Below are 84,348 nucleotides of genomic sequence, written 5' to 3'. Positions count from 1 at the left end.
CAATTTCCCTTGGTAATTAGCGACTACGACAAAGTCGCGTGGTAATTAAAGTACGACAAAATCGCTTGGTGTTAACAATAATAACTTGTACTAGCTCAGACTTGACCTGACAGTTACCCGTTTTTCAATCGGTGACTGTCAGCCTAGATTTGGGCTAAATTCTTTTCAACCCAGATCGATTTCCCATCTAATAATGTTTCAAATGGCGTTCTACCACAGCATTTTTTTCCTTGATGAGTTCGGTCATTATTGTAGTAATTTATCCACTCGTCCAGATCCTTTTGGAGCTCTTCCAGAGAGCTGTATAACTTTTTGCGAAATGTCACTTGATAAAACTCTTGAAGTATCGTTTTGTGGAAGCGTTCGCAGATACCGTTTGTCTGCGGCGACATTGCCTTGGTTTTGGTATGGTCTATGTCGTTGACCGCTAGATAAAGCTGATAATCATGGTGTTCAACCTTACCGCAGTACTCAGTTCCACGATCAGTGAGGATCCGTAGCATAGGTAGTTCGTGCTGCTTAAAGTAAGGCAAAACTCTATCATTCAGTAGCTCTGCTGCTGTGATCGGTGTTTTAGTGGTGTAGAGCTTTGCAAACGCAACTTTGCAATATGTATCAACAAAAGTTTGCTGATATATACGGCCAACTCCCTTTAGGTTTCCAACATAAAAAGTATCCTGTGAACCAAGATATCCTGGGTGCTCAGTCTCAATTTCGCCGCAGGCTTCATCGTCCTGTTTTTTCTTCTCAAGAGCTGTTACTTGGGACTCTGTGAGAATGAGACCTTCTTGCGCAACTTTAGCCTCTAGCGCTTTCAGACGCTTTTTAAAGTTTTCCAAGTCATGGCGCAACCAAACAGACCGCACACCACTGGCAGAAACAAATACGCCTTGTTTTCTTAACTCATTGCTGGCTCTGACTTGCCCGTGAGCCGGAAATTCAATCGCATAGGTGCAAACTGCGTTTTCAGTCTCTTCATCTACACGGTTCTTCAGGTTTGGTGTTCTACGCGATTTACCGATGAGTGCATCAATACCGCCTTCATCAACGAGCTCTTGATAACGATAAAACGTATCTCGCGAAACCCCCATCATTTTGCAGGCTTTAGATACGTTTCCAAGCTCTTCAGCTAGATTGAGCAAACCAGCTTTGTGTTTAATGATTGGATTGTTAGTATGTAACATGAGAGTTACTCCTTAGTTGTTTTGAACAAAGATTCGACATCTTTATCAAAACGGGTAACTCTCAATTTTTCAAATCGAAATGTCAGGTCTGGTCAGAACTAATTCAAATAACTAGTTTAAAAAATGATAGCACAAGCTTAAAGCCTGGCTATCATTCCGCTTCTAAAGCATTTCAAGAACACTTTGTTGCTCCAGTTTACTGAGCGCACTTTCCATATCTACTACACTACAACCCGATAAGTTCGCAATATCTATTGTGTCATGCTTTCCATCGCTATAATTGAGTAGCATCCTGATATGATTCAACTCTTCTATTTGGCCAACTCTTTCTTTGCTGAAAAAGCTCAATGTCGGATACAGCCCTCGCTTGCCTAAATTTGGTTCACCATAAGGAAACTTGTTCTCGAACGTTGCTGTCTGCTCCAACGCAATAAGAATCTTCTCAAGTTTGTCGATACTATCCAATATCGGTTTAATCCCCATATTTTCTTTATCGTCTAACGAAGTATGATACTCATTGTAACCTGCATGAAAACATCGACTCACGCAACATACTGGAAATTGAAAACCTGGCGAATTGTATTGACGCTCATCTGAACCACTTAATGGACTGAATGGAATGTTTTGGTGGTGAAAGCCATGTTCATTAAGGTGATATAGCAGTTTATCTAACAATCCATTATCGTTACGACTATGCTTGAATACTAATTCTTCAGGCTCACCACCCATACAGTTAATTACAAGACCTGAAACTAAATTTTCCTTTAAGTAATCGCCCTCTAAATGAAGCAACCCTAAACTACCAATTGTTTCTGGATGCAAAGCAAAGCGATACGAATAACGTCGCTTTGGCCAGTGCTTAATTCGGTGATATAAACCGAGCAGTACCAAAGGTCCACTGATTTCATTATTTGCCATTGATGGATGACATAAATAAGAACTAAGCAGGATTTCCTTTTTTGACTCTCCCTCAAGCACAGTCTGTGCAATATCCAAATGACCATCAACAAATTCGCTGTCAATGACCGCTTTATATGTGCCGGGTTTTAAATTATCCCGAATATTCTGAGATACACAAAACCCCCACCTTTTTTTGTAATAGCTGGTCACATATGGAATGGCACTCGGTAATTCAGGAAGGCTGTAAAGGTGGTTTTGTAATTCTTCGAGCTCAATCTCAGTATTTACAGGCTCAGAGTAATTTACCACTTCCAGATTTAAACGTTTCATATCGGCGACTTTTTGCCCATCCGGATCTAGAAGGTATGCATCATTACAGTGCCACTCTTGTGGAACTGTCCAATCAAACACCGAGGTACCTGTCGGGATAGACTGAACTGTCAAGGGCATATAACGAGAGAAGATATCATAACTCTGACGCAAGCCTGGTCCCGTAATTGAACGTAATATGGGGAAAAGCTCATCAAAAAGGCCACTATAAAACAACTCTGACTCTTGATATTGCACGTTCTAAACTCCTTATTTCCCGAATATGATACACTTTATTTTTCTGGTGCGCTTATTGTTCTAAATGGATATAGTTGGCACGCCACACACTATTTCCAAAAAAATTATCCAACAAAATATAACTCTCAAAAATTACTTATACAACATACTGTTACCTTTTAGTGGTAAAAAGTTACCGCTTTCCTTTACGTTTGAGCTCCTCTAATCGCTCTCGCTCCGCCAAAATCATCTTTAACATCTGAATGCGAAGCTCCGCTTCTTGCTGTTTAAATTCGGAGAGCTGTTCTTCAAGCACTTCCACTTCATCCACTGTTGTTTGGTCACGGTACTTTTTGCTACCTACGTGTTCGATTACAGCTTGCTGCTCATCATTAGTCGCGTCGGGGTGTTGTTCGACTCTTAAAAAGCGCTGTTCTTGGGATTGCATCAGCTTATTAATTCTTTCTTGGAGTTTACGAATTTGCGCTTGAATAAGGTCCATTGCCTTTTCTAAGTTTTCATAATCCTCTTTAAATACAGGGTTATCTTCCTTATAACCTGCTGCTTCATCATCAAGCTCTTTGGAGAGCATCGCAGGTATCTCTTGCTTTTCTTCCGTATCACTTGGTGATTTCGTCTTTATCTGGTTAGCAGCAACTTGAGCTGAGCCTTGTGATTTCAATTCAGTCTGTTGCTGCAACGGTGGTAAGCCACCTTGATGTATTTGAATATCCATTTTCACTCCTTGGGATAGACACTGTTTGCTATATATCGGAAAAACTGAATAAAACTTAATTAAATTTATGTTGTGCGTTCCTAATTTCGTTTCCGCTGTCTTCAAACTGACATCAACTCGCGACCAATTTGTCATAAATACCAGCAAAAATACTAATTAAGCTAACTCGGCTAGGAAGTATGTTGGTATAGCCTCTTTTTTCGCGGGAGCGTTATGGAAAACAAACAAATTGCGGTGGTGACTGGTGCCTTTGGTGGGATTGGTTCTGCTATTACAAAAACACTCATTGAAAAAGATTTTTTTGTTGTCGCGATAGCAAGTGAAAGGCGTAATGAGGCCGACTTTGACCTCTGGCTTAACACGCTACAAATAAATCCAGCTGCGGTAAAACCCTTATTTTTGGATGTAACGCACGCTGAACAATGCCACACAGCGATGGTTCAGGTTCTACAAGAATTTGGTAATGTCGATCTACTCGTAAATAACGCCGGGATCACACGCGATTCAGCGTTTAAAAAAATGACCCACGCGCAGTGGAGCGAGGTGATCAACACCAATTTAAATTCCCTCTTTAATATGACCAACCCTGTCTTTGCGGCAATGTGCGCAAAGAAGCGAGGTCGTATCGTTAATATCTCTAGCGTTAATGGCCTAAAAGGTCAGTTTGGGCAGGCTAATTATTCCGCCGCAAAAGCAGGCATGATTGGGTTTACCAAAGCACTGGCCTATGAAGGTGCAAGAAGCGGTGTTACCGTCAATGCTGTAGCGCCGGGCTACACAGAAACGCCTATGGTAAGTGCCATGCGTGAAGACGTGCTAAATAGCATAAAAGCACAAGTACCGATGCAGCGTTTAGCCACGCCTGACGAAGTTGCAGCCGCAGTTGCGTACTTAGCATCAAAAGAAGCCGGTTACATTACTGGCGAAACCCTGTCGCTCAATGGCGGCCTATATATGCAATAACCTAAATACCACCGAGGGAGCGAGCTGTACCTGATGTTCGGTGGTGCTAACTGATCACTATCATCCATTGTGTTAATTTAATCGATAACAAGGAAAAGACCATGTACAGCGATTTATTCAAAACATTCAACGAACAAACTGAGCAATTTTTTGCACCAGCGGTACAGTTTAACCAAATCGTGGCAAAAAACATCGAAGCACTATCCAAAATTCAGCTGCACTCGGCTGAGCAGATCACTAAAACATCCATTGAGCAGCTAAAGCAAGCGACTGAAATCAAAGATGCAAAATCTATGATGGATTTCAACGCAAGTCAGTTGAACGCGTTAAACGCTCTAAGCCAACAGATGATCCAAGATGGTCAAAAGCTTTCTCAATTAGGTCAAGAATTTAAAGACAGCTTAGAATCTCTTGGTAAAGAAACGCTAAAAACAGCGAAAGCGCAATAACCTGCAATTTTGGGCGACTTAGGTCGCCTTACCCGTTCAAACAACACAAAGGATCTACCTGTATGGGCACTCAAGAAAATATTGAGCAAGGGTTAACTGCGTGGTGGCAATATAACCAAGAATTGTGGCAGCTCGCAGCGACAAATTTTGGTAAAGAGAATCCATTGCAAAATGCATTAAATGAGCAAAACCAAGCCGACTTACAAAGTTGGCTCAGTGCACTCAATCAGCAACCGGAAGCCTTTATTAAACAGCAAAATGCGTGGTGGCAAACCCAGTTTGCTATTTTTCAAAACAGTTTTATGCCACAAACTACCGATGAGAAAGAAGACATTATTAGCCCTGAGCGTGGAGACAAACGCTTTATAGACCCAGATTGGCAAGAAAACCCTTGGTTTAACTACCTTAAACAAAGCTATCTTTGGTTTGGACAATCGCTACAAAACACCATTGAAAATACTCCAGGTCTCGACCCAAAACTTAAAGAACGATTAGCGTTTTTTGCAAGACAGTCCGTGAATTCAGTATCACCGAGCAACTTTGTTTCAACTAATCCAGAACTACTTAAGCTGACGCTAGAAAGTAACGGGCAGAATCTATTCGATGGACTGGCACGCTTAAAAAAAGATTTAGCCAAAAGTACTGAAATGCTTCGAGTCAGCATGACTAATGAAAATGCGTATACACTTGGAGAAGACCTTGCTTGTACGCCAGGTAGAGTGGTATTCCAAAATCACTTATTTGAACTGATCCAATACCATCCAACTACAGAGCAAGTGCACAAGACTCCCCTGCTTATCGTGCCGCCATTTGTGAATAAATACTATATTTTGGACTTGAGAGCGGATAACTCCTTGGTTAAATGGGCACTTGAACAAGGGTATACCGTGTTAATGATGTCATGGAAAAACCCAGATCCAAGCATGGCAAATATTGCGTTTGACGACTATGTCGTCGACGGTGTGTTATGTGCTTTAGAGCAAACTGAAAAGCAAACAGGCGAAACCCAGATCCATACTGTGGGTTATTGTATCGGCGGTACTCTACTCACTACGTGTATGGCCTATATTGCTGCTAAACGCATCAAACAAAGAGTAAAAAGTGCAACCTTGCTGACCACAATTTTAGATTTCTCGCAGCCTGGAGAACTTGGCGCATTTATCAATGAGCCCACCATTAATGCGCTAGAACAGTATAATAATCAAAATGGCGTGATGTCAGGGCACCTGCTCGGTACTTCTTTTAGTATGCTCAGAGAAAACAGCTTGTATTGGAATTACTTCGTCAATAACTACCTCAAAGGCAAAGCGCCCGCCGACTTAGATTTACTCTACTGGAATAGTGATAGCACGAACCTAACAGCGGCCTGCCACAACTTTATTTTACGAGACTTATATCTCAATAATCAGCTTGTTGAAGACAAGTCTGTCAGTATTCGTGGCGCTAAAATTGACCTCAGTAAAGTAAAGCAACCGGTCTACTTTCTCTCGACCCGTGACGATCATATTGCGCTGTGGCAAGGCACTTTTGAGGGGGCTAAAAAGCTCAGCAGCCCACTCACCTTTGTGCTTGGGGAGTCTGGCCATATTGCCGGAGTGGTCAACCCGCCAAGTGCAAACAAATATGGTTATTGGTTTGATGGACAAGGCCAAGAAAACCCCGCCCAGTGGCTCGCTTCGGCAAAACATGAAAGTGGATCATGGTGGTCACACTGGGCACAGTGGCTACATCAAATAAGCCCAGAACAAGTGCCAGCCCGTGCCGCACAAAGTGATGAACAACCAGGAATTTACGATGCCCCTGGAGAGTACGTCAAACAGAGTATTTAAGAAACTTACAATCAATTAGAAGCAAGAAAACTTGCTTCTAATATTTCCCGTTATTGACACATTCTATACATTCGGTCAGTCTAGGACGCAAAAATATAGGGAAATAACATGATTGGCTTTCTTATACTTGTCGCAGCATTTGTGGTCTTTGTTGGTGTATTACAATATCAAAAAGTAAAAACGATAGCTCATAGACGTACGTTTATACAAGATTACGACCTCGCGCATTTAAGACCCAAACTCAGTCACCATTATCCTGAGCTTACCGATGAGCAACTGACACAGGTTGAATTTGGTCTCAAGCAGTTTTTCCAAGCGAATTTATTGCTCGAAGATCAATCCTTGGCTATGCCCTCTCGGGTTGTCGATGCGCTGTGGCATGAATTTATTTTACACACTCAAGAGTATCAATCCTTTTGCTACGAGGCTTTTGGCCGTTTCTTACATCATTGCCCATCAGAAGCGATGAAAGGGAAAAACAAAGCGCAACTCAGCCTACGTAAGACATGGCGAGCCTGTTGTAGCATCGAGCGCATATCCCCGCGTAGGCCAGCTGCTTTACCAATATTATTCGCACTGGATGCCTTACTCAACATCCCAAATGGGTATTACTACTCAGCAACTGACTTTCGTGAACCTGTTACCAAGGGCGATTCCAGCAGCACAACCTATGCAGGTCACATCGGATGTACTTCAATGGATAGTGGCGACAGCTCCTCATCATCATCAAGTTCTTCAAACTTAAGTTGCAGTAGTGGCTCAAGTTGCGGCAGTGGCTGTAGCAGTTAAGCTTAATACTTAATGAAGATACCTTTTACATTCGTTAACGTTCGGACCTTATATTGACGCTTAAGATTAGCTAAAATTTGTACCGATTTGACGAGTTTTGATTTGGTGTTCAAGTGTCCATTATCCATAAATATTACAGCATTATGTTTTCAGCTCTGCTGATATCAGGATGCCATCAATTGGCAGAAGGGCAGTCGCTATGGAAAATTGCCTCAGAAGGGATCATCTTTAATGGACAGCTGCAAACTCACCTTTCAGCTCCCTCAATTGCATGCGAGCAATGTGTAGTTAAACGCCAAACGGATATTCGTCCGTCAGGCCCTGCTAACTACACCTTGGTTTCTGAAAACCAAAAACTAAAAGCGATATGGGGCAAAAGTAGTAATGCCGCTTTGTATATTCCAAATAACGCCGGTAGAACCTTAATAAACTTGGCTCCGGATACCGAAACGGGTGTCTGGATTATGGACTTAGAGACCACGCCAAAGCCACTCAAGGTGGGTAAGGTTAATTATGTAATGCTTGGCGCAGAAACTTATCAAGTGGTTATCAGTCCAAGCTCACAGCGCACAAACTTTGAGTACGCTGTACTTGTAAAATAGCATTTATTTAGTTTCTAGAATAGTTACTGCATTAGGCTTAAGCCTAACTAAACTCATTCCCTCGGTAACTTCGCTTTCATCAAACACCTCGCCATTTTCGTGTGCTCTGTGGGCTAAATAACGCTTGGTTTTCTCAATATTTAACTCAAACTGCTCAAGGACGCCGGTCGCATAAGCGCGCTTACCAATGGCAGACATTGGGAAAACCATATCGCCATCACGTACCTTTACGTTTATCTCCTCGCCATTATCTACTTTCAGCGTCATCCAACAACCACGCTTTTTACACACTTTGACCACTTCACCTGATAGCGTGATCTCACTTCCCGTATACCGCTCTGTGTTTTTCAGTACGTCTGCAGCTGTTACGAGCTTGTTCATGTTCGCACCACCGCCAAATTCATTTGTTTTAGCGTCTGCTGTTGATACAAAAAGTGTGACAACGAAACCACAGAGTAATTTGTTTATCTTCATATTTTTTCCTTAAAAGTCAGAATAGTAACGCCTTTAACTATATAACTATAAGTAATTAGTTATTGCAATTAGATCTTATAACAACTAACATCCACGCCGCAACTGCAAATGGTAATTGTTTTTATTAAGGATTAATAATATGAAACTCTCTACTCTCTCTTTATCCATTCTTGCAACGTTCTGCGGCTGGAATACATATGCTGAAGCACCTTCGTCGACCAATTCCGATATTGAAAAAATTGAGGTATTGGGACATAAATTAGCAACATTGAACCATGATGTTGCCGCGTCAGTTTCTGCACTAACGGAAGAACAAATAGCACGGCAACAAGCGTCAGATCTAAACCAATTACTCAAGACTCTCCCCAATGTTGAACTATTTGGTAGCGTGACTCCGCTCTCTGGACAACCCGCCATTCGAGGACTGTACGGTGAACGAATACACATCTCTGTAGACAATGTGAAGCGCAAGATTGATTCCGACGGCAGCCAAAATATCGCGCAAATTAATTCTTTGGGAATAAACCCAGATCAATTGAAGCAAGTGCAAGTATTACGAGGTGCCGATTCTTTAACCGTTGGCTCTGGGGCAATCGGGGGAAGTATACGTCTGGTTACCAAGAACGCTGCTGATTATCTAAATGATCAGCATGGCTTTGGCGGCAAAGCTTCGGTCACCCATTTATCTGTGTCGGATGCCAACGATATTAACGTTAGTCTATTTCACCTAAATGATCAGAGTGATACCGTCCTGTCTATTGGCCAAGTGGAGTTTAACGATATTGATGTAGTGGCAGACACCAAAGCCTCAGAAGATGATAGTATCCAGCAGATCAGTAAAATAAAGAATCAGTCAAAACGTCAAAACCTCGCGCTTAAAAATACATGGTACATCGATGAATACCATACTTTGAGCAGTAAAATTGATTACAGTAAAACCGAGTCAATCGATCAGCCGTATGCCCAGCGCATCGATTTAGCATTGGCCTATCCTACGCTTGCTGAAGATTACAAAAATGACTATTTGGAAGGAATGCTCAACTATACATATCAAGGAGCTAGCGAGCTGATCGACTTGGATGTACAAGCATTCTATTCGCGCAAAACCTATGATGAAATCACCAAAGGTTATATTGAACGCGGCAGCAACAAAATTAACTATGATGGTGAAAAAAATGGAGAAAGTACGCGTAAAGGCCTGAGAGTTGCTAACTTGGCTACCTTCAACGGCAAGATAAAGCACAAATTAGCCATTGAAGCGCAGTACGAGTCCGAAAGCTTCGATCAACAACAATGGGACGAAAACCCTACTGATAAATCAACTTACTATGGCGATAGCGATGCCTCGAATTGGTCTATTTCTGTTATCGATCAAAGTCAGTTTTTAAATGAGAGATTACTCCTGACAGGTGGTGTGAGATTCGATAAATACACCCGTTCAAGTAATCACTTTGTCACCTATTCCGATAATGATGATTCTGAGCTCTCTAGCGAGTTGGGAGTAACTTTTAAAGTCGCGGATTATCTTAATTTTTATGCTAAAGCCGCAGAGGCATTCCGAGCCCCTTCGCTCCAAGAGTTGTACAAAAAAGACGAATGGAGATGTCATATTGGTGGAAAAATTTGCTTTAGCGAACCGCAACCAGATTTAAAAGCCGAAGACTCTCAAAGCTACGAAGTTGGTTTTGGTTTGAGCTGGCAGGACTTATCCTTCGCGGATAATTTCAGCGTAAAAGCCATGTACTTCGATAGTGAGATAAATAATTACATCGACAATGTACCTTTTATGTATTACATCGATGAAAGCGGCAATAAGCAACTCGGCTCACCCGGTCCTAAGCCCAGCAATGGTGTGCCTGTCGCCACACATCGTGACTACAGTGCAAAAAATATTGGTAAGTTATTCAGTCATGGTATTGAAATTGAAGCACAGTATTCATTCAAAAAATTAGATATCTACCTTGGGTACGCCTCTATGAATATGGATGTCGTCGGTGTACCTAGTTTCTTTTTAGGCACTATTGACTATACGCGCCAACCATATTCTGAAGCACCAGCAGATAAGCTTACTTGGAATACCAATTATCAATTGAATAGTAATTTAAATCTGGGTTTTCAATTATTACACTACAGAGCTCAACAGCGCCTTAGCGAAGATCTCATCACACGCGGATACGGTACCGGTACCTATACTATCTACAACCTCAACGTAAAATACCAAGGCGAGGGAGTATTATCAGGTTTCTCTGCCCGACTTGGTGTAGACAACCTAACGGATAAGCGTTATTTGCGCGCGCCAGCAAGTGAAGCGAACGACCCCGCAGAGCTTGGAAGAAACATTAAAGCAACAGTGAGCTACCAATTTTGACAAAGCAAATGTGGTTTTAGAACAAAAATGCCGACTTTACGTCGGCATTTTTAACATCATTTTAGTTTTTGCTAGTTATACCAATTGAATTAATTCTCTAATCAATTTGAAGGGTGAAATAGCATATTAGCTTCGTTAAAAATTTCTCATTTAGAACAACTAAATAGCAAAATTTTTGCCTTGCCTATATGGATATAGGTACCTTAGCGGTAGCAGGACGCGAGAGCGGTGCTACTAAAGCTATTTCCCCGCTTCAAGATAGATCATTTACTTAATACAACTGGTATTATAGTTTTTTCAGCTTCATATCTGTGCCAAATACAAGACCATGGTCTGCCACATCCATACTAAACTCAAATACCATATTCTGCTGTAAGAAAGCATCAATACCTTCAGGCATTGGTTGACCAGTTGCTTTTGCCGCTTCTAATAATGGAGCTACGAAAGCCTGCATATCCATGCTGAAATGCGTCATGCCATTACTTTCTAGCACTTGGCTTGCCATTTTCTCAGCAATAACAGTCGCCTTTTCACCCGTATATAACACTAAGTGATCGCCTTTAACCGCCAGCTTAATATCCATGTCTAATGGCTGTGGAGACGGAATATATTGGTTAATTGAAACCGGTGTACCATCTTCTGGGATTTGAATTTGCCCCAGCATAGGTGCCAGGCCTTTTACCGTATTAACGAGTACTAACGGGTCTTCAGCAGACAATGTAACTAGAGCATCAAACGTTTTAGGTTCCGGCGTGCCTTGGTCGTTTGGCTCCATAACAAGATCGAAAACCGATGCACTCACGCCTTTAACCGAGTTTGCCATGCCTGTCATCATCGCAATAGCCATTGGGCTATTTTGTTTCGCTTGCTGCTGTAGTGCAACGAGTTCAGAACACTTGAATTCAGCTTTAGTAAAGCGGCCCCAAAGGGTGTTTACAAGCGGCGCAACTTTTGCGACATCAACACCATAGCCAAACCCTAGTACTTTCTCTTCGCCGTTGGTGACATGCGCAGGAATAAAACCACGGATCGACCCAAGTGCTTTCATCAGTTCAGCATCTTGACCCACCACCACAGTATCAACTTCAAAGTCGATTGCGGAATTAGTAAATTGGATATTCTTGGTGCCCAGCACAGTTGCAGGCCACAAATTCGCGATTTCACTGTAGTCCGCCTGACACTCAGGGGCACGTACCGCTGCTAGTTTCTCAGTCCCACCGCCTAGCTGCAAGATGTTATCTAGCATACGAGTAAAATCAGACTGCTTATTTGCGGTTATACCATCGACGATAGCCACATGGTTCAAAAATGCAATTGACGAACCATCAAAGCCAAACTGCGTATTATATTGCTCAAGCTTGCCAGATTGTGCCAATGACTGAGCTGGTTTGGCGATACCCAAAGCAACTTTTAGATCTGCTTCGGTATTAATTGGCGTGTTAAATGTCGTCGTAACCCATTGACCCTGCACGGAAGTGATAAGCTCAATTTTAGCTTCTGGCGCGAACTCAAGCTGATAACGCGTTAACGCGACGCCATCTAGCGTATCTTCTTGATATGTGATTTCGGCATCTTTTGCAGCCATTTTTATCGTACGTTGAAAAGCCTCAGGATCCGCCAGTTCATAGCGCAATGTAGGCAGTAAACCAACTGTGTAGAATACACTTCTAACTGTCTCACCCATGCCTAAGATAGCTTTCATTTGTTCAGGTGAAGTCAAAGCTAAGTTGTATTGCTCTAGTAGCGTTGCTACAAAGTCCAAGTGCTTATCATTTTCTTTTCTAAGCAACCCAGTTATCTCTTCGATATTTTGAACCTGTCTAAGCTCTTTAGGCATGAAAGACAAATATTTTTGTTGCTCAAAAGGCGTTAATTGCCCCCAAAATACCGCGGTATCAGCCGGAACATATTCCAGTTGTTCCATCGCGATGCTTGAAGAAGATGATGATTGAGTGGTTACATAAGCACCAACGGCAATAGCCACAGCACCTAAGCCAACGAGAAGTTTTGTATTCATAAAGTGATCCTTGTTATCACCACGGAACATAGCCAAACACGTGGTAAATTTATTCTTCCCTACGAACCGCAACGATTGCGCGCGTCAGAGGTCGTTGCATCAAAACACCTAAGTGTCCAAAAATGCAGCGCTATTGTACCTTGATTATTGTCTCAATTCCATTAATTGTGCGCGGTTAAGTTACTCTCAATATTCGGTCAGTTTAAAAGTGAGCTTGATCGTTACATCAATAACCACCAAGCTCTCATTTACAGGATTATTGACTTTCTGCTTGTAGATTCACTCCTGAAAAAGCAGCGTAACCATAGAGCCCAATATGCCAAGTTCCCGCATTTGGATTGGTGATTGTGCACGTTTCATTATTGCCATTTTCATAAGGCCGACATTCGTAGGTATTACTATTTGGTTGTTGACCAAAACGCAGATATAAATCAGCATCTCCAGTACCACCCGATGCCTTTACTTGCAGGCTCTGTGTTCCCTGTGCCACGTCAAAAGTATAATACTGCCACTGACCTTTACTGGCGGATTGATCCAACCATCGCTGGCTATTACCTTGATCTGGAGGAGTGTCAGTATAAACCGTAGCCGTTAGCGCAACGCCCGAATAACGCTCATAGCCATCAAGCATGACATAGTATCGGCCTGTTTGTACTGGAGTAATCGTACAGACTTCATTATTACCTGATTTATAGGGTCGACAATCGTAGTTTTGTGTCGTTGGTTCCGCATTAAAGCGCACGTACATATCTACATCACCACTGCCGCCCGCCGTTTCAACTTTTAGCTGTGTTGCTCCTGCTGGCACATCAATGTAATAAAGTGTCTGAGAAGACTTAGCGCCAGTGACATTCGCTTGTGTTTGACCACTGATAAGTTCAATTGCAGCTGGCGGCTCAATAATGGGAGTTTCTATCACAGATAGATTATTGCTTGCTTTGATCAGATTCAGTTCATCACCAATTTCAGCGGCATACCACCATGTCATATTCATAGGTAACGCGAGCGGATCGGCATCTCGCTGCGCTTTAGATAAGGCAGTTGCATTGCTTGAAAACTCAGCAGTTCGAACAGTAAGCTTATCATTTGTCACACTCAACACTTTAAACTGTTGAATACTCGCAAGGTCGATAGTCCAGCTTTTTGGATCATTGGCGCTTCTTGCCGGTGCACCCCAACTTCCCTCACCCACATAAACGGTGCCGCCTTGGGTCGTTGCCGTAAAGCCATTGCTGGTAGGCGTTAGTGCGTAAGTCAGTTTATTGATATGAGTATCGGACTCTACCACTAAGTTCATCGCATTATTATAGAAGTCTTGTGCCCACCAAGTATGTAATATGGTGTTGTCTGACTTGCCTGAATAGTGAGGATACATCGGTTTGTGATACTGAGCGATACGCCACGTTGCGCTGTTAGCCTGAGACTGTAAGTCGCTTTTCAGCCAATTGTTCATCGCTGTGGCATAGCTCGACCAGCCACTATTTTTAAATTGGCTATTTAAGGTATAAACCCTTAAAAGCCCCGCCACGTTAAAAGCACCATAGGTATCTTTTGCTGTACACGCACCATCTTGGTCATAATCTACGCCAAATACTTGGCATAGCGTTTTGTAGTTATCGTCTTCGTGATTGCCATGTGTTGCTACAAATGGATAAATTCGCTTGTATGCAAGGCCATCAATCAAATCATCCGAAAAGGTTAATTGCCAATCTTTTAAGTATTCACGCATTTCAGAAACGGAGTTTGCATTGGTGTAATCGCCACCATGCATAATAAATAGCGGTCGAATTTTAGCGATCAACTCATTGCCTTTACGGCGCGTTGTCCAACCTGTGCGCGTATCACCACCAGCTACAGCAGTGATCCCTGATGCCGTTTGCGGCGCAGTTCTGAACCACAAACGCTGACCGCAACCTTGTGAATCACAAACACGATAATACACCGCACTATTTGGGGTTAAGCCGGTTAATTTCACAAATGAACTTGAGAGGCCCCCATCAAAAGTATGCGTTGCGTTGACCGCTGCGCTTTGCCAGCTCTGTTCATCTGTTGTGCTGCCATATTTAACAATATGATTAGTGCCTGATGTGGGTGTAAATCCTATTGTTGCTGAAGTGCTTGGACTGGTGTCCCACACAAGACGATGGTAGTCACTCGCAGCAAAACTGCTACAAGATAAACCAGCTGCAACCACAAAAGTTGCCATTTGAGTATATTTCATTTCCTTGGTTCCTAGTTTAAAGTAACAGGCTCAGCACGACTTTGAGCCAATGAGAGTGGTGTTGACGGCGTAGCCACCAACATGACGAATGCGGCGTTTGCATAAGGGAGCGAAAGCGTCTTTGCAGATTGAAAATTCACGGCCGTTGCCCCTAACTTTTCACGCTTGAACGACTTGGGTAACGGCACGCCAGCCTCACCACTCCAATAGTCACCATTTTTAATGTGTGGGAAAAAATCACTTGCGATATGGGGTTGTCCGGGACCATTTGGCGTTTGAATTAAAGAGCGCAGCTCATCAGATGTAGGTAAGCGCCACTCGGCACTACCACATAATCTAGCTTGGTTGGTTCTACGGATCAGATCTTGGCTATCGCAGTGGGATGCTTCGAAGTAACAATCACCTTGATCAGCATGACCAAACTGACCGTCATACCAAGAGTAACTCCAATAGCCATCGTGAATAGACTCATCATCTCGTTTTACTTCCCAGAGCAGATTAAGCTTTTTGTCATAGACGCAATGCCAAGGGCCTTGCCATACAGACAAAAACTGCATGTCATTAGTGACTTTAATAAAGCGTGCGTGAGTTGGAATTTCTCGCTCAGAGGCGCTGAATAACAAGTAGCTAATCGCCACAGTGGCAATCGCTAAACTAAGTATTAAACGTGAGGCAACGGTCATAACATATACCTCAATTGGATCGCTCTGTGGTGACGAGTATGCGCGATTTGTGCGTGATCGAATGCGGAGACCCACATGCAAACACCTGAGCGCAGTTCAACATCAAGGGGAGAATGCGTTTGGTGTTTACGTACCAGCTCTAGCGTCCAATAACCATCGCGCCACTCTCCCCTAGCCCTAACATCGGCTCTATCTCCCTCAAAGCGATTTGAACGGTACAACACGGACGGTAACTGTTCGCCAATTTTCGCCATGTCTCGTTGAGGGTTGTAGGTTTCGCTGGCAAACCAATCAAGGACTTTGCGCTCGGTGATATCTGGCGATGGGATTGGCATTCGCTTTGGCGTAACCTCAGTCGGTGAGTACCAGCGCCAGTTCATCACATAAGCACCGCTTTCTTTGCCATCAGGTTGATACCCTGCGGTGTAGCGTCTTTGCCCAAGTGCAACGCTTTGAGGTGGCCCAAAAAAATTATCATCGGCCAAGTACATGTCATTAGTTCTCAGCGCTTTCCAGTGCCATAAGTCTCGTGTGCGGCCGTCCGTACTTGCATGATAGCCCTTGCCGTGCCAATTACGGGGTTTGTCTGCAAGCGGCGCATCGCCGTATTGAACGGTGCCATCACCTCCTAGTTCACAGGTTGTCGATAGCATGATGGCAAACTTATCTTCGTAATAAGTGCGCTCGTCAAAGCGATAAAAGCCATTTTCTTGTACTTGCCAACCGTCCGAGGTTTTTTCCAGCGGCAGATGCTCTAGGCTTTCGGTCGGATCTTGCCAGCGGATCAGAAAGAAGGTTTCATCATGGTTGCTCAACGCTTTTATTTCGACCTCACTACTCCCATCCAAGAAGTTTGCACCACCAAATGTCGTTAACTTAATAGGCTTGGCACGCAACCATTGTGGCTCGTCTCCTTTGCCGTCTATTTCAAGGTGGCTTTGCGTTGATAGCGGCGCAACTTCTAACCGTAAATGCTGTTCTGCAACGATAAGGCGTATACCAAGGCCACAAAAATACACCAGAGCAATACTGCAACAGAGTAAAATAAGCGCATTTCGGGGCACTAATACACTTAGTACTTGCTTACCCTTAAACACGGTGTGCTTTATGCCATGTAACACCAAATACAAAAAAATGCCTGTCGCTGATAACCCATGAATGACTAAACTTAGACTCTCTGGATTGAGCCAAAGTAACCATCCTGTGACTATACTCAGCACGATAACCAGATACCCAAAGTAGTTAACGGCTTTATCAAACTTGCTTGGAGCGCTGTGAAACGGTGCGCGAATAGTTGCCACAGTAAAAGCAATCGCAATCAAGGTGAGTAAGCAACCAAATAACACATGCATTGACAGCAACGCACCTTGTGGAAGCAAAGGTGAAAGAAACGCCAGAAAGTCATGATTTATAATGCCCAAGCGAGGGCCTGTCAGTAACCCAACCAAGATAACTATTACCGCCATAACATGAAAAATGGCAAAACTACTTCGACGCACAACCGCTCCCAAAACAAATAAAGTAAACTTAGTGTAAACAAATAAATTTACATAAATATTTCATGTTTGGAAAGATGAGACTTTCTCATCTTGGTAATGAAAGGCACATGTAATGTCGTGTAACTTGATTGTTAATAGCTTTGTACTAAGGTAGTTGATACTTCCACCGTCACGGACAGTTCAACATGAACAATAGACTAGTAATAAAATATGTAAGTACGGCAGTGGCTTGCACACTGTTTCTCGCAAGTTGTAGCTCACCAAGTAAAAAACCTTCAGTGCCCAAAGAAACGCTCGACCAAGTCGCAGAATCTGGTCAAGTGCCTGAGCGAGTTTGGCTCAATCAAGGATGGTCAGATAAACTTCGGCAAGACTTTTGGTTCACAGGTCAAGGGTCACAAATCATTCCCTATACTTGGTTTACTTGGTTAGAGCAACCCAACAGTAAAAAGCTCTTTCGCGATAGCGAACATATGGAAATGCTGCGCTATCTACCCAGTAAAACCGCCGCCAATAACCCTTCAGGTTTGCCCATCGGCTTTGCCGTGCATAACAATCAAACCACGGGACAAGCTTGGGTCGGGATGACCTGCGCCGCATGCCACACCAACCAAATTGATTATAATGGTACAAAAATTTTGGTAGAGGGTGCGCCCACCCTCGCCAACTTTGTACTCTTCTTTAGCCGCCTAAATGCCGCATTAGAAGCGACCCTCAACGATAATCAAAAGTTTAGCCGTTTCGCGATGCGGGTATTAAAAGAAGGAGCATCGCAAGAGTTGATTGATGATTTACGAGAGGATCTCAAGCACGTGGCGCTTGCAACCGCCGAGCGACAAACCGTTAATGACTTGCCCGAAGATTATCCAGACGATTTTACCAGCTATGCTCGACTTGACGCGTTTGGCAATATACAAAACGCCGGCACGGCATTTGCGCTTGACGACCTTAACAATAAAAATGCGCCCACCGCGCCCGTCTCCTATCCATTTTTATGGGGTACACACCAGTCCAATGTAGTGCAGTGGAATGCCTCAGCACCAAACGTACCTGTAATTGGGCCTCTGGTTAGGAACATAGGTGAAGTGGTGGGTGTATTTGGTTCGTTATCCATTGAAGAAGCACCGGTTTGGCAGCGTGTTTGGGGGAAACATGCGCGTTACAGCTCAACCGTTGACTTGCAAGGATTAGGACAATTAGAAGCGTGGGTAAAAACGCTACTTCCTCCCGCTTGGCCGGAACAATACTTTCCGGGAATTGACACTAACAAAGCGGCACAAGGAAAAATGTTATTCCAAGCAAACTGTGCTAGCTGTCATCAATTAATTGACCAAAAAAATCTACTTAAAGATTACGAAGCAGTCAAAGTGCCAGTAAAAGAGATAGGTACCGATCCTACTATGTCTAATAACGCCAGCTGCCATATGGCAAAGACCTTATTTTTAGAAGGTACTAAGACAGACATTCTTATTGGCGACAAATTCCAAGCGATAGATAGCGCTATTGATATCCCAGTAAATGGCGTTGTGGGTTTGGTGTTAAAAGACCCTATCAAAGCAATCGAAGCAGGCCTAATAGCAGAACGCACCGGGCCAGATGGTAAGAAAACCACTGTGAAAAAATCCATTGAAGAGCGCCTTAAAGTCTACCTAGAAAATAGACACAAATTGAGTCCGAACACTAATGAAGATTGTGTGGATGGTTTCTACGACGCGGGTGTCTACAAAGCAAGGCCGTTAAACGGAATTTGGGCAACCGCGCCTTATTTACATAATGGCTCAGTGCCAAACCTATGGTCACTATTACAATCACCAGAGTCGCGCCCGGATACCTTCTGGGTTGGTAGTCGCGAATTCGACCCTATCAACGTTGGCTATGTTACTCATCAAGGCATGAACGAGTTCAAAGTGAACAAAGCCAATGGTGAGGTTATGCCGGGCAACGATAACAGCGGTCACGTTTACGGCACTACCTTGAGTGACAATGAAAAGTGGCAAATCGTTGAGTTTTTGAAAACGCTATAAACGCTATTTAGCGCTAAAAACAAAGGGCCGAATACAGGCCCTTTGACTTATAACCGAAAACGTTATTTAAAATGACTCGTGCAACACCACCAGCGCACTTAACTTGCTTGCGCCAAACGTCATCATTTTTTCAAAATCCGACCTTGCGATGGGAACTTGCTGGCAGTCGATAGGATTTTGGTCGTCCTCGACATCAGGGTCATTAAGATATAAACACAATTCATCCAAGCCCGTAATAAGCACCCAATGCGGCGCTTTTTTACCGTTTAGCCGATAAGTGCTGATCAAAGCCAATACCGCACTACCCTGTAACAACCATTGTTCAACCTGTTCAAGCTTTACATCGGCTTGATGAATAGCAATATCACGATATTCACACTCTTGACGGAATTGCTCATGAACTAAGGTCATCACCTGTTTTTTCTGCGCGCTTCTCACGCCATCTAAAAATAGTGGGCCCGCCGTATTCACCATCACCTCTGCCGCAAAACCACGGCGCTCCGCAGCCAATGCCAAACCAAATGGGTGACAGCCGCCGTGACCTGCAGTCATAAAGATGGTGGTCGCTTCACGCCATATTTCAAGCTCTAAGGCCTGATCGCCCATACAGCCTGGATCTATACTCGCCATTGCCATCATCAGTGACGCCGGTCCGCAAGTAAAGTCTGTCGTTTGCTGATACCAAGGTGCCTGATGCAACACCGCCTTTTGCGACAGCTTACGCACACATTTTTGCATTCTTAGCGCGTCATCATGATCCGCGTAATAGTTTTGATACTCGCCAAATACACGATAACCCATGCGTTTATATAAGCCGATGGCCGCGTCATTACGTTTAGCCACCTCTAAACGCATATATAACCAGCCCATTTCACCCGCTCTGGCCTCAAGCTCTGACATCAGTTGACGCGCGATCCCTTTACCTTGATGATGAGGCGATACCGCCAATGAATAAAGCCTTGCCAGCCGCGTTCCTTGGTGCAACCAAAGCAATCCATAGCCCACAAGTTCCCCTGCTAACTTTGCAGTAAGCAGCAGACTATGTTCAAAACTGATGTAATGCTTGAGTTGGCGACGACTCAGTCTATCCGCACTGAAGCAGCTTTGCTCCAGCACATTCAGTGAATTCAAATCCTGCAGTGTCGCCTTTTCAAGCACCAACGCGGCTTGCAACATTACTTTTTACCTCTCGCTTCAAGACGCCTTGAAAATTCAGACATCACCTGCATGTACAGCTCGTCACCGAGATATTTGTCTTCAACCCCTTGGTCAATATTCGGGTTGTCGTTTACTTCAAGCACGTAGGCTTTGCCGTTGTGCTCTTTAATATCAATACCATACAAACCATTACCCACAACTGCCGCCGCTTTTAATGCTGCACGTAACACCGCCTTTGGCACTTCAAACGTTGGTAACGTGTCAAACCCACCCGAGAAATTACGTTTTGACTCGTGGTTATAGATTTGCCAATGGTTACGTGCCATATGGTAACGGCATGCATAAATTGCACGGCCATTTAACACCCCAATACGCCAGTCGTAATCTGTGTATAAGTAAGCTTGCGCCAACACAATCGCAGAGACGCTCATCAGCTCTTGTAAACGCTCGCCAAGTTCTTCTTTGGTTTTTACCTTAAATACGCCTTTTGAGAACGAACTCTCAGGCATTTTAAGCACCATAGGTAGCGATAACTCAGCAATGAGTTTATCGATTACTTGTTCATTACACTGGCTCACAAATCGCGTTTCTAAACTTGGCACCTTCTTGTAATTAAAGGCATCATGTAAAAACACCTTATTACAACAGCGTAGGATCGAGCTTGGGTCATCAATTACCACTAAATCTTTTTGCTCTGCTTCTTGCGCAAGGCGATAAGTATGGTGATCAATCGCTGTGGTTTCACGAATAAATAGCCCATCGTATTGGCCTAAGTTGTATAACTCAGCCGCTTCTAATGGATGTACTTTAATGCCAAGCTTTTCACCCGCTTTTACAAAACGGCTGATCGCCCCTTTATTACTTGGCGGCAACTTTTCATCGTGGTCCACCAACATCGCAATATCCCAGCGATACTTTTTGTGGCTCTTACGTTTGTTCCACTGAGTGGCATGCACATGACCTAATACTTGAGTACAAAACTCAAGCTGCGCCACCTGCAGAGTCGAAAAGTCGCGACGCTGCACCTGCACGCGCACGCCTTTGTCTTGCTGCTGTAATGTCACTTTTAGTAAAGGCGCTGGAAATTGCTGAAATAAATACGCCGCCAACTTACTAAACTCAGGCTGTTGGGTTTCGCCCATACAAATGATCAACTCAGCGTCATCGGTAATCGCGATCCCACGCTTATCAAACCAAGCTTGCGATAAAAACAACACATTATCGCCATCACGTAAACCGTTAATAACTTTTAGACTCGGAAGTACTTGGTGATTACGCGCTTCAGCAAGTAAAGAGCAGTAATAACCTTGACTTAAATAACGATCACAGTCACATAAATTAATCACTCGAAGTTTTGATTCACCGAGCTTTGGGTACTCTTGCAAATACGTTTCAAACGTCACTACGTTATTTGCCAAAGGCAGTACATCTGCATTTTGATCAACAACGAATAGAGTAGATAGCATCTAAATAATCCTTAGGTGGCGATGCGTTGGCACATCATTACATGATGGTTTAGGCACCCCACGATTTAACATAGGGTTAGTGGGCAAATTCAAGGGCCCACATTAAAGTGGAGTAGTTGTAATCTTAAATATAGCACTTAGCAATTGAGTAATTTTGATTCTCAAGATAAATCTTTTTTGCTGTCGAAAACTCAAAGAAAGGACTTAAATTTCATACAGTTAAAAGTTTAAAAGGTTCAATAAATAAGATTAATGCTAACGATTAAGAAAAATTGCATTATCAGTAAAGTTTACAATACTTAATTGATTAAAAATAAAACAACAGGATTTCCTCATGCAAAGGAAAGCAAACCTTCTGGCCCGACTTCGTATCGCATATGAAACAACTAAAAAAGAACTACTAATATTTTTATTGTTGCTTGCAGTCGTTGTTGACATGCTGCCAACTGAATTATTTTTTAGGGTTGAAGTAGCTAACACTATCAAAACAGGGTTGATGTTACCTATTGCATTTATCTTGCTGGAGCTTTTGTTCAAAATATACGATGCCGTTTTGCACAATCGTAAAGAGGTAAAAATCATTAAATCCAATGACCTGTTAGGAGACATTGGTCGACTATGTGAATCAGAACGAGAAATAAACATTAAATATATCGGTGTCGCAGGAAGACATGGCTGGAGTACTGTAATTGCCAGATTTTTAGATCCAAGCTCAGAGATGTGTCTGTTGAGTAAAAAGCAAATAGTCATAGAGATAGCTTTATTAGCACCTCAACAAGTCGGCTCTATCGATGGTGGTACGGAAAGGTATTCTGTAGTTCAGTCGGTAATAAAGGAAATAGAATTTACCAAACAGAGATTGCTAGCCGAGGGAATGAAGCACGTCACGATCAAAACCTACCTTTATGAACATACTCCTAATTTTCTTGGTTTTTTAGTTAATGACAATTATTTATTCACTTCCTTAACCTATTGGGAATATGTTGGCACCGGAGAGAAGTACCTTAGAGGTGGGGGCACTGATTACATTGTTTATGATAAGAACGATGGATTCGGAGGAGCTTATTACCTCAAACGTTTTGAAAGCTGGTTTTGTCATTGCATAGAAAGTACGCATCAAGAGTCATATTGCTCTGAAGAAGCAAAGCATAAAGAGGACTAGCGGTTTAACATGATAAAGGAGAACAGCCAACTGTAGCTGACGAGTGCATTGTGTCACCCTCGCGACAGGTTTAGACGCCCGTCCATAAAAATACAGGCTTACCCTAAAGAAAAAGAAACCATACAGATACTACAAACAGTTAAGTCAGCCTCACCTTCCACCTCTGGAGAAACAAGTGACACCTATCACTATGTGTATTCCAACAAGCAACTGTTAACACAAACCGCGTGTCTCATAAATACTAAAGTGTTAGGCTACAAACAGTACCCGCAATATGGACGTGAATATGGCCAACCTTAATACCGTAGAAATAAAGTCTTTTGTTCCAGCTAAAGACTTTGAATGCTCTAAACGCTTTTATCAGCTAATTGGCTTTGAAATGGCTTTTGAAGCTGGAGATATCGCATATTTTAACTCTGGCTCTTGCTCTTTTTTGCTCCAAGATTTCTATGAGCCATTGCACAGCCACAACTTTATGATGCACCTTTTAGTCGAAGATGCCCAAAGCTGGTATGAACATGTTTTAAAACTCGAGCTGGACAAAGCGTTTGGCGTAAAGGTAACTGAGCTTGTCGAGCAGCCGTGGGGAATGCTCGAATTTTGTATTACTGACCCAAGTGGCGTGCTGTGGCGCATCGCCGAGAATCAGTAACTGAACAAAAAGATTGTGGCGTCAATAACTGACTTTATGCTTTGCCGATTTCCAAATTAATCGAATTGGATATGGACAGATAGCACCATTCACTACGTTTATCACGATAGGGAATCGATGATACTCAATACATATTTGCACCGAAGCTGGGAATTTGACTAACAAACCAAACCTTACCTACCTTCGGTTCTTCACTTTAGCTTTGACGGTGGCTTCCCATACCATTTTATACAAACTTTATTCAGCGCACTTTGCTCTGTAAAACCGAGTGCATCGACAATATCGAGCAATTTGGTGTTGCCGATAAGTTGTTCAAATCGATGCTTTCGCTCTTGGTCAAGTAAGGTTCTAAAGCTGGTGTGTTGTATTTTTAGCTTACGCTGCATCGAACGCACACTCATGTTTAATGCCTTAGCAATACTTGCTTGGTTGACTCCAGCCAGTGAGTGCTTTGCCGCTAGTAAATTGGCAACACGCGCTTGTAAGTCATGATTATCACAGAGCGCTGATACGCTTTTTGCAACCACTTGCTCAATATGTTCGTGCATTAGGCTGTCGACGGTAGCGACTGGCATGGTAAGAAAATCTAACGGAAACGACAGTGCATTTTCAGGGCAATTTTGTGATACGGGGCAGCCAAACCAAGTTTGCAAACGCTGTAATTCTAGGTCACACACGCTAAAGCTAAGCTGGAGTTGGTTAGGCGATAAAGTTGAACGCAAAAGCTGCCGTGCAGCGCTCACCCAAGCGGTCATATTACGCAAAATGGCTTGCTTACCCAGCGGGGTTTTTGGTTGCCAAGTTAACTTGGCATTGTCGCTATCACTTGCGAATACAGCGAGACCAATATCGGCGACAATGGCGTCGTAATGCAATAAGGAGGTAATAGCTTGCTGTAAGTCTTTACTGGTTTCGACCAAATAACCAAGCGCCCCATAATCATGCAGCTGAATGGCTTTACCCTGTTCAAAACCAATTAAGGGATCGCCGCTCAGCTCCTGTCCTACCTCAAGCAATCGCTCATACTCAACGAGTGCTACACGTTCAGGGCGTGACGCTACTAGCTCAGCAAACTCGCCTCGCAGCCTCTTGTCATCGGTAAAACGGTCATGGAGATATACCCACGCACTATAAAAATATACAAACGAAGTGGAGTGCATTGCAGTTCCTTTTGTCGTATTTGGACAAATTGTTGGCGCAGTTTGGCAGGATTGTCAATGGCTAACCCGTTACCCTTGTGCATATAAAGTACCAAAGCTTTGGCTAAAGAAGGAGCTGTATATGGTTGATGTATCGCTAATTTTACTGGCACTCAGTCCCATCTTTTTACTTTGTGTTGCTTGGGAGTATATCAAGCACCACGAACACTATGATTGGCGAGACTCCATACTCAATGCCTTACTCGCCTTGCTCCATCAAGGCAGCGACGCGCTGGCTTTGCTTGTACTGATGCCGCTCTTTTACTGGCTTCATCAATTTGCCTTATTCACAATCGAATTAAATCTCCTCACTTTGCTTTTTGGGTTTATCTTGCAAGATTTCTTGTATTACTGGTTTCACCGGGCATCACATTGTATTCACTGGCTTTGGAGCGCACACGTAGTGCATCACAGTTCGAACAACATGAACTTTACCACCGCATTTCGCCAAAGCTTGCTTTACCCTATTGTCGGTATGTGGCTGTTCTGGCTGCCTATGATACTGCTTGGATTTACCCCGACCTTGGTATTTGCCATCGTCGCAATCAACTTGGCTTTTCAATTTTTTGTCCATACACAAACGGTTAATAGGTTAGGAGTGGTTGAGCGGATCTTTAATACGCCTTCCCACCACAGAGTCCATCACGCTAGTAATCCTGACTATATAGATAAAAACTTTGCTGGGGTGCTGATCATTTGGGATAAGCTTTTTGGCACCTTTGTTGAGGAGCGTGAAGACATCACAATTTGTTATGGAATAAGAGGTGCGGCACCAAAGCAGACCCCTTTAGATGTAAACTTTGCTCAGTGGCGTCATATGTTCCACTGCTTTTCACAAGCAAACACCTTAAAGAACAAATGGTTGGCGCTGTTTGGTTACCCAACCCACTTACCCGAAAAGCCTAAGAATACAGCTTCAGTCAAGCCCTAGTGCGTTATTTATACCGCTCGGCCTTTTCTACAAGCGCTTGGCAGTACACTCTTAGTTTATCGCGCAGCACTCTCACGCTTGGGTTGATCATTTGCTTTGACGGGCAGATCAACCACAACGGCTTACATTCAACGCGGTAGTCATTTAATATACTTTGCACCACACCTTGTTCTAGTTGGTCTGCTACATCTATCGCGGAGCGCAATGAAATACCCGCTCCTTGCGCACACCAGCGCTTTACCACATCCGCATCATTACTGGTTCTACGCCCTTTAAGCACCACTTTGTAAGTTTGTTCATTTTTCGTCAGTTTCCACGTATCAAACTTACTGCCTCTGATCAAAAAGAACAGTCCTTGGTGCTCGCTTAATTCCTCATGATCCTTTGGCGTGCCTTGTTTTTCTAAGTATTCCGTAGAGGCACAAAGCAGCAATGGCACATCGCAAATTTTAAAGCCGTAGAAGCTACTGTCTTCAGGCGCGCCATAGCGCAGCGCGATATCAACGCCGTCACGATAAAAGTCGAGATTGTGATCATTAAGAATAAGCTTCAAGGCAAGTTTGGGGTATTCATCAAGTAATTCGTCTAGCCAAGGTAGGAGAATATTACGGCCAAAATCTGACGGTGCGGTTAATCTTAGCTCACCGTCAATTTCGTTGTCGTTATCAAGCACCTGTTTTTTGCCATTATCCAAAAGCGCAAGTGCCTGCTCGCAAATTGGCAAGTAAGTTTCACCTTGCTTTGATAGCCTTAAGCTACGCGTAGAACGCACAAAAAGTTGAAAGCCAAGGTGCTTTTCCACTCGCTTTATCGCGGCGCTCGCTGTAGCAACCTGCATATCTAACTGTGCAGCCGCCGCACTAATATTGCCAAGCTGAGCCGTTTTCATTACGACGATTAAATCTTGTGTATTCATTTTCAAAAAATTTTTGAAACTATTTAACTCATTATCATCTTTTTATTGATTATGTAAATCCATATTATGTCTTTAAAGCAATTTTAGGAGTCTGATATGTACACATTACGCGATGCAATTAACAATCGTTATTCCACAAAAGCCTTTGATCCTAATAAAAAAATTAGTGATTCAGATATTGACTTACTCAAGCAGGCGCTAAGACTAAGCCCGTCTAGTACCAACGTTCAGCCATGGCATTTTGTCATCGCAAGTACTGAGGCAGGCAAAACTCAAGTGGCTAAAAGCACACAAGAGAATTACAAATTTAATGAAGCAAAAGTACTTAACGCGTCACATGTTGTTGTATTTGCTGCAAAACAAAATATAGATGATACGCATTTAGATAAAGTGCTTGCCAAAGAAAGTGCCGATGGCCGATTTGAAAAAGGCTCTGAGATTGAGGCACAAATGAATAATGGCCGTCGCTATTTTGTCGGCTTAAATCAAACCAGCGATGAAGCAATCAAAGCATGGACTGGCAAACAGGTTTACTTAAATCTTGGGCAATTTTTGCTAAGCACTGCATTACTAGGTATAGATTCTGTGCCAATTGAGGGATTTGACGCCGATATTCTCAGCAATGAGCTTGGGTTAACTGAGCAAGGCTTTGACGCTCTTGCTATTGTCGCATTGGGCTATCGAGACGAAGGTGATTTTAATGCTAAATTACCTAAATCTCGCCTCGCAATCGAAGACATCATTAGCGAAATCTAAGACCCAGTTTGGCACTGATAATGGCTAGCTAGATAACGTCAGTGCCACTCCAACTTCGGTTGGAATACCATTTCAAACATCACAATGTAAACCAATGTGAATGAAACAATAAATTCACAACTACCCTCTCCTCAGTTTTGTACTAAATTTATCCATATTTTTCAATAACATTACATTTATTTGAAATTATTGGTAATTTTCAAATGTAAATTTTTTAGCTCTGTTGTGAAAATTCTGCTTGAAACATCGAATATATTATTGTTAATTAAAAGTGAAGATTGAATTCATCTTTAAAAATAACGAAATGACAACAAGTAAACTCAGTCCTCACTACTGGTTTTGTACCTGCCAGCCGAGAGACTGTAGCAACCTCAACAGGAAGAAATAATGAAGCTACTATCACGCACACTATCAACAGGGTTACTCGCGGCAGCCGTAACCGCATCACTGAATGCTCAAGCAATGAATAAAGACCTAGCGGTAAGTGTTGATGTCGACACAAAAAGCAACGGCGATGTTATTGCGACACTAAATATCACCAATCAGGGTAAAGGTAATCAGAAAATTCTAAGCTGGTATACAGATCTTGAAGAAGAGCATATTTTCAAAATTACGCGTGATGGTAAAGAAGTTAATTTCTTTGGTCCTCACTACAAACGCCCGGCTCCTACTGAAGCTGACTTTATTAAGTTAAAGTCTGGCGAAACACTCACTAAATCATTTGAGCTTTCGGGCCTTTATGATCTTAGCCAGCCAGGTAACTACGAAATTAGTTATGATGTTGAGTCATTTGACCTTTTCGGTAAAAAAGAAATGCCACGTATGGCTGCCAGAACGATGGGGCAGCAATCAATGATGCGTGCCGATGTAGCAGAGCTCAGCTCAAACTCGGTAAACCTGTGGCTTGAAGGCGTTGCGATGACGAAAGGCAATGTTCAAATCAATGCAAAACCAAGCGCCCGCGCTGCTGACTGCACTGATGGCACTTGTTTTACAGGCCGTTGTAGTAACAGTGAAAAAACCAGTATTTTGTCAGCACTAAATGCTGCAGATCAGATCACTAATGACTCTGTTGCCTACCTAAATAGCCACTCAGCAAGCAACCCGTCTACGCGTTATCAAACTTGGTTTGGTGCAGCGACAAGCAGCCGTTATGCAACCGTGAAATCCAACTTCAATGCAATCAATGATGCAATCGACAACCAAGATCTCACTTTTGACTGTAGTTGTAACAAATCATACTTTGCTTATGTATACCCAAATCAACCATACAAAGTCTATCTATGCCGCGCATTTTGGAGCGCAAATGAGCTGGGTACGGATTCACGTGCAGGCACGATTGTTCACGAGCTAAGTCACTTTAACGCCGTGGCGGGTACAGATGACATCGTTTATGGTCAATCTGGCGCGAAAAACTTGGCAATTTCTAACCCAAGTCAAGCAATTCAAAATGCTGACAGCCATGAATACTTTGCGGAAAATACCCCATATCAAAACTAATCTCGACTAAATATCCCTGAACGAGTATCGGGTTTAGGCAACCGTCCAGACCCGATGCTATTCACAGCGATTTCAGCTAACATGAAATATACTTCTTGAATTCACCTATTTGCTGAGGAATTTCATGACTTGGGTTATCGTCGCGCTGTGTGGTTTTATCCTACTTGCTACGTTATTGCCACTTGCTAAACATCCGCACTGGAGTGTTAGAGCAATGGAGTTCCCGCGACTTCAGCTCGTTGTTATTACTGCATTTACGCTACTGCTGTCCATTTTCTACCTTAATCTTCAAAGCGTAGCCGCGCTTGCTGTCATTTCTTTATTAGCCTGTTTAAGTTTTCAACTGTGGTGGATTTTACCCTACACCCCGCTTTGGCCAGTCGAGGTAAAAAAAGCGACAACCAATACTCACACAATCAGCCTAATCACCGCCAATGTACTGCAAACCAATCGACAGTTTAATCTGCTATTGGAGCAAGTCCGAGTACATCAACCTGATATTTTAGTCACGTTAGAGAGTGATGAGATATGGGAGCAACAATTAGACTCGTTGTTAGATATACTGCCCTACAGCGTTAAATGCCCGCAATCAAATTTATATGGCATGCATGTTTATTCTCGCTACCCGCTAGACGAGGCAAAATGTGAATATATCGTTGAAGAAGGTGTACCTTCGATTCATGCAAAACTCAAGATCGCTCCCCATATCATGATCCAAGCCCATTTTTTGCACCCAGCACCGCCAAGCCCCACCGAAAACGAAACGGCCATTGAGCGAGACGCAGAATTGGTGGTTGTCGCCAAACGCGTCATAAATGAGCCTTTGCCTACCATAGTCACTGGCGATCTCAATGATGTTGCTTGGTCTCCAACCACGAGATTATTTAGGAAAATAAGTGGGCTTCTTGATCCACGAGTTGGCCGAGGCATGTTTAACACGTTTCATGCACAGTACCCGTTTACACGCTGGCCGCTGGATCATTTGTTTTCGAGTCACCACTTCACAGTAATCGATATTAAAAGGCTAGACAACATAGGGTCGGATCACTTTGCGCTTTATGCAAAACTCGCTTATCAACCGGTCAAAAATGAAGATGAAGCAGGACTTGAGCTGAAAAAGAAAGATATACATCGCAGCAAAGAAATTATTGAAAATGCCGTGGCAAAACCGAATTGCAAATTATGATCGTGAGTTTAAGTACAGTAAGTGTGAACGAGTGCTAGAAATAGCGGTTTGTAGATAACTTCAGCTTGAAGCCAGCATCGTTCACTGACTTCAAGCCGAAAAGTATATTTACGACTTCAGAGAATTAATCCAAGTCTTGATATCTTCTTCAACAAGCGCCATTGGCCTTGCGCCTTTTAGCAACACTACGTCGTGGAATGCTTTAATATCAAACTTATCACCTAGCTGCTGTTTAGCGTACTCTCTAAGTTCAACTAATTTAAGCATACCTAACTTATAACCAAGCGCTTGACCTGGCCAAGCGATATAACGGTCGATAGCCGATACCACATCACTCATAGCCGTACCAGTTGCATCAGCAAAATAGGTGATCGCTTGGTCGCGTGTCCACTTTTTATAATGCAGGCCCGTATCAACCACCAGTCGAGCAGCACGATATGCCTCAGCTTGCAGGCGACCTAAGTCTCCAAAAGGGTCGTCCTTATACATCCCCATTTCGTAAGCCAATAGCTCTGAATACAGCGCCCAGCCCTCAACATAACCATTAAATGAGGCATTTTGACGCATCAAACCAATTTCTGTTTGCAACATATTAAGCGCAATTTGGAAGTGGTGACCAGGGACCGCCTCATGATACGTTAAGGTTTTCATGCCAAAGCTTGGTACTGCTTTCATGTCTTTTAGGTTGATTGAAAATACCCCAGGACGACTTCCATCAAGCGATGGACCGTTGTAGTAACCACCCGGTGCACCCGCTTCCACGGCTTTTGGTATACGTTTAACTTCAACAGGTTGCGGTGGAATAGTAGAAAAGTAATCTGGCGCTTTTTGTAAAATGCTCCCTATTTCACCACGCAAGAACGATAATAACGCTTCACGACCTTCGTCAGAATCCGCATATAAGAATCTCGACTCTTCATTGAGCTGCTTCATCCGGTCGCCAACAGTGCCTTGTGAATAGCCGTTTTGCTTGAGGATTTCGTCCATACGCTTTGAAATACGCTCCACCTCAGCAAGGCCAATTTGGTGGATCTCTTCCGCGCTCATATCAGAGTCCGCCAAATAGGTGATCTCATGCTGGTAGAAAGCTTCGCCATTTGGTTGGGCCCAAATACCGACATTTTCAGGCGCTTTACTCTCTAGAGCGTGCATAATCGCAGACACATTTTTAAATTCAGGATAAAGCTTTTGCTCAACAATTTGCGTTGCCTGTGCAACATAATCAGCGGCGGCTTTATCCGTAATACCGTCAAGATCTGCAAGTTTATCTTTAAACGATGCAACCAAAGGGTGTTCTGCACCATTTGGCGCCGTGAAGTTATCTAAATAGCCTAGCGTGTTTGGAAACAGTACTTTTGGTAAAATTACGCCTTTATTGGCATCCGCTTTTACCTTATTTGCAACTTGTTTCGTGACTTCAACAAAGGCATGTAGGCGCGCAACATAGTCTTTTGCATCTTGCTCACTCTCTATTCCATGCTGGTCTTTAAGCACATTTGGAATATCCAGCAATGGGCCGGACAATTGGTTAACAATATATGGCAGGTGTCCGCCCCAAGTATCAATATAACCTGCCGAGAAGCCTTTATCCCCAGCATAATAACGTGCAATAACTTCATTTACTTTAAGGTGCAACAAGTCGTCAGCGTTCGCCACGCCCGATTGTAATTGTTTTAATTTATCTGCGGCTGCGTTCATATCCACCTGAAGCGCCTGCATTCCGACAACAGAGTAATCCGGTAGTCTATTAGCATAGTGACCATATTCACTACTTGATAATTTAAGCGAAGTGGCAAGCGCGGGTTGGTGGTTAATAAATTGCTTGGTGTACTGCTCTACGACTTTGTCGATTTCTGCACGAGAGAGAGTTGGTTCAGTGGTTTTAGCAACAGATATCGTTTCTGTTGTTGGCTTGTCTTGAGCACATCCGCTCAAACCTAGCACGACAGAGAGTGCTACCACGCTTATTTTATTCATTATTACGCCGCTCCATTAGGGTTGTTGTCAAAGCTAAAAATACCAGTGCAGATCTGGTTGCTGATGGAATAGTCATACCAATTTGAAAAAGCAAATGGATATAAGCACTTTATTCAGAAATGAAGTGCTCATGCTATTCTCATAGATGCAACTACAAGTAACATATTTGCGTTTTTGTTACAGCTATAAAAGACGGAAAATTGCGAATTAATTGACTTTTCCCGCACTTTTGCAAACTAATTTGCTTAGCTTTCGAGCACTAGAGATTTTGGCGTGTCGACGCATTCCGGTGGTAACTCAACGATAATACGCTGTACACGACCTGTTGACTTGTCAAACAAAAAGCAAGCGTGTGGCCTTTGCTCCAGCTGTAAACTGATGGTGATACTCAAACTTTTAGGTAAAGCCTGCGCTATCACATCTCTCGACGCTTCTGTAAAGAGTACTGATTCAGGGGTAAATTGATAAAACTGCCCAAACTGTAAATCACAATGCTCACCTTGCTGTAAGTCCTTCCTATATTCATATTGGTAGAGCTTGCATCCACAACCTGGGCCAAAATAATTGGTCGTCAATGCCGTAAAATTATAGTCCCGTGCCTGCGGAACAAAGCAGTGTTGAGAGCCCCGCTTTGGTGTTGGATGCCAAATCTGTGCACATACTTTAAAAAATGGTCGTTTATTTTCATAAAGTACATAAAGATCATCATTGTCCAACATCCCTCGAACGTGGTGCTGGTAGTCACTGCTACTCGCCACTTGTGCCGCGAGAAATTGCTTATTTTGTGATAGTCGATACAACATTTCAGCAAGTAGTCTTAGCGTACTGTCATCCAAGCAGTCTGGACCAGTATATAAGCTAGAAACGCAATTAATAAAATCACTAAAATTAATTGCCCCATGACTATAAAAGTTATCGAATTGGCGTGCCATATTTCTTCCTTGTGTTTGAGCGTTTTAGTCAGACGAATAGTGAGTACGTCAGCTAAAATTCGTATTTTTTAAAACAGAAACTTGCATATATCCGATTGCAAACTGCGCTGCTTTTTTCTTAGTCCCTAATTAAAGCTAATGCAGACTGGGGAGAACGCAACAAATTAATTACAATTTTAGTGACAGCCTAGTTAAGACTATTAATGAGATGAGTCAGAGATGGCAGTTTAGAGTTTATACGCTATACAGAGCGTAAGTGAAGCATGAGTAGATATCATAAAAACTTCATGCAAATTTATGCACTTAACACTACGCGCAACAAAGACTGAGCCGAGCGCAATATTTATATTAATTTTTCATCGTTTCGAATGACATTAATCAGCAAAACAAGATAAATTACGATCCAAACTTACTTAGGTTCGGACTCGGTAATCACCTCGTCTTGGCTAAACATCTCAGCCTGAGTTGCTTGAGATGAGATGCTATGAGCATCAGTTGTTAACGTTAAAATAACAAACAATACTGTCATCACTGCAAATGCAATATTGACCGTTTTCCCTAAAAAGCGTGTTTTTAGCATCACGATTTCTCCTAACATTATCACTACTAAGCTTAGTCGAAATCGTGAGCAAAAAGGTTTAATTCAAACAAAAAAATAATTTACTTAATGCAATTATCGAAACCTACGGGTTTATGTGCTAGCCAACATTCGAGTTAATTGGTTTTAACGTCTTGATAAGCTTGAGTTCCCCATAATGGCACTGTTGATAAGCTATGCTTAAAGCTACCAGAGGTTTCCTTAGTGGTATAGGCTAAGTACATCAAGGTTTGGTTTTTTGCATCAAAGATCCTTCTCACTTTCATTGATTTAAAAAATACACTTTTTGATTTTTTAAATACCACTTCGCCAGAGTCACTTTTATCTATATTCGCTAGCATTGCAGGTGTTATTTCGCTCGTTTGACGACAAGAGATAGAGCTATCGCTTGGGTCCGAAAAACTCAAGTCGTCTTCAACACTCGCCACATGACAGGTCACACCCGTTACAACAGGGTCAACCATAGAGTCCAGCTTTATATCTTTGAGCGTAAATAGACCTAGTGACACATCACCAACTTCACTGTCAGAGCAACCAAGTAACGTACAAGATGCCAACAATGCAAACATCAGCTTTTTCATTGTTTTTCCTTAAGATAATCGACGTACAAAAGAAACATACGGAGTTAATACTCTAAGCTATTTGAAAATTTTCGCAAACCATCTCACTTGAAAAAGAAATAACCATTCAAAAAACAAAATAATTATTCACAAAACAAGAATAAGCATGTTAGCATGCGCCGCAGTTTCAAGGTGGCTAAATTTACCTAAACCATGAACAAAACATGGCAAGTCAATTCACCACCGGTTGTATGAAATTCTTTCTAAACTCGGGACAGAAATGCACCGCCTGCATAGTTACCCACTTCTAAAGATTGAAATTTCGTCATGTTTAATTCTTAATTTGAGGTTTCACCATTCATGAGTAAGCTCCATCCAAGCTTAGTCGCACTAGCAGTTAGTTCGAGTTTTTTTGTTGTTAATCAATCACAAGCTGAAGAAAGTAAGATTCAAGAAAAGTCAATTGAACGAATTCAAGTAACAGCCACTCGGCGCGCCGGCACAGTTCAAGAAGCGCCATTAAACATTACTGCCGTCGATAGCGATGTGATGAGCGACCAAAATATTGGCGACCTTGAAGATGTAGCAAGATGGGTTCCTGGTTTGACAATCACAGAACAAGGTGGCCGTGAGGGCTCACCTATTATTGTTCGTGGCTTGAATACTAATTCGTCGGAACGTGCTTCTGACTCAGGAACAGTGGCAACTTACCTCGGCGAAATTCCAATCAACGTAGATTTGCGACTAACCGATATCGAGCGTGTTGAAGTCTTAATCGGCCCACAAGGTACGCTATACGGTGCAGGTACGCTTGGTGGTGCGATTAGAACCATGCTAAAAGCACCTGTGCTTGATGTCATTGAGGGTAAACTCAGTGGCGACGTATTCAGTATTGATGAAAGTGACAGTAACGGTCATGAAATCGGTGCTGTGTTCAATATGCCTATAGTGATGGATGAGTTGGCCGTTCGTGCGAGCATTAACCGCTATCACAACCCCGGCTTTATGGATTATAGCTATGTGGTTAAGCAAGCTGGCGTTTCAAACCCAGACCCCGACTGGTCCAATGCTGAGAATGTTAAAGCGAATATCAACTCAGTGGCGGATGCAAATGATGAGACCATTACCACCACGCGTGTTTCTCTACGTTGGTTGGTGAGTGAGAATATCGATACCACACTGAACTATTTCCATCAAAAACAAGAAAATGGTGCTAACTCGATTTCACAGTATCAAAGCCTTGGCGCACAACACCCGCTTGCCGACTCTATTAAACCATACGAGTCAGCCTATCGCGTGCTTGAACCTAATGAACAAGAAGACGACCTGCTTAGCCTTGAAATCAACGCCGATTTAGAGTTTGCTGATTTAGTTTCGGCATCCGGTTGGTCAAGCAAAGAACAGCAAGGCCAACGAGATCAAACCGATCTCCTTTATGATATTTGGCCAGGTTACGCGGACTTTCCTAGTTTTACCGCTTTGACTAAAGACACCACAGATCAAGACACGTTTACCCAAGAGATCCGTTTAGTCTCTAAAGGGGATGACGCACTAAATTGGATTGCAGGGGTATATTACAGCAAACAGGAAATTAGCTCGGACGATAGAGAGTACACGCCAGGGCTCACGGAGTTTTGGGGCGACGAAATCAACAATATTGAGCAAGATCTTGAATATATTGCACTGACCAATGCCACCAGCAAAGAGTCAGCATTGTTTGGCGAAATTGGCTATGCATTTTCGGACGATTTTAATATCACAGTGGGCGCTCGTTTCTATCGCTATGATGTTAAAACTGAGTCAGCGGCTGAAACACCGCTCTATTCTGGTGGCCTGCCAAGCCTTGAGCAAATTTCATTTGAACAAGTCAGTGCCAAAGACAATGGTAGTTTGTTTAAGTTTAATGCCAATTACACTTGGCAAGATGGACTGCTGACGTACTTCACTGTCAGTGAAGGATTTAGGTTAGGCGGTGGCAACGGTTTGGAGTCCTGTCCAGAAACACTACCTGAGCAACAGATCATCTGTGCACTGCCGCATGAGCTTAGCTATAAACCAGATACCACCACTAATTATGAGCTGGGATTAAAGTCTACATGGCTGAATAACAAGCTGCATTTTAATGCCGCATTATTCAGTGTTGATTGGGAAGATGCACAGATCTCATCTGTGACGGTAAACGGTCAAGAGATCATTACCTCCAATGCAGGCTCTGCGAACTCTACTGGTATCGAGTTATCAACCCGCGCTATGTTGAACGACCATTGGACGGTGTATGCAACCTATTCTTATGCAAAAGCACAGCTTACTGATGATGCACCTGCCCTGTTTGCGGTATTCAAAGAAGGTGACTACAGCGCTGAAGAAATCGCGCTTTACCAGCCGTATTATGACGGTACTGACGGTGACCGCTTACCTGGCGCCCCAAAACAGCAGTTCTCATTCGGTTTAAGCTACGAGCAGGAAGTGTTCGACGACAAAGTGCTTAACGTTAATTATGGAGTAACCGCTCAGAGTGACGTATACACGAAAGTCGGACTCAAAGCTGACGGAGAGGTATTACCAGGCTTTGCCTTGTCTAACCTCAGTGCGAAGCTTTCAAGCGAGCAATGGGCCGTCACTTTTTATGTCGACAACCTGTTTGACAAATTTGCTTTCACCTCGGTAAGACGCGACAAGTCTTGGGCTGGTGAAGCTAAATTCGCGGCGTTAAACAAAGCCTTGCCTGAGCAGCAGCGTGTGTACGGACACTATGTCACAACACCTCGTACCGTTGGGGTCAAGCTGAACTATCAGTTTGAGTTATAATCAGCAAAAAACTAAAATAGAGAGTGAAGTTACCTTCACTCTCTTTACGTTGCGATGACATCATACAATCAGATCCAAAGCTATATTCAACAGCGTCAATTTCAAGCGGCGCATCACGCATTAGTCGCTCGCATTAATACCAATGCCAACGATCACCACGCGTACGCCTTATTGGCCGAATTGAATATCGCTCTCGGTAACCTCAGCAAAGCACTAAAAATTTACGACAAGTGCCTAAGTTTATTTCCCTGCGTATTTTACTCATTGAGCGCTGCCAAACTTGCGCTTTTTACCCAAGCACCATTAGTGGCAAAGCGTTATATTCTGCATTTGCTAGGTAACACACAGTTGTTGGGATCTGAGCACGATACCCTCGCAAATATCTTACTGAGATTAAATCAATATACTGACGCTGGTTGGCATTTTAGCCATGCCTATACACGCTCACCACACTGTCCTGAAATCGCGCTCAACTATGCAATGCATTTAAAGATGTCTGGTGAATTAGCACAAGCGCGGACGCTGCTTGCCTCTTTAGTGCAAGCAAACCCAAGTAATGCAAAGTGCCAGTTAGCCTACTCAGAGCTTACTCCTGTAGAATCAGCACCGACTCGCATCACTCAATTAGCAACTGAAATAACAGCACAAACTACACCACTTGCATTACAGCGGCTTCACCATGCACTGGCACTCGAATACGAAAAGCAAGAAAATTATCCCAAGGCATGGCAAAGCTTTATTGCCAGTAAGCAAGCGATCAGTGCTGAGATTTCCTATTCACCTAAACAGATGACGGATTACTTTCAAGCACTTAGTAAACTTCTCGACAGACCTATTGAATTTGCACCAGAGCGGTCACTTGCACCAATATTTGTCGTTGGGCTGCCGCGCTCAGGCACCAGTCTGATGGAGCAAATTTTAGCGCAATTGCTGTTACAGCCGCTGGGAGAGACCAGTATATTGCCTCAAGCACTTAGGGTTTGTCATGACTATAACAGCAATATTCAACATATCAGCCGCGCCTATGAAGAGGCTAACGCCATTGGGCAATATCGTCTCTTTAGCTCACAATCCGTTGATGGTGAGCAACGTTTTATAGACAAACAACCATTTCATTTTTTCTTTATCGATTTGCTCGCAAAGGCGTTTCCACGCGCGAAGTTTGTCGTGATGAAGCGAAACAGAACAGATACTTGTATCGCAAACTTCCGTCAACTATATCAAACGAACAGTCCCTTTCATGGCTACTCATACCGGATACAAGATATTCAAGCTATGTATGATGATACTTATACGTTTTTGCAAGATGCTGCACAAAAACATCCGACTCAAATTAAGTTTGTGAATTATGAATCGCTGGTAGAAAAGCCTCAGGCTGTGATGAGAGAAGTCTGTCGATTTCTCGAGTTGGATTGGCAAGACGGCGCACTTCACTTTTATAAGCAGGGTTATTACTCAGCAACAGCCAGCAAAATGCAGATCAGACAGCCATTAAATAACTCCAGTGTGGGTAAATATCGAAATACATACTCCATCTAGGAATATTGCTCCACTTCCGTGATGGTGCTAACGTTAAGCAAAAGGACTACAAAATAATAACGATATGAAGCAACTACTTCCTATTATATTTCTAGCTGCGTTAGCGGCCTGTACGCCATCAGAAATCACCAAAATAGAGCAAGAATTAACCCTTGCTCAACAGCAACGAAATTTAGATGCTCAACTTAACGCGCTCAAGTCGCTCAATGAGTATGATAGTAATAAGTGGCAAGCGTTATATTTAGAAACATTAAATGCCTCCACTTTGCTATCCGATGCACAACGCGCCTATGACAACGGCAACATTGTTACAGCTCAAATAGAGGCTGGACAATCCAAAGGGGTTAATAACTCATTGCAAGCGGATACATTGCTGCGTGCGTTATCTATCGACTACCCTTTGACTGAATTGATCGATGAATTAGTCCAATTGCAAACGACAGCAAGTAAAAATGAAATATCGTTCACTCGTTTTTTTAACCAGCCTCCTAGCAAGTGGAATACTATCGAAATCAATCAAAAGCTGCTTGCCATAAATACTAAGATAAAAACAATTACTGAGCTGATTGAAACACTGCAAAATACTCAAAGACAATCTCAGAGTTACCAAACGGTATTAGTAGAAGCAAAACGGCAACGAGGTTTACTAGCTGAACAGGAAGCGATTTTTTTACGCCACTTGCAACAACAGTTCAGTGTTTTACATCAAGCGCAATTTGCAAAGATTTATCAAACAGTGGTCGAACAACTTAATAACTTTGAAGAACGAGTGGTAGCCTCGATGATCCGCCAAGATCAAAATAAGTTAATTGAGACAATGCAGCACCAAAGCGAGCTGCTGTACAACATTGATCTCATGTTAAAGCAGACAGGCTCTGCAAGACATGCTGAGTTTGAGCCTTTTTACCTTGCTTATATTCAACTGCTGAATAAGTCCAAAGATTACAGAGAGTATGCTCGGCAAGGTGAAGCAGCCCTCGCATTATTTGAGCGCGCCGGAGCGCCTCATCACTTTTATCAACAGTATCAAATGTTGATGTCAGAGCCACTAGCACTGAGCGATGATTTACTCGCTTTTGCACGCTCTCAAAATGAATCAAAGTTTTTGTATAGAAAGACTAGCGACTAGCTATCCACCATGCGAGCAGCACAATGGCCGTTGTGAAAATGACGGCTTTTATTTTATGTTGTTTAATTAGCTTTTCAGCCTGATCACCAGCAAAATAAACGACCGCCGCCAAGCCAAAATAACGTAGTGAACGGGCAATACAGGTTGCAATTAGAAATTGTAATAGTGAAAATTTTGTGGCGCCAGCTGCTAACATGGCAATCTGAAAAGGTACTGGCGCAATACCTAAGGTCAACACAAACCAAAACCCCTGACTTTGCATCTGTGCTTTCACCTGCTCAAACTGAGACTGGCTCGATAGCAGCTCAATAACGGAGTCCCCTACTGCATCAAATAAATAATAACCCAACGCATAACCAAATAAGGCACCCATCACACACCCAACCGTTGCCATTAACGCAATTAGCCATAGTTTTTCTCGCCTTGCCTGCATAAGCGGCACCATCACAGCTTCAAGCGGAATCGGCACTATGGTTGACTCTAAAAAAGAGGCAACCGTGATCCCTTTGAGCATATTTTTTGATTCTACTAATCGCTTGGTCTTTTGCTTCAATTCAGCCGTTAACGCCATCACACTTCCCCTGATGTTCACAGTAATGGAGACAAGCATAACCTAAGCTAGGTTTCTCCTTCCTGAATTAAATGGCTGGTATTTGTATGTGCGGACAAATGCGATACTCTGTTGTAGAGTGAATTATTGGGGGGATGTTTCTGTGAATTATTTGGCGCATTTGTACTTTGCCAAACCGACTGCCGCATCGCACTTTGGCAACTTGCTCGGTGACTTTCAAAAAGGCGTGAATATACAAGTACTGCCCAAACCTGTGCAACTTGGTCTACAAACACATAGGCAAGTTGATAAATTTACTGATAGCCACTCGATTACAAAATCTGCTAAACAACTTTTTTCGCCCGCGCGTCGCCGTTTTGCAGGCATTGCACTGGATGTGTTATATGACCACTTTTTGATTAAACACTGGCAGCAATATCACAGTACCTCGCTTGATGACTTTAAACGTCAGAGCTTTTCATTGCTGCACGATAACTTGCACATCATGCCTGCGCACATGCAACGAGTCGTTAGCGCAATGACACAAAATGATTGGTTTGCCACCTATGAATCCGTAGCTGGTGTAGGCCACGCGCTGGACAACATCGCCAAACGAATTCGCTTTCAAAACCAATTTACAGGCAGTGAAATGGATATAAAAAAGCACTACCACCAGCTTGAATCTGGATTTCAAACCTTTTTTCCGCAGTTGGTTGAGCATATGCAGCACCAGCCCACAGAACCTGACAATTTAGAGTAAATACTTCTGCATATTTACTCCACGATTATCAACTATAATGCAAATATATTTGTTGGTTATGGGCTTTTTGCAGTGTTGAACATAGTTAGGTTGCTATTTACCCAAACCGTATTTACGCTATTTTTACTTTTAGCTTCATTTTCTACCCAAGGCAGTGCACTATTACCTACACTTGAAACGTTAAAGCAGCTGTTATCTGATAACCCTTCCGTTGCGCTTGAAGAAATTGACACACTCTTAAACAAAAACACAACTCCAACTTATCTCTCAGCAGCCTGGTTTAAACTCAGCCTAATGAAGATTGAAGCCCTCTCCTTGCTTGGCCATTATGAAGCTGCCTATCAAGCGATAGATGAGCTCAATCAGGTGTTAGATAAGGTCGCAGGCCCTGATGCCAAAAGTAAATTACTATTGAGTCACGCCACTGTGCTACTTAGTCAAAATCGTGCGACAGAGGCAGAAGAAAAACTTGAGCTGGCACTCAACACCACCTCTCAGGCTGATGAACGACTCATTGCCGACATTCATGGCCGCCTTGCTCATATTAATCGCTTTCGAGCAGACTACCTCCGCGCGTTAAATCATGCCGAGCAGGCCATCCAACTTGCAAAACGCATTAATGATGTTTCGCGACTCGCAGACTTCTATAACCAAATTGGCATTGTTTACGATTACATGGGCCAAATTGAGCAAGCCATCAGCTTTCATGAGCAATCTCTTATGCTACAGCGCAAACGCAATAACCAGCAAGGGATCTCCAACTCACTGTACAACATCGGCGAACTCTACCGTGATTTAGAAGAGTTTCCTCTTGCACTATCTCATTTTGAACAGGCACTCAAAGTCGATAAGTTATTAGGCAATCCGCGTCATATTGCCAACAGCTACGGTAAGATTGGTCAAGTCTTATATCAACAAGGAGAATATAAGCAAGCTCAAGTGTTTATTCTAAACGGCCTTGCCCTGACCAAGAAAATGGAAGCCGACAGCGATACGGCTTGGCAATTAAGCAATTTAGTCAATGTCCAACTTGCTCAAGGAGATGTGAATGATGCCTTAGATAGTGCAAATGAAGCGCTTACACTTGCGATAAAATCTGGTGCCAACCGAACCGAACGCACCGTTAGGCTGGCACTTGCTAATGTCTATTTGGCCCAAGATAAGAGTGAAGACGCCAAAGAACAGCTTGAACTATTGCTAAAGCAGCCTCAGCTTGGCACTCAAACGCAAAGCGATATTCACAAACAGCTGGCCTCAATTTATCAGCAAGCAGGCGAGTTTGAAGCCGCACTTACTCAATTAAAACAATATCAGCACGCACAAACTGAGCTAAAGAAGGTAAGCGATAAAAACAAAGCGTACAAAATGGCATTAAACATAGAGCTGGTGAAAAAAGAACAAGCGCTTAGCCTGTTACAAAAAGAGCAGTCACTGCAACAAGCAAATTTAGAAAACCTAAAGTTACAGCGAGGCTTGGCTATTTCCTCAGCCCTATTGCTGCTCGCAGGGCTTGCCATATACTTTTTAAGACAACGCCAGAAACAAAAACTAGAAGCCTTAGAGCAGCGTATGGCCGCGCGAGCTTTGGAGCAAAAAAACCAATTACTCGCCGATATTTCTCACGAGTTGCGTACCCCGTTAACTGGACTAAAACTGACAATTGAGGCGATGCAATTTAATATTGAGCCTGATATTGATGTCGCTTACAAAAAAGTGAACGGTAAAATCAACCAGCTGGACACCTTAATCTCAGATATTTATCAATCCGCTCAGTTTGACAATAATGTGATATCGTTAGAGCTCAGGCCGCTTGATATTAATATCATTGTTAAGGATTGCTGCGCAGAACTCACCCCCGTCTTTGCGAAAAAGCAGCAATCTCTGCAATGTGATTTAAGTGAGCTAGCCTTGCAGATAGAAGGCGACCCTCAGCGCCTAAAACAGGTCATCCTGAATCTTTTGCGAAACAGCCATTTTTACACCGATGCAGCGGGAACCAGCCTGATACATACACGCTTAGTCAACTCATATGCCATTATCACAGTGGAAGATTCAAGCCCAGGTGTAGCCACCTCGGAGCTGGATAAAATTTTTGAACGACTTTATCGCTGTGAACACTCTAGAAGTCGGGATCTTGGTGGCTCGGGGCTTGGACTTGCGATTAGCAAACATATTGTATTGGCACATCATGGTTCTATCCGCGCCAACCACAGCCCGCTTGGCGGGCTACTCGTTGAAGTGAAACTTCCGATTAAATCCGCTCAAAACGATATAGGCTACGCCAAATCACCGCAGTGATCTCACCTTTGTCATTCGCTTCAATGGTGACATCCGCGCCCCCTTCAAGTTCAATCAGGGTGTCTTCCTCAGTGGCGACAAATGCCATCAGGTTATCGCGGGCCATATCTAAGACGTTAAATCGCGTACCATCTCGGGTGATTTTCATTTTAAACTGATGATCTTTATCATAAGCATACAAACCTTCCAACTGCTTTGCCCGTTCCTCAGATAATGTAATCGCAGTTATCTTTTTACTGCGTATAAAATCCCAGCCGTAATGTTCGCTGATGGCAATGCGAAGCTCACCAAATACGGTACTCGCGGAGTCACCATTGGACATCAATACCATACCCTCACCTTTTTCCACAAATGCTTCAAAACGATTGCTAAAGCCTTTATTTTTACCGCCATGGGTGAAGACAAGCCCTTGCTCACGCTGTTCAAGCTCTGGTCCCAAACCCCATACGTCATGATGAACTTCAAGCATTTGCTTCGCCAGCTCAGGCGTGATGGGCCCCACAGTATTGCCGGCATATGCTTGTTGTACGGCCATAATATATTTAGCGAGATCCACCGGAGTGGTCCAAAGACCAGCAGCGGCTTGTTCTGGATAAACATGCCAGTCTCCATCGACTTGCTCGCCCTTATCGTCAAACGCGGCACTGGCTTTTGACCATAACGTTTTAGGTAGTGGTTGCGCATAGGTACTGTTGTGCATCCCTAGCGGAGTTAAAATTGCCTGTTGGACATACTCTTCAAATGGCATTTTTGTCACATCTGCCACGAGCAATTCCATTACCGTATAGCCACCGCCAGAATAGCGCCAAGCTTTACCTGGCAAAGTGTCAACTGTCACTAAATCGGTATTGCCTTTACCCATTAAGACTTCAACGTCAGTTGGAATTTTACTGCCACGCACGTAGCCCGGAAAACCATGTTGAGTGAGCCCAGAGGTGTGAGTCATTAACTGCCTTAAAGTAACGGGGTTGGCTTTGGTAAATTCGTTTGTTGGTACTTTCCAAGAGGTGAGATATTGATTAACGTCAGCATCTAAATCGACTTTTCCGTCTTGCGCTAACTTTAATACCGCGAGCGCTGCAACGGGTTTACTAATGGACCCTGCCTGAAATAGCGTTTCAGTGGTCACTTTACGATTTTGCTTTTTATCTGCAATGCCATAACCCTCAGCCCACACCACTTTACCATCTTTGATCACGGCAAGGCTTAAGCCCGGTAAATGCGTTTCTTGAAGACGCGTCTGCAAATCTACAGGTTGGTATTTTTGGCCTTTTAGCTGCACTCTAGGTAAAAGATTTTGTGCAACTTGTTGAACTTGATGTTGAGCCGAGTCAGTGGCGAAGGATGTCTGACTTAGCAAAGACGAGCAAAATATGGCGCAGTACAATAGTTTCGACATGATATTTCCCTTGTTATTATCGTTATTCACTCACTTTACACATTGATAAATGTGCGGTGAATGAATAACAGTATAATCATGAGATGAAGAAAAATGCACCTACATCAACTTTGTGCCTGAGACACTCGGCGATTAACGGGGTAACGCTCGAAATCCTCCCAGTAATGAATTCCACCTATCATCTCTTTTACTTGATAGCCCATTTTTGCAAGCTTACACGCGGCCTTTGTCGCACCGTTACACCCAGGGCCCCAACAATAAACCACGATTGGCGTGACCTTGTCATACTTAGCCATCGTCAGTTCGCTTATGTTTGCGCTTGGCATATTGACTGCGCCTTGAGCATGACTTTTGGCAAAGGCTTCATTCGACCTGACATCAAATAGCACAAAATCCTGCAGCCCCGTTAACATCGCCTGATAAACATCAGCACAATCCGTTTCGCAAGCCAACTTCATTGCAAAATACTGTGATACATCTACTTTCATCTTCTAACTCCTATTTAAATACCTTGGGTCCTAAATAACCAGAGCTGCGGATAAATATTTAACCTCACCCGAGGTCAACTAGGTTACGCACTCGATAGGCGTTAATGAATTCATATTTTTTGAAGGCGATGTTCATCATTTCGGAATAGGCAATCACAGCAAGCTCATTTAAACTGGTGGTATTCAATACGTGATTGAGTTTAGTGCAATGGAGTTTTACCATTTAAGGTCGTTTGTTGCGGTTGCAGAGGCCCAAAATCTAACAGCAGCAGCGAAACGACTGTACACCACACCACCTGCTATCAGCGCCCATATCAAAGCACTTGAGGAAGAACTCAATACCGTATTGTTTCATCGTTCTAGCAAAGGGATGCAGCTCACAGAGCAAGGTAAGATCTTGCTAGACAAAGCTAAGTTAACGCTTGCAAGTGCAAATGATTTAATGCACACCGCAGCGCAAGCCAAAACAATGCTCACAGGCGAGCTCAGACTTGGCTTGAACCACCCTATTGGCACCTCGAGCGAACTTAGCACACTAATAAAAACCCTCAACCAGCATTTTCCAAGTCTTTCTTTTTCGCTGGAATTACTCTCAAGTGGTGTCATCGTCGACAAACTCAGTGATGGCCTACTTGATGGTGGAGTTATTTATGGCGAAGTACCTGCACATTTTAGCGCTGTACCGCTCACAGAAGTTGCAGTTACCACCGCTTATCCAGCATCTTGGCCTACGCCATCACATAAAGCCGAATTGGCACAGATGACGTGGATACGTATGGGAAAAGGCTGCCCTTTTGATAAGCAACTTGATCAACAGCTAAGCGAAGTAAACGCGGTAAATATTAATGCTGCGGATGAGCGCTCCCGCTTGGCTTTAGTTAAGGCAGGACTCGGCGTGAGCTTTATTGAAGCCAACGCCATTGCAGATCAAGGAGCAGAGGTTGCCTTGTCTAGTTTGCTAGACTTTTCGCTCCCCGTACATTTTGTTGTAGTAAATCAAGCGCTCACAGAGCCTAAAGTGAACGCTGTGTACCAAGTCGTTTGTGCATCTATTGATGCTGCGCAAGGATAATCCCCTGCTGCTTTTTCGGCATTTTTTCGACTACAAGGCGAAATGAGTTATCCATCATCCGCTCAAGTTCTCCTGTAGGAATGGAGCCATCAAGCACCACCGTGTTCCAGAGCTTTTTATTCATGTGGTAACCCGGTAACACCGCACTAAAAATGTCTCGCAGCGCTTGCGCTTCATCAGGATCGCATTTGAGATTTACGCGCCAATGGGGATGCTCGTCATCTTCTTTGCCCATTTTACCAAGCGTCAACGTCGCGAACATTTTGTCTTTCACTTTAAATACATCAACGCCTTCACCAAAAGGCTGACTTACGCTGGTATAGGGTTTTGCAAGCAAGTAGTCGTGTACTTGTTGATGATCCATCTTATTCTTCTACCTTTAGATTAATCGTTGCCGCTTAGTAGTAAAGCATAATACCAAGCGGCGTAGTAGCATAAATTACTCAACCTGAGGTTTGAATAAGAAATACGCTAACTCATTGTTTTGAAGCTAAGGTTACTCAGGTTGTGGTGCCTGTCCTTGCCAACTCCAACTTGGAAATAGTTCGCCATTCACGACGGCATTATTACCAGAAAACAGCGAGTGCGGCCTTTCTTGCGTTACCCAATTTGTCGCAGAGGAGTGCTCCAACTCAAAAACCACGTTTCCAAAGAAGCTGTAAGGCCCTGACAAAGTCGAGTTTCTATAAGCAGCAAACAAGGTTTGACCGCCCATCATCAGTTCACCAACACTACTTTGCTGGTCGATTTCGGCGGCGCCTTTACTCCAGATCATCAATAGGTTTATATGCGACTGCCCATCTGCTAAAAAGTAGCCATTTCCAGCAACTTGTACTGCGTCGAACTGGTTCCCTTGGGTACTTCTAGCATTGGCGGTGTCAAACACATATGCTGTCATCGCCTGATTTCCGGCTACAAACTCAGCAAAAGCGCCCCCTGCTATTTTCACTTTAGCTTGGTTAAGGTTACCTAAGTAAAGATTACTATTATCTGTCACGATATAGTGGTATTCAGGCTCAGTGCCTTGCACTTGAGTCGCGACATTATCCAATCTTGCTATTCCCTGCGCCGTCACCGTTACGCTACTTTGCTGAGCGGTGCTAACAACCCCTAAGTTATTGAGCTTAACCGAACCAGACTCCACTAATACGGTCGGCTGCACGCCGTTTAGCGCCGCAGAGATAACATCTTGAGTATTATCAGACCCAGTAATGGTGATACCAGGTCTCGTGATCTTAATTGGGCCCTGACATTGTCCTTGAATAGCAAAGGTAATTTCATCGACAGGCCAACTTACTTGCTCAACGGCACGTTTCAGTAAGCTGGGGTTAGTATGACAGTTGATAGCAAAAGTATACGACCCACTGACGCTTTGTGATGCGACTTGCTTTGCCAAGACATGCAGCCTTTTGACATCGCTGTCATTTGTATCCTTTGCAAAAACATGGGAAGCGCAGATAGCGGATGCAACCAAACTGGTTGCAAATATGCTTGTACTTAATTTCATTTCCTTATCCTTTACACGTTTTATCCTGCCAATTGCAGTACCCTAAATCCTAATACAGATCCTTTGTTTTGCCAGGGCCTGTTGATCTTTGCTGTTTGACTTTTGTTCTCCTAAGTGTGTTTTGGTCGCGACGCTCGACTTGCCGCCTAGTAATCTAGGCAAAAGTTGAGCAACAATGAACAAAGCGCACTCAGGTGAACCCAAAGGGCAGTGCTTGATTGGCATTTCTACTGTGTTATCGCCTGACTTACATAGAACAACTATGCTACGCAGACTCTGCCTTGTATAAATACCAATCAAGCTGCTGCAAAAACAAACTTGAAAGATAAACAGGCCCTCGATATAAAATGCACTGTATATTTAAACACTACTGACACTCCCTGACACAACATCGTGGTTTACTCTTTTTGAACTCAAAAAGGAGAAAGACCATGCAACAAAATGTCGTAGAGATTGTAAAATTTAAATTGGCTCTTGGTGCTACAGAGAGTGACATTATGGGTGTAAACCCAGCTTTTACCGAGTGGGTTGAACAGCAACCTGGGCTACTATATCGTTCGTTGACTAAAGACAGTCAGACTGGCGAGTATTTAGATATTATTTATTGGCAATCGATGGAACATGCAAAAGCGGTTTCGGCGCAGTTCCCAAAAACCGAGGTATGCCAAAGGTTAACGCAATACATAGACAGCGAGAGTGTCACCATTAGTCACAGTAATGTACTCTCTCAAACGCCATGTAGCGGTTAATTAATCTGAGATTTGAATAACAAGGAAAACTCGTGCATAAATCCGAACGTCTCTTTCAGTTAGTGGATCTGCTCAAGGGTCGACGATTAGCGGTTACCGCTAAGTCATTGGCCGATCACTTTACGGTATCTGAGCGTACGATTTATCGCGATATTCAGGACTTACAAAGTTCTGGCGTGCCAATTGAGGGGGAGGCAGGTGTCGGCTATATTATTGGTGACTACCCACTGCCCCCTATGATGTTTAGCTATGATGAACTCACCGCACTGTTACTTGGCAGTAAAATGGTTGGAGCGTGGACGGATCCCGAACTAAGCGCGCATGCAAAAGCAGCAATTGCCAAAATAGAGGCCGTGCTACCCGCCCACCTCAAACAACAGCATGACCACTCCCCTTATTTGGTCTCGAGTTTTAAGCACGGACCACAACAACAATCCTTTAGCGCTACACTTAGGCTCGCTATTGCGGCTAAGCAGTGTGTACAACTTGAATATCAAGACGTTGCAAAGCAACAAACCCAGCGTATTATCGAGCCACTCGGATTGGTTTATTGGGGTGGAAAATGGACGCTGGTCGCATTTTGTCAGCTCCGCAGTGATTACCGTGAATTTCGCTTGGACCGTATCACCGCGATACATAAAAGTGAGCTGACCTTTACCGTAAATCCTGATAAAAACCTCAATCATTATGTTGAATTAGTTAAAGCCAAATACGCCGAAGAAATTGCACAGTACCAATGCCAAGCGCCGGATAAAAGTGGTAACTAATTCTAAGCTCACTGCCCAATTCATATTTTGTTACTAATACTTGCGTATCTAAAACCAACCTTTTCAAACTGCACCGCGACTAATTCTGTAAATCAGACATACTCCTTCGAGGTGCTTATGAAAACCACAAAATCAATACTCATTATTTCGGTAACACTGGCTTTGAGTGCCTGCGTTGGCTACTCCAATGCAAATCCAACAGAGCCGCAAACACAAGGTAGCTACCAGCTTATCGCTTACCAAGACTGTAACCCAATAATCAAACACACCATGGACGCCGAACAGGTTGCCGCATACAAAGTGCTCAAAGCAGCAGAGCTTGATATGTCAGCTTCTGAGTTACCAATGAAAGATATCGAAGACAAGCTCGCATTACTCAGCAAAGAAATGGAAGCCATTAGTAAAGAGGCTGTACAAGAAGACGACGATCAACTTGTGATCAATAAAGCACTACTGGCTAAACAAGAAGAAAAGGCCAAGCAGATTGAGGCGGTAATTGAAAGCCACGCTGCTAATTTTGATGCCATTGACGACTATGCAGAAAAAATCGAAGCGGCAGCAAATCGTTTTGATAAAGCTTTAAAACCCATAATCGGTGACTTAAAAGAGGTCAATATTAATATCATCGAACCCGGTGACACCCAGAGTGTCCAGTGTCTCGCTTCAAGCTAAGCAAGTTGAACTAACGAAATGGAGGAAAATATTCCTCCAACTGTATTTGCTCATCGCTGTTATCACCGTTTAGACAAATTGATATGGACTTTAGCTGGCTTGCGGGTGTGAGTGTTTTAACTCCTGTCACGATATGAGGAAAGTATATAGGTAGCGAAAAACCATATAACTTGCTATTCATATATAATGAATATGGACACACCTTTTTACAAAAGAGGCAAGTGCTCTTTGACTAAATCTTTAAGTATCATGGAAAAGAAAGAAGCAAGTATCCCAGACTGGGTTAAAGATATCGATATTGGAAGAGCAACAGAGAACCTCCTCATGGGGGTGATTTTGTTTGTTGGCAGACTTGTTATAACCTCATGGGACTTCTTGTTTAGACCTCAGCGAGTTAGGGATGAAGTTTTATCAATTAAAGAGTTGAAAGACTCATACAAACTTACGCATGTAAGACCACTAGTATTCTTTGTGATAATAGGTTTTATATCCATTGCATTTTCATATAAATCTTTGAACCAGCTAATATTTATTAGTTGGTTATTTGAACGATATGATTTTTTGAGTAGCGGAATTAACACAGAGGCTTCTAAATTTTCGATAACCAAAGCTGCTGGAGCTATGATTCCAACAGTCCTTATTATTTCTTTATATGCCTTTGTAACGCAAAAAGTTTTCTCGAAATTAAATTTAACGCCCCAGTTCAAACTGCACCTTGCAATATGTTGCTACACATCAGGCATGCTACTCCTTATGCTTATGTTTACAAACATGTATGAAATGCATATTTGGGCAGATCCAAATAATGACTCGACAATAAATGACACTATTAGACCTGCTATTGGTACTATTGGAATGGTGGGCTCAGCCTTGCTGAGCCTCTTCGTTATTTATCGATATTTCTACTATTTATATGTTATTTCAGCTAGCTCACTTGCCAAGACAATAATGGCAACTTTGTTGTCTGCAATGGTTTTTTGGTGTTTATTTTTTGTCATCGGTTTGTTTATGGATCCTGTGTTGAAGTCCATAAATTAAAAAGCGCTGACACCCATCATTATTTGTACATATACAGGTCAGGCAGGTTAACAAGTATAAAAATACTTAAATCACTGAGACCTGTTGTTCTGAACTGTTTGATTTTCGTTCCTATTATTGGGCTCGGCAGCGACGTTCAATTTGCCGTATTGTAGTCGAAGCAAAATTGAGCAACAATGAACAAATCACAGGTAAGCGACCTAGGAGGCAGCGCTTGATCGACATCTATTCTGTGCAGCACAACATGGGGGAAGGTAACTTTGCAAGAGGGCAAAGCTTCTGGGGCCATACTTACATGGAGTAATTATGCTACGCAAGCTTCCTCTTCTGTATAAATGGCACTCTAACTACTGCAAAAACAGACTTGAAAGTTCAATAGGTCCTAAGATAATTTACGAAGTTTTTGAGCACGAAGTCTCTAAACACTTTTATTCTCATAGGTTGATGTTTGTCCTGTAGATAGACTAGGGATAATGGCGTTGATTTAGGTTGCCAATATTCAAACACAGGCACTAAGCTTCCCTCATCACGCTCTTTTCTACAATAAATCTCTGGAACCCGAATAATGCCATTCCCACGCAGTGCTGAGTAGAGCATTATTCTCCCATTTTTACATACAAGGTCACCTTTTACCGTTACTTCTTGAATAACTTGGGATTCACTGTTTTTCAATGTCCAAGTATTCATACTTCCCACTATACATTTATGTTCAACTAAATCTTTAGGCTCGCTAGGCTGACCATATTGTTTTACGTACTCCGGGCTTGCATATATACCAATAGAAAGTTCGGTCAGCTTCCTTGCAATCAATGCTGAATCCGCTAACTCTCCCATTCTAAAAACAAAGTCAAATTCACCTGAAACCAAATCAACTCTCCTGCTACTAAAATCGAGTAACACATTCATTTCAGGGTTTTCCTTCATAAAATCAGCGACCAATGGGCCAACAATATTTTCCCCTATATACCCACCCACACAATTAATCTTTATTTCACCCGAAAGCTCGGTTGCGCTTTCCATCGCCCTGTCAATGGCATGTTCTATACCATTGAATGAACGTTTGCATTTTTCGTAAAAGAGTTCGCCAGATGGTGTTAGGTGTTGAGTACGTGTAGTCCTTACCAACAGACTGACACCTAGGTTAGCTTCTAGTTGAGATAACTGTTTCGATACTTGTGAGCGAGAGCAAAGTAGCTTGGCAGCTGCTTTAGTAAAGCTTCCTTCTTCAACTAACACAATGAAGCTCTTAATATCAGAATAATTAATGTCTCTCTTCATGTTTCATACCAAGTTGAATTTAAGTCCATAATATCTATTCGATCCTTTTTGTAAACAGTAGTGTGAATTAGAAGCTATATATCATCAAAAAGATTTTGAATAGAATTTCTCCTGTAGCTTAAATAGTAAGTTTATTAATTCAAAAAAACATCATGAATAAAATTAGCGATGCTCAATACTTTGAACATCATCTAATATGGAGAGAATGATAATGAAAAAATTGGTTGTTATTACTGGCGCAAGCTCAGGTATCGGTGCAGCAATTGCCAAGCGTTTTAATGCAGCAGGTTATACTTTACTATTAGTTGCGCGACGTATAGAAAAGTTAGAAGCGCTCAACTTATCCAACTGTTTATGTGAACAAGTTGATGTAACCGATAGAGAGGCTTTTTCTAAAGTCATTGCAAAAGCTGAAGCACAATATGGTCCGGTCGAATGTTTAATCAATAATGCTGGAGTGATGTTACTTGGACAAGTAGACACTCAGGACAGTGATGAATGGCAAAAGATGTTTGACGTTAATGTGTTGGCCTTACTTAGCGGTATGCAAGCCGTTTTATCACCCATGAAGAAGCGTAAAAGCGGAACTATCATCAATGTTAGCTCCATAGCCGGTCGAAAGACTTTTAGCAATCATGCCGCATACTGTGGAACTAAGTTTGCCGTTTCTGCAATATCTGAAAATGTAAGAGAAGAAGTTGCAGACTTTGGCGTGCGTGTTTCTACTATTTGTCCGGGTGCGGTGGAAACAGAGTTATTGAGTCATACAACGTCTGACGACATAAAAGATGGTTATGAAGACTGGAAACAAACGATGGGAGGAGCATTAGTTGCAGATGATATTGCTCGTGCAGCGCTGTTTATTCAAGAGCAACCTCAACAAGTTTGTATTCGTGAGTTATTAGTTGCAGCAACTCGCCAGCAGCCTTAAACACTCATTAAGCGATATCCGTACAAAGTAAAACGCTGACACCCACCATTATTGCCACTGAAGTTTGAGGTGGGTGTCCGATTGACATTATCTGATTTAACTACTTTATGGGCTTCCAAGTTAACTTCTATGCTCTATTGAGTTAAGTCTATACGTTGTTGGACTCATCGCTTTAAGTCGCAATAGCCATTGGAAAACAGAAACACCATAAATCATAATTTTGGTGCGCATTTTGCTCTATATATTTGCTTGCAACTTGGAAGGGATCTCAATACCTCACGCAAGCAACCCAAATTGCGGTAGGAAACTACCCATTCATTTTTTACTAAGGAGTAGAGCAAAATGAAAAAACTGTTAACCTCAGGCGCTTTTATTGTCACCTGCGTTCTAAGCGGTTTTGCACACGCCAACGATATCAATCCGCAACTACAAGCAAAGCTAGATGAAGCAAATTACTTATATGAGTCTGGCCGCTATCGAGAAGCGTTAGATATCATTCATTGGCTTGATAAGAAGGGGGTGGCAATTGACCACGATTTTTATCCAGTGCGTTTAGGCACACTTTTGCCGCTCTGGAAAAGATTATCCTCAACATATAACCCTGCGCGAACTAGTTATAATTCAAAGTTAAAAGTCACCATTTTTGATACGATTAATAACCCTCAAAATTGCACGAGTTATGACGACACGCAAGTAATGCTCGATATCAATGGCAGCTATGATGAGTTTATTACTTTACTAGAGAATAAAGAAGTTGATTACCCGAAGGTGTGGCAGCGTTGCTGGGATCAAGCTAGTACGTTAGCAGCAGTGGAACATGCTTCAAAACCGCTAATCGAGTCATACTTAGTTGACTTATCTGATCACTTTGACTCTCATTTTGTGCCATTAATTGATGGCTTATACATACAATGCTCAGATTATGATGGTGATGAAGAAACGGAGTGTCAAGACGGCGTCAAAGACTATCTCATGGATATCTCTTTATCATACCAAAATGCGGCTATGATCCATTATGGGCTATCAGAGGCAGGGAGTATAGGTGGATCGACCTTAAAGCTACTTTTAAAGTGGCAAAACTTAGAACTTTAATTTCACAAACTAACTAACGTGAAAGCGCGGGGATCTCCCTGCGCTGCAAGCTTCACACCCTATTCCTTCAAGCACTATATTACATTTATCGTTGTTGTTTTATTCACAATGACTTCGCTCTTATATGTGCCTTTTACCCCCCAACCTTCTTTGTGAGATTACTTATACCTTTAATTACCGGTAAATACCTACAAGCAGCATCACTAAAGTGGTTGGCAATAAAACATCGAGATGCCAAAGAAGAGCCCTGCAGTTTATCCAAACGAACATACACCGAACTCGAACATCCAAGACAACAGATTGACGTGCTTTGAATGTGCTTTGCCATAATCCCACTATTATTACTATTGATATATTGAAAAGCAACGAAGAATCTAAACGCTGACACTTAGCATTATTCGTAGCTAAACCCTTGGATGTGTCGAAGTTAGTGGTGATTGCCCGACCCAAATAACATCAGGATAGTTACATTCAAAATAATGAACTCGTTTTTAGGTGGCAATTTTAAAGCATAGTGCTCTAGCAAAAGATACGAATTATGCTCCGCTATAGCCTTCAATACAGGCTACTGCGTTGTATGTTTTAGTGTATTAAATCAGATACAAAGTATGTTATGTTCGTTCATGCTAGCCTCAGCTGTTTAGCTATTCAACAAATTAATTATGGCTTTGCTTTATATTAAGCTAACCCACAAAAAAGAGAAGGCGAGCATGGTGTGGGGGTCATTGTATCTATATATTTCGGAGGGTCGGCAGTGAATGATATTGAAAAGAATAAGTTAATCAAAACAAGCTGGGATTTACATAGTTTGGTAGAAAATAGCTACCTTGACAATCCCGCTACCAAAGGCGATGAAGAATGGCTAGAAAAACAGCGTATTCTGCTAGCTGACATGGCCATTCATTTATTACAAACAGCTATTAAGCCAGGTAACATAGAGCTTGATAAATTAAAAAATAACCTGCACTCCATTCTAACAATCACAGATCAATTTTTACCCCACTCAGGGCTTAAAGAAGCAACAGAGAAACTTTACAAGTAAACATATAATACATTTCCAAGCTAGTAATTACCGTAGTTTGGTTTTCTGTAGTAGTCATGTTTTACACTTGATTATTGCGATAACAGCCGATTTTATTTATTGCACTACTGATACTTTTGCATATTGAGCAAATGACAGGACAATTCTGGCTTGTGCTTAATACCGTGTTTGTCGCTGCAAGATATTGGCTCAGCTACGAGCACATACTAGTCAGTAATTTACGGTTGCGAACCCTATTGTTTCGGTTAAGTAGCTTTTACTTGTTTTTTGCTTGGTTTAGCTTCTTGTTCGACAAAGTGTAAAAAGTCTCAGATTAAAGGATTTTACACTGGCTAAGTTACGTACAAGTTTGTTACATTAACCACAACAATAACCTTAGGTTTTGGTTGTGCTGCAGTCTAGGTTGAATGGCGTCAAAATACACAGCAACTTTAGTAGGAAGCTTACGCTCCTACTCGCTGTTATTTACGGCGCTGTATTTTTGTTTAGCCCCTCAATTTTTGCGCTTGATGACAATTGCTCGCTCACGACCGCTCACGGTAACTCGATTTCGCTTGCTATCAATACCACGTCTTATCGCAAAATTGAGCGCGGCAACAACACCATCTCGATAGCCTGCAATTTAAATGAGGACAGCGTTTTTTCATTTGTAGATGTTGGCCTTAATCACTATCAATGGCGAGTCAACGCCCCGCCGCCAGTTAAGTTCTCACAACCCGCATTTATCCTTCCAAAAGGTAAGTACATAGCAACCTTAAGCTTAGGTTCTATGCAAATTCATACGCCAAGATTTAGGCTGATGAGCATGGAGAAATTTATTTGGGAAAGTCAAAAAAGCAGCCTAGTCATGGGCGCATTTTATGGCCTTTGCTTTACCTTGATTTGCTATGTATTGATCATGGGGAGTCGCCTCAATGATCCTATATTTAGGCTTTACGGCGCTTATATCTTCTGCCTTTGTGGATTTGTATTATTCCAAGAAGGGCAATTAAATCTTTTTGTTTCATCTCAGTATAAGCCATTACTCAAACACGCATATTTACTTAGTATTGGTCTCACTGTGGTTTCAGCAACTTGGTTTATGTTGAGTATCCTACTTGTTGACAAACACTGGCCAAAACTCGTGTTGTTACTTAAAAGTGCCGCGGGTATCGTGATGCTCCTGAGCATACTTAAAATTCCCACTCAACAAGCACAATTGTCCTACTTATTAAGCCAAATTATGGCCTATATCACCCTCGTTATTGTCGCCACTATCTTTGTGCTATCAGCTCTTCAAACCAAGCGTAAAATTGGCGAAGCAAGTTTGGTTTTTGCGGCACTGAGCCTAGTATTAGTCGGCATGGTATTTCGCGTGCTGTTAGTGGGATATAGCCCATTTATGCAGCGCTATGCACTTATTTTTGCGTTTGCCATTGAGTCTTTACTGCTTGCCGTTGCGGTATCTAAACGCATCGGACGACTCAGACAGCAAAAGCAACAAGCTGAAAATGAAGCAAATTATGATCAATTGTGCGGCATTTTTAACCGTCGAGGCTGGTACAAACAAGCCAACGTGCTAGTCGAGCAGTTTAATAAGCGCGGTGGTGTTCTGGCATTATTTTACATTGACTTAGATAAGTTTAAGTTGATTAATGACCAATTTGGTCACGATGCTGGAGATAAGGCGCTTGCCCATGTTGCGACGTTTTTGTCATCAAGTATCAGAAAACAAGATATTGTAGGACGCCTAGGTGGTGATGAGTTTGCAGCGCTCTGCTTATTTGACGACACACAATCCGCAGAAGAAAAAGCACAACAGCTGCAACAACAACTCAATACCTTGCAATTTAGTCATGGAAAACAAGAGGTAGCAATTCAAGGTAGTGTCGGGCGAGCATTTTCCCAACACCCGATAACAGATATCAGCGACTTAATCGCACAAGCTGACAAGCAAATGTATCAGCAAAAAACCTTATCTTAAAGCTTAGGCTGCCTTAAGGTAAGGCTCTTGGCCTTTGTGCTTTACGCTACGTTGATAACTACCTTTGCCTTTTTTGCTCTTTTCAACTTTCGCCTTAAACAATGGGCTGGTTACCAACGCTTTTAGTGCGTTATCTTTAATTTCACCACGCTGATGAGCATGCTGAAGTTTGCTTTTTTTAGTCATGACTTACTCCAAATAAGAATCATATAAATTGATAGTATTGATGTATAAATTCCGGCCATCAACAAGCGCGAATATTAACCTAAATGCTTTAAAGCGCAATGGCTTTTAGCAATAAATTTTCGTCTTTTTGACTGTTATTTTAAAGTTAAGTTCATACCCACGCTCTATACTTAAATGCAGCCCTTTCAAGTCAAGCTAAACATTCGCGACAATGACCGATATCAAGATTGCAACCGGGATCAGCATACATTATCAGGATGAGGGTGCGCCTCACGCCCCCGTTATTATCTTGATAATGGGTCTTGGGGCACAAATGACAATTTGGCCAGATGAATTGTACTTTGGGCTAGTCAATAAAGGTTTTCGGGTGATCCGTTTTGATAATCGCGACACGGGATTATCGAGCCACTTGGATCATCTAGGTTCACCAAGTGTGATAAAAACCATGCTGAGCAAAAAACTTCCCATTCGCGCTTCTGTTCCCTATACCCTAGAGGATATGGCCGAAGATGTTGTCGCTTTGATGGCAGGACTTAAGATTAAACGCGCCCACCTAGTTGGTGCTTCTATGGGCGGGATGATTGCACAAATCGTTGCCGCTAAGCATAAAAAGAAAGTGGTTAGTTTGACCTCAATTATGTCAACCTCAGCGTATCCCAAGTTTACCGCAGCAAATGTAAAAGTCATGCTGCAACTGGCAAAAGCACGGCCAAAGTCAGACTGCCACCAATCTGCCATTCAATACAATATAAAACTCAACCAGCTGATCGGCAGTCCCGCTTACCCTCAAGACGAAGGGACGCTACATCAACAAGCCAAACACAGCATTGAACGCGCGCATAACCCGCAGGGATTTAAGCGTCAGCTTGCGGCGATTGTCGCAAGCCAATGTCGCAAGCACACGCTGGCACAGATAAAAACGCCAACACTTGTGATCCATGGTACCGACGACCCTATTTTTCCCGCAGCCGCTGGTCAGCAAACCGCCGCAACCATTCGCAAATCCAAACTAAAGTTGGTCAATGGGATGGGCCATGACTTCCCTCCAATGCTCATGCAAAAAATTGCCAAGTGGGTGGCAAAGCACGCAACTAAAGCAGAGCGAAAGCGATTAAAAAAGAAACAACGAAAACAAAATGCGACCCAAGAGACTGCGAATAAAAAAATCCCGAAAAATCAATCAAACACAACCCAACAAAATACAGTTCACAATAAATAACATCCCCTAATATTACGCCCGTAAAGCCTGATGCCGCTCGCCTTCGCAGCGTAATTCAATCTAAATGAGAAGCAACAATCTCACCTTTATCGTTAAATTAAAGTAAATTACCATTTGACAAACGCACATAAAAGCAACAACAATTAAATCGTTCCAAACACATTTGGACGAAAAATGAAAATAACCATGGATACAACATCAACAGATATCTGCCCACAAAAAGTGGAACGATACAAAAGAGGTCAACATGAGCATCATTATAGCTAAAACGCGATTCCAACGTTCTTTTATAGCAGCCGCTTTAGTGAGCCTGGGCTTAAGCTCGGCGCACGCAAACAGCGATCTGACTACTGCCAATGCCGCTGTTATCAGCGTTTCAGGAGAAAACCAGCCCTATGAAGGCAAAGTCAACGCATTTGATAATAACCACTACAGCAAGTGGCTTACTTTTTCAGCTTCCGGTTGGATAAGCTATGCGTTTAGCGAAGCAGTTAATTTAACAGCTTACACCCTCACTTCCGCGAACGATGCGCCACAAAGAGATCCCAAAAATTGGACGCTTCAAGGCTCTCAAGACGGTCAAGTGTGGTTCACTATAGATTCGCAAAACAATCAAAGTTTTACTTCAAGACATCAAACTAAGCAGTTCAATGTCAGTACCAATCAAGCGTACCGCTTTGTGCGCTTAAATGTCACCGCAACGCAAGGTGCCAATTTATTACAGCTTGCAGAAATCGAATTTATCGGTGCTCCGGCAAACGGTGGCACAACCTTGCCATTTAACCAAAGTGGTAGCGTTACTCCTGGTCAATGGGCGCATTTTGGGCCATTTACAAGCTCAGCTCCTATCACAGCAACCTTGACCGGCAGCGGTGATGCAGATCTATACCTAAAAGCAAATAGTCAACCGACCACCGCAAGTTATGACTGCCAAAGTATCACTGATGCCAGCTCCAACGAGCGCTGCGATATAAGCTCAAATGCGCCGGTTTATGTTTCTGTATACGGTTTCCAAAGCGCCAATTATGAATTAGCCGTCAGTAGTGAAAGCACACCACCAAACGACACATGGCAACGTCCGGAAGTAAACTTTGTTGATGTTAACCCTGAAACACAAGGCTCGGCATTATTTAAACGGATCATATCAAACCCAGCCGCGCATATGGCCGAACGCTGTGTGGATGTAGCAAAAGTGCTATACCGCGACGCCAGTGAATCCCAGCGTTTTAGAAAATTGCAGTTTGAGCTAAGAGCCAAAGATCATTGGGGTAAGGATTTCGTTGCCTATAAGATGGGACGAGACGGTTCAGGTGAGATGACTATCGTCGTTAGCACCGCGCATTTAGAACGTATTTATCGCGATAATAACAACAACGATGCCGTGATCCGTGATGAAATCGACGGAATTTTATTCCATGAGGTCACCCATGGTTACAATAACTCGCCACTGACTCATGACAGCTATGGTGATGGCAAGGCAAACTGGGCATACACCGAAGGTCTAGCTGACGCAGTGCGGATCGGTGCGGGTTTTCATAAATCACGCTCACCAGATATCATCAACGCTAAACGCTGGCTTAGTGGCTACACCACAACTGGGTTTTTCTTGCATTACGTCAAACAACAGCACGACTCAGAGTTTATCTACAAGTTTAACAAAGCGGCGAAAGATATGGGCAATTATACCTGGTCATTTGATGCTGCATTTCAACACATCTTGGGCCGAAGTGTTGAAGATGTTTGGAACGAATATGTCGCCTTTATCCAAAATGGTGGACAGCTGGAGTATTAATTTTTAAATAGTAACTCCGCCACGTAAAAGGGTCTAACAAATTTCTCTGAGAAACTCCTCTATAAGACTCCTTTACGTGGTATTCGTTATTTTTGTAACGCCTGCTCGTGGGACATTGTTTTTAGTTTAATCGCGAGGCCACAGGAGAAGTAGATCTTCACCACTCCAACAATGATCAAATGAAAGTTTGGGTGGGAAAGCAAATCTAAGTCATAGATATAGGCTGCTTTTATCGGCGCGTCGCCATTCTCTATCATGGCGATTAGCCAATGATAGATTGCAATCCCCTCTTTGATAACTCCAAGCACTATCAAGGCTACGCCCGTTAAAAACAACAAGCGACTATACCACAGCGCAGTTTCTAAACCCGGACAGCGTAAATTACGAAACGGAATTAATTTCATGTCAGTCCTTTATTTACCTTTTGATTGCTCGATTTTGATTAGCTTAACGGTATGGTGCAACAAAGATAAATCCCCTTCTTTACCATGCCCTGGGATAACCATGTTTGCTTCCGGATATCGGCTCAATACCTTGTGTATAGACGCTTGCCACTCATCAACTGAAGCATCCTCCAAGTTACCTAAATTTTTACTTGCCACACTTTTCACAAAGCATCCTGCGAATAAAGTTTTAGATTGTGGCAGCCACACGACAATATTGTCTCTCGAGTGCCCTGCACCTGGGTAATAGGTTTCAACGACACCAGACTTTATCGCTGCTGAGGCTTGCGGCAAATTATGTAACGCGATTGCGCTGTGTTTTTGGGCTAATAGATGATTAGTTTGGGCTGATGCATAGGTTGGGATCTGGTGTTTATTTAATACCGCTAGACCACCGCTTGCATCTTGATGATAATGCGTGACCACCGCCCCTTTGACATTGAGCTTGCGGTCCTCAGTCCATAATAGCAACGCTTCTGTGTCTTGCTCGGTCCAAGGTGTATCAACAATGTACGCGTCTTGACCGTCGACCACAATCAACCCTGAGCCTGACACTAACCCCCAGGGTTCGACGCGTAGCGAAGATTCATGTTTATAAACATGCTCTGCAATCGGCGTTACCACTAAAGTCGACACTTCCGTTGCAACTGTCACGCAGGACAACAAGAATAAGAAAGGAGCTAAAAACTTCATCTGAAGTTGTTCGTGTTAATTAAAAGTGACGAAAGACTATCAAGTTCAAGAATATAAAGTCCAGAAATAAAAATGCGCGGCAACCTAAAATCGCCACGCAAATGGTTGGAGAAGTGTAACTTAGCCTACCAGTGCAAGCAAAATACCAGCAGCAACCGCACTGCCTAATACACCCGCGACATTGGGGCCCATCGCATGCATCAGCAAGAAGTTATGTGGATTACTTTCAAGGCCGACCTTATTAACCACACGCGCAGCCATTGGCACTGCAGACACCCCAGCGGCACCAACCAGCGGATTAATGGGCGTATCGCTAAACTTATTCATAGTTTTAGCCATTAACACTCCTGTTGCTGTGCCAATTCCAAATGCCACGGCACCTAACGCTAAAATCCCCAACGTCTCAACCGTTAAGAATTGATCAGCTGCCAACTTTGAGCCCACCGCCAATCCGAGGAAAATGGTGGTGATATTAATCAATTCATTTTGTGCTGTTTTACTCAAACGATCTACTACGCCACACTCTTTCATCAAGTTACCCAAACAGAACATACCGACCAAAGGTGTTGCAGCAGGTAAAAACAATATCGTCAAACCTAGTACGGCCAGAGGAAATAAGATTTTTTCGGTTTTTGATACATGGCGCAGTTGTGGCATCGCAATCTGACGCTCCTCCTGCGTCGTGAGTGCTTTCATGATGGGTGGTTGAATAATTGGCACTAACGCCATATACGAATAGGCTGCCACCGCAATTGCCCCTAGTAACTCGGGTGCAAGCTTAGACGCGAGGAATATCGCAGTTGGTCCATCTGCACCGCCAATAATGGCAATTGCAGAGGCGTCTTGCAGAGTAAATTCAAAGCCCGGAATATAGTTCAGCAAAATAGCCCCAAACAAAGTGGCAAAGATCCCAAACTGCGCAGCGGCACCAAGCAACAGCATCTTGGGGTTGGCTATCAAGGCACTAAAGTCTGTCATCGCCCCCACTCCCATAAAGATCAGTAAGGGGAATACCCCGCTGTCTATACCAATGTAATACACGTAGTACAAAAGTCCGCCTGGATCGGCAAGCCCAGCAACAGGAATATTCGTGAGTATGGCACCAAAGCCAATCGGCACCAGCAGGAGCGGTTCAAAGTTTTTGGCGATCGCAAGATACAAAAGTCCGCAGCCTACAGCCATCATGCAAAGTGCTGGCACTGTGAAGTTGGCAAGCCCTGTTGCTTGCCATAAATTAAGTAACCCTTCCATCACGACACCCTTATGCTAAAGACATGATGGCATCGCCAGCACTGACGGAGTCGCCTTCAGAGACGAGTAGCTCCGCGACTTGGCCACTGTGTGTTGCACGCACCTCGGTTTCCATTTTCATGGCTTCCATGATGAGTACCACATCGCCCTCTTGTACTTCATCTCCTGCCCGCACCATAAGCTTAAAAATATTGCCGGCAAGTGGCGCATTCAAAGTTTCACTGGAGCTCACAGAGGTTGATTGCGGAATAAGCTCACTGTCTTTGACTTGTACTTCTTTGAGCTCACCACCCGGCGCAACCACTACATCGTATACTTTACCATCCACCTTTACGCTGTAACGCTCAGCAGCTGATGACTTGGCTTTAGCAGGCGTCGCTGCCGCTTTTTGTTCTTTACTTTCAACAAGCGTCGGTTTTGGCTCAAATGCATCTGGATTATTGCGATTTTTCAAGAATTTAAGACCAATCTGAGGGAATAATGCATAGGTAAGCACATCATCAATAACCTCATCTGCTAGGTTAATTTGCTCCTCTTTTGAAGTGGCGACTAACTCGCTTTGTAAACTATCCAACTCAGGTTCAATTAAGTCAGCAGGACGGCAAGTAATAGGCTCTGCGCCTTCAAGCACGCGTTGTTGCAAAGCTTGGTCGACTTGCGCTGGTGTCGCTCCATATTCGCCTTTCAGCACGCCAGCAGTTTCTTTGGTTATAGACTTGTATCGCTCACCAGTCAGTACGTTTAATACCGCTTGCGTCCCAACTATCTGTGAGGTTGGTGTTACGAGCGGCAGATAGCCAAGCTCTTTACGCACACTTGGAATTTCTTTTAGTACCGCGTCAAGCTTGTCACCTGCACCTTGCTCTCGAAGTTGATTTTCCATATTGGTTAACATGCCACCTGGCACTTGTGCAGATAGAATACGACCATCTACCCCTTTCAAGCTGCCTTCAAAAGCGGCATATTTCTTTCTCACTTCACGGAAATAAGCTGCAACTTCTTCAAGCTCAAGTAAGTCAAGCCCTGTATCACGTTCTGTGCCTTCCACAATCGCCGCAATAGTTTCTGTTGCGCTATGGCCATAGGTCATACTCATCGAAGAAATCGCCGTATCGAGCATATCGATACCCGCATCTATGGCTTTTTGATAAGTTGCGGTGCTGAGTCCTGTGGTTGCATGGCACTGCATTGCGATAGGAATCGAGACGGACGCTTTAAGCCCAGAGATTAATTTTTCGGCATCATAGGGTTTCAGTAACCCAGCCATGTCCTTGATACAAATAGAGTGACAGCCTAAGTCTTCAAGCTGCTTAGCTTGCGTGAGCCACATTTCCAGCGTATGAACTGGGCTTACGGTGTACGAAATCGTCCCCTGCGCATGCGCGCCCACTTTAATGGCCGCTTTAATGGCCGTTTCTAAGTTGCGCACATCGTTCATTGCGTCGAATATTCTAAATACATCTACCCCGTTATGGTGGGCACGTTCAACAAACTTTTCGACAACATCATCAGCATAATGACGATAGCCCAATAAATTTTGGCCACGCAGTAGCATTTGCTGTTTGGTTTTCGGCATCGCAGCTTTCAGTGCACGGATCCGCTCCCATGGATCTTCGCCTAAATAGCGAATACACGAGTCGAAGGTTGCTCCCCCCCATGATTCAACAGACCAATAGCCCATATTGTCGAGCTTCTCAGCGATGGGAAGCATATCTTCCAAACGCATTCTGGTGGCGAGTAATGACTGATGCGCATCGCGCAGCACTAATTCGGTTAGCTTTAACTGTGACATGCAAAACCCCTATTAATTGTTTTTTCTGTAGGCTGCAACGGCAGCACTAATGGCTGCAATATGTGCCTGCGGCACACCCTGTGACGATGTTGCTCTGGTTGTTTTTGATCTTGTGGTACTTGGCGCTACTTCTTTAAATTGAGCAGCAAAGTTGGCCAACAGCCGCATCGCAAAAATCAAAATGGACAGAAAAACAAAAACACCAACCATGCCGGTCAGCATGAGATTTCCTGCTTGCAGTAGCTGCGCTCCAATATCCATTTTTACCCCTTACTTGCTGTTTGGTTTTCCTATTCGATGTTAACGAACTGGTATAAACCTTCACTTTTTGTAGATATTTATTCACCTTATAACAAAAAATGTTCCAATGTAAAGCCCATTGTAAATTGGTATTACCAAAACACTTAACTTACAAATAATCAGTGAGTTAACTAGGAAAGTACTAATAAATATAGAAAATTAACGTAATAAATATGAAAAATATTCAAAATAGCGCCAACTAATACTGAGATTTTAATGAATATAGAATGGATTTATCATTACGCAAGGTAAATTGTAAATTGGACAGACCAAGACATAACGTTTACGTAAACGTCACCCTGTGTGGCGCGTATTTCGCTGGTCGTAGCAAAAGGGAGCTGCAAACAATTTATTCGCATTACAGCTTTTTCAATACAGATGGGTATAATAGGGGGAAATTTTTGCCAAAACGAACGTCTATGCCCTCCCTTGAACAAAATGAAAATTTATCTTTTCAAAGCCAATTTAAGTTAGATAAAGCCTACTATCGAGAGTGTTTTGAAGAATCTGAAGCTAATGGGCTTGCGGTTAAACCGAAATATGGTCTCCTTGTACTGCTAATTGCGTTGGGGCTGTTTGCAATTTACGGTTTGCAAGAGCATTACGTCGGAAACTTTCTTATTTTACTAGCTGTGGTTGAATGCGTTGCTTTCTATTATCGCAAAGCGTGGTGGGTGATAAGGCAAGCATATTCTCGCGCAGCTGGTAATACCGTTGAAGTTTCAATCACTAAAACTGGCATTAGTACCAAGGCAACACATGCCGAATTTTCTTACCCATTTGACGACTTAGATAAACTCGTCGAAACAGACAGAGGTTTTTTGGTGTTTCACCAAAATAAACCGAGCTATATCAGTAAATCTGGACTTAGCGAAGAAGCAATTACCTTTTTATCTGGGCAAAGCCAGAAATAAAAAACCCCGCAGCCGCGGGGTTTTTTTGCTAGTTAAATCATGTTAACTAGCATCGTAATTCAGTATTTGGTCAATTACATATTGCCTGGGCTAGATTTTTCAGCCTGAATTCGCATGTAAATTTCTTCACGGTGAACTGAAACATCTTTAGGCGCATTTACACCAATACGTACTTGGTTACCTTTAACACCTAGTACTGTTACAGTCACTTCATCACCAATCATCAGGGTTTCACCTACTCGACGAGTTAGTATTAGCATTCTCTTGCTCCTGTTATTCCAAAATTTAAAAGATTCCGCGTCAAATCCATTTTAAATAAAAGTTCCTAGAAAAGTAAGCAAAAACTTCTTTTACTCAGTACTTTCCAATCCGAATTTGGCATGTAAAGCCCGAACAGCTAGCTCTAAATATTTTTCTTCTACCAGTGCCGAGATTTTTATCTCTGATGTGGATACTAATAGAGTGTGAATATTTTCTTCGGCCAATGCCATAAAAAAGAGACCAGCAACACCTGAATGAGATTTCATCCCGATGCCAACCACTGAGATTTTTGCCACGTTAGCATTAACCTCTACGGTTGCGCCACCTAAATTTTGTGCATGTTGCGCTAAAACTTCTTCCGCCAGAATACAATCATTTGTGTGCACAGTAAAAGCATAGTCTATTTTTTTCTCACTGTGGTTCAAATGGTTAATCATATCGACTTCAATATTATGCTCACCAAGAAGCGAAAGTATATTGGCAAGATTACTAGGTTTTGCATCGACATTGTTAACTAGGATAAGTGCTTCGTCTTTGACACTCGCTACCCCAGAGACCACTTTAGTGTTTTTCATCTTACCTTCCTCATAGCTAATTAAGGTGCCGTTATCGGGAGAAAACGAAGAAAGTACGCGCAGTGGTACATTGTATCGACCGGCCGCTTCAACCGAGCGGATCTGCAAAACTTTAGCGCCAACACTTGCCAGCTCCAACATCTCAGGAAAAGTAATATGTGATAAACGCCTTGCATTTGGCTCTATTCGTGGATCGGTAGTGTACACACCGTCGACATCAGTATATATCTGACATTCGTCTGCTTGCAAAGCCCCTGCGATTTCAACTGCTGAGGTATCTGTACCACCACGCCCCAACGTGGTGATATTGCCTTCTTCATCGCGTCCTTGAAATCCGGCAATAATGGTTATTCGGTTATGCTCAAGCTCTTGCTTTAAGCGGGTCGTGTCTATTTCCGTGATCCGCGCTTTAGAGAACATGTTATCGGTTTTAATACCAACCTGATCGGCAAGTAAGCTCACGGCAGAATGCCCACGCTTAATGATGGCCATCGCCAATAACGCGATAGAAACTTGTTCGCCAGTGGTGATCAACACATCTAGCTCACGAGAACTTGGACGTGCATCAATTTGTTGGGCAAGGGAAATAAGACGGTTTGTCTCGCCTGACATTGCAGACAACACGACCACCACTTGGTGGCCTTGTTGTTGTGTTTTGATAACGTGTTCGGCAACAGCCTCAATACGCTCTACCGAACCCACCGAGGTGCCACCAAACTTTTGTACAATCAGCGCCACTTGCTGATTACTGCGTTACTTCATTTAACCAAGTTGGAACACTGTTTAGTGCTGCGTCTAGGTTTTCTGGTTGTGAGCCACCAGCTTGTGCCATATCAGGACGACCGCCACCTTTACCACCGACTTGAGAAGCCATGTGATTAACTAGCTCACCTGCTTTAACTTGACCTACTAAGTCTTTTGTTACGCCAGCGATTAGGCTTACTTTATCGCCATTCGCTACACCCAGCGCGATAACGCCTGAACCAATCTTGTTCTTCAGATCATCTACCATGCCACGCAGTGCTTTAGACTCGGTTCCTGCAACGTTTGCAACGAGTAATTTTATCCCATTCACTTCCGTTACAGAGTCAAGCAGCGTTGCACCCGCTGCACTTGCTAGTTTGTCGTTTAGCTGAGCAACTTGCTTTTCAAGGCCTTTTGACTTTTCAAGCAGCGCTGATACTTTTTCTAGCACAGATGAGGTATCACCCTTAACCAAAGCCGCGATTTCAGAAAGCACCTGTTCTTGCTCATTAACATAAGCGATAGCATCAGCACCTGTTACTGCTTCGATACGACGAACACCTGCTGCGATACCCCCTTCTGAGACAATTTTGAATAGGCCAATATCACCTGCGCGTTTCACGTGTGTACCACCACAAAGTTCAATTGAGTACTCTCCGATTGATACGACTCGAACTTCATCGTCATACTTCTCGCCAAATAGCGCCATCGCACCTTTGTCTTTAGCAGCATCGATATCCATCAACTCAGTTTGTAAAGCAAAGTTGCGGCGGATTTCTGCGTTCACTGCATCTTCTACTTGCTGCAATTGTGCTTTAGTGACGCCTTCAAAATGCGAGAAGTCGAAACGAAGACGATCTGGTAATACTAACGAGCCTTTTTGTGTTACGTGATCGCCCAGTAAATCGCGCAGTGCTTTGTGGACCAAGTGAGTTGCAGTATGGTTTTTCTTCACTCTCTCGCGACGCTCTGCGTCAATACGTGCATCGGCTTTATCGTTAACACCAATACGGCCAACCACATGGCCATGGTGTGCAAATGCATTACCTAGCTTTTGCGTGTCAGTAACTACAAACTCGCCGTTAGCTACTTTTAGTACACCCGTATCACCAACTTGGCCACCTGACTCAGCATAGAAAGGCGTGCGGTCAAGGATAACCACACCTTGTTCACCATCTTCTAACGTATTGGTGTGTTGGCCTTCTTTAAAGATTTCAACCACAGTGCCGGTATAGTGCTCAGCGTCATAGCCTTTAAAGTCAGTGTTTTTATCAGACTTCAAGCGCTCGTTGTAATCTGCACCGAACTTGCCAGCCGCTTGCGCTTTTTTACGCTGCTCTTCCATACATGCTTGGAAGCCGCGCTCGTCTATCGTCATAAAACGCTCACGCGCCACATCCGCAGTTAAGTCCGCAGGGAAACCATAAGTATCGTAGAGTTTGAACACCAGATCGCCTGGAATAACGTCGCCTTCAATACCTGCAAGGCTGTCTTCTAGGATAGTCAAACCGCGGTCTAGAGTTTTACCAAACTGATCTTCTTCAATGCGTAATACTTTTTCGATAATCGCTTGTTGCTTCACTAGTTCAGGGTAAGCTTCACCCATTTGCTCAGCGAGTGCGGCAACTAGTTTATAGAAGAAGGCCCCTTTTGCACCGAGTTTATTACCGTGACGAACTGCACGACGAATAATACGGCGCAGCACGTAACCACGGCCTTCATTCGATGGCATAACGCCGTCAGCAATAAGGAACGCACACGAACGAATGTGGTCAGCAACCACACGTAATGATTTATCTTCTAAATCTTGTGCATCTGTTACTTTTGCAGCAGCTTTTATCAGCGCTTGGAACAAGTCAATCTCATAGTTTGAGTGCACACCCTGCATAATTGCAGAGATACGCTCAAGGCCCATTCCGGTATCGACCGACTGCATTGGCAGCGGTTCCATGGTGCCGTCAGCATGACGGTTGTACTGCATGAATACTAAGTTCCAGATCTCAATGAAGCGATCACCGTCCTCTTCTGGTGAGCCAGGAGGTCCACCCCAAATGTGCTCACCGTGGTCATAAAAGATTTCAGAGCAAGGACCGCAAGGACCCGTGTCGCCCATTGACCAAAAGTTATCCGCCGTCGCAATACGGATGATCCTGTCTTCTGGAACACCAACTTGTTTTGACCAAATATCAAATGCTTCATCATCTTCATGATAAATGGTGACCAATAGCTTTTCTTTTGGCAGCTTAATTACATCCGTGAGGAAACCCCAAGCAAACTTAATTGCGTCGGTTTTAAAATAATCACCAAAGCTAAAGTTACCTAGCATTTCGAAGAAAGTGTGGTGTCTTGCGGTATAACCTACGTTTTCAAGGTCATTATGTTTACCACCCGCACGAACACAGCGCTGTGAACTAGTTGCTCGCGTATAAGGGCGCTTTTCCGCTCCCAAGAAAGCATCTTTAAACTGCACCATTCCAGCATTGGTGAACAGTAAGGTGGCATCATTACCCGGAATTAACGAGCTTGAAGGCACCACTTGGTGCTGTTGTTTAGCAAAGAAATCTAAAAAGCTTTGCCTGATTTGTGCGGTAGTCATATGCTGCATGTGATCATTCACCCTTTATTTCTTCTTGCTCTGCTGCTGTCATTGCAGCTTCAATTGCAAAATCTATTTCATCAAAACTAAAGCCACGATAACTCATGTAACGCACGCGCTTAGTTTTTTCTTTATATTCTATCGGTTGTGCGCAAATACCGTACTTTTTTTTCATAGGTTTTTGCGGCTTGCATGTACCAATCAATTTCGCGCTCAGCAATTAGTGTATGCAGAACCTCTCGGCTCACCCCCTTTTGCCCTGCATCCATTAATACACGCTTTTCTCCAAGTCCTTTTGCAATCTGGCGGTTTAGAAAGCTCTCTGCATAGCGGTCGTCATTAACGTAATCGAGCGATTTTAGCCAAGACACCAATTGCTCTGCGACTGCCGCTGTAGCCCCTTTCTGCAGTAGTTTTTGCGTCAATCCTGACTCAGAGTACTCTTGTCTCGACAATAACCAAACCGCATAGTTTTTTAGCTTTTTAATTTCTTGTTCGTCCATCAGGCGTCAAAGCGTCCTGAGTCAGACTGAGAGATGTCAGCGTTCTCATCATTTTCTTTCTTTTCAACGACGATTGGCATAAACATCGCCTGAAAAGAAACAAAAAAACCTATCATCGCGACCGGCATGATTATAATTGCAGGGATCATAGACAGCGGTATAGACGCGACGATAAGTGCGGCGACGACTAAGCCGTAAATACTCAGCGCAGCCATATTATGATAAAAAGCGGCAAGCGAGCACTTCATCGCGTGAAAAATACGTTTCTCACCCTGGAAAAAGACCTGCGGCACGACAAAAGCAAAGGCCATCATAATGACCGATTGTGCAATCACAAATACTGCAACTTCGGCAAAACTAATATTGCTCGCGATGAGTCCGATAAGTTCATTCGGATCCGTGTTTGGGCCAACACTCTCGAGCGCAGTCGCTACATCACTGAATAGCACACCGGCAACCATAGTCAGCAACAGTGCACCTGCCATTTGATATATACCAACGCGGAACAAATTTAATCGCCGCCCTTTTGCTGCAAAAGGCTCAAAGATATCAGCCAATTTTATGGGTTTATCGATCTGTTTATTGATGACAGCAAGATAGAAACCAGCGCTTAAGAAAGGACCAGACAATGCAGCGATAATATGAAAAATAGGTGCGAACAGAGGCAATAAACTTACTACTGCCATGAAAATATACATCAGCATGAAAGTCATAGGCTGGGTTTTGAAAATTGCCCACCCGGCTTTTAGCCACTGCACGCCCATGCTTGCTTTGAATGTTCTAATTGGTGTCGACATAGTCCACTTAATTTAAGCTATAACGCCTTCGATTATACTGATTACCACGTCGGGTGAAAAGCCATGAAAGGCGTATTTATCAGCGCTTTTTCGCATATTTTAGGTAAATACTGACAGTTAACGTAACCTATTTAAACATCTTGAGTTTGAGGAGTTAAAAATGAAAATTAAGTGTTTGGTGCTTCAAGCCAACCGGAGCAGTTATCTAGTTGGCTTGTAATAATGGTTCTATGCGATTGGGCTAATCAGCTTTTGATATCTTTTTGATATCGAGCATGTGGGCACCATGTTGAATCTTAGTTTTTAGATATTGTTCATTACCAGAAACCCCTGCTTTAACATGCGCCTGAGTGCCAACCACTTCATCGACGATAATACCTGCATTTCTCAACGCCTTTAGCTTTCTAGGATTATTCGTCATTAACTTAACGTGGTTTAATCCGAGCGCCTGAAGCATCAACACGGCATCTGAGAAATCTCTTAAGTCATCTTCAAAGCCGAGGTGGTTGTTTGCCTCGTAGGTGTTCATCCCTTGTGATTGCAATACATAAGCATCGATTTTATTGTATAAACCAATGCCACGACCTTCTTGGCGCAAGTATAGTAATATGCCGCCCTGTTTATGCATCGTCTCGATGCACTCATTTAATTGTTCGCCACAATCACAACGAGAAGAATGAAAGACATCGCCAGTCAAGCACTCAGAGTGCATACGGATTAGGGGAATTTGCTGCTGACTGTCTGCGCCATTAAATACTAGCGCAACGTGTTCTTGACCATCTTTTAGCCCAGAAAATGAAACTATTTCTGCAGGGATGTTACTGTGCTGCCCTACTTTCAGCCCGACTCTCGCTCTTACTTCTGCCACGTCTCAATCTTGCCTAATGTGATAATATAACAATATGTTACCATAAATGGGATATGGTGTCTCTTGCATCATTATACAAGGGCGAGACGAACATCGCATTGGTAAATGTCAAAATTCGAACTAGGCTGTATAAAAAGGAAAGCGAAAACGTATATATCTCATGCGCTCTGTTTTTATCTGCCTACTATTATTTTCAACCACGTTTAGCTACAGCTCTGACATTGATTTCAGCGGCTTCGCTACGCTCAAAGCGGTTAAAACAGATTCACACACAGCCAAAATTAGAGAGACCATCTCTCAACCAAGTGGTGTCACCAAAGATGAGCTCGACTTTTCATTTTCTTCTTTGGGTCTACAGGCCGAGTGGCATGCAAATGATAATGTAGAGCTTGTTGGCCAATTGCTTTTAAAAGAGCAGCGTGATGATCGAGTTAACAATGCAATCAAACTAGCTTTTCTACGCTACAACCTAAATTCAAACTGGCAATTTCGCGCAGGACGCACCGGGTTAGACCTATTTTTAATGACTGAATATCGTGATATTGGCTATTCAATGGATATGGAGCATCCGCCTGTCGAGTTTTATTCTATTATTCCTCATCAAAACTTGGACGGTGTTGACTTGCAATATCGCGCACCACTTCATCAAGGCATAGCCAGCATCAAAACATACTGGGGGCGTTCCAAATCTCCTATATATAGTGATAATGATTTTTTTTGGAATGTAGAGCTCAAGTCTATCTTAGGCGTGGCGATACAATACGAAACGTTAAACTGGCTGTTTAGAGCCAACTACACAACGACAAAGTCAGCAAATGAACACCAGCAGCAACGGCAATTACGTGACGCTTTGTCACAAGTTCCGTTACAAGTTTGGCCAACAAGAAATGAGCTGATCGAATCATTGAATATCCTCGATAAACGCTTTACTTATAGTGCGTTCAGCATGAGATACGATGACTCGAAGTGGTTGGTACAAAGTGAAATATCTTTGACGGATTCAAATTCCAGCGTACTTAATCGCTTAAAAGCAGGTTATATCACATTGGGTAAGCGCTTCGATTTAGACACCTTGTCTTTCACTTACTCACTTGCTAAATCCGACAACGAAGAGAGAGTTGAGCCAGGTCCACTTGTTCCATTACCCGAGTTAATGCAAATTTATGAAGCCGCCTCCATGCATTCTGGCTTTTATCAGCTGGATCAGTATAGCACCTCGGTTACTTGGAGACGTGAGCTAAGCCCGACATTAGCTTTAAAGCTCAACTGGAAACATACATCAGCCGATCACTTGCCAAGCGCTTTCTATCTTCATCACATTGACCAGTTTGATGATCCCGACCTCTCGTTCAACACCTTTACGCTTAGCTTTAATTGGGTGTTCTGATGGGTAAGTTACTTTCTATTGTTTTCGTCCTAATTTCTTATCCATTCTCGGCAACTGCTGATATTGCGGTCATTGTTAACAAAGACAACCCTGTTGACTCTATATCTCAGCGTCAGCTCATCGACATGTACATGGGAAAATACGTTGCCTTTCCCAACGGCGATATGGCTGTGACCTATGACTACGAAAAATCTCACCCTTTAAGAGGCCCTTTTTTTCTGGCACTGACAGGACGCAATGAGAGCCAAATCAACGCCTATTGGTCGAGAATAAAGTTCAGCGGTAAAGTTTCTCCCCCACAGTCATTTTCCTCACCGTCAGCTATACTTGAAAATGTTAGAAATATTCCAAATGCAATCGGCTATGTTCCAGCAGACTTTGTAACAGGTGATGTGAAGGTAATCTATCAAATCAATGACTAAGTATGGGTTGATCGTGCGACTGGCACTCGTGCTTGTTGTCTCGACTTTTATTTTTTCGATGCTTTACGCTAAGTTATATCACGACCATATTTTTGACCGTGAGCTTCGGCGCTCTACTACTATTATCGGGCAAATTGGCCAAACTGTTTCATCCTCCTCTTCTATCGCGACTTATCTCAATGATAAAGATCTTGCTGTAGAGGTTATTAATGGCCTAGTCAGTAATGACGTTATTTCTTCGGCTGCAATTAAGAGTGAAGCAAAATGGCTTGCTCAGAGTGTAGGGTTTAAGCCACAAGATGCCACTATTATTAAACTTAATCATCCATTTTTATTGAGCGAAGTTGTTGGTGAGATCTATATACAACCAAACTCCGTTTTTATCGAACAAAATGCTAGAGAAATCGCACGTTCAAGCGTTCAAACCTTACTGGTCGTAATCATCCCTATCTTGATCATCTTCACTGTTGTAACACATTTCATAGTGACAAAACCCCTAAGCAACTTGAGCAGTCAGATAGCGACAGTTATTCCTGGAACACCTTTGAATTTAGTCGTGCCAAGAGGACACAGATCGAGTGAAATCGGCGACATTGCGAGTAATGCCAATCAACTTATTGCCAAAACCGCTTCTATGTTTGAGCAAGAACGGCAACTAAGAGCTGATATTGAAGTGCTAGAGAAGCGCTTTCGGCTCATGTTTGAAAGATCTTCCTCTCCCACTTTATTGGTAAAAGATAAAGGCGAAGTCATCTTAGCTAACGATGCAGCCTGTGATTTACTGGCTGGCATGGCTATTGACCTTGATGAATATTTCCCAGAAAGCTTTGGTCAGTACTGCACGACTCCAGATATTCTTTATACTTTCACTGAGCATACACTGGAGTTAAACCAACCAACCCAGTCAGAGTTTGAATTCATTAATCCGTTAACCGAACAACCTGTATGGTTGAGCATTATCATGTTGAGAGTCGAAAGCGGTGGGCATTTCTACTTACAAATCTTATTGTCAGACATCACCCTACGAAAAACTGTGTTTCATGAGCTCAATAGAAAAGCAAGTCGCGATAAACTTACTGGCCTTTATAATCGTCATGGTACTGAAATAAAAATCAACGAGTGGTTAGATAACGAAGCTCCCTTTAGCCTCTTTATTATTGATTTGGATGAATTTAAGCCAATCAATGACATTTATGGCCACAACGCTGGTGACGCGATGCTAAAACATATCGCTTTACAGATTAGCGCTCAGGTTAGAGAACAAGATGTGGTTTGCCGCTGGGGGGGAGATGAATTCTTGATTGCCTTGCACTGCGCCAAAAATGAAAAATTGCAGCGTATCGCTGAAAGTCTGCTAGCGGCGATAAACACTGAAATGATTTGGCAAACGCCCGAAGGGAAATCACAACCACTACGAGTTGGTGCGAGCATAGGTATCGCAACTTACCCAAGGGACGCGGTTGAATTAAGTCAATTAATTGAATGTGCTGATGTCGCTATGTATACAGTCAAAAAAGACAAGAAAAATGCCTTTCAATTCTACTCGTTAAGCGCTTAGAGACTATAGCTCGCGTTAGTGTGTACTGATGAACAACACAGCCCACCAGCACACATAATTTACTTGTATTTACTGAAAGTGGCTTATCTGCTGCATTGCCTCTTGAATATACTCAAAATTTGGCTCTTGTTCAGATGGCTTGTTCGCTGGGTCGAGCAACTCATAGGTTCCCATGGGTGAAACTTCAATAATTTGCTGCTTACTCACAACCGCATATTTATTATAGCTGCTAAGTAGTAACCAATTTCTCTGTTTAACCGGTCCAGTTAAGTTATAACCCGCGCTATAATCTTTAGGCGTACTTTTGACCCCCAAGTACTCGTTCATCAACGTCGGTACCACGTCTAAATGACTGGTCACCACATCTGAGGCTTGCCAATGCTGCCACTTTTCGCTTTTTGGCCCAACCACAACAAATGGCACTTTTATCTGTGGTTCCGTAAAATTACTATTGTGTCCCCAGTAATTAAGCTTGTTGTCATTAAGCTCTTCACCGTGATCAGAAGTAATGATCACAAGTGTATTTTCTATATCGAGTTGCTCTAATACCGATGCAGCGAGACTGTCTACAAAGTGTGTACTGGTCAGATAACGATTTAAAATTGGTTCTCTATCATAATTGTTGTCCAACAACATATGATTAATGGGGCCGTGCATTGGCTCAAACCCAGCATGGTAACCCTCAGGAACTGCATAGCCATGGATTGCGTCATAGAAAATAAAGCTAAATGAAGGCTTATTTGGATCTCGCTTTGTGTACCAAGAAGACCAGTTTTTTGTGACCTGCTTATCTCGTGCTAATACGTCATCGCCTTTTGTATGCGTTTTTAGTCCCTCAATGCGAGCAAACACGGTTTCATTAAACTCTGGGCGAACCAGTTGTGCAGACGAAAATATCCCAAATTGATAACCCAAATCGCGCATTCTATCCATCAATAATGGCGTAACTCGATTATTGTAAATATCCTGCCAAGCAGTGCCTGGCAAACCATAAAACAGTCCAGAGATCCCCGTTCGTGTAGAATTACCTGTGGAGAAATGTTGATTGAAGACCACTCCCTGCTGTGAGAACCGCCAAATATTCGGAGTAACTTGTGCCGTGAAAGCATCATAACGCCAAGAATCTAGTACCACAAAAACAATATCGAGAGGCTTTTCAACTGGCTCTACTTCAATAGGTTGTAACGGATAGTTAAATTGTCCTTGTGTTAAAGACATAGACTTTTGCTGTGCCAGTGCCTCCTCGTCAACAAGACCGTATTTACGCATGAAGGAGTTTGCTGTAGCTGGTTTAAAAAATGGTAAGTATTTACTGAACCCCGTAATCGGTTGATATACCGTCGCACTCGCCCAAGCATGCATTGTGTTACTCGCCAACAGCGCTATAACGGTCACACTGGTAAACTTTCGACCAAACCGCAACTTCATCACGGTTCGGGGTTTACTCAGCCACGTTGCAAGATAAAACTGGAAAACAAATATCACAATAAAAATAACGATCGCTTGAGCCCACGCTATTGGAGAAAATTCTATAACTTGCCCGGCAAGCAACATATCAACAATAACACCATTAATATGAAATTTGTAAAGCTCAAAGCACAAGCTATTCGCAATAAGCGCTACAAAAAACAATGCATAGAATAAAGCAAAGCAAAAAAACCTTACTTTATTTGACCGTAACAATATTATCGGCATAGCCACAATACTCACTAAAGCCGTGAGCAAAGCCATGTGGCTCCATGTCGATATAGAAGCATAGAATAGCGTCAATCCGTGATAATCGACAGGGTTTGTATTTACGACATTTATGGTAATTAAGATTGAGAAAAGAGAATTGATAAGAACCAACCAGCCAAACTGGTGTAAACGATGACGTAATAGCACAACCAACCCGTTCCTTTAATAGAAAAAATTGGCTTGCTATATTACCGACATGAAACAAAAGTGTCACATTAAAAATTGTGAAAATTTATAAACTTAATCTAACTCACTCGGTTAGTATTTTTGTAAAAGCACTTCGTGGTAATTTTCTGCTTTTATTTCAACCTGATACTTGGACGCAAGCGCATCTAGCTCCGCTTGCCACACCGCTAAGTCATCCATTGTTATGGTGTTGTCATCCAGTTGCCACAGTTGACGAGACCCTGCATAGCTATACTGTATTGCCGTCATCGCGTCCACATCACCTTGCTGTGCAGCCTGCTTTAACTTCGACATTTTACGGGTAATTTTGTTCAGTGACTGCTTTAAGTCCCACACATAACTGACCTCGGTCATAAAAGGGTGCGCTTTATACTTTTTAAGCACAAGTCCAATGACGATGCAGGTCGCTGCCACACCAGTTAAATTCCAATGAAAGTGACTGCCATCGGCGTCAGGAAATAGCTGGATCAATAACTGAGCAATACCTAAACTGCCGATAGTCAAAGCCACAACACAGGCAATAATTACTTGATTTAAATGTTTGCGATAACGCGCTTTATTGATCTCAACTAACTTCATAACTACCTATGATGATCACGAAAAATAAAATATGTGTTCTGCTTTTCATGCATTGTAATCCATAGCCTGCAACCGAACCAAGATACATATCAAAAAAATCTAAAAACTTTCACCCTGTTTCATTTACCCAAACGTTCTATATATGAAATATCATGCTGGGGATGAAATCATGACAACATTAACGACATTTAAACAACCGAATTCAACGATTCTAAAACTTGCGTTTTCATTTGCTGGCGCAATTGTGATTACTTTTGCTACTTTCAGTTTTATGCAAAATTTGGTTTCTCAAGAGTTAACACGTCCAATTGTAGATATAGAGGTATTTGACCTTACGATAGCAACAGACAAAGAGGACTCTCCAGTAGCGGAGAAAAACACAAGACCTGAACCACCCAAGCCCATGGTTGCGCCTGTTAGACCAGTTGAAAATATTGTTGATACAGGAAATAACCTACAAATTAGTAATGAAGCACCTGATATCAATTTAGGTAAATTCACTAATACTATGACACTAAAACTTAACACTGATGGGCAAGCGACTCCACTTGTTAGAAGCAACCCTAACTACCCACCAGCAGCCGCAAGAGACGGAGTGGAAGGCTGGGTTGAAATGGAGTTTACCATTTCTCCACAAGGTGAAGTATTTGATGTTAGAGTAACAAATGCAGAACCCAAAAGAGTATTTAACCAGGCCGCTATAAGAGCACTGAGAAAATGGAAATACAGACCGCTCATCGTTGACGGAAAGCCACAATCACAATACGCTCAACGTGTTGTGTTGGAATTTACATTACAACAATAAATAACAGTAGATAAGTATCCAACCAATTTGAGAGGTTAACTCCAAAGTAAATCACTGAACAACACAAATTGGTATAACGACGTGGAATTGCCTATGCTGAGTAGCCTGAAAATGTGGCGCATTCGCGCCACCAGCAATATAGAAGATCCGCTCTATGAGTATGCTACGACGGGTAAAGTGAAGTACCTAGAGCAAGTCATTGAGCGCTATCAAAGTGATTTATTTCACTTTCTAAGAACACAAACACAGACAGCATCGGCAGAAGATATATGCCAGAAAACATGGCTTAAAGTCATCGAAAAGAAGAGCTCTTATCGACAACAGGGTCACCCCAAAGCTTACCTGTTTCAAATTGCACGTAACTTGTTAATCGACTCTATTAGAGCATCAGATAAACTCTCGGAGCTTACTAACAGTAAAGTAGGCACCATTAGCACCGACGCGCTCACTAAGACCTCTGAACAGTCGTGGCTATACCAGCAAATAGCTGCGCTTCCTTTATTACAAAAAGAAGCGCTAAGCCTACAGTTAGAAGGGTTCAGCTTAGCTGAGATAGCCCAAATTGTCGGGGCCACACAAGAAACTGTGAAAACTCGAATTAGATACGCAAAAGAGACTATTAAGTCTCAGGTGAGTGAAGAGCATGAGTAATTTAGATGAATTTGACGTAAAACTGAAAGAGGCTTATCAAGCTAATAAACAGAACAAACCGCTAACACTGGCAGCTCGCGTCAAGGTACGGGTGGTGAGCTTTATCCATCACTATCTCAGTCGCGTAGAAACATGGCAGTGGAGCGCAGTTACTTGTTCACTCGCCTTACTTTTCACCTTGTGGTACCAGAATCAAGATTTTAATTTTAATAAAGAATACAATTCAAGTGCACATTTAGTGAGTTATGGCAACTTTCAGCACATCGAAACGCATGAGCTAACACAAGGCCAATATCTAGCTCGGATAGATGAACAAAAGAAAGTATTAGATGCCCAATTTGAAGTCGCAAAGCAGCGAGTTCAAGAGCAACGTTACGGTAGATTGATTGCGATTAACGACAACGCTTGGTTGATTGAGGAATGTAATACTCGTACTCTAATCGAGTTAAAAGAGAGTTTACTCAGTGCTATGCCACAATCAAAAACCAGTGTTATCAATTTTAATACACCCGTTATGCTCGCATTGTCGACCGCCGAAAAAGGTCAAATAATTGCAATTGAGAGTATGGGGCAACACCAAGTTTTGGCTTGCCCCTAAAAGGCGCTCTTAAATCATAATAAGGCTGGCAATAAAGAAGCAGATAATAGCTAATACGCCCCCCACCAGTGCATAGGGTAGTTGGGTTTTAACATGAGTTAATAAATCACATCCTGATGCCAGTGCCGATACTGCGCTGGTATCAGAGATAGGCGAGCAGTGGTCGCCAAATATACCGCCACTTAAGATAGCTCCAAGTACGAGTGACGGCGGTAAGCCAAGCGCTTGAATAAGTGGCACACCAATCGGTATTAATATGGCAAAGGTGCCCCACGACGTACCGGTTGTAAATGACATGATTGCACCAGTAATAAAGAGCACTGGCACTATCAAGTAAATAGGCAGATAGTCACCAACTAAAGACGCGACAAAAGTCCCGGTTCCCAACTCTTTTAGACTTGCACCTAAGGTCAAAGAGAGCAACACAATGCTTACCAGTGGTAGCAGCTCCCCCATCCCCTTAAATCCAACATCCATTAGTTCGTGATGACTAAACCTCTTGCCAGTCAAAAGCAGCAGGTACGCAACCGTTGAAGCTAAAATTGTGGCATAAAGTACTGACTTAGAGCCGCTACCATTTGCCAATACACCATCGCCTGTCCAAAACATAAACCCAATCATACTCACAATCAGCGTCAATAAAGGGATCAGCATATAACGCGACTTGGTGGCGCTCGGCCCACTACTTAATTCACCCGTATGGTGCTTTAACTCTTGCTCTTCACTCTTCATCGGTCCATGGACCTTATCAAAGATAATCGTATAGAGAACAATTAACAGCGCGATAATTGCGTAAAAATTAAACGCGACACTCCCCCATAAAATGCTCACTGCTGATTGCTCAAGTTCATAGTTGCTCAGCAGTCCGAGAATATAAGCGCCCCAGCCATTAAGTAAAATCAAAATACATACAGGAGCGCTAGTACTATCGATAATGTAAGCCAAACGAGCTCGGCTCATTTTTAACTTATCAAATAGTCCTCTAGCAACAATTCCTGAGGTTAGCACGCTCATATTTGATTCGATGAACACCGCCGTGCCTGTAAACATAGTCAATAAGCCAACCTGACGTTTACTCTTAGCAACACCTCGATTAAGCAACATATTCACCGTTGCTGCAACACCGCCTGACTCTCGTATGTAGGCGAGCAATGCACCGATCACTATGCTAAAAATCAAGATCCGACTGTTACCTGCCGATGTTGCAACCTCGATAATACGTTCAATACTGCCCACAAATGTGCCTGCAACTAACGACTGCTGGCCATGTAAAGCTAACAAAAATTCGGAAGAAACTAGCGCTAAAATCAATGCGATAATTACTTCTTTACGCCAAAACACGACTGCAATTGCAATCAAAGGTGGCAAAATCGAGTACCAAGCCATATAGTTTAGTCTATAAATTCAAAACACTTAGCTTAAGTTAAGCGGTTTAAAACACCAAGTCTTTGCGACTAAATTAAATTTAAGTCAACATTTAACCCCAATACTGGTACAATGAGTGTGTTTTGTGCAATGATATTCCTTTTTGGTCTATCGTAACGTTCCAATTGAACCTATAATATGGACAGATTAAATTAGTTCGGATTGAGTATCGTATGTCTACATTTGTCAAAATAAAAGCACTTCGTCCATCACTATCTAATAGTGAGGCAAAGCTTGCTGACTTTACCTTGAACTCGGGCGATAAAATCCGTGCGCTTTCCTCTGTTGAACTGGCACGCGAAGCAGGTGTCAGCCAATCTAGCGTCGTAAAATTTGCCCAAAAGTTGGGTTATAAAGGATTTCCAGCTTTTAAACTTGCCGTTGTTGATGCGCTCAATGAGCAAACAGACAATAGCGCCCCAATTGATGAGTTAATTTCCAGCAATGATTCTATCGAATTGATCGCAGATAAATTACAACTAAAACAGCAAAATGTTATTTCCGAAACTCGAAAATTGAACTCAGCAAAACAGTTCGAAAACGCAATTCAGTTAGTGAAAAATGCACGAAAAGTCATCGTATGTGCACTTGGTAGCACTTTCACGATGGCACAGGATTTAACTTGGAAACTCCAAAAGCTTGGTATACCTGCGATTGCTCAAGTTGATGAAATCAGCGCCTCTAGCTTTATTGCAACAATGGGGAAAGACGATCTTTTAATTGTGATCAGCAATACAGGAACCAGCAAGAGCTTGCTAACCTTGACTAATCAAGCATTGGATAATGGCTGTAAATGTCTCGCCATTTCACGTTACGGTAGCCACTCACTCGCAGAAATGGCGGATGCGATACTATATTGCATTAATGAAGGGGAACCACTTAAACATTCAGGTATGCTGTCTCGTACTTCTCAGGCCTACCTTATTGATGTTTTATTCACGGCACTTACGCAATCTAACCTACATTGGCAAAAACGTGTGGATAAGGCCAATGAAAACATGCAAATATTGCGTAGCGAGTAAGGCGTAAACCTCTAACGGCAGACTTTCACTGCCGTTTACCTCTAGCAAAGACCCAATACTACCTCGGATATAATAAATACTTTTTCCGCTGCTTTAAAAAACCTTGTACATCCTGCTGCCACAGTTTTCTCAATTCTAATGCTGATTGGCCAGACTCAATGGCTTTGCGGATTTTGTCCGTGCCAGCAAGCTTATCGAGAAAATCGGGGGACTGAAAAAACGCTTTATTCTCGTGCTTGAACTGCGCGTATGCAGCAACAAACCAAGTTAGATCAAAACCTCGTACATTGCTGTTTCTTAAATCCTGACCAAACGCAGTCACACCGTTTAATTTAGGATTAGAAGCCGCGCCTAGCACTGGTCGAGGAGTGAACTGAAACTCCCCCAATTTAGGATCTGGGTAGCCAAAAACTTGAAATGGAAAATTCGTTCCACGACCAACAGAAATAGGTGTCGCTTCAAAAAAGCACAATGATGGATACAAGTAGATTGCTTGTTGGTTTGGTAGGTTAGGACTTGGCGGGATCGGCAATCTATATTCAGTGCTGCCACTATAGTTTCGCATTGGAAACACTCGTAACTGTGGCGCTTTAAGCGAGGTTAACCACCCCTCTCCTTTAATCATAGTTGCCAGTTCGCCAACGGTCATGCCATGCAATACAGGAATGGGATGCATACCAACAAAAGATTGAAATGGTTTTTCTAATAATGGGCCATCAACATACGCAATATTTGGATTTGGCCTATCAAAAACCCAAAATTCAATATTTGCATCGGCTGCAGCTTCCATCGCGAGGTGCATAGTGCTGATGTATGTATAAAAGCGCAACCCCACATCTTGAATATCAAAAATAAGCACATCGATATCTTTGAGCTGCTCAGGCCTTGGCTTTTTATTACTGCCATAAAGCGAAATGATTGGTAGCCCAGTTTTCACATCCTTTGCATCATCGACTTTAGCACCCGCATCATAATTACCACGAAAACCGTGTTCCGGTGCAAAGACCTTTTTAACATCCACTTCTTTATTAAGTAAGTAATCAACTAGATGCTGGTCGTCAACGCGGGATGTTTGGTTTACGATTAATCCGACGCGCTTACCTTTTAACACAGGTAAATACTCATCTGCGCGCTCAGCACCTAATGTAAGCGCTTCAACAGTTAAAGGAACACAACAAAAAACAAGCAGTAAACAAATTCTGAGTGATTGAAACATATAACGCTTTCTCTAAATAAATACGCGATTAGGGTATCAGTCAGAAAAAAAATGAAAAGTGTTTCGGGAGTTTAATCATGCAGTAGTGAATCTCTGAGCGCCGTCGTATTCAACTTTTGTAAAAAATCGCAGGGTAAACCTGCTCCTACACGATACATTTAAGCACAAAAAAACCGACTTTCGTCGGCTTGTTTATCTCTTTATTTCACCACTTGAGGAAAAGTGGCGGACGCAGGACGTGTGTTATGGAGAGTGAACCTCCGAGCGCCGTCATATTCAACTTTTGTAAAAGATCGCAGGGTAAACCTGCTCCTACACGAGATATTTGGGCACAAAAAAACCGACTTTCGTCGGCTTGTTTAACTCTTTATTTCACCACTTGAGGAAAAGTGGCGGACGCAGGAGGATTCGAACCTCCGACCGCCTGGTTCGTAGCCAGGTACTCTATCCAGCTGAGCTATGCGTCCGT

75 protein-coding genes and 1 tRNA gene are annotated in these 84,348 nt (G+C 42.9%); 37 read left to right on the top strand and 39 right to left on the bottom strand.

The genetic code is table 11. The features are described 5' to 3' along the window. Positions 1-143 precede the first annotated feature (143 nt). The 3 genes from DRB05_RS02880 to DRB05_RS02870 all read right to left on the bottom strand — a co-directional run bounded on the left by DRB05_RS02880 (position 144) and on the right by DRB05_RS02870 (position 3,366). Positions 144-1,184, bottom strand: coding sequence for an IS481 family transposase (locus tag DRB05_RS02880; protein ID WP_128725606.1), 1,041 nt, complete (start codon positions 1,182-1,184; stop codon positions 144-146). A gap of 162 nt (positions 1,185-1,346) precedes the next feature. Further along, positions 1,347-2,651 carry a DUF4910 domain-containing protein gene (locus tag DRB05_RS02875; protein WP_128725605.1) on the bottom strand — a complete coding sequence of 435 codons (1,305 nt, stop codon included), beginning with the start codon at positions 2,649-2,651 and terminating at the stop codon, positions 1,347-1,349. Between the two features lie 172 nt (positions 2,652-2,823). After that, a complete protein-coding gene (locus DRB05_RS02870) occupies positions 2,824-3,366 on the bottom strand; it encodes a hypothetical protein (protein ID WP_128725604.1) in 543 nt (180 codons plus the stop codon). A gap of 213 nt (positions 3,367-3,579) precedes the next feature. On the opposite strand from DRB05_RS02870, the gene DRB05_RS02865 reads away from it, so the two are divergent. The 5 genes from DRB05_RS02865 (at position 3,580) to DRB05_RS02845 (ending at position 7,998) form a co-directional block, all read left to right on the top strand. Then, positions 3,580-4,329, top strand: coding sequence for an SDR family oxidoreductase (locus DRB05_RS02865; protein WP_128725603.1), 750 nt, complete (start codon positions 3,580-3,582; stop codon positions 4,327-4,329). 101 nt (positions 4,330-4,430) lie between these two features. Next, positions 4,431-4,778, top strand: a complete 348-nt coding sequence (locus tag DRB05_RS02860; RefSeq protein ID WP_017216260.1) for a phasin family protein — start codon at positions 4,431-4,433, stop codon at positions 4,776-4,778. A 62-nt stretch (positions 4,779-4,840) separates the two neighbouring features. After that, positions 4,841-6,607 (top strand): class I poly(R)-hydroxyalkanoic acid synthase, encoded by a 1,767-nt coding sequence (gene phaC / locus DRB05_RS02855; protein WP_128725602.1) that lies wholly within the window; start codon positions 4,841-4,843, stop codon positions 6,605-6,607. A 108-nt stretch (positions 6,608-6,715) separates the two neighbouring features. Beyond that, positions 6,716-7,396, top strand: a complete 681-nt coding sequence (locus DRB05_RS02850; RefSeq protein WP_128725601.1) for a hypothetical protein — start codon at positions 6,716-6,718, stop codon at positions 7,394-7,396. Between the two features lie 113 nt (positions 7,397-7,509). Next, positions 7,510-7,998 (top strand): hypothetical protein, encoded by a 489-nt coding sequence (locus DRB05_RS02845; protein WP_128725600.1) that lies wholly within the window; start codon positions 7,510-7,512, stop codon positions 7,996-7,998. Between the two features lie 3 nt (positions 7,999-8,001). Here DRB05_RS02845 and DRB05_RS02840 read toward each other — a convergent pair whose 3' ends face one another. Continuing rightward, positions 8,002-8,472 carry a DUF4920 domain-containing protein gene (locus tag DRB05_RS02840; RefSeq protein ID WP_128725599.1) on the bottom strand — a complete coding sequence of 157 codons (471 nt, stop codon included), beginning with the start codon at positions 8,470-8,472 and terminating at the stop codon, positions 8,002-8,004. Between the two features lie 139 nt (positions 8,473-8,611). Between DRB05_RS02840 and DRB05_RS02835 the strand changes: the two genes are divergently transcribed. Beyond that, positions 8,612-10,840 carry a TonB-dependent receptor gene (locus tag DRB05_RS02835; RefSeq protein WP_128725598.1) on the top strand — a complete coding sequence of 743 codons (2,229 nt, stop codon included), beginning with the start codon at positions 8,612-8,614 and terminating at the stop codon, positions 10,838-10,840. Positions 10,841-11,126: 286 nt separating this feature from the next. On the opposite strand, the gene DRB05_RS02830 is transcribed toward DRB05_RS02835, so the two are convergent. The 4 genes from DRB05_RS02830 to DRB05_RS02815 form a co-directional block, all read right to left on the bottom strand. Next, positions 11,127-12,857 carry a hypothetical protein gene (locus tag DRB05_RS02830; protein WP_128725597.1) on the bottom strand — a complete coding sequence of 577 codons (1,731 nt, stop codon included), beginning with the start codon at positions 12,855-12,857 and terminating at the stop codon, positions 11,127-11,129. Positions 12,858-13,113: 256 nt separating this feature from the next. Beyond that, on the bottom strand, positions 13,114-15,078 hold the full coding sequence (locus DRB05_RS02825) for a pre-peptidase C-terminal domain-containing protein (RefSeq protein WP_128725596.1): 1,965 nt from the start codon (positions 15,076-15,078) through the stop codon (positions 13,114-13,116). A gap of 11 nt (positions 15,079-15,089) precedes the next feature. Further along, positions 15,090-15,761 (bottom strand): DUF1566 domain-containing protein, encoded by a 672-nt coding sequence (locus DRB05_RS02820; protein ID WP_128725595.1) that lies wholly within the window; start codon positions 15,759-15,761, stop codon positions 15,090-15,092. After that, complete coding sequence (locus tag DRB05_RS02815; RefSeq protein WP_128725594.1) at positions 15,758-17,260, bottom strand: ethylbenzene dehydrogenase-related protein; 1,503 nt, start codon at positions 17,258-17,260, stop codon at positions 15,758-15,760. The genes DRB05_RS02820 and DRB05_RS02815 overlap by 4 nt, the downstream gene beginning before the upstream one ends. 185 nt (positions 17,261-17,445) lie before the next feature. Between DRB05_RS02815 and DRB05_RS02810 the strand changes: the two genes are divergently transcribed. Then, positions 17,446-19,284 carry a di-heme-cytochrome C peroxidase gene (locus tag DRB05_RS02810; protein WP_128725593.1) on the top strand — a complete coding sequence of 613 codons (1,839 nt, stop codon included), beginning with the start codon at positions 17,446-17,448 and terminating at the stop codon, positions 19,282-19,284. A gap of 66 nt (positions 19,285-19,350) precedes the next feature. Here the strand turns inward: DRB05_RS02810 and DRB05_RS02805 are convergent, their stop codons facing one another. Next, on the bottom strand, positions 19,351-20,460 hold the full coding sequence (locus tag DRB05_RS02805) for a GNAT family N-acetyltransferase/peptidase C39 family protein (protein WP_128725592.1): 1,110 nt from the start codon (positions 20,458-20,460) through the stop codon (positions 19,351-19,353). Next, positions 20,460-21,908, bottom strand: coding sequence for a RimK family protein (locus DRB05_RS02800; protein ID WP_128725591.1), 1,449 nt, complete (start codon positions 21,906-21,908; stop codon positions 20,460-20,462). The genes DRB05_RS02805 and DRB05_RS02800 overlap by 1 nt, the downstream gene beginning before the upstream one ends. Positions 21,909-22,242: 334 nt before the next feature. Here DRB05_RS02800 and DRB05_RS02795 point away from each other — a divergent pair, with 334 nt between their 5' ends. Together DRB05_RS02795 and DRB05_RS02790 are read left to right on the top strand one after the other, a co-directional pair. Beyond that, positions 22,243-23,070, top strand: coding sequence for a hypothetical protein (locus DRB05_RS02795; RefSeq protein ID WP_128725590.1), 828 nt, complete (start codon positions 22,243-22,245; stop codon positions 23,068-23,070). Between the two features lie 286 nt (positions 23,071-23,356). Further along, entirely contained in the window at positions 23,357-23,722 is a 366-nt protein-coding gene (locus DRB05_RS02790; RefSeq protein ID WP_128725589.1) for a VOC family protein, read from the top strand. A gap of 191 nt (positions 23,723-23,913) precedes the next feature. Here the strand turns inward: DRB05_RS02790 and DRB05_RS02785 are convergent, their stop codons facing one another. Then, positions 23,914-24,882: an AraC family transcriptional regulator ligand-binding domain-containing protein gene (locus tag DRB05_RS02785; protein ID WP_128725588.1), complete on the bottom strand. Its 969-nt coding sequence runs from the start codon at positions 24,880-24,882 to the stop codon at positions 23,914-23,916. 121 nt (positions 24,883-25,003) lie between these two features. On the opposite strand from DRB05_RS02785, the gene DRB05_RS02780 reads away from it, so the two are divergent. Next, positions 25,004-25,852: a sterol desaturase family protein gene (locus DRB05_RS02780; protein WP_128725587.1), complete on the top strand. Its 849-nt coding sequence runs from the start codon at positions 25,004-25,006 to the stop codon at positions 25,850-25,852. A gap of 4 nt (positions 25,853-25,856) precedes the next feature. Here DRB05_RS02780 and DRB05_RS02775 read toward each other — a convergent pair whose 3' ends face one another. After that, positions 25,857-26,768 carry a LysR family transcriptional regulator gene (locus DRB05_RS02775; protein WP_128725586.1) on the bottom strand — a complete coding sequence of 304 codons (912 nt, stop codon included), beginning with the start codon at positions 26,766-26,768 and terminating at the stop codon, positions 25,857-25,859. A gap of 96 nt (positions 26,769-26,864) precedes the next feature. Here DRB05_RS02775 and nfsB point away from each other — a divergent pair, with 96 nt between their 5' ends. The 3 genes from nfsB (at position 26,865) to DRB05_RS02760 (ending at position 30,210) form a co-directional block, all read left to right on the top strand. Further along, positions 26,865-27,524, top strand: coding sequence for an oxygen-insensitive NAD(P)H nitroreductase (gene nfsB / locus DRB05_RS02770; protein WP_128725585.1), 660 nt, complete (start codon positions 26,865-26,867; stop codon positions 27,522-27,524). Positions 27,525-27,911: 387 nt separating this feature from the next. Next, positions 27,912-29,024, top strand: a complete 1,113-nt coding sequence (locus DRB05_RS02765; protein ID WP_128725584.1) for a M35 family metallo-endopeptidase — start codon at positions 27,912-27,914, stop codon at positions 29,022-29,024. A 124-nt stretch (positions 29,025-29,148) separates the two neighbouring features. After that, the gene (locus tag DRB05_RS02760) at positions 29,149-30,210 is read left to right on the top strand and encodes an endonuclease/exonuclease/phosphatase family protein (RefSeq protein WP_128725583.1); all 1,062 of its coding nucleotides are present in this window, start codon (positions 29,149-29,151) and stop codon (positions 30,208-30,210) included. Positions 30,211-30,318: 108 nt separating this feature from the next. Here the strand turns inward: DRB05_RS02760 and DRB05_RS02755 are convergent, their stop codons facing one another. From DRB05_RS02755 to DRB05_RS02740, 4 genes are all read right to left on the bottom strand, one after another. Next, positions 30,319-32,187, bottom strand: a complete 1,869-nt coding sequence (locus DRB05_RS02755) for a DUF885 domain-containing protein (RefSeq protein ID WP_128725582.1) — start codon at positions 32,185-32,187, stop codon at positions 30,319-30,321. 245 nt (positions 32,188-32,432) lie between these two features. Continuing rightward, entirely contained in the window at positions 32,433-33,119 is a 687-nt protein-coding gene (locus DRB05_RS02750; protein ID WP_128725581.1) for a transposase, read from the bottom strand. 409 nt (positions 33,120-33,528) lie between these two features. After that, positions 33,529-33,702, bottom strand: a complete 174-nt coding sequence (locus DRB05_RS02745) for a hypothetical protein (protein ID WP_205125712.1) — start codon at positions 33,700-33,702, stop codon at positions 33,529-33,531. A 131-nt stretch (positions 33,703-33,833) separates the two neighbouring features. Further along, complete coding sequence (locus tag DRB05_RS02740) at positions 33,834-34,298, bottom strand: CreA family protein (protein WP_099031581.1); 465 nt, start codon at positions 34,296-34,298, stop codon at positions 33,834-33,836. A 339-nt stretch (positions 34,299-34,637) separates the two neighbouring features. On the opposite strand from DRB05_RS02740, the gene DRB05_RS02735 reads away from it, so the two are divergent. From DRB05_RS02735 to DRB05_RS02725, 3 genes are all read left to right on the top strand, one after another. Continuing rightward, complete coding sequence (locus DRB05_RS02735; protein ID WP_128725579.1) at positions 34,638-37,085, top strand: TonB-dependent receptor; 2,448 nt, start codon at positions 34,638-34,640, stop codon at positions 37,083-37,085. Positions 37,086-37,139: 54 nt separating this feature from the next. Further along, complete coding sequence (locus DRB05_RS02730; protein ID WP_128725578.1) at positions 37,140-38,624, top strand: sulfotransferase; 1,485 nt, start codon at positions 37,140-37,142, stop codon at positions 38,622-38,624. 64 nt (positions 38,625-38,688) lie between these two features. Then, complete coding sequence (locus DRB05_RS02725) at positions 38,689-39,753, top strand: hypothetical protein (RefSeq protein WP_128725577.1); 1,065 nt, start codon at positions 38,689-38,691, stop codon at positions 39,751-39,753. Here the strand turns inward: DRB05_RS02725 and DRB05_RS02720 are convergent. Then, positions 39,743-40,324, bottom strand: a complete 582-nt coding sequence (locus DRB05_RS02720) for a VTT domain-containing protein (protein WP_128725576.1) — start codon at positions 40,322-40,324, stop codon at positions 39,743-39,745. The genes DRB05_RS02725 and DRB05_RS02720 overlap by 11 nt on opposite strands. Before the next feature lie 142 nt (positions 40,325-40,466). Here DRB05_RS02720 and DRB05_RS02715 point away from each other — a divergent pair, with 142 nt between their 5' ends. Further along, positions 40,467-41,063, top strand: coding sequence for an ACP phosphodiesterase (locus tag DRB05_RS02715; protein ID WP_128725575.1), 597 nt, complete (start codon positions 40,467-40,469; stop codon positions 41,061-41,063). Between the two features lie 72 nt (positions 41,064-41,135). Then, a complete protein-coding gene (locus DRB05_RS02710) occupies positions 41,136-43,361 on the top strand; it encodes a tetratricopeptide repeat protein (RefSeq protein WP_240036193.1) in 2,226 nt (741 codons plus the stop codon). Here DRB05_RS02710 and DRB05_RS02705 read toward each other — a convergent pair. Both DRB05_RS02705 and DRB05_RS02700 read right to left on the bottom strand, forming a co-directional pair. After that, the gene (locus DRB05_RS02705) at positions 43,315-44,760 is read right to left on the bottom strand and encodes a serine hydrolase domain-containing protein (RefSeq protein WP_128725573.1); all 1,446 of its coding nucleotides are present in this window, start codon (positions 44,758-44,760) and stop codon (positions 43,315-43,317) included. The genes DRB05_RS02710 and DRB05_RS02705 overlap by 47 nt on opposite strands. Positions 44,761-44,864: 104 nt before the next feature. After that, positions 44,865-45,248 carry a rhodanese-like domain-containing protein gene (locus DRB05_RS02700; RefSeq protein WP_128725572.1) on the bottom strand — a complete coding sequence of 128 codons (384 nt, stop codon included), beginning with the start codon at positions 45,246-45,248 and terminating at the stop codon, positions 44,865-44,867. A gap of 190 nt (positions 45,249-45,438) precedes the next feature. Here DRB05_RS02700 and DRB05_RS02695 point away from each other — a divergent pair, with 190 nt between their 5' ends. Further along, positions 45,439-46,320, top strand: a complete 882-nt coding sequence (locus tag DRB05_RS02695) for a LysR family transcriptional regulator (RefSeq protein WP_128725571.1) — start codon at positions 45,439-45,441, stop codon at positions 46,318-46,320. Here DRB05_RS02695 and DRB05_RS02690 read toward each other — a convergent pair. Then, on the bottom strand, positions 46,298-46,684 hold the full coding sequence (locus DRB05_RS02690) for an MmcQ/YjbR family DNA-binding protein (protein WP_128725570.1): 387 nt from the start codon (positions 46,682-46,684) through the stop codon (positions 46,298-46,300). The two genes, DRB05_RS02695 and DRB05_RS02690, sit on opposite strands and share 23 nt — an antisense overlap. A 132-nt stretch (positions 46,685-46,816) precedes the next feature. Beyond that, positions 46,817-47,827, bottom strand: a complete 1,011-nt coding sequence (locus DRB05_RS02685) for a hypothetical protein (protein WP_128725569.1) — start codon at positions 47,825-47,827, stop codon at positions 46,817-46,819. Between the two features lie 431 nt (positions 47,828-48,258). On the opposite strand from DRB05_RS02685, the gene DRB05_RS02670 reads away from it, so the two are divergent. The 4 genes from DRB05_RS02670 (at position 48,259) to DRB05_RS02655 (ending at position 51,053) form a co-directional block, all read left to right on the top strand. After that, the gene (locus DRB05_RS02670) at positions 48,259-48,576 is read left to right on the top strand and encodes a hypothetical protein (protein ID WP_099642794.1); all 318 of its coding nucleotides are present in this window, start codon (positions 48,259-48,261) and stop codon (positions 48,574-48,576) included. Between the two features lie 32 nt (positions 48,577-48,608). Next, positions 48,609-49,343, top strand: coding sequence for a YafY family protein (locus DRB05_RS02665; RefSeq protein WP_128725567.1), 735 nt, complete (start codon positions 48,609-48,611; stop codon positions 49,341-49,343). Positions 49,344-49,460: 117 nt separating this feature from the next. Then, positions 49,461-50,015 carry a hypothetical protein gene (locus DRB05_RS02660; RefSeq protein ID WP_128725566.1) on the top strand — a complete coding sequence of 185 codons (555 nt, stop codon included), beginning with the start codon at positions 49,461-49,463 and terminating at the stop codon, positions 50,013-50,015. A 249-nt stretch (positions 50,016-50,264) separates the two neighbouring features. Next, positions 50,265-51,053, top strand: a complete 789-nt coding sequence (locus DRB05_RS02655) for a hypothetical protein (RefSeq protein ID WP_128725565.1) — start codon at positions 50,265-50,267, stop codon at positions 51,051-51,053. Between the two features lie 372 nt (positions 51,054-51,425). On the opposite strand, the gene DRB05_RS02650 is transcribed toward DRB05_RS02655, so the two are convergent. Then, positions 51,426-52,331: a LysR family transcriptional regulator gene (locus tag DRB05_RS02650; RefSeq protein ID WP_128725564.1), complete on the bottom strand. Its 906-nt coding sequence runs from the start codon at positions 52,329-52,331 to the stop codon at positions 51,426-51,428. A 211-nt stretch (positions 52,332-52,542) separates the two neighbouring features. Between DRB05_RS02650 and DRB05_RS02645 the strand changes: the two genes are divergently transcribed. The 4 genes from DRB05_RS02645 to DRB05_RS02625 all read left to right on the top strand — a co-directional run bounded on the left by DRB05_RS02645 (position 52,543) and on the right by DRB05_RS02625 (position 57,359). Beyond that, the gene (locus DRB05_RS02645; RefSeq protein WP_128725563.1) at positions 52,543-53,262 is read left to right on the top strand and encodes an SDR family oxidoreductase; all 720 of its coding nucleotides are present in this window, start codon (positions 52,543-52,545) and stop codon (positions 53,260-53,262) included. 342 nt (positions 53,263-53,604) lie between these two features. After that, positions 53,605-54,354 carry a hypothetical protein gene (locus tag DRB05_RS02640; protein WP_128725562.1) on the top strand — a complete coding sequence of 250 codons (750 nt, stop codon included), beginning with the start codon at positions 53,605-53,607 and terminating at the stop codon, positions 54,352-54,354. 754 nt (positions 54,355-55,108) lie between these two features. Next, positions 55,109-55,396 (top strand): hypothetical protein, encoded by a 288-nt coding sequence (locus tag DRB05_RS02635; RefSeq protein WP_128725561.1) that lies wholly within the window; start codon positions 55,109-55,111, stop codon positions 55,394-55,396. 481 nt (positions 55,397-55,877) lie between these two features. Beyond that, a complete protein-coding gene (locus tag DRB05_RS02625; protein ID WP_239965303.1) occupies positions 55,878-57,359 on the top strand; it encodes a diguanylate cyclase in 1,482 nt (493 codons plus the stop codon). 3 nt (positions 57,360-57,362) lie between these two features. On the opposite strand, the gene DRB05_RS02620 is transcribed toward DRB05_RS02625, so the two are convergent. Next, positions 57,363-57,545 (bottom strand): ribosome alternative rescue factor ArfA, encoded by a 183-nt coding sequence (locus DRB05_RS02620; RefSeq protein WP_010606219.1) that lies wholly within the window; start codon positions 57,543-57,545, stop codon positions 57,363-57,365. Positions 57,546-57,756: 211 nt separating this feature from the next. Between DRB05_RS02620 and DRB05_RS02615 the strand changes: the two genes are divergently transcribed. Both DRB05_RS02615 and DRB05_RS02610 read left to right on the top strand, forming a co-directional pair. Next, complete coding sequence (locus DRB05_RS02615) at positions 57,757-58,764, top strand: alpha/beta hydrolase (RefSeq protein ID WP_128725559.1); 1,008 nt, start codon at positions 57,757-57,759, stop codon at positions 58,762-58,764. Between the two features lie 247 nt (positions 58,765-59,011). Further along, the gene (locus tag DRB05_RS02610) at positions 59,012-60,556 is read left to right on the top strand and encodes a basic secretory protein-like protein (RefSeq protein ID WP_128725558.1); all 1,545 of its coding nucleotides are present in this window, start codon (positions 59,012-59,014) and stop codon (positions 60,554-60,556) included. Positions 60,557-60,642: 86 nt separating this feature from the next. Here DRB05_RS02610 and DRB05_RS02605 read toward each other — a convergent pair whose 3' ends face one another. The 5 genes from DRB05_RS02605 to DRB05_RS02585 all read right to left on the bottom strand — a co-directional run bounded on the left by DRB05_RS02605 (position 60,643) and on the right by DRB05_RS02585 (position 64,996). After that, the gene (locus DRB05_RS02605; RefSeq protein ID WP_128725557.1) at positions 60,643-60,960 is read right to left on the bottom strand and encodes a hypothetical protein; all 318 of its coding nucleotides are present in this window, start codon (positions 60,958-60,960) and stop codon (positions 60,643-60,645) included. 9 nt (positions 60,961-60,969) lie between these two features. Then, positions 60,970-61,692 carry a subclass B1 metallo-beta-lactamase gene (bla, locus tag DRB05_RS02600; protein ID WP_128725556.1) on the bottom strand — a complete coding sequence of 241 codons (723 nt, stop codon included), beginning with the start codon at positions 61,690-61,692 and terminating at the stop codon, positions 60,970-60,972. Positions 61,693-61,812: 120 nt separating this feature from the next. Then, positions 61,813-62,943 carry a sodium ion-translocating decarboxylase subunit beta gene (locus DRB05_RS02595; protein WP_095729374.1) on the bottom strand — a complete coding sequence of 377 codons (1,131 nt, stop codon included), beginning with the start codon at positions 62,941-62,943 and terminating at the stop codon, positions 61,813-61,815. Positions 62,944-62,953: 10 nt separating this feature from the next. After that, positions 62,954-64,735, bottom strand: a complete 1,782-nt coding sequence (gene oadA, locus DRB05_RS02590; RefSeq protein ID WP_128725555.1) for a sodium-extruding oxaloacetate decarboxylase subunit alpha — start codon at positions 64,733-64,735, stop codon at positions 62,954-62,956. Between the two features lie 12 nt (positions 64,736-64,747). Next, positions 64,748-64,996, bottom strand: coding sequence for an OadG family transporter subunit (locus DRB05_RS02585; protein WP_128725554.1), 249 nt, complete (start codon positions 64,994-64,996; stop codon positions 64,748-64,750). A gap of 440 nt (positions 64,997-65,436) precedes the next feature. Between DRB05_RS02585 and DRB05_RS02580 the strand changes: the two genes are divergently transcribed. Beyond that, on the top strand, positions 65,437-65,949 hold the full coding sequence (locus tag DRB05_RS02580) for a YcxB family protein (protein ID WP_235956568.1): 513 nt from the start codon (positions 65,437-65,439) through the stop codon (positions 65,947-65,949). A 74-nt stretch (positions 65,950-66,023) separates the two neighbouring features. Here the strand turns inward: DRB05_RS02580 and csrA are convergent, their stop codons facing one another. The 6 genes from csrA to ribA all read right to left on the bottom strand — a co-directional run bounded on the left by csrA (position 66,024) and on the right by ribA (position 72,293). Next, a complete protein-coding gene (gene csrA / locus DRB05_RS02575) occupies positions 66,024-66,209 on the bottom strand; it encodes a carbon storage regulator CsrA (protein ID WP_010375935.1) in 186 nt (61 codons plus the stop codon). A 90-nt stretch (positions 66,210-66,299) separates the two neighbouring features. Beyond that, positions 66,300-67,523: an aspartate kinase gene (locus DRB05_RS02570; RefSeq protein WP_128725553.1), complete on the bottom strand. Its 1,224-nt coding sequence runs from the start codon at positions 67,521-67,523 to the stop codon at positions 66,300-66,302. A 7-nt stretch (positions 67,524-67,530) separates the two neighbouring features. Beyond that, positions 67,531-70,134 carry an alanine--tRNA ligase gene (gene alaS, locus DRB05_RS02565; RefSeq protein WP_128725552.1) on the bottom strand — a complete coding sequence of 868 codons (2,604 nt, stop codon included), beginning with the start codon at positions 70,132-70,134 and terminating at the stop codon, positions 67,531-67,533. Positions 70,135-70,256: 122 nt separating this feature from the next. After that, on the bottom strand, positions 70,257-70,628 hold the full coding sequence (locus DRB05_RS02560; protein ID WP_275669072.1) for a regulatory protein RecX: 372 nt from the start codon (positions 70,626-70,628) through the stop codon (positions 70,257-70,259). Further along, positions 70,628-71,425, bottom strand: coding sequence for a BPSS1780 family membrane protein (locus DRB05_RS02555; protein ID WP_128725551.1), 798 nt, complete (start codon positions 71,423-71,425; stop codon positions 70,628-70,630). Before DRB05_RS02555 ends, DRB05_RS02560 begins: the two co-directional genes overlap by 1 nt. A 241-nt stretch (positions 71,426-71,666) precedes the next feature. After that, complete coding sequence (ribA, locus tag DRB05_RS02550) at positions 71,667-72,293, bottom strand: GTP cyclohydrolase II (RefSeq protein WP_128725550.1); 627 nt, start codon at positions 72,291-72,293, stop codon at positions 71,667-71,669. A gap of 160 nt (positions 72,294-72,453) precedes the next feature. Between ribA and DRB05_RS02545 the strand changes: the two genes are divergently transcribed. The 3 genes from DRB05_RS02545 to DRB05_RS02535 are packed head-to-tail and all read left to right on the top strand — an operon-like array spanning position 72,454 to position 75,660. Next, positions 72,454-73,680 carry a hypothetical protein gene (locus DRB05_RS02545; protein WP_128725549.1) on the top strand — a complete coding sequence of 409 codons (1,227 nt, stop codon included), beginning with the start codon at positions 72,454-72,456 and terminating at the stop codon, positions 73,678-73,680. Next, positions 73,680-74,102 (top strand): hypothetical protein, encoded by a 423-nt coding sequence (locus DRB05_RS02540; RefSeq protein ID WP_128725548.1) that lies wholly within the window; start codon positions 73,680-73,682, stop codon positions 74,100-74,102. Before DRB05_RS02545 ends, DRB05_RS02540 begins: the two co-directional genes overlap by 1 nt. Beyond that, on the top strand, positions 74,095-75,660 hold the full coding sequence (locus DRB05_RS02535; RefSeq protein ID WP_128725547.1) for a sensor domain-containing diguanylate cyclase: 1,566 nt from the start codon (positions 74,095-74,097) through the stop codon (positions 75,658-75,660). The genes DRB05_RS02540 and DRB05_RS02535 overlap by 8 nt, the downstream gene beginning before the upstream one ends. A gap of 69 nt (positions 75,661-75,729) precedes the next feature. Here the strand turns inward: DRB05_RS02535 and DRB05_RS02530 are convergent, their stop codons facing one another. Together DRB05_RS02530 and DRB05_RS02525 are read right to left on the bottom strand one after the other, a co-directional pair. Next, complete coding sequence (locus DRB05_RS02530; protein ID WP_240036192.1) at positions 75,730-77,544, bottom strand: DUF3413 domain-containing protein; 1,815 nt, start codon at positions 77,542-77,544, stop codon at positions 75,730-75,732. A 111-nt stretch (positions 77,545-77,655) separates the two neighbouring features. Then, positions 77,656-78,162 (bottom strand): DUF3087 domain-containing protein, encoded by a 507-nt coding sequence (locus DRB05_RS02525; RefSeq protein ID WP_128725545.1) that lies wholly within the window; start codon positions 78,160-78,162, stop codon positions 77,656-77,658. 169 nt (positions 78,163-78,331) lie between these two features. Between DRB05_RS02525 and DRB05_RS02520 the strand changes: the two genes are divergently transcribed. The 3 genes from DRB05_RS02520 to DRB05_RS02510 all read left to right on the top strand — a co-directional run bounded on the left by DRB05_RS02520 (position 78,332) and on the right by DRB05_RS02510 (position 80,216). Beyond that, entirely contained in the window at positions 78,332-78,967 is a 636-nt protein-coding gene (locus DRB05_RS02520; RefSeq protein ID WP_128725544.1) for an energy transducer TonB, read from the top strand. Positions 78,968-79,060: 93 nt separating this feature from the next. Further along, complete coding sequence (locus DRB05_RS02515; RefSeq protein WP_128725543.1) at positions 79,061-79,618, top strand: sigma-70 family RNA polymerase sigma factor; 558 nt, start codon at positions 79,061-79,063, stop codon at positions 79,616-79,618. Further along, the gene (locus DRB05_RS02510; RefSeq protein WP_128725542.1) at positions 79,611-80,216 is read left to right on the top strand and encodes a hypothetical protein; all 606 of its coding nucleotides are present in this window, start codon (positions 79,611-79,613) and stop codon (positions 80,214-80,216) included. The genes DRB05_RS02515 and DRB05_RS02510 overlap by 8 nt, the downstream gene beginning before the upstream one ends. Before the next feature lie 9 nt (positions 80,217-80,225). Here the strand turns inward: DRB05_RS02510 and DRB05_RS02505 are convergent, their stop codons facing one another. After that, positions 80,226-81,602 (bottom strand): Na+/H+ antiporter NhaC family protein, encoded by a 1,377-nt coding sequence (locus DRB05_RS02505; protein ID WP_128725541.1) that lies wholly within the window; start codon positions 81,600-81,602, stop codon positions 80,226-80,228. 212 nt (positions 81,603-81,814) lie between these two features. Here DRB05_RS02505 and DRB05_RS02500 point away from each other — a divergent pair, with 212 nt between their 5' ends. Beyond that, positions 81,815-82,663, top strand: coding sequence for a MurR/RpiR family transcriptional regulator (locus DRB05_RS02500; RefSeq protein WP_128725540.1), 849 nt, complete (start codon positions 81,815-81,817; stop codon positions 82,661-82,663). Positions 82,664-82,721: 58 nt separating this feature from the next. On the opposite strand, the gene DRB05_RS02495 is transcribed toward DRB05_RS02500, so the two are convergent. Both DRB05_RS02495 and DRB05_RS02490 read right to left on the bottom strand, forming a co-directional pair. Continuing rightward, a complete protein-coding gene (locus tag DRB05_RS02495) occupies positions 82,722-83,879 on the bottom strand; it encodes a DUF1343 domain-containing protein (protein WP_128725539.1) in 1,158 nt (385 codons plus the stop codon). Positions 83,880-84,269: 390 nt separating this feature from the next. Next, positions 84,270-84,346: transfer RNA gene (locus DRB05_RS02490), tRNA-Arg, on the bottom strand. Between the last annotated feature and the right edge of the window lie 2 nt (positions 84,347-84,348).

This window comes from Pseudoalteromonas sp. A757, from assembly GCF_004103285.1.
In the GTDB taxonomy this organism is placed as follows: Bacteria; Pseudomonadota; Gammaproteobacteria; order Enterobacterales; family Alteromonadaceae; genus Pseudoalteromonas; species Pseudoalteromonas galatheae.
The sequence above is the reverse complement of the archived record's forward strand: the minus strand, read 5'-3'. Positions and strand labels throughout refer to the sequence as shown.

Excerpts from the sequence above, each read along its gene's own strand:
- DRB05_RS02880 (WP_128725606.1), bottom strand. The coding sequence starts at position 1,184 with ATGTTACATACTAACAATCCAATCATTAAACACAAAGCTGGTTTGCTC.
- DRB05_RS02655 (WP_128725565.1), top strand. The coding sequence starts at position 50,265 with ATGGAAAAGAAAGAAGCAAGTATCCCAGACTGGGTTAAAGATATCGAT.
- DRB05_RS02780 (WP_128725587.1), top strand. The coding sequence starts at position 25,004 with ATGGTTGATGTATCGCTAATTTTACTGGCACTCAGTCCCATCTTTTTA.
- bla (WP_128725556.1), bottom strand. The coding sequence starts at position 61,692 with ATGAAGTTTTTAGCTCCTTTCTTATTCTTGTTGTCCTGCGTGACAGTT.
- DRB05_RS02730 (WP_128725578.1), top strand. The coding sequence starts at position 37,140 with ATGACATCATACAATCAGATCCAAAGCTATATTCAACAGCGTCAATTT.
- phaC (WP_128725602.1), top strand. The coding sequence starts at position 4,841 with ATGGGCACTCAAGAAAATATTGAGCAAGGGTTAACTGCGTGGTGGCAA.
- DRB05_RS02640 (WP_128725562.1), top strand. The coding sequence starts at position 53,605 with ATGAAAAAACTGTTAACCTCAGGCGCTTTTATTGTCACCTGCGTTCTA.
- DRB05_RS02670 (WP_099642794.1), top strand. The coding sequence starts at position 48,259 with ATGCAACAAAATGTCGTAGAGATTGTAAAATTTAAATTGGCTCTTGGT.
- DRB05_RS02860 (WP_017216260.1), top strand. The coding sequence starts at position 4,431 with ATGTACAGCGATTTATTCAAAACATTCAACGAACAAACTGAGCAATTT.
- DRB05_RS02735 (WP_128725579.1), top strand. The coding sequence starts at position 34,638 with ATGAGTAAGCTCCATCCAAGCTTAGTCGCACTAGCAGTTAGTTCGAGT.
- DRB05_RS02515 (WP_128725543.1), top strand. The coding sequence starts at position 79,061 with ATGCTGAGTAGCCTGAAAATGTGGCGCATTCGCGCCACCAGCAATATA.
- DRB05_RS02820 (WP_128725595.1), bottom strand. The coding sequence starts at position 15,761 with ATGACCGTTGCCTCACGTTTAATACTTAGTTTAGCGATTGCCACTGTG.
- DRB05_RS02595 (WP_095729374.1), bottom strand. The coding sequence starts at position 62,943 with ATGGAAGGGTTACTTAATTTATGGCAAGCAACAGGGCTTGCCAACTTC.
- DRB05_RS02685 (WP_128725569.1), bottom strand. The coding sequence starts at position 47,827 with ATGAAATTAAGTACAAGCATATTTGCAACCAGTTTGGTTGCATCCGCT.
- DRB05_RS02615 (WP_128725559.1), top strand. The coding sequence starts at position 57,757 with ATGACCGATATCAAGATTGCAACCGGGATCAGCATACATTATCAGGAT.
- DRB05_RS02660 (WP_128725566.1), top strand. The coding sequence starts at position 49,461 with ATGAAAACCACAAAATCAATACTCATTATTTCGGTAACACTGGCTTTG.
- DRB05_RS02840 (WP_128725599.1), bottom strand. The coding sequence starts at position 8,472 with ATGAAGATAAACAAATTACTCTGTGGTTTCGTTGTCACACTTTTTGTA.
- DRB05_RS02525 (WP_128725545.1), bottom strand. The coding sequence starts at position 78,162 with ATGAAGTTAGTTGAGATCAATAAAGCGCGTTATCGCAAACATTTAAAT.
- DRB05_RS02520 (WP_128725544.1), top strand. The coding sequence starts at position 78,332 with ATGACAACATTAACGACATTTAAACAACCGAATTCAACGATTCTAAAA.
- DRB05_RS02610 (WP_128725558.1), top strand. The coding sequence starts at position 59,012 with ATGAGCATCATTATAGCTAAAACGCGATTCCAACGTTCTTTTATAGCA.
- DRB05_RS02760 (WP_128725583.1), top strand. The coding sequence starts at position 29,149 with ATGACTTGGGTTATCGTCGCGCTGTGTGGTTTTATCCTACTTGCTACG.
- DRB05_RS02835 (WP_128725598.1), top strand. The coding sequence starts at position 8,612 with ATGAAACTCTCTACTCTCTCTTTATCCATTCTTGCAACGTTCTGCGGC.
- DRB05_RS02650 (WP_128725564.1), bottom strand. The coding sequence starts at position 52,331 with ATGAAGAGAGACATTAATTATTCTGATATTAAGAGCTTCATTGTGTTA.
- DRB05_RS02750 (WP_128725581.1), bottom strand. The coding sequence starts at position 33,119 with ATGGCACGCCAATTCGATAACTTTTATAGTCATGGGGCAATTAATTTT.
- DRB05_RS02535 (WP_128725547.1), top strand. The coding sequence starts at position 74,095 with ATGACTAAGTATGGGTTGATCGTGCGACTGGCACTCGTGCTTGTTGTC.
- DRB05_RS02505 (WP_128725541.1), bottom strand. The coding sequence starts at position 81,602 with ATGGCTTGGTACTCGATTTTGCCACCTTTGATTGCAATTGCAGTCGTG.
- DRB05_RS02720 (WP_128725576.1), bottom strand. The coding sequence starts at position 40,324 with ATGGCGTTAACGGCTGAATTGAAGCAAAAGACCAAGCGATTAGTAGAA.
- alaS (WP_128725552.1), bottom strand. The coding sequence starts at position 70,134 with ATGCAGCATATGACTACCGCACAAATCAGGCAAAGCTTTTTAGATTTC.
- DRB05_RS02705 (WP_128725573.1), bottom strand. The coding sequence starts at position 44,760 with ATGTCGAAACTATTGTACTGCGCCATATTTTGCTCGTCTTTGCTAAGT.
- DRB05_RS02510 (WP_128725542.1), top strand. The coding sequence starts at position 79,611 with ATGAGTAATTTAGATGAATTTGACGTAAAACTGAAAGAGGCTTATCAA.
- DRB05_RS02540 (WP_128725548.1), top strand. The coding sequence starts at position 73,680 with ATGGGTAAGTTACTTTCTATTGTTTTCGTCCTAATTTCTTATCCATTC.
- DRB05_RS02690 (WP_128725570.1), bottom strand. The coding sequence starts at position 46,684 with ATGGATCATCAACAAGTACACGACTACTTGCTTGCAAAACCCTATACC.
- DRB05_RS02795 (WP_128725590.1), top strand. The coding sequence starts at position 22,243 with ATGCAAAGGAAAGCAAACCTTCTGGCCCGACTTCGTATCGCATATGAA.
- DRB05_RS02805 (WP_128725592.1), bottom strand. The coding sequence starts at position 20,460 with ATGTTGCAAGCCGCGTTGGTGCTTGAAAAGGCGACACTGCAGGATTTG.
- DRB05_RS02605 (WP_128725557.1), bottom strand. The coding sequence starts at position 60,960 with ATGAAATTAATTCCGTTTCGTAATTTACGCTGTCCGGGTTTAGAAACT.
- nfsB (WP_128725585.1), top strand. The coding sequence starts at position 26,865 with ATGTACACATTACGCGATGCAATTAACAATCGTTATTCCACAAAAGCC.
- DRB05_RS02740 (WP_099031581.1), bottom strand. The coding sequence starts at position 34,298 with ATGAAAAAGCTGATGTTTGCATTGTTGGCATCTTGTACGTTACTTGGT.
- DRB05_RS02785 (WP_128725588.1), bottom strand. The coding sequence starts at position 24,882 with ATGCACTCCACTTCGTTTGTATATTTTTATAGTGCGTGGGTATATCTC.
- DRB05_RS02810 (WP_128725593.1), top strand. The coding sequence starts at position 17,446 with ATGAACAATAGACTAGTAATAAAATATGTAAGTACGGCAGTGGCTTGC.
- DRB05_RS02775 (WP_128725586.1), bottom strand. The coding sequence starts at position 26,768 with ATGAATACACAAGATTTAATCGTCGTAATGAAAACGGCTCAGCTTGGC.
- DRB05_RS02645 (WP_128725563.1), top strand. The coding sequence starts at position 52,543 with ATGAAAAAATTGGTTGTTATTACTGGCGCAAGCTCAGGTATCGGTGCA.
- DRB05_RS02545 (WP_128725549.1), top strand. The coding sequence starts at position 72,454 with ATGCGCTCTGTTTTTATCTGCCTACTATTATTTTCAACCACGTTTAGC.
- DRB05_RS02620 (WP_010606219.1), bottom strand. The coding sequence starts at position 57,545 with ATGACTAAAAAAAGCAAACTTCAGCATGCTCATCAGCGTGGTGAAATT.
- DRB05_RS02725 (WP_128725577.1), top strand. The coding sequence starts at position 38,689 with ATGAAGCAACTACTTCCTATTATATTTCTAGCTGCGTTAGCGGCCTGT.
- oadA (WP_128725555.1), bottom strand. The coding sequence starts at position 64,735 with ATGTCACAGTTAAAGCTAACCGAATTAGTGCTGCGCGATGCGCATCAG.
- DRB05_RS02495 (WP_128725539.1), bottom strand. The coding sequence starts at position 83,879 with ATGTTTCAATCACTCAGAATTTGTTTACTGCTTGTTTTTTGTTGTGTT.
- DRB05_RS02830 (WP_128725597.1), bottom strand. The coding sequence starts at position 12,857 with ATGAATACAAAACTTCTCGTTGGCTTAGGTGCTGTGGCTATTGCCGTT.
- DRB05_RS02870 (WP_128725604.1), bottom strand. The coding sequence starts at position 3,366 with ATGGATATTCAAATACATCAAGGTGGCTTACCACCGTTGCAGCAACAG.
- DRB05_RS02700 (WP_128725572.1), bottom strand. The coding sequence starts at position 45,248 with ATGAAAGTAGATGTATCACAGTATTTTGCAATGAAGTTGGCTTGCGAA.
- DRB05_RS02500 (WP_128725540.1), top strand. The coding sequence starts at position 81,815 with ATGTCTACATTTGTCAAAATAAAAGCACTTCGTCCATCACTATCTAAT.
- DRB05_RS02790 (WP_128725589.1), top strand. The coding sequence starts at position 23,357 with ATGGCCAACCTTAATACCGTAGAAATAAAGTCTTTTGTTCCAGCTAAA.
- DRB05_RS02850 (WP_128725601.1), top strand. The coding sequence starts at position 6,716 with ATGATTGGCTTTCTTATACTTGTCGCAGCATTTGTGGTCTTTGTTGGT.
- DRB05_RS02800 (WP_128725591.1), bottom strand. The coding sequence starts at position 21,908 with ATGCTATCTACTCTATTCGTTGTTGATCAAAATGCAGATGTACTGCCT.
- DRB05_RS02825 (WP_128725596.1), bottom strand. The coding sequence starts at position 15,078 with ATGAAATATACTCAAATGGCAACTTTTGTGGTTGCAGCTGGTTTATCT.
- DRB05_RS02755 (WP_128725582.1), bottom strand. The coding sequence starts at position 32,187 with ATGAATAAAATAAGCGTGGTAGCACTCTCTGTCGTGCTAGGTTTGAGC.
- csrA (WP_010375935.1), bottom strand. The coding sequence starts at position 66,209 with ATGCTAATACTAACTCGTCGAGTAGGTGAAACCCTGATGATTGGTGAT.
- DRB05_RS02555 (WP_128725551.1), bottom strand. The coding sequence starts at position 71,425 with ATGTCGACACCAATTAGAACATTCAAAGCAAGCATGGGCGTGCAGTGG.
- DRB05_RS02585 (WP_128725554.1), bottom strand. The coding sequence starts at position 64,996 with ATGGATATTGGAGCGCAGCTACTGCAAGCAGGAAATCTCATGCTGACC.
- DRB05_RS02865 (WP_128725603.1), top strand. The coding sequence starts at position 3,580 with ATGGAAAACAAACAAATTGCGGTGGTGACTGGTGCCTTTGGTGGGATT.
- DRB05_RS02765 (WP_128725584.1), top strand. The coding sequence starts at position 27,912 with ATGAAGCTACTATCACGCACACTATCAACAGGGTTACTCGCGGCAGCC.
- DRB05_RS02560 (WP_275669072.1), bottom strand. The coding sequence starts at position 70,628 with ATGGACGAACAAGAAATTAAAAAGCTAAAAAACTATGCGGTTTGGTTA.